Source organism: Mesorhizobium sp. M1169 (assembly GCF_040318345.1).
Taxonomy (GTDB): domain Bacteria; phylum Pseudomonadota; class Alphaproteobacteria; order Rhizobiales; family Rhizobiaceae; genus Mesorhizobium.
The window spans coordinates 57,672-165,435 of the sequence record NZ_JAMYME010000006.1 but is presented as its reverse complement, the minus strand read 5'-3'; the positions used below and the strand labels follow the sequence as shown (position 1 = coordinate 165,435).

Annotated in this window: 122 protein-coding genes, 1 tRNA gene and 1 pseudogene (1 of these 124 running past the window's edge); 56 read left to right on the top strand and 68 right to left on the bottom strand. The window is 63.1% G+C overall.

The genetic code is table 11. The features are described 5' to 3' along the window. The 6 genes from NKH41_RS08950 to gcvA (NKH41_RS08925) all read right to left on the bottom strand — a co-directional run. Positions 1 to 270, bottom strand: partial view of a branched-chain amino acid ABC transporter permease gene (locus NKH41_RS08950; protein WP_352769578.1) — the 5' portion only. Its footprint begins 693 nt before the window's first position; 270 of the gene's 963 nt are visible here — the first part of the coding sequence; the start codon lies at positions 268 to 270; its stop codon lies off the left edge, out of view. Next, positions 267 to 1,148 carry a branched-chain amino acid ABC transporter permease gene (locus NKH41_RS08945; RefSeq protein ID WP_352455934.1) on the bottom strand — a complete coding sequence of 294 codons (882 nt, stop codon included), beginning with the start codon at positions 1,146 to 1,148 and terminating at the stop codon, positions 267 to 269. The genes NKH41_RS08950 and NKH41_RS08945 overlap by 4 nt, the downstream gene beginning before the upstream one ends. Before the next feature lie 86 nt (positions 1,149 to 1,234). Then, positions 1,235 to 2,539 (bottom strand): ABC transporter substrate-binding protein, encoded by a 1,305-nt coding sequence (locus tag NKH41_RS08940; RefSeq protein ID WP_352769575.1) that lies wholly within the window; start codon positions 2,537 to 2,539, stop codon positions 1,235 to 1,237. Positions 2,540 to 2,701: 162 nt separating this feature from the next. Then, a complete protein-coding gene (locus tag NKH41_RS08935; RefSeq protein ID WP_352769572.1) occupies positions 2,702 to 4,141 on the bottom strand; it encodes a hypothetical protein in 1,440 nt (479 codons plus the stop codon). Positions 4,142 to 4,304: 163 nt separating this feature from the next. After that, complete coding sequence (gene pncB, locus NKH41_RS08930; protein ID WP_352932459.1) at positions 4,305 to 5,609, bottom strand: nicotinate phosphoribosyltransferase; 1,305 nt, start codon at positions 5,607 to 5,609, stop codon at positions 4,305 to 4,307. A 192-nt stretch (positions 5,610 to 5,801) separates the two neighbouring features. Then, complete coding sequence (gene gcvA / locus NKH41_RS08925) at positions 5,802 to 6,776, bottom strand: transcriptional regulator GcvA (protein ID WP_023676980.1); 975 nt, start codon at positions 6,774 to 6,776, stop codon at positions 5,802 to 5,804. Positions 6,777 to 6,959: 183 nt separating this feature from the next. On the opposite strand from gcvA (NKH41_RS08925), the gene speB reads away from it, so the two are divergent. The 4 genes from speB to NKH41_RS08905 all read left to right on the top strand — a co-directional run bounded on the left by speB (position 6,960) and on the right by NKH41_RS08905 (position 10,286). After that, entirely contained in the window at positions 6,960 to 8,021 is a 1,062-nt protein-coding gene (speB, locus tag NKH41_RS08920) for an agmatinase (RefSeq protein WP_352769570.1), read from the top strand. A 136-nt stretch (positions 8,022 to 8,157) separates the two neighbouring features. Next, positions 8,158 to 8,967 carry a transporter substrate-binding domain-containing protein gene (locus NKH41_RS08915; RefSeq protein WP_352472382.1) on the top strand — a complete coding sequence of 270 codons (810 nt, stop codon included), beginning with the start codon at positions 8,158 to 8,160 and terminating at the stop codon, positions 8,965 to 8,967. 6 nt (positions 8,968 to 8,973) lie between these two features. Further along, complete coding sequence (locus NKH41_RS08910; protein WP_352769568.1) at positions 8,974 to 9,642, top strand: amino acid ABC transporter permease; 669 nt, start codon at positions 8,974 to 8,976, stop codon at positions 9,640 to 9,642. Beyond that, positions 9,639 to 10,286, top strand: coding sequence for an amino acid ABC transporter permease (locus tag NKH41_RS08905; RefSeq protein WP_352539924.1), 648 nt, complete (start codon positions 9,639 to 9,641; stop codon positions 10,284 to 10,286). The genes NKH41_RS08910 and NKH41_RS08905 overlap by 4 nt, the downstream gene beginning before the upstream one ends. 16 nt (positions 10,287 to 10,302) lie before the next feature. On the opposite strand, the gene NKH41_RS08900 is transcribed toward NKH41_RS08905, so the two are convergent. Continuing rightward, positions 10,303 to 11,706, bottom strand: coding sequence for an MATE family efflux transporter (locus NKH41_RS08900; protein WP_352615069.1), 1,404 nt, complete (start codon positions 11,704 to 11,706; stop codon positions 10,303 to 10,305). A gap of 232 nt (positions 11,707 to 11,938) precedes the next feature. Between NKH41_RS08900 and NKH41_RS08895 the strand changes: the two genes are divergently transcribed. Further along, positions 11,939 to 12,520, top strand: a complete 582-nt coding sequence (locus NKH41_RS08895) for a histidine phosphatase family protein (protein ID WP_352472398.1) — start codon at positions 11,939 to 11,941, stop codon at positions 12,518 to 12,520. Positions 12,521 to 12,533: 13 nt separating this feature from the next. Here the strand turns inward: NKH41_RS08895 and NKH41_RS08890 are convergent, their stop codons facing one another. From NKH41_RS08890 to gcvA (NKH41_RS08850), 9 genes are all read right to left on the bottom strand, one after another. After that, positions 12,534 to 14,120: an FGGY-family carbohydrate kinase gene (locus NKH41_RS08890; RefSeq protein ID WP_352769565.1), complete on the bottom strand. Its 1,587-nt coding sequence runs from the start codon at positions 14,118 to 14,120 to the stop codon at positions 12,534 to 12,536. Beyond that, entirely contained in the window at positions 14,117 to 14,800 is a 684-nt protein-coding gene (locus tag NKH41_RS08885; RefSeq protein WP_352539921.1) for an HAD family hydrolase, read from the bottom strand. The genes NKH41_RS08890 and NKH41_RS08885 overlap by 4 nt, the downstream gene beginning before the upstream one ends. Before the next feature lie 15 nt (positions 14,801 to 14,815). Next, positions 14,816 to 16,294, bottom strand: a complete 1,479-nt coding sequence (locus tag NKH41_RS08880; protein WP_352769422.1) for a mannitol dehydrogenase family protein — start codon at positions 16,292 to 16,294, stop codon at positions 14,816 to 14,818. Positions 16,295 to 16,365: 71 nt separating this feature from the next. After that, positions 16,366 to 17,136, bottom strand: coding sequence for an L-iditol 2-dehydrogenase (locus tag NKH41_RS08875; protein WP_352769561.1), 771 nt, complete (start codon positions 17,134 to 17,136; stop codon positions 16,366 to 16,368). Further along, positions 17,133 to 18,137: an ABC transporter ATP-binding protein gene (locus NKH41_RS08870; protein WP_023676991.1), complete on the bottom strand. Its 1,005-nt coding sequence runs from the start codon at positions 18,135 to 18,137 to the stop codon at positions 17,133 to 17,135. The genes NKH41_RS08875 and NKH41_RS08870 overlap by 4 nt, the downstream gene beginning before the upstream one ends. Positions 18,138 to 18,188: 51 nt before the next feature. After that, positions 18,189 to 19,013: a carbohydrate ABC transporter permease gene (locus tag NKH41_RS08865; protein ID WP_352769559.1), complete on the bottom strand. Its 825-nt coding sequence runs from the start codon at positions 19,011 to 19,013 to the stop codon at positions 18,189 to 18,191. 207 nt (positions 19,014 to 19,220) lie between these two features. Next, positions 19,221 to 20,093, bottom strand: a complete 873-nt coding sequence (locus NKH41_RS08860) for a carbohydrate ABC transporter permease (RefSeq protein WP_031195183.1) — start codon at positions 20,091 to 20,093, stop codon at positions 19,221 to 19,223. Positions 20,094 to 20,207: 114 nt separating this feature from the next. Then, on the bottom strand, positions 20,208 to 21,518 hold the full coding sequence (locus tag NKH41_RS08855; protein WP_352769556.1) for an ABC transporter substrate-binding protein: 1,311 nt from the start codon (positions 21,516 to 21,518) through the stop codon (positions 20,208 to 20,210). Between the two features lie 214 nt (positions 21,519 to 21,732). After that, on the bottom strand, positions 21,733 to 22,644 hold the full coding sequence (gene gcvA, locus NKH41_RS08850; RefSeq protein WP_352578172.1) for a transcriptional regulator GcvA: 912 nt from the start codon (positions 22,642 to 22,644) through the stop codon (positions 21,733 to 21,735). Positions 22,645 to 22,754: 110 nt separating this feature from the next. Here gcvA (NKH41_RS08850) and NKH41_RS08845 point away from each other — a divergent pair, with 110 nt between their 5' ends. Then, positions 22,755 to 22,940 (top strand): hypothetical protein, encoded by a 186-nt coding sequence (locus tag NKH41_RS08845; protein WP_254815832.1) that lies wholly within the window; start codon positions 22,755 to 22,757, stop codon positions 22,938 to 22,940. Between the two features lie 75 nt (positions 22,941 to 23,015). Here NKH41_RS08845 and NKH41_RS08840 read toward each other — a convergent pair whose 3' ends face one another. After that, positions 23,016 to 23,975, bottom strand: coding sequence for a sugar-binding transcriptional regulator (locus NKH41_RS08840; RefSeq protein WP_023676997.1), 960 nt, complete (start codon positions 23,973 to 23,975; stop codon positions 23,016 to 23,018). 360 nt (positions 23,976 to 24,335) lie between these two features. Between NKH41_RS08840 and NKH41_RS08835 the strand changes: the two genes are divergently transcribed. Next, the gene (locus NKH41_RS08835) at positions 24,336 to 24,968 is read left to right on the top strand and encodes an HAD family hydrolase (RefSeq protein ID WP_352771149.1); all 633 of its coding nucleotides are present in this window, start codon (positions 24,336 to 24,338) and stop codon (positions 24,966 to 24,968) included. Positions 24,969 to 24,989: 21 nt separating this feature from the next. Here NKH41_RS08835 and NKH41_RS08830 read toward each other — a convergent pair whose 3' ends face one another. From NKH41_RS08830 to ureC, 8 genes are all read right to left on the bottom strand, one after another. After that, complete coding sequence (locus NKH41_RS08830) at positions 24,990 to 25,757, bottom strand: class II aldolase and adducin N-terminal domain-containing protein (protein ID WP_352771147.1); 768 nt, start codon at positions 25,755 to 25,757, stop codon at positions 24,990 to 24,992. Between the two features lie 81 nt (positions 25,758 to 25,838). Beyond that, positions 25,839 to 26,480 carry an urease accessory protein UreG gene (gene ureG, locus NKH41_RS08825; protein WP_352539916.1) on the bottom strand — a complete coding sequence of 214 codons (642 nt, stop codon included), beginning with the start codon at positions 26,478 to 26,480 and terminating at the stop codon, positions 25,839 to 25,841. Further along, entirely contained in the window at positions 26,477 to 26,917 is a 441-nt protein-coding gene (locus tag NKH41_RS08820) for a DUF3995 domain-containing protein (protein ID WP_352771145.1), read from the bottom strand. The genes ureG and NKH41_RS08820 overlap by 4 nt, the downstream gene beginning before the upstream one ends. Then, positions 26,914 to 27,603, bottom strand: a complete 690-nt coding sequence (locus NKH41_RS08815) for an urease accessory protein UreF (protein WP_352771143.1) — start codon at positions 27,601 to 27,603, stop codon at positions 26,914 to 26,916. The genes NKH41_RS08820 and NKH41_RS08815 overlap by 4 nt, the downstream gene beginning before the upstream one ends. Continuing rightward, the gene (ureE, locus tag NKH41_RS08810; RefSeq protein ID WP_352771142.1) at positions 27,596 to 28,180 is read right to left on the bottom strand and encodes an urease accessory protein UreE; all 585 of its coding nucleotides are present in this window, start codon (positions 28,178 to 28,180) and stop codon (positions 27,596 to 27,598) included. Before ureE ends, NKH41_RS08815 begins: the two co-directional genes overlap by 8 nt. A 57-nt stretch (positions 28,181 to 28,237) precedes the next feature. Then, the gene (locus NKH41_RS08805) at positions 28,238 to 28,831 is read right to left on the bottom strand and encodes a hypothetical protein (protein ID WP_352771140.1); all 594 of its coding nucleotides are present in this window, start codon (positions 28,829 to 28,831) and stop codon (positions 28,238 to 28,240) included. Between the two features lie 114 nt (positions 28,832 to 28,945). Continuing rightward, entirely contained in the window at positions 28,946 to 29,722 is a 777-nt protein-coding gene (locus NKH41_RS08800; protein WP_352539911.1) for a hypothetical protein, read from the bottom strand. A gap of 8 nt (positions 29,723 to 29,730) precedes the next feature. Continuing rightward, positions 29,731 to 31,443 carry an urease subunit alpha gene (ureC, locus tag NKH41_RS08795; RefSeq protein WP_502895709.1) on the bottom strand — a complete coding sequence of 571 codons (1,713 nt, stop codon included), beginning with the start codon at positions 31,441 to 31,443 and terminating at the stop codon, positions 29,731 to 29,733. A 179-nt stretch (positions 31,444 to 31,622) separates the two neighbouring features. Between ureC and NKH41_RS08790 the strand changes: the two genes are divergently transcribed. Together NKH41_RS08790 and NKH41_RS08785 are read left to right on the top strand one after the other, a co-directional pair. Next, positions 31,623 to 32,006, top strand: a complete 384-nt coding sequence (locus tag NKH41_RS08790; RefSeq protein ID WP_352709122.1) for a hypothetical protein — start codon at positions 31,623 to 31,625, stop codon at positions 32,004 to 32,006. 126 nt (positions 32,007 to 32,132) lie between these two features. Beyond that, entirely contained in the window at positions 32,133 to 32,627 is a 495-nt protein-coding gene (locus tag NKH41_RS08785; protein WP_023677007.1) for a hypothetical protein, read from the top strand. A gap of 26 nt (positions 32,628 to 32,653) precedes the next feature. Here NKH41_RS08785 and NKH41_RS08780 read toward each other — a convergent pair whose 3' ends face one another. From NKH41_RS08780 to NKH41_RS08760, 5 genes are read right to left on the bottom strand one after another with little or no spacing between them, the layout of a single operon-like run. After that, entirely contained in the window at positions 32,654 to 32,959 is a 306-nt protein-coding gene (locus NKH41_RS08780; RefSeq protein WP_023677008.1) for an urease subunit beta, read from the bottom strand. 7 nt (positions 32,960 to 32,966) lie between these two features. Further along, positions 32,967 to 33,560 (bottom strand): HupE/UreJ family protein, encoded by a 594-nt coding sequence (locus NKH41_RS08775; protein ID WP_352771155.1) that lies wholly within the window; start codon positions 33,558 to 33,560, stop codon positions 32,967 to 32,969. Positions 33,561 to 33,595: 35 nt separating this feature from the next. Next, the gene (locus NKH41_RS08770; RefSeq protein WP_352455915.1) at positions 33,596 to 33,853 is read right to left on the bottom strand and encodes a DUF1272 domain-containing protein; all 258 of its coding nucleotides are present in this window, start codon (positions 33,851 to 33,853) and stop codon (positions 33,596 to 33,598) included. A gap of 19 nt (positions 33,854 to 33,872) precedes the next feature. Continuing rightward, the gene (locus NKH41_RS08765; RefSeq protein WP_352771138.1) at positions 33,873 to 34,175 is read right to left on the bottom strand and encodes an urease subunit gamma; all 303 of its coding nucleotides are present in this window, start codon (positions 34,173 to 34,175) and stop codon (positions 33,873 to 33,875) included. A 28-nt stretch (positions 34,176 to 34,203) separates the two neighbouring features. Next, the gene (locus NKH41_RS08760) at positions 34,204 to 35,025 is read right to left on the bottom strand and encodes an urease accessory protein UreD (protein ID WP_502895708.1); all 822 of its coding nucleotides are present in this window, start codon (positions 35,023 to 35,025) and stop codon (positions 34,204 to 34,206) included. A 223-nt stretch (positions 35,026 to 35,248) separates the two neighbouring features. On the opposite strand from NKH41_RS08760, the gene NKH41_RS08755 reads away from it, so the two are divergent. The 3 genes from NKH41_RS08755 (at position 35,249) to NKH41_RS08745 (ending at position 37,557) form a co-directional block, all read left to right on the top strand. After that, a complete protein-coding gene (locus tag NKH41_RS08755; RefSeq protein ID WP_023677013.1) occupies positions 35,249 to 35,503 on the top strand; it encodes an acyl carrier protein in 255 nt (84 codons plus the stop codon). Positions 35,504 to 35,507: 4 nt separating this feature from the next. Beyond that, on the top strand, positions 35,508 to 36,716 hold the full coding sequence (locus tag NKH41_RS08750) for a beta-ketoacyl-[acyl-carrier-protein] synthase family protein (protein WP_352771136.1): 1,209 nt from the start codon (positions 35,508 to 35,510) through the stop codon (positions 36,714 to 36,716). Positions 36,717 to 36,852: 136 nt separating this feature from the next. After that, entirely contained in the window at positions 36,853 to 37,557 is a 705-nt protein-coding gene (locus tag NKH41_RS08745; protein WP_352771134.1) for a glutathione S-transferase family protein, read from the top strand. Between the two features lie 21 nt (positions 37,558 to 37,578). On the opposite strand, the gene NKH41_RS08740 is transcribed toward NKH41_RS08745, so the two are convergent. Continuing rightward, on the bottom strand, positions 37,579 to 37,707 hold the full coding sequence (locus NKH41_RS08740; protein WP_302893450.1) for a hypothetical protein: 129 nt from the start codon (positions 37,705 to 37,707) through the stop codon (positions 37,579 to 37,581). Here NKH41_RS08740 and NKH41_RS08735 point away from each other — a divergent pair. After that, entirely contained in the window at positions 37,700 to 37,981 is a 282-nt protein-coding gene (locus NKH41_RS08735; protein ID WP_352771133.1) for a hypothetical protein, read from the top strand. The two genes, NKH41_RS08740 and NKH41_RS08735, sit on opposite strands and share 8 nt — an antisense overlap. A gap of 43 nt (positions 37,982 to 38,024) precedes the next feature. Here NKH41_RS08735 and NKH41_RS08730 read toward each other — a convergent pair whose 3' ends face one another. Further along, the gene (locus NKH41_RS08730; RefSeq protein WP_352771132.1) at positions 38,025 to 38,645 is read right to left on the bottom strand and encodes a nucleoside triphosphate hydrolase; all 621 of its coding nucleotides are present in this window, start codon (positions 38,643 to 38,645) and stop codon (positions 38,025 to 38,027) included. A 76-nt stretch (positions 38,646 to 38,721) separates the two neighbouring features. Further along, positions 38,722 to 39,828, bottom strand: a complete 1,107-nt coding sequence (locus NKH41_RS08725) for a hypothetical protein (protein WP_352771130.1) — start codon at positions 39,826 to 39,828, stop codon at positions 38,722 to 38,724. A 247-nt stretch (positions 39,829 to 40,075) separates the two neighbouring features. On the opposite strand from NKH41_RS08725, the gene NKH41_RS08720 reads away from it, so the two are divergent. Next, entirely contained in the window at positions 40,076 to 40,966 is an 891-nt protein-coding gene (locus tag NKH41_RS08720; protein ID WP_352744800.1) for a D-alanyl-D-alanine carboxypeptidase family protein, read from the top strand. Between the two features lie 33 nt (positions 40,967 to 40,999). On the opposite strand, the gene NKH41_RS08715 is transcribed toward NKH41_RS08720, so the two are convergent. Beyond that, on the bottom strand, positions 41,000 to 41,806 hold the full coding sequence (locus tag NKH41_RS08715) for an AraC family transcriptional regulator (RefSeq protein WP_352691389.1): 807 nt from the start codon (positions 41,804 to 41,806) through the stop codon (positions 41,000 to 41,002). Between the two features lie 197 nt (positions 41,807 to 42,003). Here NKH41_RS08715 and NKH41_RS08710 point away from each other — a divergent pair, with 197 nt between their 5' ends. The 5 genes from NKH41_RS08710 to NKH41_RS08690 all read left to right on the top strand — a co-directional run bounded on the left by NKH41_RS08710 (position 42,004) and on the right by NKH41_RS08690 (position 45,167). Continuing rightward, complete coding sequence (locus tag NKH41_RS08710) at positions 42,004 to 42,924, top strand: zinc-binding dehydrogenase (protein ID WP_352771128.1); 921 nt, start codon at positions 42,004 to 42,006, stop codon at positions 42,922 to 42,924. A gap of 163 nt (positions 42,925 to 43,087) precedes the next feature. After that, positions 43,088 to 43,164: transfer RNA gene (locus NKH41_RS08705), tRNA-Arg, on the top strand. 257 nt (positions 43,165 to 43,421) lie between these two features. Further along, positions 43,422 to 44,411: a DUF2332 domain-containing protein gene (locus NKH41_RS08700; RefSeq protein WP_352771126.1), complete on the top strand. Its 990-nt coding sequence runs from the start codon at positions 43,422 to 43,424 to the stop codon at positions 44,409 to 44,411. A gap of 274 nt (positions 44,412 to 44,685) precedes the next feature. Next, positions 44,686 to 44,895: a hypothetical protein gene (locus NKH41_RS08695; RefSeq protein ID WP_352474763.1), complete on the top strand. Its 210-nt coding sequence runs from the start codon at positions 44,686 to 44,688 to the stop codon at positions 44,893 to 44,895. 38 nt (positions 44,896 to 44,933) lie between these two features. Then, the gene (locus NKH41_RS08690; RefSeq protein ID WP_352539901.1) at positions 44,934 to 45,167 is read left to right on the top strand and encodes a hypothetical protein; all 234 of its coding nucleotides are present in this window, start codon (positions 44,934 to 44,936) and stop codon (positions 45,165 to 45,167) included. 106 nt (positions 45,168 to 45,273) lie between these two features. On the opposite strand, the gene NKH41_RS08685 is transcribed toward NKH41_RS08690, so the two are convergent. The 4 genes from NKH41_RS08685 to NKH41_RS08670 form a co-directional block, all read right to left on the bottom strand. Further along, on the bottom strand, positions 45,274 to 45,588 hold the full coding sequence (locus tag NKH41_RS08685) for a hypothetical protein (RefSeq protein ID WP_352540042.1): 315 nt from the start codon (positions 45,586 to 45,588) through the stop codon (positions 45,274 to 45,276). Between the two features lie 73 nt (positions 45,589 to 45,661). Next, positions 45,662 to 46,609 carry a cytochrome P450 gene (locus NKH41_RS08680; protein WP_352771124.1) on the bottom strand — a complete coding sequence of 316 codons (948 nt, stop codon included), beginning with the start codon at positions 46,607 to 46,609 and terminating at the stop codon, positions 45,662 to 45,664. Further along, positions 46,501 to 46,959: a cytochrome P450 family protein gene (locus NKH41_RS08675; protein ID WP_352771122.1), complete on the bottom strand. Its 459-nt coding sequence runs from the start codon at positions 46,957 to 46,959 to the stop codon at positions 46,501 to 46,503. Before NKH41_RS08675 ends, NKH41_RS08680 begins: the two co-directional genes overlap by 109 nt. A gap of 50 nt (positions 46,960 to 47,009) precedes the next feature. Beyond that, complete coding sequence (locus NKH41_RS08670; protein ID WP_352771153.1) at positions 47,010 to 47,537, bottom strand: metallophosphoesterase; 528 nt, start codon at positions 47,535 to 47,537, stop codon at positions 47,010 to 47,012. Between the two features lie 211 nt (positions 47,538 to 47,748). On the opposite strand from NKH41_RS08670, the gene NKH41_RS08665 reads away from it, so the two are divergent. Further along, positions 47,749 to 48,075, top strand: a complete 327-nt coding sequence (locus NKH41_RS08665; protein WP_352771120.1) for a hypothetical protein — start codon at positions 47,749 to 47,751, stop codon at positions 48,073 to 48,075. Between the two features lie 104 nt (positions 48,076 to 48,179). Beyond that, entirely contained in the window at positions 48,180 to 48,728 is a 549-nt protein-coding gene (locus NKH41_RS08660) for a DNA-3-methyladenine glycosylase (protein ID WP_352771118.1), read from the top strand. A gap of 33 nt (positions 48,729 to 48,761) precedes the next feature. Here NKH41_RS08660 and NKH41_RS08655 read toward each other — a convergent pair whose 3' ends face one another. After that, positions 48,762 to 49,028, bottom strand: coding sequence for a DUF3606 domain-containing protein (locus tag NKH41_RS08655; RefSeq protein ID WP_352771117.1), 267 nt, complete (start codon positions 49,026 to 49,028; stop codon positions 48,762 to 48,764). Between the two features lie 175 nt (positions 49,029 to 49,203). Between NKH41_RS08655 and NKH41_RS08650 the strand changes: the two genes are divergently transcribed. Continuing rightward, positions 49,204 to 49,722, top strand: coding sequence for an EF-hand domain-containing protein (locus tag NKH41_RS08650; RefSeq protein ID WP_352771115.1), 519 nt, complete (start codon positions 49,204 to 49,206; stop codon positions 49,720 to 49,722). Between the two features lie 152 nt (positions 49,723 to 49,874). Beyond that, on the top strand, positions 49,875 to 50,204 hold the full coding sequence (locus tag NKH41_RS08645) for a hypothetical protein (protein ID WP_352771113.1): 330 nt from the start codon (positions 49,875 to 49,877) through the stop codon (positions 50,202 to 50,204). 26 nt (positions 50,205 to 50,230) lie between these two features. On the opposite strand, the gene NKH41_RS08640 is transcribed toward NKH41_RS08645, so the two are convergent. The 11 genes from NKH41_RS08640 to NKH41_RS08590 all read right to left on the bottom strand — a co-directional run bounded on the left by NKH41_RS08640 (position 50,231) and on the right by NKH41_RS08590 (position 62,366). Then, positions 50,231 to 51,064: an SMP-30/gluconolactonase/LRE family protein gene (locus NKH41_RS08640; RefSeq protein ID WP_352501148.1), complete on the bottom strand. Its 834-nt coding sequence runs from the start codon at positions 51,062 to 51,064 to the stop codon at positions 50,231 to 50,233. Between the two features lie 13 nt (positions 51,065 to 51,077). Then, the gene (locus tag NKH41_RS08635) at positions 51,078 to 52,853 is read right to left on the bottom strand and encodes a CoA-transferase (protein ID WP_352771111.1); all 1,776 of its coding nucleotides are present in this window, start codon (positions 52,851 to 52,853) and stop codon (positions 51,078 to 51,080) included. Continuing rightward, the gene (locus NKH41_RS08630; protein ID WP_352771109.1) at positions 52,850 to 53,632 is read right to left on the bottom strand and encodes an enoyl-CoA hydratase/isomerase family protein; all 783 of its coding nucleotides are present in this window, start codon (positions 53,630 to 53,632) and stop codon (positions 52,850 to 52,852) included. The genes NKH41_RS08635 and NKH41_RS08630 overlap by 4 nt, the downstream gene beginning before the upstream one ends. A 2-nt stretch (positions 53,633 to 53,634) precedes the next feature. Then, positions 53,635 to 54,840 (bottom strand): CaiB/BaiF CoA transferase family protein, encoded by a 1,206-nt coding sequence (locus NKH41_RS08625; RefSeq protein ID WP_352769354.1) that lies wholly within the window; start codon positions 54,838 to 54,840, stop codon positions 53,635 to 53,637. 18 nt (positions 54,841 to 54,858) lie between these two features. Further along, entirely contained in the window at positions 54,859 to 55,644 is a 786-nt protein-coding gene (locus NKH41_RS08620; protein WP_352771107.1) for an SDR family NAD(P)-dependent oxidoreductase, read from the bottom strand. Between the two features lies 1 nt (position 55,645). Continuing rightward, a complete protein-coding gene (locus tag NKH41_RS08615) occupies positions 55,646 to 56,641 on the bottom strand; it encodes an ABC transporter permease (RefSeq protein WP_352771105.1) in 996 nt (331 codons plus the stop codon). A 30-nt stretch (positions 56,642 to 56,671) separates the two neighbouring features. Continuing rightward, complete coding sequence (locus NKH41_RS08610; RefSeq protein WP_352771104.1) at positions 56,672 to 58,204, bottom strand: sugar ABC transporter ATP-binding protein; 1,533 nt, start codon at positions 58,202 to 58,204, stop codon at positions 56,672 to 56,674. Then, the gene (locus tag NKH41_RS08605) at positions 58,194 to 59,177 is read right to left on the bottom strand and encodes an ABC transporter permease (RefSeq protein WP_352771102.1); all 984 of its coding nucleotides are present in this window, start codon (positions 59,175 to 59,177) and stop codon (positions 58,194 to 58,196) included. Before NKH41_RS08605 ends, NKH41_RS08610 begins: the two co-directional genes overlap by 11 nt. 141 nt (positions 59,178 to 59,318) lie before the next feature. After that, positions 59,319 to 60,350 carry a sugar ABC transporter substrate-binding protein gene (locus NKH41_RS08600; protein WP_352473034.1) on the bottom strand — a complete coding sequence of 344 codons (1,032 nt, stop codon included), beginning with the start codon at positions 60,348 to 60,350 and terminating at the stop codon, positions 59,319 to 59,321. Positions 60,351 to 60,372: 22 nt separating this feature from the next. Further along, a complete protein-coding gene (locus NKH41_RS08595; protein WP_352771100.1) occupies positions 60,373 to 61,224 on the bottom strand; it encodes an IclR family transcriptional regulator in 852 nt (283 codons plus the stop codon). After that, a complete protein-coding gene (locus tag NKH41_RS08590; RefSeq protein WP_352473036.1) occupies positions 61,224 to 62,366 on the bottom strand; it encodes an extracellular solute-binding protein in 1,143 nt (380 codons plus the stop codon). The genes NKH41_RS08595 and NKH41_RS08590 overlap by 1 nt, the downstream gene beginning before the upstream one ends. A 601-nt stretch (positions 62,367 to 62,967) precedes the next feature. Here NKH41_RS08590 and cyoA point away from each other — a divergent pair. The 4 genes from cyoA to cyoD are packed head-to-tail and all read left to right on the top strand — an operon-like array spanning position 62,968 to position 66,972. Continuing rightward, positions 62,968 to 63,891: a ubiquinol oxidase subunit II gene (cyoA, locus tag NKH41_RS08585; protein ID WP_352771098.1), complete on the top strand. Its 924-nt coding sequence runs from the start codon at positions 62,968 to 62,970 to the stop codon at positions 63,889 to 63,891. A 2-nt stretch (positions 63,892 to 63,893) separates the two neighbouring features. Then, complete coding sequence (cyoB, locus tag NKH41_RS08580) at positions 63,894 to 65,900, top strand: cytochrome o ubiquinol oxidase subunit I (RefSeq protein ID WP_352746732.1); 2,007 nt, start codon at positions 63,894 to 63,896, stop codon at positions 65,898 to 65,900. Beyond that, the gene (cyoC, locus tag NKH41_RS08575) at positions 65,897 to 66,547 is read left to right on the top strand and encodes a cytochrome o ubiquinol oxidase subunit III (protein WP_352771096.1); all 651 of its coding nucleotides are present in this window, start codon (positions 65,897 to 65,899) and stop codon (positions 66,545 to 66,547) included. Before cyoB ends, cyoC begins: the two co-directional genes overlap by 4 nt. After that, positions 66,544 to 66,972: a cytochrome o ubiquinol oxidase subunit IV gene (gene cyoD / locus NKH41_RS08570; protein WP_352769325.1), complete on the top strand. Its 429-nt coding sequence runs from the start codon at positions 66,544 to 66,546 to the stop codon at positions 66,970 to 66,972. The genes cyoC and cyoD overlap by 4 nt, the downstream gene beginning before the upstream one ends. A 78-nt stretch (positions 66,973 to 67,050) precedes the next feature. On the opposite strand, the gene NKH41_RS08565 is transcribed toward cyoD, so the two are convergent. Together NKH41_RS08565 and NKH41_RS08560 are read right to left on the bottom strand one after the other, a co-directional pair. Further along, positions 67,051 to 67,248, bottom strand: coding sequence for a hypothetical protein (locus NKH41_RS08565; RefSeq protein ID WP_352615135.1), 198 nt, complete (start codon positions 67,246 to 67,248; stop codon positions 67,051 to 67,053). A 46-nt stretch (positions 67,249 to 67,294) separates the two neighbouring features. Next, positions 67,295 to 67,762: a YbhB/YbcL family Raf kinase inhibitor-like protein gene (locus NKH41_RS08560; RefSeq protein WP_352771094.1), complete on the bottom strand. Its 468-nt coding sequence runs from the start codon at positions 67,760 to 67,762 to the stop codon at positions 67,295 to 67,297. Positions 67,763 to 68,155: 393 nt separating this feature from the next. On the opposite strand from NKH41_RS08560, the gene NKH41_RS08555 reads away from it, so the two are divergent. From NKH41_RS08555 to NKH41_RS08545, 3 genes are all read left to right on the top strand, one after another. Then, positions 68,156 to 69,349, top strand: a complete 1,194-nt coding sequence (locus NKH41_RS08555) for a DUF3182 family protein (RefSeq protein WP_352920106.1) — start codon at positions 68,156 to 68,158, stop codon at positions 69,347 to 69,349. A gap of 99 nt (positions 69,350 to 69,448) precedes the next feature. Beyond that, positions 69,449 to 69,820 (top strand): SpoIIAA family protein, encoded by a 372-nt coding sequence (locus NKH41_RS08550; RefSeq protein ID WP_352615141.1) that lies wholly within the window; start codon positions 69,449 to 69,451, stop codon positions 69,818 to 69,820. 17 nt (positions 69,821 to 69,837) lie between these two features. After that, positions 69,838 to 70,053 (top strand): hypothetical protein, encoded by a 216-nt coding sequence (locus NKH41_RS08545; protein ID WP_352473044.1) that lies wholly within the window; start codon positions 69,838 to 69,840, stop codon positions 70,051 to 70,053. 39 nt (positions 70,054 to 70,092) lie between these two features. Here the strand turns inward: NKH41_RS08545 and NKH41_RS08540 are convergent, their stop codons facing one another. Both NKH41_RS08540 and NKH41_RS08535 read right to left on the bottom strand, forming a co-directional pair. Continuing rightward, complete coding sequence (locus tag NKH41_RS08540; protein ID WP_352539878.1) at positions 70,093 to 70,416, bottom strand: hypothetical protein; 324 nt, start codon at positions 70,414 to 70,416, stop codon at positions 70,093 to 70,095. 197 nt (positions 70,417 to 70,613) lie between these two features. After that, a complete protein-coding gene (locus NKH41_RS08535) occupies positions 70,614 to 71,051 on the bottom strand; it encodes an Lrp/AsnC family transcriptional regulator (RefSeq protein WP_352449541.1) in 438 nt (145 codons plus the stop codon). A 130-nt stretch (positions 71,052 to 71,181) separates the two neighbouring features. Between NKH41_RS08535 and rocF the strand changes: the two genes are divergently transcribed. Next, complete coding sequence (rocF, locus tag NKH41_RS08530) at positions 71,182 to 72,102, top strand: arginase (protein ID WP_352473047.1); 921 nt, start codon at positions 71,182 to 71,184, stop codon at positions 72,100 to 72,102. 3 nt (positions 72,103 to 72,105) lie between these two features. Next, positions 72,106 to 73,173: an ornithine cyclodeaminase gene (gene ocd, locus NKH41_RS08525; RefSeq protein WP_352771090.1), complete on the top strand. Its 1,068-nt coding sequence runs from the start codon at positions 72,106 to 72,108 to the stop codon at positions 73,171 to 73,173. A 16-nt stretch (positions 73,174 to 73,189) separates the two neighbouring features. Here the strand turns inward: ocd and NKH41_RS08520 are convergent, their stop codons facing one another. Then, positions 73,190 to 73,351, bottom strand: a complete 162-nt coding sequence (locus NKH41_RS08520) for a hypothetical protein (protein ID WP_292655465.1) — start codon at positions 73,349 to 73,351, stop codon at positions 73,190 to 73,192. Positions 73,352 to 73,621: 270 nt separating this feature from the next. On the opposite strand from NKH41_RS08520, the gene NKH41_RS08515 reads away from it, so the two are divergent. From NKH41_RS08515 to NKH41_RS08500, 4 genes are all read left to right on the top strand, one after another. Beyond that, positions 73,622 to 75,571, top strand: a complete 1,950-nt coding sequence (locus tag NKH41_RS08515; RefSeq protein ID WP_352449545.1) for a PrkA family serine protein kinase — start codon at positions 73,622 to 73,624, stop codon at positions 75,569 to 75,571. A gap of 19 nt (positions 75,572 to 75,590) precedes the next feature. Further along, positions 75,591 to 76,913: a YeaH/YhbH family protein gene (locus NKH41_RS08510; protein ID WP_352771089.1), complete on the top strand. Its 1,323-nt coding sequence runs from the start codon at positions 75,591 to 75,593 to the stop codon at positions 76,911 to 76,913. Then, positions 76,913 to 78,451: a SpoVR family protein gene (locus NKH41_RS08505; protein ID WP_352473050.1), complete on the top strand. Its 1,539-nt coding sequence runs from the start codon at positions 76,913 to 76,915 to the stop codon at positions 78,449 to 78,451. The genes NKH41_RS08510 and NKH41_RS08505 overlap by 1 nt, the downstream gene beginning before the upstream one ends. A gap of 102 nt (positions 78,452 to 78,553) precedes the next feature. Next, positions 78,554 to 79,045, top strand: coding sequence for a DUF1772 domain-containing protein (locus NKH41_RS08500; RefSeq protein ID WP_352686099.1), 492 nt, complete (start codon positions 78,554 to 78,556; stop codon positions 79,043 to 79,045). Positions 79,046 to 79,162: 117 nt separating this feature from the next. Here NKH41_RS08500 and NKH41_RS08495 read toward each other — a convergent pair whose 3' ends face one another. Next, positions 79,163 to 79,408, bottom strand: coding sequence for a hypothetical protein (locus tag NKH41_RS08495; RefSeq protein ID WP_023720508.1), 246 nt, complete (start codon positions 79,406 to 79,408; stop codon positions 79,163 to 79,165). Between the two features lie 48 nt (positions 79,409 to 79,456). Continuing rightward, entirely contained in the window at positions 79,457 to 81,457 is a 2,001-nt protein-coding gene (locus NKH41_RS08490; RefSeq protein ID WP_352614276.1) for a protein-L-isoaspartate(D-aspartate) O-methyltransferase, read from the bottom strand. Between the two features lie 301 nt (positions 81,458 to 81,758). Here NKH41_RS08490 and NKH41_RS08485 point away from each other — a divergent pair, with 301 nt between their 5' ends. Continuing rightward, on the top strand, positions 81,759 to 84,170 hold the full coding sequence (locus tag NKH41_RS08485; protein ID WP_352771087.1) for a phosphoketolase family protein: 2,412 nt from the start codon (positions 81,759 to 81,761) through the stop codon (positions 84,168 to 84,170). After that, a complete protein-coding gene (locus tag NKH41_RS08480) occupies positions 84,170 to 85,351 on the top strand; it encodes an acetate/propionate family kinase (protein WP_352771085.1) in 1,182 nt (393 codons plus the stop codon). Before NKH41_RS08485 ends, NKH41_RS08480 begins: the two co-directional genes overlap by 1 nt. Before the next feature lie 16 nt (positions 85,352 to 85,367). On the opposite strand, the gene NKH41_RS08475 is transcribed toward NKH41_RS08480, so the two are convergent. Further along, entirely contained in the window at positions 85,368 to 85,583 is a 216-nt protein-coding gene (locus NKH41_RS08475; protein WP_352771084.1) for a KTSC domain-containing protein, read from the bottom strand. Positions 85,584 to 85,694: 111 nt separating this feature from the next. On the opposite strand from NKH41_RS08475, the gene NKH41_RS08470 reads away from it, so the two are divergent. Next, the gene (locus NKH41_RS08470; protein ID WP_352771083.1) at positions 85,695 to 86,297 is read left to right on the top strand and encodes an alpha-ketoglutarate-dependent dioxygenase AlkB; all 603 of its coding nucleotides are present in this window, start codon (positions 85,695 to 85,697) and stop codon (positions 86,295 to 86,297) included. A gap of 54 nt (positions 86,298 to 86,351) precedes the next feature. On the opposite strand, the gene NKH41_RS08465 is transcribed toward NKH41_RS08470, so the two are convergent. After that, positions 86,352 to 86,816: an NUDIX hydrolase gene (locus NKH41_RS08465; RefSeq protein ID WP_352501155.1), complete on the bottom strand. Its 465-nt coding sequence runs from the start codon at positions 86,814 to 86,816 to the stop codon at positions 86,352 to 86,354. A 119-nt stretch (positions 86,817 to 86,935) separates the two neighbouring features. Between NKH41_RS08465 and ku the strand changes: the two genes are divergently transcribed. The 4 genes from ku (at position 86,936) to NKH41_RS08445 (ending at position 90,245) form a co-directional block, all read left to right on the top strand. Further along, positions 86,936 to 87,769, top strand: a complete 834-nt coding sequence (ku, locus tag NKH41_RS08460) for a non-homologous end joining protein Ku (RefSeq protein WP_352771081.1) — start codon at positions 86,936 to 86,938, stop codon at positions 87,767 to 87,769. A 150-nt stretch (positions 87,770 to 87,919) separates the two neighbouring features. Beyond that, positions 87,920 to 89,263, top strand: coding sequence for a PAS domain-containing HWE histidine kinase family protein (locus tag NKH41_RS08455; protein ID WP_352771152.1), 1,344 nt, complete (start codon positions 87,920 to 87,922; stop codon positions 89,261 to 89,263). A gap of 75 nt (positions 89,264 to 89,338) precedes the next feature. After that, the gene (locus tag NKH41_RS08450; RefSeq protein WP_352771079.1) at positions 89,339 to 89,710 is read left to right on the top strand and encodes an avidin/streptavidin family protein; all 372 of its coding nucleotides are present in this window, start codon (positions 89,339 to 89,341) and stop codon (positions 89,708 to 89,710) included. Between the two features lie 118 nt (positions 89,711 to 89,828). Next, positions 89,829 to 90,245 (top strand): HD domain-containing protein, encoded by a 417-nt coding sequence (locus NKH41_RS08445; RefSeq protein WP_352771078.1) that lies wholly within the window; start codon positions 89,829 to 89,831, stop codon positions 90,243 to 90,245. A gap of 31 nt (positions 90,246 to 90,276) precedes the next feature. Here NKH41_RS08445 and NKH41_RS08440 read toward each other — a convergent pair whose 3' ends face one another. After that, positions 90,277 to 90,687 (bottom strand): DUF427 domain-containing protein, encoded by a 411-nt coding sequence (locus NKH41_RS08440; protein WP_502898877.1) that lies wholly within the window; start codon positions 90,685 to 90,687, stop codon positions 90,277 to 90,279. Positions 90,688 to 90,869: 182 nt separating this feature from the next. Between NKH41_RS08440 and NKH41_RS08435 the strand changes: the two genes are divergently transcribed. The 3 genes from NKH41_RS08435 to NKH41_RS08425 all read left to right on the top strand — a co-directional run bounded on the left by NKH41_RS08435 (position 90,870) and on the right by NKH41_RS08425 (position 93,903). Then, positions 90,870 to 91,685 (top strand): endonuclease/exonuclease/phosphatase family protein, encoded by an 816-nt coding sequence (locus NKH41_RS08435; protein ID WP_502895706.1) that lies wholly within the window; start codon positions 90,870 to 90,872, stop codon positions 91,683 to 91,685. A gap of 63 nt (positions 91,686 to 91,748) precedes the next feature. Next, positions 91,749 to 93,149: a phospholipase D family protein gene (locus NKH41_RS08430; protein WP_352932435.1), complete on the top strand. Its 1,401-nt coding sequence runs from the start codon at positions 91,749 to 91,751 to the stop codon at positions 93,147 to 93,149. 466 nt (positions 93,150 to 93,615) lie between these two features. Further along, positions 93,616 to 93,903, top strand: a complete 288-nt coding sequence (locus NKH41_RS08425) for a hypothetical protein (protein ID WP_352449563.1) — start codon at positions 93,616 to 93,618, stop codon at positions 93,901 to 93,903. A 59-nt stretch (positions 93,904 to 93,962) separates the two neighbouring features. On the opposite strand, the pseudogene NKH41_RS08420 reads toward NKH41_RS08425, so the two are convergent. Beyond that, positions 93,963 to 94,412 (bottom strand): annotated as a pseudogene (locus NKH41_RS08420) (cytochrome c3 family protein); the annotation flags it as partial. A gap of 93 nt (positions 94,413 to 94,505) precedes the next feature. After that, entirely contained in the window at positions 94,506 to 94,868 is a 363-nt protein-coding gene (locus NKH41_RS08415; protein ID WP_352771071.1) for a hypothetical protein, read from the bottom strand. A gap of 80 nt (positions 94,869 to 94,948) precedes the next feature. Here NKH41_RS08415 and NKH41_RS08410 point away from each other — a divergent pair, with 80 nt between their 5' ends. The 5 genes from NKH41_RS08410 (at position 94,949) to NKH41_RS08390 (ending at position 99,622) form a co-directional block, all read left to right on the top strand. Next, positions 94,949 to 96,046 (top strand): FAD-dependent oxidoreductase, encoded by a 1,098-nt coding sequence (locus NKH41_RS08410; RefSeq protein ID WP_352771069.1) that lies wholly within the window; start codon positions 94,949 to 94,951, stop codon positions 96,044 to 96,046. 62 nt (positions 96,047 to 96,108) lie between these two features. Further along, positions 96,109 to 97,080 (top strand): SDR family oxidoreductase, encoded by a 972-nt coding sequence (locus NKH41_RS08405; protein ID WP_352686079.1) that lies wholly within the window; start codon positions 96,109 to 96,111, stop codon positions 97,078 to 97,080. A 4-nt stretch (positions 97,081 to 97,084) separates the two neighbouring features. After that, positions 97,085 to 98,800: an HAD family hydrolase gene (locus NKH41_RS08400; protein WP_352539859.1), complete on the top strand. Its 1,716-nt coding sequence runs from the start codon at positions 97,085 to 97,087 to the stop codon at positions 98,798 to 98,800. Positions 98,801 to 99,001: 201 nt separating this feature from the next. Next, positions 99,002 to 99,154, top strand: coding sequence for a peptide ABC transporter permease (locus NKH41_RS08395; RefSeq protein ID WP_352771067.1), 153 nt, complete (start codon positions 99,002 to 99,004; stop codon positions 99,152 to 99,154). A 24-nt stretch (positions 99,155 to 99,178) separates the two neighbouring features. After that, complete coding sequence (locus tag NKH41_RS08390; protein ID WP_023677099.1) at positions 99,179 to 99,622, top strand: PPC domain-containing DNA-binding protein; 444 nt, start codon at positions 99,179 to 99,181, stop codon at positions 99,620 to 99,622. A gap of 10 nt (positions 99,623 to 99,632) precedes the next feature. On the opposite strand, the gene NKH41_RS08385 is transcribed toward NKH41_RS08390, so the two are convergent. Together NKH41_RS08385 and NKH41_RS08380 are read right to left on the bottom strand one after the other, a co-directional pair. Continuing rightward, a complete protein-coding gene (locus NKH41_RS08385) occupies positions 99,633 to 100,895 on the bottom strand; it encodes a DUF763 domain-containing protein (protein ID WP_352771065.1) in 1,263 nt (420 codons plus the stop codon). Between the two features lie 103 nt (positions 100,896 to 100,998). After that, positions 100,999 to 101,703, bottom strand: a complete 705-nt coding sequence (locus tag NKH41_RS08380) for an MgtC/SapB family protein (protein WP_352771063.1) — start codon at positions 101,701 to 101,703, stop codon at positions 100,999 to 101,001. Between the two features lie 226 nt (positions 101,704 to 101,929). Between NKH41_RS08380 and NKH41_RS08375 the strand changes: the two genes are divergently transcribed. Then, positions 101,930 to 102,097, top strand: coding sequence for a hypothetical protein (locus NKH41_RS08375; RefSeq protein WP_352539857.1), 168 nt, complete (start codon positions 101,930 to 101,932; stop codon positions 102,095 to 102,097). Between the two features lie 30 nt (positions 102,098 to 102,127). Then, positions 102,128 to 103,126: an ATP-dependent DNA ligase gene (locus NKH41_RS08370; RefSeq protein ID WP_352686069.1), complete on the top strand. Its 999-nt coding sequence runs from the start codon at positions 102,128 to 102,130 to the stop codon at positions 103,124 to 103,126. 131 nt (positions 103,127 to 103,257) lie between these two features. Here the strand turns inward: NKH41_RS08370 and NKH41_RS08365 are convergent, their stop codons facing one another. After that, positions 103,258 to 103,785, bottom strand: coding sequence for a YciE/YciF ferroxidase family protein (locus NKH41_RS08365; protein ID WP_352771061.1), 528 nt, complete (start codon positions 103,783 to 103,785; stop codon positions 103,258 to 103,260). Between the two features lie 169 nt (positions 103,786 to 103,954). After that, positions 103,955 to 104,686 carry a Crp/Fnr family transcriptional regulator gene (locus NKH41_RS08360; protein WP_352473082.1) on the bottom strand — a complete coding sequence of 244 codons (732 nt, stop codon included), beginning with the start codon at positions 104,684 to 104,686 and terminating at the stop codon, positions 103,955 to 103,957. A gap of 501 nt (positions 104,687 to 105,187) precedes the next feature. Between NKH41_RS08360 and NKH41_RS08355 the strand changes: the two genes are divergently transcribed. Further along, on the top strand, positions 105,188 to 105,385 hold the full coding sequence (locus NKH41_RS08355; protein ID WP_352449586.1) for a hypothetical protein: 198 nt from the start codon (positions 105,188 to 105,190) through the stop codon (positions 105,383 to 105,385). Positions 105,386 to 105,651: 266 nt separating this feature from the next. Here the strand turns inward: NKH41_RS08355 and NKH41_RS08350 are convergent, their stop codons facing one another. Beyond that, positions 105,652 to 105,816, bottom strand: a complete 165-nt coding sequence (locus NKH41_RS08350; RefSeq protein WP_023677107.1) for a DUF3309 family protein — start codon at positions 105,814 to 105,816, stop codon at positions 105,652 to 105,654. A 309-nt stretch (positions 105,817 to 106,125) separates the two neighbouring features. Here NKH41_RS08350 and NKH41_RS08345 point away from each other — a divergent pair, with 309 nt between their 5' ends. Then, positions 106,126 to 106,437 carry a hypothetical protein gene (locus NKH41_RS08345; RefSeq protein ID WP_502899596.1) on the top strand — a complete coding sequence of 104 codons (312 nt, stop codon included), beginning with the start codon at positions 106,126 to 106,128 and terminating at the stop codon, positions 106,435 to 106,437. Positions 106,438 to 106,515: 78 nt separating this feature from the next. Here the strand turns inward: NKH41_RS08345 and NKH41_RS08340 are convergent, their stop codons facing one another. Then, positions 106,516 to 106,746, bottom strand: a complete 231-nt coding sequence (locus NKH41_RS08340) for a hypothetical protein (protein WP_352473085.1) — start codon at positions 106,744 to 106,746, stop codon at positions 106,516 to 106,518. Positions 106,747 to 106,982: 236 nt separating this feature from the next. Here NKH41_RS08340 and NKH41_RS08335 point away from each other — a divergent pair, with 236 nt between their 5' ends. Beyond that, positions 106,983 to 107,537, top strand: a complete 555-nt coding sequence (locus NKH41_RS08335; RefSeq protein WP_352769211.1) for a DUF4142 domain-containing protein — start codon at positions 106,983 to 106,985, stop codon at positions 107,535 to 107,537. Positions 107,538 to 107,764: the final 227 nt, after the last annotated feature.

The following is a 107,764-nucleotide window of genomic DNA, read 5'->3' as shown; positions in this document are numbered from 1 at the left end:
GGCTGCGAAGGCGGCCGGCACGCTCCAGCCGAGATGGATGACGGCAAGGCCGGCGCCATAGAGCCCGGCTGAAAAGAACATGGCATGGCCGAGGCTGAGCAGCCCGACATAGCCGAACAGCAGATTGTAGCCCATGGCGAAGACCGCCAGCACCATGATGCGGGCGAGCAGGCCGTGATGGTATTCCGGCAGGACGAAGCTAAGCCCGAAAAGCAGGGCGATGACGCCGAGGTGCAGCGCATATGGCTTTGCCGGCGAAGCATCCTTCATCGCGATGTCGTCCCGAATAGGCCCTGCGGCCGGAACACCAGCACCATGGCGACGAGCAAGGTGGCGATGATCTTGGCCAGCGTCGGTGAGAAGAACACCGAGATGATGCCGTCGGAAAGGCCGATCAGCACCGCGGCGACGACCGTGCCGCGCAGCGAGCCGAGGCCGCCGATGATGACGACGATGAACGACAGCAACAGCGGGTCCTGTCCCATCAGATAGTGGGCCTGGCTGATCGGCACGATCAGCACCGCGGCGACAGCAGCCAGCATGGCGCCGAGCGCGAAAACACCGGCATAGACTCTGGTCACCGGGATGCCGAAGGCCTGCGCCGTCTCGCTGTCATATTGCGTGGCGCGCATGACGAGGCCGATTTTCGTGCGCGTCAGCACCAGCCAGGTCGCGACCAGCAACAGCGCCGACGCGGCGATGATCGACAGCTTGTAGCCGGAATAGCCGAACCACGGCAGGAGGATGCGGTAGCTGAACGGCGGCTCCACCGGCCGCGCCTCCGGGCCGTAGAAGGTCAGTGCCAGTTGCTGGATGATGTAGAGCATGCCGATGGTGGCGACGATGGTGGCTTCCGGATTGTAGTTGAGCCGGCGCAGCACCAGCCGTTCGGCGAGCAGCGCGATCAGGCCGACGATCAGCGGCGCCAGCACCAGGGCGGCCAGGAAGCCGAGCGCCGGATGGCCGGATATCGCCGTTGAGATCGCCCAGGCAAGCACCGCGCCCAGCATGAAGAACTCGCCATGCGCGACATTGACGACGCGCATGACGCCGAACACCAGCGACAGCCCAAGCGCCGTCAGCGCCAGCACGGCGGAGGTGACGAGGCCTTCGAGGGCGGCGAGGAGCAGGTGAGGTCCGAAGTGCATCGCCTAAGCACCGGCGGATGCGCGAAGCACCCCCCTCTGGCCAGAGGGGGGTATCTTGGCGCTCACGCTTGCTGCAGCAGCCAAGCTCACAGCGTCTGCGTCGTGTAATCCCCCTCAGGCTCGTAGAGGCCGTCCTCGATCTTGGTCTTGTGGACGACATTCAGCCGGCCGCCTTCGGCCTTGGAGATGTTCTGGATGCCAAAGCACTGGTGGATCTTGCCGTTGAAGGTTTTCGGCCCCTGCGGATGCTCCGGCCCCTCGGCGAACTCGGTCAACGCCTCGGTCGCCTCGACCAGCTTGGCGCGGTCTTCCGGGCCCTTGTAGCCGGCATCCTCCATCGCCTTCTTGACGACGTAGAGCGTTTCCCAGCAGCCGAACATATGCGCGGCGGTGGAGACGTCCTTGGGGTCGCCGACGGCGGCACCATTGTCGTCGATGCCGACGGCGGCGCGGTAGGCTTTCTGCGCAGGGGAGTCATCGGGCTGCGCATAACGCGGCGAGCCTTCCCAGAAATGGCTGCCGTCGAGGAATTCGAGGCCGGGGCTGTTGATGTCGGTGGCTTCGAGCGAATCGATGAAGCCGAACAATTGCGGCCGATTGGAGCCGTAGAACTCGCCGAGCTCCTTGACGAAGGTGAGCACCGCCGGGCCGACCATGACGTGGTAGATCACCTCGGTCTCTGCGGGGATCTGCGGGAAATATTTGGTGAAGGAGGATTCCGTCGGCGGAATCGCGATCTGCGCAATGACCTCGGCGCCTTGCGCCTTCAGGGCCGGCGGCAGGTAGTCGCGATGGTCGTAGCCGAAAGCGAAATCGGGGAAGATCTGCGTCACCTTCTTGCCGGCATTGGCGGCAATCCACGGCGCCATCGACTGGATCTGGCTCTTCACATCGGTGATGCCGGGCTGGAAGACGTAGCGGTTCAACTTGGTCGAGGCGACGTGGTGGCCTTCGCTGACAACGAAATAGGGCATCTTGGCCTCGCCGGCGGCCGGCGCCGAGCCGATGACGACATGCGAAAACAGCGTGCCGTAGACGATATCGGTCTTGTGCTGAGAGGCGAACTTGCCGACGACTTCGGCGCCCCGGCCGGGATCGGTGCCGTCATCCTCGATGATCACCTCGACGGGTCGGCCGTTGATGCCGCCGGCATCGTTGATCGCCTTGACGGCAGCCGCTGTGGTCTTCTCGTACCAGCGGCCATAGGCGGCGCCGATGCCGGTGCGGTGCGACTGGAAGCCGATCTTGATCGGCGCCGAGTTCTGCGCCTGGCTGTAACGCACGAAACCCGGCGCGACGGCAAGACCGGCGCCGGCGGCAAGGCCCTTCAGCGCCGTGCGGCGGGTGAGAGCGGATCTGGAGAGATCGAAAAACCCATTCTTGTCAGTCACGGCAGTTCCCCTTGTTTTTGAGCTTTGACCAATGGCTGTAGCAGGCAGGCCACTCTTGTTAAGAGGGGCGAAAATTGCATGTGTACAAACTAAATCACCAAAGCTCTGACGTGGCAAGCGAGCTTTCCCCAAGGTTCGATTGACGGCCATCGCACACCTCGTTCATCCGGCGCTCGGCGTCGCAAGCAGCCATAGGCCGAGGACGGTGTAGGCGATCATCAGCACGGTGAGCGGGAACTGGCTGAGCGCGGCGCGAGCCGGAATGGCGTGCAGCCGCCAGGCCAAGCCATGGGCGACAAGCACAGCAAGCATGTGGCCGCCAATGATGACGCCGGCCTGGAGGTTCCACAGCCACCACGCCGAGCCGGCGCCGGCGACAACGCCGGCTTCAATTGACATGTCTGCGGTACCGAACAGGTTCCAGCCAAACGCAAACGGGTCGGAGAGAGCGGCAATTGCATATTGGCCGTCGACCAGCAGCGCCGTCAGATAATGCGCGAAGTGGTAGGCGAGCGCGATCGGTACGATCGACCAGGCCAAAAGCCCGGCGGCGTGACCGAGCGAATGGTTGCTGCCGGCAAGGTGCTGGCCAAGAAAGACGGCTAGCGCGAACACGGCCGCAAGCACGGCAAAGCTCAGCACAAGACCGAAACTGCCGATGCCGATCAAAGCGGTGCGTCCAGGAAACTCCAGCGGATTGATGCCGAACCAGCCTAGCCAGAAGAAGGTTTTCGACAGGCCGTCGAAGGACACAGACGACAGCGCAAGCAGCAGGAAAGCGACGCCGCTGAGCGGTAGCGGCGCGCCACCGAGCAGCTTGGCACCCGGCCAGCAGAGTTTGAGCCGGCCGTCTTCGTTGCGCTCGATGATGGCGAAGTGCGCTACCATGGAAAAGAACACCGTCAGGAACTCACCGCGCAGGCTCCAGTCGCGGTATCCGACGACCTGCATAGCGGCAAAGGTCAGCAGCCAATAGGCGCCGGCGGCCCAGGCCAGCCGCGCCGGATCGTCTGGCGCAGGGTCAATCAGCTCGAACCAGGCGAAGGCGAAGAACAGCAGGAAAGCCGGCCAATAGCCGAGCCGTTGGGGGAGCAGATTCGGCTGCGTTCTGCCGGACAGGCGCGAGGCGACGCGGCATGGCCCGTACCAGGGGTTGAGCCACGACCAGAGATCGCCGGCGAGCCCCTGCAACAGAGCCAGGCCAACCCAGAGCAGCGTCCACACGGTCAGCGGCAGCGGATTGGAAAGCGGATCGCGGCTGCCGAACAGGCCGGCGGCAATCAGAATTGCAAAGCCGACAAAGGATACCAGGCTGACGGCAGTCCGCGCGCCGTCGCCGAAGGTAAAAAGCGGCAGGCGTTTGCGCCAGAAGCGGTCGAGGGAGTCCGGCGGCAGTAGAGCCAGGACAAGGAAGCTGGCGGCAACCGCGAGCGCGCCACCGACGACGTAGTAGCCGGTGGGAAGCAGCAGGACATGGCCGCGGTCGGAGGCGTGGGCGAAGGCGGGCGTGGATGGGAATGCCAAGGAAGCGACGAGGCCGGGAAAGGGCCTGATTGCCGAAATGCAGCGCTCTACAGCGCCCCCCTCTGTCCTGCCGGACATCTCAAGCGGGGAGATCGGCGGTTCCGCCGTCGGCTCTCCTTCTGCAACTTCAGCAATTGGCGAAAGCAGCAATGAGGGCGCAATCTCCCCCCTCGCGGGGAAGATGTCCGGCAGGACAGAGGGGGGCGCGAAGGAACTCATACTACGCAAGAGTTCCCCTACTTCACACCTTCACCAACTGCTCCACGCGGTCCTTCTGGCCGAAGATGCGCAAATAGCGCTCGATCTCTTTCTCGTCGCCTGTCGACTTGGCCGGATTGTCGGAAAGCTTGATCGCCGGCCTGCCGTTGGCTTCGGTGACCTTGCAGACCAGCGAGATGGCGTCTAGCCGGTTGGTCTCGGTCGGCGCGCAGCCCTCGAAATCGTTGGTCAGGTTGGTGCCCCAGCCGAAGGACATGCGCACCTTGCCGCGGAAATGGCGATAGGTTTCCTCGATGGTCTCGACCTCCAGCCCATCCGAGAAGATGAGCAGCTTCTGCTTGGGGTCCTTGCCCTTTTCGCGCCACCAGGAAATGATTTTCTCGCCGCCTTCGATCGGCGGCGCGCTGTCGGGGCGGAAGCCGGTCCAGTCGGCGACCCAGTCCGGTGCATCGCGCAGGAACGCCGCGGTGCCGAAGGTGTCCGGCAGTACGATCAGCAGGTTGCCGCCGTAGTAGCGCTGCCAGTCCTGCAGCACGTTGTAGGGCGACCGTTTCAATTCCTTTTCCGAATTGGTGAGCGCGGCGAACACCATCGGCAGCTCATGCGCGTTGGTGCCGAGCGCCTCGAGATCGTTGTCCATGGCGAGCAGCACGTTGGAGGTGCCAGTGAAGGCCTCGCCGATGCCCTCCTTCAACGCTTCGACGCACCAGCGCTGCCACAGGAAAGAATGACGGCGGCGGGTGCCGAAATCCGAGATGCGGATGCCGGGCAGCGCCTTCAGCCGCTCGGTCTTGGCCCACATCTTGGCCTTGGCGCGGGCATAGAGCACGTCGAGCGCGAACGGCCCGAACGCCCGCATGGCCGCGCGAGATCGAAGTTCATTGATAATTGCCAGCGCCGGGATCTCCCACAGCGTCGTGTACATCCACGGACCGCTGAAGGCGAGTTCGTATTGGCCGTCGCGCTTGGAAAGCTCGTATTCGGGCAGCCGGAAATTTTCCAGCCAGGCGAGGAATTCCGGTTCGAATATCTGCTTGCGGCCATAGAAGGTGTTGCCGCCGAGCCAGATCATCTCTTTCTTAGAGAAGCGCAAGGTGCGGGCATGGTCGAGCTGCTCGCGCAGCTCCGTCTCATCGATCTCCTCGGCAAGGCGGACCGAGGTGGTGCGGTTGATCAGCGAGAAGGTGGCGTCGACCTTGGGATACATGCCCCAGATCATCTGCAGCATCAGAAGCTTGTAGAAATCGGTGTCGAGCAAGCTGCGGACGATCGGGTCGAGCTTCCAGGTGTGATTGTAGACGCGCCGCGCTATATCGGTCTTTGCCATCGCTCAATGCGCCTTCGCTGCTCGCTCTAGCTTTTGTCTAGCGCAATTCCGGACGGAAAACCGCTGCGCACTTTTCCCGGAATTGCTCCAAATGCCTCTTAGCATCGAATTTTTGAACGCGCCTCCCGCTTTGCGGGCTGGCCCGACAAAAAGAAGCCCCTGCTGCAAGCGGCGCCTACGGCAGTTTCGGCCTCAGGATGCGGTCTTGGCGCCGACCACCTTGAGCGCCGGACGCTTGCGGCGAATGCCGATGCGGCCTGCCACCGGTGCGTCAGCGCGGCGGTCGGCCTGTTCTTTCTCGGCAAACAGCCAGTCGATGAACAATTGCACGATCGGCGCCGACCGCATCTCGTTGCGGCAGACGACGTAGAAATCGTCGACGGCCGGCACGGAAAGACTGAACGGGGCGACAAGCAGGCCCCTGGCGAGCAGTCCGCTTGCCGTCACCGTATCGCCGAGCGCCACGCCATGGCCGTGAACCGCGGCCTCGGTCGCCATCCGCGCATCGCCGAGATGATGGCGACGGCCGCGCTCGAGGTCCAGCGCGTCGGCGGCGGCCAGCCAGGTATGCCATTCGCGGCCGTCGTCGCCATGCAGGAAGACGTGATCGGCGAGGTCGCGGACGGTGCGGATCGGGCGGTTGTTGATCAGCGTCGGGCTGACCACCGGGAACAGTTCGAGGCCCGACCATTTGCGCATCCAGCAGTCGGTCCAGCTGCCGTCACCATAGTGCACGCAGACATCGATGTGCGGTGCGCGGACGTCCTTGGCATCATTGGATGGGATCAGCGTCAGCCTGATATCCGGATATTGCGAGGTGAAGCTGCCCAGCCGCGGGATCATCCACAGCAACAGTAGCGCCGGCACGCAGGATACAGAGAGAACGCCGGTGCTGGCCGGTCTCGTCATGCGCTGCGTGGCGGCGGCAATGCCGTCGAAGGCGGTCGACACCGCCGGCAGCAGCTCGGCGCCGTGCGGCGTCAGCTTCACCCGCTGACCGGCACGCTCGAACAGCTTGACACCCAACGATTGCTCGAGCGCCTTGATCTGATGGCTGATGGCGCCGTGGGTGACGTTGAGCTCAGCCGCCGCCTTGCTCAGCGAGGCGTGGCGCGCCGTCGCCTCGAAGGCGCGCAGCGGGTTGAGCGGTGGCAAACGCTTGGCCATTTGGACCCTAGGCTCTGTGAGATTTTCTCACAGATAACACGCTAACAATATCAATTGATTTTTCAATGCAGCTACGGGACACTTTGCCCAGGCATTGCATCAAGACGTGAAATCTGCAGGCAGCCGGCGGCTGCGGCTATCGAGGCCGCCGCCCGCGCGCCGCACCAGCCATGGAGGACCGACATGGGTTACGACCGCGGCAAGCTCGAAGCGTTGCGCCGCAAATACGGCGAGAGCCATGGCGGCGAAATGTTCGACCCGAAATTCCAGCGTGTCGCCGACAAGATCTTCTCCAAGACCGGCACGCGACTGGCGCCCTATTCCGGCATCCCGACCTTCCTCGCGGCGCCCTATCGTGAAATCGCCGCCGACAATCCGGATTTCGGCGATCTGCAGGTGGCGATGATCGGTGTGCCGATGGATCTGGGCGTCACCAACCGGCCGGGCGCCCGTTTCGGGCCAAGGGCGTTGCGCGCCATCGAGCGCATCGGCCCCTACAATCATGTGCTGGAATGCGCACCGACGCATGAGCTGAAGGTCGCCGACATCGGCGACGTGCCGTTCCACAGCCGCTACCGGCTGGAGACCAGCCATGACGACATCGAACGCCGCACCAACCAGATCGTCGACGCCGGCGTCCTGCCCTTGTCTGTCGGCGGCGACCATTCGATCAGCCACCCGATCCTGAAGGCGGTCGGCAAGAAGGCGCCGGTGGGCATGATCCATATCGACGCTCATTGCGATACCAGCGGCCTGTTCGACATGACCAAGTTCCACCATGGCGGGCCGTTCCGCAACGCGGTGCTGGACGGCGTGCTCGACCCGAGCCGCACCATCCAGATCGGCATTCGCGGCTCGGCCGAATATCTGTGGGAGTTCACCTATGAGTCCGGCATGACCGTCGTGCATGCCGAAGAGGTGACCGGCCTCGGCATTCCCGCCATTATCGAGAAGGCGCGCAGGATAGTCGGCGACGGCCCGACCTATGTCTCCTTCGACATTGACAGCATCGATCCGGCCTTCGCGCCGGGCACCGGCACACCGGAAGTCGGCGGGCTGACGACGCGCGAAGTGCTCGAGCTGCTGCGCGGCCTGAAGGGACTCAACATCGTCGGCGGCGACGTGGTCGAGGTGGCACCGCAGTACGACGCGACCACCAACACGGCGCACGCCGGCGCGCAGGTGCTGTTCGAGATCCTCAGCCTGATGGTCTTCAGCCCGGCAATCACCGGCAAGGCGGGCTGACACGCTCGACCATGATCCCGAAAGTGGGAACCGGTTTTCGGAGAAGATCATGGTCCACCAGAGAATCCAAAGGCGACCGCCGCGCTGGAGCCGGCGGTTGCACTCAAACAAACAAGCTTCCAGCAGGGGAATGACAATGACACTTCACATGAAACTCAAATCGTCCATCGCCGCCGTGCTGATGCTCGGCGCGACCGGTTTTGCTTTCACCACGCAGGCCGTCAATGCCGACGCGATCGACGACATCGCCAAGGCCGGCGCGATCAATGTCGGCATCTTTTCCGACTTCCCGCCCTTCTCCTCGGCCAGCGCCGACATGAGCATCAAGGGCTACGACATCGACGTGGCGCAATCCATCGCCGACCAGCTCAAGGTCAAGCTCAATCTGGTCAGCGTGACCGGCCAGAACCGCATTCCGTACCTGACCGACAAGCGCGTCGACCTGCTGATGAGCGTCGGCTACTCCAAGGAGCGAGAGCAGGTAATCGATTTCGCCGCCGCCTACGCACCCTACTACATCGCCGTCATCGGCCCGGCAGCACTCTCGGTCAAAGGCAAGGAAGACCTTGCCGACAAGTCGATCGCCGTCAATCGCGGCACGCTGGAGGACACCTCGCTGACCGAGGCGGCACCCGCCTCGGCCGACATCCGCCGTTTCGACAACTATAATTCCGTCATCCAGGCTTTCATCTCGGGCCAGACCCAACTGATGGTGGTCGGCAACGATGTCGGCGCCCAGGTGCTCGCCCGGCAGGAGGAACTGAAGCCGGAGCAGAAATTCCAGCTTCTCACCTCGCCCTCGCATATCGGCCTCAACAAGAAGGAAGACCGCCTCAAGCAAGCGGTCAACGATGCGGTCGCCAAGATGCTGGCCGACGGCAAACTGGACGAAAGCTCGAAGGCCTGGCTGAAGACACCGCTCGATCCCGCCAATCTCAAGGATTGACGGCCAGTGAGCTATAGCCTCGACTTCGGCTGGCTTGCCGGGGCAACAGGGGCGATCGCGCGCGGCGCGGCCACGACGATCCTGCTGATCACTGTCACCACGCTGGCGGGAACGTTGCTCAGCATCCTCGGCGCGGCAGGGCGGCGGAACGGTCCGCTGCTGCTCAAGCGGGCGATCGGCGTCTATGTCGAGATGATCCGCAACACGCCGTTCCTGGTGCAGCTGTTCTTCATCTTCTTCGGGCTGCCCAGCATCGGCGTCAGGCTCGATCCGGTGCTGGCAGCCATGTTGGCGATGACGCTCAACATGGCCGCCTACACGATCGAGATCGTTGGCGCCGGGCTCGACGCGGTGCCGCCCGGGCAGACGGAAGCGGCACTGGCGCTTGGGCTCAGGCCGCGCCAGGTCTTCATCAAGATCGTGCTGCCGCAGGCGCTCAAGGTGATCTATCCGGCGCTGACCAGCCAGATCGTCATCATGATGCTGGAATCCGCCGTGGTATCGCAGATCGCCGTTCGCGAGCTGACCTATGAAGCCGACATGCTGCAGGCGCGCACGTTCCGGGCTTTCGAGACCTATTTCGTGGTGACGATGGTCTACCTCGCCCTGTCGATTGGGCTGCGCCGGCTGCTGGTCGGCGGCGGCCGCCGGCTTCTCGGAGCCGGCGTGTCATGATCGAATTCACCTTCTGGGACATTCTGCGCAACCTGCTGCTGGCGGCGCGCTGGACGGTGCTGTTGTCGCTGGCCGCGTTTGTCGGCGGGGCCGTGGTCGGCATGATCGTGCTGTTCTTCCGGATCGCCAAGAATAAATGGGCGCGCCGGTTTGCCTCCGGCTACATCGCGCTTTTCCAGGGCACGCCGCTGCTGATGCAGCTCTTCCTGATGTTCTTCGGCTTGCCGATGCTGGGCCTGCGCATCGAGCCGTGGACCGCGGCGGTGCTTGGCCTGACCTTCTTCGCCAGCGCCTATCTCGCCGAGATCTGGCGCGGCGGCGTCGATGCGCTGCCGCGCGGCCAATGGGACGCCGGCGCCAGCCTCGGCCTGCACTATCTGCATGAACTCCGGCTGATCATCCTGCCGCAGGCGTTTTCGATCACCCGCGCACCGACCGTCGGCTTCCTGGTGCAGCTGATCAAGTCGACCGCGCTGACCTCGATCATCGGTTTCGAGGAGCTGGTGAGGACATCCAACGCGATCAACAATGCGACCTTCGAACCGTTCAAAGTCTATGGGCTGGTAGCGCTGATCTTCTTCGTCATGTGCTTTCCGCTGACGCAATACGCACGTTCGCTCGAGCAACGGGCGGCGGCCCGCTGAGCGGGCGACCAGCAATTCAACGCCCGAATACCAGCGGCGGCGCGATCCTGTCACGCCGCAGCCAGCGCACCAGCAGGAGTGCCGCAACCACCGCCAGTCCCGACGACAGGCCGATCCAGATGCCGACGCCGTTGAAGCCAAAACGAAAGGCCAGCAGCACGCCGAGCGGCAGCCCGATGCCCCAATAGCCGATCGCGGCATAGATCATCGGCACCTTGGTGTCGTGCAGGCCGCGCAGCATGCCGCTGGCGACCGCCTGCGCACCGTCAAAAACCTGGAACAGCGCAGCAAAGGCGAGGAACGAGACGGCAAGCGCCACCACCTCGGCATTAGCCGGATTGCCCAGATCGATGAAGGCGCCGATCAAGAGATGCGGCCACAGGATCATCACCAGCCCCATCAGCGCCATGAAGGAGACACCGACGACATAGGCGGTCCAGCCAGCCCGGCTGACACCTTCCGGATTGCCGGCGCCGTGGGCAAGTCCGACGCGCACCGTCACCGCCTGGTTGAGGCCGAGCGGCACCATAAAGGTGACCGAGGCGATCTGGATGGCGATCGCATGGGCGGCAAGCGAAGCCGCATCGATCAGGCCCATGAGAAAGGCGGCCGCGTTGAAGATCGTCACCTCGAACGCCAGCAGGCCGGCGATCGGTAGGCCGAGCCGCAGCAGGCCCTTGAAGCGCGGCCAGTCGGCGCGCCAGAAGCGTCCGAACAGACGATAGCGCCGGAACTTCTTCTCAAGCATCACCACCATCGCCATGCCGGCGAACATCAGCGTGCTGGACAGAGTGGTGGCAAGGCCGGAGCCGGCGATGCCCATCGAAGGGATGCCGAGATTGCCGAACATGAACAGCCAGTTGAAGAAGGCATTGCAGGCGACGGCAACGAAAACGATGATCAGTGCCCAGCCCGGCCGCTCCAGCGCCGAAATGAACGAGCGCAGGACGATGTAGCCGAAAAAGGGCAGCACCGCCCATTCGAGCCAGCGCAGATAGATGCCGGCCTGGTGCGCCAACGCCGGTTCCTGACCCATGGCCAGCAACACGCTCTCGCCGTGCCAGAGAAGGGCCCATATCGGAATGCAAATGAGGATCGCCAGCCACAGACCCTGGCGCACGGTGCGGCGCAGGTCGCGCACCGAGTGCCGACGGCGGCCGAGCTCGGTCGCCATCATCGGCGAGGTCGCCAGCATCAGGCCGAGCCCGAAGATGAGCGGCATGAAGTAGAGGTTGGCACCAAGCGCACCACTGGCCAGCGTGTCCGGCCCCAGCCGTCCCATCATCATGACGTCGGTAGCGGTCATCGCGGTCTGGCCGAGATTGGTCAGCACCATCGGCCAGGCGAGCGCCAGCATCGCCCTGATTTCCCGACGCCAAAGGTTTTCCGGCGCGCGAGCGTCGGCTTCGATCGCAGACATTCTAGTTTTCCGCCTATCCGATTGCGGCACGTCGGCAAGAGCCGGAAGCCACGTCTCAGCGCGGAAACGGCCATGATCGGCCGGATTCCGCATTACGGCGAGTTTGTCTATGAAATAGGCACCGGTGGCAAGAGGCTGACTTGCGGAAGGGTTAAGCCAGTCAGCTCCATGCAGGCTGTTGGAGCGGCTATGGAAGCCGCTATGGTCACGGCAGATCCATTTGAAAGGCAGCCTGATGAGCACGTTTCCCGAAATCTATCTGGTTCGGCATGGCGAGACGGAATGGAGTGCGTCCGGAAAACATACCGGCCGAACCGACATACCGCTGACGCCGGCCGGCGAGGAAGCGGCAAGGCGGATCGCTGAGCGGCTCAAGGGCCTGTCCTTCTCGGCGGTGTGGTCGAGCCCGTCGCAGCGCGCCTTCAACACCTGTGCGCTGGCCGGCTTCGGCTCGTCAGGCGTGAAGAAGGACGATCTGGCGGAGTGGGATTATGGTGCCTATGAGGGATTGACCACCAAGCAAATCCTCGCCGAGCGCCCCGGCTGGCGTCTTTTTCGCGACGGCTGCCCGAGCGGCGAGTCCGCCACGGATGTCGGCTCGAGGGCGGACCGGATCGTCAGCCGGTTGCGCGAGGTCGGCAGCAATGTCCTGGTCTTCTCAAGCTCGCATTTCCTTAGAGTGCTGGCCGCACGCTGGCTCGGCCCGCCGCCGCAAGCCGGCGCGTTTTTCGTGCTGGATACCGCCAGCATAAGCGTGCTCGGTTATGAGCACGACCTTGACGAGCCGGTCATCCGGCGCTGGAACCAGAGATAGCAACCGATCCGATTTATCGGATCGCGTCCAGCGCCTGCCTTTGCCTGTGCATTTCGAGAAACACGCGGTAGTCGCGATCGAACCGGCCGGCGGCAGCCGGATTGGGCTCTCGCGTCCTGCCGCCCTGTTGCATGGCGACGCAGGCAGCGTTCAAATCGGGAAAAAGCCTGGCCGCGGTGGCGGCAATCATGCCGGTGCCGAGCAGCACCGCCTCGTCCGCCAGCGGCTCGACCACCGTGCAGCCGGTGGCATCGGCATAGAGCTCCATCAACAGCGGGTTCTTGGTGTGGCCGCCGGTGACGTGCAGCGTGTCGATCAGATAGCCGTTCTCGTTCAGCGCTTCCAGCACATGACGGACGCCAAGCGCGACGCTGACGGCGGTGCGCCAGTAGAGCTTGCACAGACTGTCGAAGGAGGCATCCAGCGTCAGCCCGCTGATGACGCCGACGGCATGCGGGTCGGCGAGCGGGGAGCGGTTGCCGTGAAAATCGGGCAGTACGTGCAGCCTTGCGGCGAGGTTGTCGCCCTCGGCGGCGCGCAGCTCGGCGACGCGGCGGGCAATTCTGGCATGCATGGCGGCATCCGGCTCGCCGCCAGCGCCATGCCAGCGGATGATGTGGTCGAGCAGCGCGCCGGTGGCCGACTGGCCACCTTCCGACAGCCACAGGCCGGGAAGGGCTGCGCCATAATATGGGCCCCAGACACCGGCGAAAGGCTGCGGATCGGTCGACATCGCCATGACGCAGCTCGACGTACCGGCAATCAGGGCCAGATGGCGACCGATGTTCGTTGCGTCACCGGCGAAACCGCCGAGCACGCCAAGCGCGCCGGCATAGGCATCGATGACGCCGGCGCCGACCCGGCATTTTTCGGTGAGGCCAAGCTCCGTCGCGGCTTGCGCGCCGAGCGGGCCGATATCGGCACCGACCGGGCTTGCCTTTTCCGGCAGGTTGCCGTGCTCAAAGATATCGCCGAGCCCGACGGCTTCGAAGAAGTCGCGCCGCCAGCCGGTCGCTTCATGGGCTAGATAGGTCCATTTGGCGGTCAGCGTGCATTGTGAACGGGAGAGCGAGCCGCTTGCCTTCCAGGTGAGGAAGTCGGTGAGGTCGAATAGATAGCCGGCTTCGTTCCATGTTCCGGGCAGGTTGCGCTTCAGCCACATCAGCTTCGGCGTCTCCATTTCCGGCGACATGACGCCGCCGATATAGTCGAGCACAGCGTGGCCGCTTTCAGTGCATTCGTCGGCCTCGGCAATTGCGCGGTGGTCGAGCCAGACAATGGTGTCCCAGCGCCTTTCACCAGTGACGGACACGCTGAGCTGGCCGCCATGCCGGTCTCGCACCACCAGCGAGCAGGTGGCATCAAAGGAGATGCCGACGATATCCTCGGCCCGCACGCCCGCCTTTTCGCGGGCAGCGCGGACGGCCATGCACACCGCCGACCATATATCCTGCGAATCGTGCTCGGCATGATCGGCCTTCGGCTGTTGCATGGCGATCGGGTGCTCGGCGCGGCCGAGCAAGGCGCCACCGGTGTCGAGAATGCCGGCACGAGCGCTTCCGGTGCCGACATCGACCGCGCAAACGAAACTGTTGGTCAAGGTGTTCTTGCTCTCGCTCCCAGGCCTGCAATCAGATCGGGCAATTGCAGCATGTCAGCGAATATAAAGTCCGGCTCACTCGACGCAAGCCGCGCTTTCAATGCCGGGTTGCCGGTGTGCGAGCCGCCGGTGAAGGCAAGGACGCGCATGCCGGCCGCCCGCGCCGCTTCGATGCCGGCCGGGCTGTCCTCGACGACGAGGCAGTTTCGCGGGGCCGCTCTCATTTTATCTGCTGCATGGAGAAAGAGATCGGGCGCCGGTTTGCCCCGCGCCACCATGGCGGCGCTGAACAAATGCGGCTCCAGCAGCCCAAGCAACCCGGTGACGTCGAGCGCATAGCGGATGCGTTCCAGGGTGCCGGAGGAGGCGACGCAGCACGGTACGCCGAGCCTCGGCAGGACCTGTGCGATACCTGGCATCGGTTTCAGCTCATCGCGGAATCTGCGCATCAGTTCGGAGCGCATCTCGGTCAGATGCTGCTCGGTGAGATCGAGCCCGAAGTCGCTTGCGAGGATTTCGCGGACGCTCTTCATGCTCTTGCCGAGGAAGTGCTCGTAGGCAATGTCCTCGCTGACGTTGCCACCGGCAAGCGCGATCATCTCCAGCAATGCCGAGACGGACAGCATCTCACTGTCCACCAGCACGCCGTCACAGTCGAAAATGACCAGTTCAGGCGTCATCGCGCTGGATCGGCTTCAGAGGTCGCCGGCGAGATAGCGCGTCAGTGTCGCGCGCGCGCCGTCCGCCCACAGCAGTCTCAGCGCTTGGCCGAAGGCTTCAGCGAACGGCGGCGAGCGGCCGACATCGCCATAGATGTCCTCCATGGCAAGCCAGGCGGCAGGCATGTCCCTGGCCGCCTTGGCCGTCGCCTGCAACCGGCCCCAGTTCGGGTCGTTGGGCTCGGTGACGGCACCGGAATCCGTCGTGCCGAAGCAGTAGCGACACCAGAGCGCCGATTCCAGCGCAAGGCCGGTGACACTTTTGCCAGCCTTCAGCCGGTCGGTGATGGTCGGGATGATGAATTTCGGCTGGCGGTTGGAGCCGTCGAGGCAAAGCCGGCGTATGGTGTCGCCGATCTTCGGATTGGAGAAGCGGTGCTCGATGAGCTGGTAGTAATCTTCGAGGTCGGTGTCCGGAACCGGCGGCACGGTCGGGATGATTTCGTCATGCTCGAGCTTGTCGAGGAAGCCGCGTACCAGCGGCTCCTGCATCGCCTCATGGACGAAATGGATGTCCATCAGCCCGGCCGGATAGGCGATGGTCGCATGGCCGCCATTGAGGATGCGGATCTTCATCAGCTCATAGGGCGCGACGTCGCTGACGAACTGCACGCCGACCTTTTCCAGCGGCGGGCGGCCGTCGGTGAAACGGTCCTCCAGCACCCATTGCTTGAACGGTTCGCAAAACACCGGCCAATTGTCGTCGAGGCCGAACTCGCTGGAGAGAATGCCGCGCTCGCGGTCGGTGGTGGCCGGCGTGATGCGGTCGACCATGCCATTGGGAAAGGCAACGTTCTCGCTCACCCAGTTTGCCAAACCTTCGTCGATCAGCCGCGCAAGGCCGATGACGCCATCTGAGGTGACGTGGCCGTTATGGGGGATGTTGTCGCAGGACATGATTGTGAAGGGCACGATACCGTCGGCGCGGCGGCGCAGCAGCCCGGCGAGGACGAGGCCGAAGACGGTCTTCGGCGTCGCCCCCGGCTCAGCGTCGGCAACGATGTCGGGATGTGTCGGATTGAAGACGCCGGATGCCGGATCGATGAAATAGCCGCCCTCGGTTATGGTCAGGGAGACGATCTTGATCGCCGGATCGGCAAGCCGTTCGACGATTGCGGCCGCATCGCCCGGCACCAGGAAGTCGATCATGACGCCGGTGACGCGCGCGCTCATATGGCCGCTGTCCTGCTCGACCACGGTGGTCAGCCAGTCCTGCTCCTGCAACTTGCCGCGGCCGACCTTCTCGCCTTCGAAGACGCCGGCGCCGACAATGGCCCAGTCGTGGCCGACACCCGAATTGAACAGGTCGTCGAGATAGACGGCCTGGTGCGAGCGATGGAAATTGCCGACGCCGAAATGCACGATGCCGGCCTTGAGCGCGGCGCGATCATATTTCGGGCCGGCGACCTTGGGCGGCAGCTTGGCGAGGATGGAAGAAGAGAGTTTCACGGTCATCTGCTTTTACCCTTTAGCGGGACGGCTCTTCCCCCCGCGGAGGAGACGGGGGGAAGAGCGCCTTCGCCCCCTCAACTCATCCACTGGCCGCCATCGACATTATAGGTCTGGGCAACGATGTACTCGGCCTCATCGCTGGCCAGGAACACCGCCATGCCGGTGAGGTCTTGCGCCGTGCCCATGCGGCCATAAGGCACGGCTTCGCCGACCAGCCTCTTCTTCTCGCCCCTCGGCCGGTTCTCGAACTTGGCGAACAAGGCATCGACATGGTCCCAATGCTCGCCGTCGACGACACCCGGGGCGATGGCATTGACGTTGATGCGGTGTTTGATCAGGTCGAGCCCTGCCGACTGGGTGAGTGAGATGATCGCCGCCTTGGTGGCGCAGTAGACGGCGACCAGCGCCTCGCCGCGGCGCCCGGCCTGGCTTGCCATGTTGATGATCTTGCCGCCCTTGCCCCGGGCAATCATCGAACGGGCGGCGGCCTGCAGCGTAAACAGCGTGCCGGCGACGTTGACCGAAAACAATTTGTCGTAGCTTGTCTTGGTGATCTCGACGATCGGCGCCAGGTCGAACAAAGCAGCGTTGTTGATCAAGATATCGAGGCCGCCGGCCCTGGCTTCGACCGCCTTGACGGCCTCATCGATAGACGCGAGATCGGTGACGTCGAGCTTTACCGCGTAGGCGTTGCGGCCGATTTCCGAAGCCGTCTTCTCGGCGGCTTCGAGATTGATGTCGCCAATCGCGACCGTCGCCCCTTCGCGCATGTAGGCTTCGGCAAACGCCCTGCCGATGCCGCGCGCCGATCCGGTAATCAGCGCCGATTTACCCCGGAGCCTCATTGCAGCATCGCCTTCCCATCGGCGCCGAAACGATGCAGCTTGGCCTTTTCCGGCGTCAGGTAGATTGTGTCGCCGTGATGGGCGGCCAACTCGCCGTCGGCACGCACCGTCAGCTGCCCGACACCATCCGCCTGGACGTGCAAAAACGTGTCGGAGCCGAGATGCTCGGCAACCCCGACCGTCGCCTTCCAGTCGCCGGACGTCTTCGAAATGTTCATATGCTCCGGGCGGATGCCGACTGTCTTGGCGCCATATTTGGCGGCCGGCGCGCCTTCGATCAGGTTCATCTTCGGCGAACCTATGAAGCCGGCGACGAACAGATTCTTCGGCGTCTTATAGAGCTCCATCGGCGAGCCGACCTGCTCGATATTGCCGGCATTGAGCACGACGATCTTGTCGGCCATGGTCATCGCCTCGATCTGGTCGTGGGTGACGTAGACCATGGTGGTCTTGAGCTGGTGATGCAGCTCGCTGATCTCCAGCCGCATGGTGCCGCGCAGCGCCGCGTCGAGATTGGACAAAGGCTCGTCGAACAGGAAGGCCGACGGCTGGCGCACGATGGCGCGGCCGATGGCGACGCGCTGCCGCTGGCCGCCGGAGAGCTGGCCGGGGCGGCGGTCGAGGTAGTTGGTGAGGTTCAGGATCCGCGCGGCGTCCTTCACCTTCTTGTCGATGGTCGCCTGGTCCTCGCCCGCCATCTTCAGCGGGAAGGCGATGTTCTTGGCCACCGTCATGTGCGGGTAGAGCGCATAGGACTGGAACACCATAGCCAGCTTGCGCTTGGCCGGCGCCTCGCCGGTGACGTCGCGACCATCGATGATGATGGTGCCGCCGCTGGTATCCTCGAGGCCGGCGATCAGACGCAACAGGGTGGATTTGCCGCAGCCCGACGGGCCGACGAAGACGACGAACTCTCCGTCCTCGATGACCAGATCGAGGCCGGGGATGATGGACGTCGCCCCGAAGGATTTGGAGACGTTCTTGAGCGTGATGTTTCCCATGGTTTCCTCCCCCGAAGGGCTATCTTTTCGTTTTGCGTCAGCCAATGCCCGCTACTTTACCGCGCCGAATGTCAGGCCTCGAACCAACTGCTTCTGGCTGAACCAGCCCATGATCAGGATCGGCGCGATCGCCAGCGTCGAGGCGGCCGAAAGCTTGGCCCAGAACAGCCCCTGCGGGCTGGAGAAGGAGCTGATGAAAGCGGTGAGCGGCGCGGCCTCGGTGGTGGTCAGCCGGATCGTCCAGAACGCCTCGTTCCAGGCGAGAATGATGTTGAGCAGCATGGTCGAGGCGATGCCGGGGACCGCCATCGGCGTCAGCACGTAGATGATCTCGTTCCAGAGCGATGCGCCGTCCATGCGCGCCGCTTCCAGGATCTCGCCCGGTATCTCGCGAAAATAGGTGTAAAGCATCCAGATCACGATCGGCAGGTTGATCAGCATCAGCATGACCATCAGGCCGATGCGGCTGTCGAGCAGACCGGTATCGCGGAAGATCAGATAGATCGGAAACAGAACGGCGACGGCCGGCATCATCTTGGTGGAAAGCATCCACATCAGGATGTCCTTGGTGCGTTTGCCCGGCGAAAACGCCATCGACCATGCCGCCGGTATGGCGACGAGCAGAGCCAGGATGGTCGAGCCGACCGACAGGAACACCGAGTTCAGGAAGAATTTGAAATAGCCGTTCTGCGCCTGGACCTCGGAATAGCTCTCCGTGGTTCCCGACGGGAACAGGTTGAAGCCCTGGATAGCCTCCTGCTCCGACTTGAACGAGGTGATGATCGTATAGAGGATCGGGAAGAAGATCAGCAGCGCGACGATCCAGGCGGCCGCGGTAGCAATCGTCTTGTGCTGGGTGGTGACTGCACGTGCCATGGTCAGGTCCTCCCTATCGGCGATGTTGGCGGCAGGGTCGACCCCCACTCCGGTTTGCTGCGCAAACCACCTCTCTCCCGATCGACGGGGTAGAGGAAGAGCGCGGTTTCGATGCAGGCCTTTCCTCTACGCCGGGCAGGGGGAGAGCTGTCCCGCGCAGCGGGACGGAGCGGGGGTGGTTCAGCGCACGTGCCATCTTATCCTCCCTTATTTATCCAGGTTCTTGCCGACGGCGCGCATGGCGAAGAAGGCAACGATGTTGGCGAGAATGACGGCAATGATACCGCCGGCGGACGCCTGGCCGATTTTGAACTCCAGCAATGCCTTCTGATAGACGAGGAAGGGCAGGTTGGTGGAGGCGTAACCCGGGCCGCCATTGGTGGTAACGAGGATCTCGGCATAGACCGACAGCAGGAAGATCGTCTGGATCAGGATGACGACGGTTATGGCGCGCGACATATGAGGCAGCGTCAAATAGATGAAGCGGCTGATGAAGCCGGCGCCGTCCATTTCGGCGGCTTCCTTCTGCTCGCCGTCGAGCGACTGAAGCGCGGTCAACAGGATCAGCGTAGCAAACGGCAGCCATTGCCAGGCGACGATGATGATGATCGCCAGGAGCGGGTGCTGCCCGAACCAATCGATCGGCTGCCCGCCGAAGAAGCGAGCAATATCGGCGAAAACCCCGTACTGCGGATGCATGATCATGTTCTTCCAGACCAGTGCTGCCACCGGTGGCATGACGAAGAACGGCGAGATGACAAGGATGCGGACGATGCCCTGTCCCCACATCGGCTGATCGAGCAGAAGGGCGAGCAGAATACCGCCGATCACCGTGATCAAAAGCACGCTGACGACGATGGTGAGCGTGTTGAGGATCGACTGCAGGAATGCCGGGTTGGAATAGAACAGCGCGTAGTTCGAAAACCCGACGAAGCCGTCGCGCATCGGATTGAGCGGGTTGTATTGCTGGAAGGAAAACCACAGCGTGAATGCCAGCGGCACAATCATCCAGACCAGCAGCAGCACCACGGATGGCGCCATCATGAAACGGGCAAGCGAACGGGTCTGCTGAGTAGCCATGACGGTCACCCTTCGAGGTCGGCCAAGTTTTTCAGCGGTGTGAAAGCTGGCCGCCCGAACTGGGATTCGGGCGGCCGTTGCCGGTCGCCATTGGCAACCGGCACCGGGAGGAGCTTACTTGATGTAACCGCCCTCGGTCATCGTCGCGGTGGCGGCGTCCTGCGCCTGCTTCAAGGCATCGTCGACGCTCGACTGGCCGGCAAGTGCCGCCGAGAAGAGCTGGCCGACGGTGGTGCCGAGACCCTGGAACTCAGGAATGGCGACGAACTGGACGCCGACATAAGGCACCGGCTTGACGGTTGGGTGCGTCGGGTCGGCGGAGTTGATCGAGTCCAGCGTCATCTTGGCGAAAGGTGCTGCCTTCTGGTATTCGGGATTGGCATAGAGCGACGAGCGCGTTCCCGGCGGAACGTTGGCCCAGCCTTCCTTCGAGGCGACGAGCTCGGCATAGTGCTTGCTGGTTGCCCAGGATACGAACTTTTGAGCGGCGTCGGCCTTCTGCGTGCCGGCGGGGATGGCTAGCGACCATGCCCACAGCCAGTTGCCGCGCTTGCCGAGGCCATTGTCCGGCGCCAGCGCATAGCCGACCTTGTCGGCGACGGTGGAGTTCTTCGGGTCGGAAACGAAGGAGGCAGCGACGGTAGCGTCGATCCACATGCCGCATTTGCCCTGCTGGAACAACGCAAGGTTTTCGTTGAAGCCGTTGGACGACGCGCCCTCGGGGCCGTCGGCCTTCATCAGGTCGACATAGAACTGCAGCGTGTTCTTCCATTCGGGCTGGTCGAATTGCGGCTTCCAGTTCTCGTCGAACCAGCGCGCGCCGAACGAGTTCGACATGGCGGTCAGGAAGGCCATGTTCTCGCCCCAGCCGGCCTTGCCGCGCAGGCAGACGCCGTTCACGCCGTTGGCGCGGTCGGTCACCTTGTCGGCGGCCTGCTTGATGAAGTCCCAGGTCGGTGCATCGGGCATCTTGAGCCCGGCCTTTTCCATCAGGTCCTTGCGGTACATGACGAAGGAGCTTTCGCCGTAGAACGGGGCTGCGTAGAGCTTGCCGTCGACCGACAGGCCGCCGGCTATGGCCGGGATGATGTCCTTGACGTCGTAATCGTCGCCGAGCTTGTCGAGCGGCAAAAGCCAGTTCTGCTTGGCCCAGATCGGCACTTCATAGGTGCCGATGGTCATCACGTCGTACTGGCCACCCTTGGTGGCGATGTCGGTGGTGACGCGCTCGCGCAGGACGTTTTCCTCGAGCGTGACCCACTGCAGCTGAATGTCGGGATTTTTGGCGGTGAAGTCGTCGGTCAGCTTCTGCATGCGGACCATGTCGCCATTGTTGACCGTGGCGATGGTGATGGATTCGGCATGCGCGGCGAAAGCGAGGGCGCTGGCCGAGAACAGGCCTAGGGTGAACGTGCGAAGTTTCATCAAAATTCCTCCCATAAACCAAGATGAGCATTTGCCTTGGCTGTGAGCAATTACTCACTTGCGATGAATTATGTCAAGACAGATTCGTTGCTGCAGCGCAGCACGCCGGGTCTCGTGCAACGGCAAGCCTGGGACGGTTGCGGCATGTCTGACGAAGGATTCGGCCGGGCTGATTGGGCCGGGCGCTTTGCTATCGGGCTTGCTGGGATTCAGTCTACTGGCAAGCGATCTCGCTCAGGATCCAATCGCGGAAGGCGCGGATCTTCGGCACGTTGCGTCGTGCCGTCGGATAGACCAGCCAATAGGCGTGGCCGTCGTCACCGACCAGATCAAAGGGCTGGATCAGGCGGCCGTCGGCAAGTTCGGTCTTGAACAGCGCCTTGGTAACGATCGCCACGCCGTGGCCGGCAATCGCGGCATTGGCCTCGTAGGCCTGCGCGCCCATGCTGGTGCCGGGACGCTTGGCCAGCTCCTCGACCGGCAGGCCGGCGGCGGCAAACCAGTCCCGCCACCAGATGTCACCCGGGTCGAGGATCGGCAGCCGCAGCAGGTCGGCCGGCTCCTTGACGCCGCCGATGCTTGCCGCGAGCTTTGGACTAAGGACCGGCGTGAAATCGGCCCTGAAAAGCATATGGGTCTCGACGCCCGGCCAGTTGCCGCCGCCGGAGCGGATGGCGATGTCGATATCCTCTCTGGCAAAGTCGACAACCCTGTTCGAAGTATCGACGCGCACCGCCAGCGACGGATGCGCGACCTGGAATGAACCGAGATGCTGCGCCAGCCAGTTGGAGGCAAATGTCAGCAGCGTCGAAACGCAAAGCAAGCCGTCGGCGCCGGTGCGCGCGGCGGCATAGGCGCCGCTCAACAGCGCGAACGCCTCGCTGACCGCGGGCGCCAGGCGCTGGCCGGGTTCGGTCAGCACGATCTGTTTTGGCTGGCGCAAGAACAGGGGCGCGCCGATGCGCTCCTCCAGAAGCTTGATCTGATAGCTTGCCGCCGCCTGCGTCATGCCAAGCTCCTGGGCGGCCTTGGTGAACGAGAGATGCCGCGCCACCGCCTCGAACACCCGGATCGCCTGAAGCGGAGGAAGCTGCGAAACCAGCTGTCGTGAATTGAGCTCCGGCATAAGCCCTCCTTATGGGCAGTGATCGACGTTTGATTGGCGGCACCGGCCGGTCCTACCGATATTCCGTATTGAAGATCAATTACGCCTAGAGATAGCGAAGGCTGACGATCATGACCACGATACAGGAAAAGCTGCTTCTTGCTCCAGCCCATGGCTGGTTTTCACGGTTGGCGCGGGGATTGGCAAGGCACGCGGCGCGGAAACGGGCCTATCTCGACGTCCGGGAGCTGCCGCCGCATCTGCAGCGCGACATGGGCTTTCTCGACGGCAACGATCCTTGCGGCCGGCACCAGTAGTGACGCTCGTTTTATCGGGGCTTCAGGTGCATTTCGATTTCACATGATCGTTTCCGACCGCCAGCGGCTCGGAGATCATGCGCCCGCCAGCAAGGCGGCGGCGGTCCGCTCATCGGTGATGAGGCCGTTGACCAGCCGCCGGTTGACGGCGGCGAAGATGCCCGGCAGCTTGCGGTCGCCCATGGCAAGCGCGATCACCAGCGACTTTTCGCGCGACGGCAGCGGTGCCGACGACACCCGATCATTGGTGATGCCCTCGATCATGCGGCCGTCACGATCGAATACCCAGCCGACGATCTCGGCGACGCCGCCGGCCTTCTGCAGCGCCTTTAATTCACCCTCCGAAATGAAGCCGTCCTCGTAAAGCGGCGCCTTCGGGCCGAGATCGCCGATGCCGACAAAGGTGACGTCGGCCTCGGCCGCAAGCGCCAGCGTCGGCTGGATCATCGGCTGGCTGAGCAGCATCTCGCGCTCCTCGGGCGAGGAAGCGATGACCGGCAAAGGCATCGGAAACGAACGCGCCTTGACCCTGTCGGCCATGGTGAAGATGACGTTGTAGAAGGCCGCCGAGCCGTCCGGCGAGATGTTGCCGGTGAGCGATACCACCTTGTGCTGCGGGCATTCCATCGGCGGCAGTTGCTCGATCGCGGCCTTCAGCGTGCGGCCGGTGCCGATCGCCATGACGATCGGCACCGGCGACCGCAGCCGCCGTTCGATCTCGGCCGCCGCCGCCTCGGCGACGCCGATGACGGTGGAGGAAGAAGAAGGGTCGCTCGGCACCACCTCGACCAGATCGAGCGCAAAGCGCGATTTCAGCCGTGCCGCAAGGTCGAGGCAATTGGCGATCGGATGGTCGACGCGCACCTTGATCAGCCCTTCAGAGACTGCGAGCGACACCAGGCGCTGCGCCGTCTGCCGCGAGATGCCAAGCGTGGCGGCGATCTGGTCCTGGGTGTTGCCTGCGACATAATAGAGCCAGCCGGCACGCGCCGCGTCGTCCAGCCTGTTGCCGCCGCTGTCCTGCCGCGAATTCAAGTTCCTGCCTCCCAACCCCGCCGAGCATAAGAGGCGGAGCGCAGTAGTTTCGCAGGGAATGAACGTGCGCGCAATTGCTTATTGTAAGAGCAATTGCCTAGTGGTGAAACTTGGTGTTTGGAGCGAAGTGACAAGTCGACCCAGTCTCGTTGCAACAGCAAGGCTGTCGAGGTTGCACCAATCCCGGTTCTAAAGCGCGTTGCGTTCGATCGGCCTCATGCGACACGTTTTAGGTTGCTTTTTATGCATGTCGTCATCGCAAAACCGCTGCACACTTTGCGCGACATGCATTAGCGGGGACGCGGCGGTTTATCTCGTGCGCTAAACGCTTTAAGGAATTTTTTGAGAATGGAGCCTTGCATGACGCCGAAAGCGGTTTTCTGGGATATGGACGGCACGCTGGTCGACAGCGAGCCGCTGCACGAGGCGGCGCTGATTGCGGCGCTGCACAGCGTCGGCATCGCGCCGCCGGCCGACCTGCATGAGCGCGTGCTCGGCATCGCCGCATGGCCGGTCTACGAAATGCTGCGCGACGAATTCGGCCTCGACCTGCCTTTCGACGACTGGATCGTGCGCAAATACGATCACTACCTGCCGATGGCCGAAACGCTGACGCCACGCACCGGCGCGATCGAGATTTTCAATGAGCTGCGCGCGCTTGGCGTGCCGCAAGCGGTGGTGTCCAACTCGGACAGACTGATCGTCGATGCCAATCTGCGCGCCGTAGGCCTCGTATATCCCGGCATGAAGACGGTCAGCCGCAACGACGTGCGTGAAGGCAAGCCGCATGCCGAACCTTTCCTGCGCGCCGCCTGGTTGGCCGACGTCGATCCCGCCGAGGCCGTGGCGGTCGACGACAGCGTGACCGGCGCCACGGCGGGGCTGGCAGCTGGGATGAAGACGATCTTCTGGCCAGAGGTGCCCATGGAGGGGCCGCCGGGGGCGATTGTCATCAACAGCGCCGGCGAATTGCGGGCCGAACTCGGGCTTTAAGCAGGCCCGGCGGGACCGCCCTCAACTCCGGTAGGCAGGCTCCTGCTCGTCGAGGGTCGCCTTCAGTTCGGAAAGGTGGCGCTCGGCCTGGCCGGGATAGTCTTCCTGTTCCCTTGCCGCTTTCTCCGCGATCTCATCCGACAGTACCCGCAGCGGCCGGCCGGTCCACAGCGCCTTGATATAGGTTTCGGCGGCGCGCTCGAAATAGAACATGCGGTTGAAGGTGTCGGCGACGCTGTCGCCGATGACCAGCACGCCATGGTTGCCCATCACCATCACCTTGACCTTCGGGTCGACAAGAAGCTGGGAGCAGCGCTCGCCCTCTTCCTCGAAGGCCAGCCCGCCATAATGAGCGTCGACGACATGGCGGTTGAAGAAGATCGCCGAGTTCTGGTCGACCGGCGGCAGCGTCGAGTCGGCGAGCGAGGCAAGCACGGTGGCGTGGATCGAGTGAACATGCATGACGCAGCGCGCATGACGCACGTTGCGATGGATGGCACCATGCAGGCCCCACGCCGTCGGGTCAGGCGCATTCGGGCCGACCAGCGTGTCGGGATCATTGGCGTCGATCAGAAGCAGATCGCTCGCCTTGATGCGCGAGAAATGCACCTGGTTAGGGTTCATCAGGAATTGCGAGCCATCGTCGTTGACCGCCAGCGAAAAATGATTGGCCACCGCCTCATGCATGTTAAGCCGCGCCGTCCAGCGGAAGGCGCAAGCCAGATCGACGCGCTCCTCATAGAACGCCAGGTTGGTCAGCACTTCCTTCTGCAGGCGCGTGATGCTCATCGTAAACCTCCGTGAAAGAAGCAAGGATGCCGCGCGGCTGGAACACGCGCAACCGGTTTTGTTTGGTGCAGGCGAGCGCCGTTATGCCGCCGTGCTGGTGGCCGTGCCGACCCTCAGCCCGCCATGTTCGACGATGAAATCTATCACCTCCTGAAGCCCTTTGCCGCGCGACAGGTCGGTGAAGCCGAACGGCCGTTTGCCGCGCATGCGGGCAGCGTCGCTTTCCATCACGTCGAGATTGACGTTCACATAGGGCGCAAGGTCGCTCTTGTTGATGACCAGGAAATCCGACCGCGTGATTGCCGGCCCGCCCTTGCGCGGGATCTCCTCGCCCTGGCAAACTGAGATGACATAAAGCGTCAGGTCGGCCAGGTCCGGCGAGAAGGTGGCGGCGAGGTTGTCGCCGCCCGATTCGATGAAGACGATGTCGAGATCCGGGAATTTTTTGGTCATCTCGGCGATCGCCTGCAGATTGATCGAGGCGTCCTCGCGAATGGCGGTGTGCGGGCAGCCGCCGGTCTCGACGCCGATGATGCGATCCTCAGGGAGCGCCTGCAGCCGGGCCAACATCATGGCGTCTTCCTTGGTGTAGATGTCGTTGGTGACGACCGCGATCGAGAACTCGTCACGCAGCGCCTTGCAAAGCTTTTCGGTGAGCGTCGTCTTGCCCGAGCCGACCGGACCGCCGATGCCGACGCGAAGAGGACCGTTGGGTGATATCATGCGGGGAACTCCGTGAGGGCAAGAATGGCAAAGCCAAGCCCGATCAGCAGGCACAGCGGCGAATAATAACGCAGATCGAGCCGCGCGAAAGGCTGTTCGGGCGTCAACCGGCGCCACCACGGCGTGAAGCCGGCAATGCCGCGCGCCAGGAAGACCAGTGCGATGAGCAGCGCTGTGGCGGCAAGCCCTGCCTTGGGAAAGGGCGTGGCAAACACACCTTCGAGCGCCATGGGCCACAGTGTCGCCAGGCCCAGGCATGCGGCAACGGCGAAGCTGGCGAAGGGCGCCGACATTTCGTCGACGCCACGGAAGCCGACCACCGCGCGGGCGCAGGAGGCAGCGTCCCTGCCCGGCCAGATGCCGCCAATGCCCCAATAAACATGCAGTGCTGTGATCAACAGCAGGACGAGCGAGAGGGCGAAAGCGAGGACGATCATGAGCGGAACAGCCGCGAATACTGGGCCTCGTGCTTCATCGCCGTGACGTCGGAGATGAAAGCGCAGCCGCCGAGATCATCGAGGGTCGAGTCGGCAGCGCGGTCGGCCGTGGCCAGGGCAAGCGGTTCGAAGGCGGCCAGTAGCGTCATCGCGGCACTCTGGCCAACGATGCCAAGCCGGATCGCAGCCTGGACGAGATTGGAGAAGAAGGCCTGCAGAAAGGCCGCCAGGGCGTCCCGCAGCGCAATGCCGTGATCGCCGGCAACGGCGCCGACGGCAACGCAATAGGCACATTCGGCCGGCAGGCGATCCAGCACCTGGCACGGCCAGGCGATGGCCGCCTTCAGGAAAGCAGCGCCCTGCAGCATGGTCTCGGCATGGCGCTCGCGCGAGCCTGCCAGAGCTTCGGCAAGGGCGACGATTTCATCGAGATCGCCGGTTTCGCGCGCCCTGCGCCAGCTTTCGGCAAACAGCACCGCATCATTCCAGCCCGAACCCATCTCGACCAGCGTTTCCAGCCACGCGGCGAGCTCTTTGCTGTCGGCAACCAGCCCGGCATGCACGGCTTGCTCGAGACCATGGCTGTAGGAAAAGCCGCCGACCGGGAAGGAAGGCGACAGCCACGCCATCAGCCGCAACAAAGCAATATTGGAAAGCTGGGCAACGTCGGAAGGCTGGTCAGTCATGGTCATGGTCGTGCGAATGGCTGTGGGAATGCGATTCGCTATGGCCATGGGAATGCGCTTCGGCATGGCTGTGCGCATGCACCTCGGTATGGGCATGGCCGTGCCCGCCATGCCCGGAATAGGCGCCGCGCACCGGCTTGAACGGTTCGGAAACGTCGCTCACGGTGGCGCCCAATCCCTCCAGCATCGCCTTGATGACATGGTCGCGCAGGATGAGGATGCGCCCAGCTTCGATGGCGGCTGCGAGATGGCGGTTGCCGATGTGCCAGGCAAGCTCTGCCAGATGGACAGGGCCGCCGGCACGGATATCGTAGAGCGGCTCCTCGGCCGCGATGATCTCGATGTGGCGGCCATCCTCCAGCACCAGCCGGTCACCATGGTTCAAGGTCACCGGTTCGGGCAGGTCGACCAGCACTTTGTCGCTACGGGCCGTTTCGATGGCGCGACGGCGCAGATGCCGCTCGTCATGAGCAAGCACCGCACTGTCGTATGGCGTCGTGGTTCCGGCTTCGCCTGCGGCCAGGGCGGAGACGGCGCGCGGGAATTTGGTGAAGTCGGTGCGAATATCGAGCTTCATGTAAAAACTGCCTCTCCCAAAAAGCCTAGCCTATCGCATCCGCCGCCCCAATGGGGCTCAGACGATCGTGTCGAAGAGCCGCAGGATGAACGATATCTGATAGACGAGCGCGCCGGCGACAAAGGCGATATGGAAACGGCGGTCGCGCATCAGGATCGCAATGACGCAAAGCGCAACGAAAACCGGGGTGCGGATCAGATATTCGACGCCGAAATGGGCGAAATGCTCCGGCCCTTTCAGCAGCGTGTCGATCACGTCGAGCAGATAGGTCGCCGCCAGCAGGCCGAAGAACCAGGCCCGGCGCGAATAGAAGAAATCCTCATAGCTGGTGTAGTCCAGCATCGAATCCGGAAACAGCAGCGCGCAAAGCAAAAACAGCGTGACGGCGTAGAAGATGATGAACAGGTATTTGCCGAAGGTCCAATTCTCGATCTGGAACAGACCGAACTCCCACCACCAGAAATGCACCAGCATCAAAAGCACCGACGCAACCCAGGCGAGGTGCACGGGATAGAGCCGGTACTGGCCGGGATGCTGGACGATGCGGGCGAGCCCCGACAGCAGGCGGGTGACGCCGAGGCCGATCACCATGCCCAGGACGATGCGGATATGCGGGAAAATGTCGTGGGCGTTGGGGAGTTGCGGGTCCATAAGCCTGGCGCGGCATGTTCTACATTTGGCGTTCTAGATTGTGATCTGAAAAGTGAAAACCGGTTTCTGCTGCGCTGACCTGCCGTTCGAATCTTGAGTCCGTTGAGACCTTGGCTATTGGTGCGCCGCAAGCAGATCGGATGAAATGGATGGCGTCTGCGCCAGATACTTCGTTGCCTTGCGAAAATAGGCCAACGGCCCGGAATCCAGATACTCGCGCGCGTCCTGTATTCCCTGACCGCGCGCCTGGATGAACAGCGCCAGCGCAAAGGCGCGTTCCGCTGGCGACAGATAGCCTTGTCGCTCGAAGGACCAGCCTTGCGTGCCGGTGGCGGTGTCGCGGTACTGAGTGAAACTCGCCGCAGTGTTGGAATTGAAGATACCAAAGCCGAAGAAGGTGACCGCGAGATCGGTTGCGAACTCCTCCATCTCGGTGCCGCCCGGCGGTTCTTCAGGCACCGAGAACAGCAATGGATGACAAATCTCATGCGCGAACGTCGCAATGAGCTTCATGGGCTTGGGAACGATCGCCGGATTGTAGGTGATTGTCATGGCACCGCCCCGGGACACGGAGAAGGTCCCGGCAGGCTCCCGCGGCGCGTCCTGAAGGACCTGAAGCGGTCCCAAAACCGGATCGATTGAATCTTCCTGTGGCACGAGATTGAAGCGGGCCGCATCGATGCCAAAATATGCCGCCACCTGCCCGAAATAGTGCGATGCAGCGGCGTGCCCCTGTTCTTCAGAGGGGGTGAAAAATGCTCGTGTTGGCAAGATCAGCGAACGTTTGCGCAGCGCGGCTGCCCCGCCGAAATGCCTGAGCAGCCAACCCCAGCAATCGAGCTGCCACTCCTCGTCGTCGGCGTCCAGCGGGGAGCTTGTGCGCCAGAACACGCATCACCTCAAAACAAAAAGTACCTTTGCGCCATCGGTAGCACGGTTGCTGGCTCGCAGGTCAAGAGTTCGCCGTCGGCGCGGACCTCATAGGTTTCGGGGTCGACCTGGACATGCGGCGTGGCGTCATTGAGCACCATCGAATGCTTGCCGATGCCGCCGCGGGTGTTTTCGACCGCGACCATCTGCTTGTCGACGCCGAGCCTGCCGCGCAGGCCGGCGTCGAGCGCGGCCTTCGAAACGAAGGTCACCGACGAATTGGTCATCGCCTTGCCGTAGGCCCCGAACATCGGCCGGTAATGCATCGGCTGCGGCGTCGGGATCGAGGCGTTGGGATCGCCCATCGGGGCGGCGGCGATCATGCCGCCGATCAGCACCATGTCCGGCTTGACGCCGAAAAAGGCCGGATTCCACAGCACGAGGTCGGCGCGTTTTCCCACCGCCACCGAGCCGATGTCCTTCGACAGGCCATGCGCGATGGCCGGATTGATGGTGTATTTGGCGATGTAGCGGCGGACGCGGAAATTGTCGTTGTCGCCGGTCTCCTGCGGCAGCGAACCGCGCTGCCGCTTCATCTTGTCGGCGGTCTGCCAGCAGCGGATCGCCACTTCGCCGACACGGCCCATGGCCTGGCTGTCCGACGAGATGATCGAGAAGGCGCCGATGTCGTGCAGAATGTCTTCGGCGGCGATGGTTTCCTTGCGGATGCGGCTCTCGGCAAAGGCGATATCTTCGGGGATCGACGGCGACAGATGGTGACAGACCATCAGCATGTCGAGGTGTTCGGCCAGCGTGTTGATCGTGTAGGGGCGTGTCGGGTTGGTCGAGGACGGAATGACGTTAGGCAGGCCGCAGACCTTGATGATATCAGGCGCGTGGCCGCCGCCGGCGCCTTCGGTGTGGAAGGCATGGATGGTGCGGCCCTTGATCGCCGCGACCGTGTTTTCGACGAAGCCGGACTCGTTCAGCGTGTCGGTGTGGATCATTACCTGCACGTCGTAATCGTCGGCGACCGACAGGCAGCAGTCGATTGCAGCCGGCGTCGTGCCCCAGTCCTCGTGCAACTTCAGCGAGCAGGCGCCGGCAAGCACCATCTCCTCGAGCGCGGCGGGCAGCGACGCGTTGCCCTTGCCCGACAGGCCGATATTCATCGGGAAGGCGTCGAAAGACTGGATCATGCGCGCCAGATGCCACGGCCCAGGCGTGCAGGTGGTGGCCAGCGTGCCGTGCGCCGGGCCGGTGCCGCCGCCGAGCATGGTGGTGATGCCCGACATCAGCGCTTCCTCGATCTGCTGCGGGCAGATGAAGTGGATATGCGCGTCGAAGCCGCCGGCGGTCAGGATCTTGCCCTCGCCGGCGATAATCTCGGTGCCGGGACCGATGATGATGGTGACGCCGCCTTGGGTATCCGGATTGCCGGCCTTGCCGATCGCGGCGATACGGCCGTCCCTGAGGCCGATATCTGCCTTGACGATACCGGCGGTGGCATCGACGACCAGCGCATTGGTGATGACGGTGTCGACCGCGCCTTGCGCGCGCGACACCTGGCTCTGGCCCATGCCGTCGCGGATGACCTTGCCGCCACCGAACTTCACCTCCTCGCCGTAAAGAGTGAGATCCCTTTCGACCTCGATGAACAGCTCGGTGTCGGCGAGCCGGACCTTGTCGCCGACGGTCGGGCCGTACATCTGCGCATAGGCGGCGCGGGTGATTTTAGCCATCAGCAATTGCTCCCGAAATACAGCCCGAAAATACCGCTTGTCGAAGCCGGGCCCCACATTGCCGCCATCCTATGGTCACGCAATGACCCGCTGAGCGACACTTTCCGATCCCATTTAGCGTTTGAGGTGGCCGGGCCACCCCAAAACCACAATTTGCCAATCGATGGAAAGGAACATCCATGCGCAAAACGACCCTTCTGGCAGCCGCCGCCACGCTGGTGCTCGCAACCGCCGCCAGCGCCCAGCAACAGCCCGCGCAGCAGCCCAGTCCGGCGCCGGCCGCGCCTGCTCCTGCCACGCCCGGGGCGCAGCCGCAGGCGCCCACCATCCACGCGATCAACGTCGTCGATATCAAGGATCTGCCCGCGGACACTCAAGCCAAGGTCAACGAGGTCATCGCCAAGCGCAGCGATGCCGACCTGCAGAAACTGCGCGGCTCGATCGACGCGACACCGCAGGTCAAATCCGCGCTCGAAGCCAAGGGGCTCACCTCGGCGCAGGTGATCGCCGCCAGCATGAGCACCAATGGCGCGCTGACGCTGATCACCAAGAAAGCGAGCTGACGAGACGAGGCGGCGGGCCGGCGCCCGGCCAGCCCGCCGCATCGCAAAGGGAACCTTCACGGGGGACGTTGCGTTTCGGTCCTGTCGCCCTGACACGAGCCTCGAAAAGGACCCTGAGAACGAGCGATGGCGATCACCACCTTCTCCGACACCAGATGGCTGCATGGGATTGCCGCGACCGCGTTTCTGGCAGCCAGCATTCCGCACGCCGCGCTGAACGCGCAGAGCCTCGACAGCGCCGAGACCGTCAACCGGATCGTCGGCTCGGAGGTCGGCCAGGAAGAGACCCAGACAAATGCGGAAGCCGGCAAGGTCAGTTCGGCGATCGACCGCACGCGTGAAAACATCGCCGCCGTGCGCAAGACATCCAAGCTCGACAAGGTCGATATCGTGTTTCTTACCGATGCCGCGCGCACCGAAGGCGGCCCGCCGCCGGCGATCGAAAACAAGGTCAGGCAACATCGGGACGACATCGCCGAGCTGCGCAAGGAGATCGAGGCGAACGCATTGCTGTTCAACGCCATCGATTCGCGGCGAGTGCAAACCGAGGACGTTCTGGCGGTGGAATTCGACGATCCGGGAAAGGTCGTCATCTATGCGGCGGCCAAGCCGCCCGGCTGAGCCGAAACTGCTCGACGCCTTCGATCTCACAGCGCGCCCATGATCTTCTGCTGAAATCCGTAGACCTCGCGCTTGCCGCCGAACGGCACCAGGGTAACGTCGCGCTCTTGGCCGGGCTCGAAACGCATGGCGGTGCCGGCAGCGATGTCGAGGCGCATGCCGCGGGCCTTGTCGCGATCGAATCTCAGTCCCTCATTGGTCTCGAAGAAATGATAATGGCTGCCTACCTGGATCGGCCGGTCGCCGCTGTTGGCTACCTTCAAGGTGACCGTCGCCAGACCCTTGTTCAGTTCGATCTCGCCGCTTGCCGTGATGATTTCGCCGGGGATCATCGCGGCCTCACACGACGCCGAAAGCGGGGCCGGCGCCAATCGCGGCACAAGCGGCGCCAGCGGCGCGGGCAAGCCCGCGGAAGCGCCAGCCGAGGCCGAGACCGGCCGCGATGCCGACGGCGTGGAGCAGTGCCGTGGCAACGGCAAAGCCCGCCATATAGCCGAGTCCGCCGGCATTCTCAGGCACCTCGGTGCCATGGGCATAGCCGTGGAACAGCGCGAACAGGCCGATGACGGCGACGCCGGCCGAGACAGGAAGATCGACGGCGAGCGCAACCAGCAGCCCGAGTGCCACGACGGACGCCAGTATCGCCGGCTCGACGAAAGGCATCGGCACATGCAGCATGCCAAGCACGCCGCCGGCCAGCATGACGCTTACGAAGGCCAGCGGCCATGCCCAGATCGCTTTGTCGCCCTTGAGCGCGGCCCATAGCCCGACGGCAATCATCGCCGTCATGTGATCGAGGCCGGAGAGCGGGTGGGAGAAGCCGGCGGTGAAGGACCAACCCGTGCCGACGCCGACATGGGCATAGGCTGGCATTGCTGCCGCCAGCAACAGGACCGCCGACAGCGTTGAGCGTTTCATCGTAGCGGGGATCATCGGCGTGCCTTCCATCTTTGAGATCATCATCCCTCTCACGCTGCCTTGCGGGCCGGAGCGCAACCCTCTGCCTTGAGGACGCGCTTAGTGGAGGCCGGATATTTTTTCAGCAGCGCTGCCGGACGGATCGGGCGGGCCGAGAAGTTGCCGCCGCAATTCGGACAGGCGCCACCGAGCACGTTTTGTGCGCAGTCGGCGCAAAAGGTGCATTCGAAGGTGCAGATCACTGCATCCGTCGCATCGGGCGGCAGATCCTTGTCGCAGCACTCGCAGTTGGGACGCAGCTCAAGCATTTTCCTCTCCTTGGCGGTGTTATCTGATCGGCTCGTGCACGGTCACCAGCTTGGTGCCGTCTGGAAACGTCGCCTCGACCTGCACATCGTGGATCATTTCTGCAATGCCTTGCATCACCTGGGCCCGGGTGACGACATGGGCGCCGGCCTCCATCAGCTCGGCGACCGCGCGGCCGTCGCGGGCACCCTCGACGACGAAATCGGTGATCAGCGCGATCGCTTCCGGATGATTGAGCTTGACGCCGCGTTCGAGCCGCTTGCGGGCCACGATCGCCGCCATGGCGATCAGCAGCTTGTCTTTCTCCCTTGGCGTCAGATTCACGCTTTTTCCTGCGGTGGCACAATCGAGATCAGAGTGACCATAATTTGGGCAGGCCCGCCCGTCCGTTGAGCAATTCGACAAGCGGCACCAGCCGCTTGCGGAGCTGGTAGCCGTCCTCGGCGAACAGCCTCGCAAGAAGCTTGCCAGATTTCCGCACGCTCCAGAAACTGACGCCGCCCTGGCCGCCGACTATGCCCCGGGCCGGCTCGAGCAAAGCCTCTGCCCGTGGCGACACCATCAGCAGCGTCGCCACGGCGACGGCACCGCCGGCCGCTGCGGGACGGTTCAAGGCGGCCGCAATGTCCGGCCCGATGCGGAACTCCTCTGCGTGGACCAGCGCCCCGTCCTGGCGGACGCGCCAGCGGTCGTGGAAATGGCCTTGCGTGGCCCGTTCACCCATGGCCAGGCGGCCGAAGACGGTGGCCTCCAGGATCAGCGCCTCGGCTCCGGTGGCAAGCTCCACGTCAAGGCTGCGGGCAAAGGCCGAGCGGTCGAAGACGATGGTTTCCTGTGGCAGCCAGGCAATGTGGCCGTCTTCCCCGACAGTCAGCTGCACCCGCACTTCGGCGCGGTCGGATGCGGCGCGATAGATTTTCTCGCAGGCCTGCGTTGTTATGGTTGCGGAGGCGCCGGCACCGACATCGACCTCCCAGGCGAGACGGTCGCCACCGGTCAGCCCACCGGCGGTGTTGATCAGGACGGCTTCGAGCGGATCGGCCGAGACCGCCGGCATGCGGATCTTGGCTGAACCGTCCTGGTACAGACGCCGAAGACGCGTGCGGCCTCCGTTCCAGTCGCAGCCAAGCCGCGCGACGCCGGCAACACGCTGGGCCGGCGGCACTGAAGTCAAGCTATATGCGATCGTATCCACGACACCAACGTTAAGCACTGCGGCGGCTTTGTCGATATATAGCTTGTTGCTTGACAGCGTTTCGGTTTCTATAGAGGGAGCCACCTTGGTACGGTCACCGGCGCCTGGCGGGGGTAAAAGGCGACGATGACGACGTAATCGAGGACAAAAGGGGCGCTGATCAGTTGGCGTCGGGAAACGACAGAGTTGGGGAATAAACCGAATGGCTGACCAGCTGGCAAACGATATCATCGCCAAGATCAAGGCTCATGCCGAGCCGGGCGGCGAGGAAATCACCACCAGTACCGAACTGACCGCCCTTGGCATCCATTCGCTGGAACTGACGGAGATCATCTTCGATCTCGAGGAAGAGTATGGCATCGAAATCGAGATGAACACTGTCGATGCCTGGAGCAATCTGAAGAATGTCGGCGACATGGTCGAGGCGGTTCGCGCGCTGATCGCGAAAAAAGCCTGACTGAATGCACAAGCGCGTCGTCATCACGGGCATCGGCGGATTATGCGGGCTCGGCACCAACGCACCGGCAATCTGGAATGAAATGCGCGCCGGCCGTTCGGCAATCGGCGCGATCGACAATCCGCTGCTGCATGATCTGAAGGTCAAGGTCGGCTGCGAAATCAAGGCGCTTCCCGAGCACGGCATCGACCGCAAGCAGGTCGTGTCGATGGACCGCTTCAGCCTTCTGGCGACGATCGCCGCGCGGGAGGCGGCACAGCAGGCGGGATTGAACCCGCACGCGGCCAACACCTACCGGATGGGCACCGTCGTCGGCGTCGGAGTCTGCGGCTGGGAGGCGATCGAAGAGAACTATCGCGCCATCCTGCTCGAAGGCAAGAACCGCGCCGGCATCTTCACCGTCCCGAAAGTAATGCCGGGCGCTGCAGCCGGCCATGTCAGCATGAATCTTGGTCTGCGCGGGCCGGTGTTCGGCATCACTTCTGCCTGCTCGTCATCCAACCACGCCATTGCCTCGGCGGTCGATCAGATCAGGCTCGGCCGGGCCGACGTCATGGTCGCCGGCGGCACCGATGCGCCGCTGGTCTGGGGCATCCTCAAGGGCTGGGAGGCCCTGCGGGTACTGTCGCCGGACACCTGCCGGCCGTTTTCGGCCGACCGCCAGGGGCTCGTGCTCGGCGAAGGCGCCGGCATGGTGGTGCTGGAAACATATGAACATGCCATGGCGCGCGGCGCCGCCATCCTTGCCGAAATCGCCGGCGTCGGCCTTTCCGCCGACGCCTCCGATATCGTCGCGCCAACCATCGAAGGGCCTGAGGCGGCGATGCGCTTCTGCCTCGTCGATGCCGGGCTCAATCCCGAGGACGTCGACTATCTCAACGCGCATGGCACCGGCACCAAGGCCAACGATCAGATCGAGACGGCGGCGATCAAACGCGTGTTCGGCGGCCATGCCTACAAGCTTTCGGTGTCCTCGACCAAATCGATGCACGCCCACTGCCTCGGCGCCTCCGGCGCGCTGGAAATGATCGCCTGCGTGATGGCGATCCGCGAAGCCATCGTGCCGCCGACCGCCAATTATCGGGAAGCCGACGCCGACTGCGATCTCGACATCACGCCGAACGTGGCGCGCGAACGCACCGTGCGCACCGCGATCAGCAACAGCTTCGCCTTCGGCGGCACCAATGCGGTGCTGGCGGTAAAGGCCGTGTGACCGCACCCCTTGCGGGTCCTTCACCGGGGCCGGCGAAACTTTCCATGCGCATATTGATCGCGCCAGGCGTCGCGCCTAACTCTCTGCGACCCGCCATGACCGTGCCGCTCGGCGCGGTCCCCTACCAGGAGTTTCGATGACCGATCTGTCCGCGTTTCCGATTGCCAGGCGCTGGCCGGCGAGCCACCTCGACCGCATCCAGCTTTATTCGTTTCCGACGCCGAACGGGGTGAAGATATCGATCGCGCTGGAGGAACTTGGCCTGCCTTACGAGCCGCATGCCGTCGATATCGGCAAGAACGAGAGCTGGACCCCGGAATTCCTGTCTTTGAACCCGAACGGCAAGATACCGGCGATGATCGATCCGGACGGCCCGGGCGGCAAGCCGATCGGCTTGTTCGAATCCGGTGCCATCCTGCTTTACCTCAGCGACAAGACCGGCCAGCTGGTCCCGGCAGACGCGACGCTGCGTTATGAGACGATCCAGTGGGTGTTCTTCCAGATGGCTTCGATCGGGCCGATGTTCGGCCAAGTCGGATTCTTCCACAAATTCGCTGGGCGCGAAATCGCCGACAAGCGCCCGCTGGAACGTTATCGCGACGAGTCGCGACGGCTGATCGGCGTCCTCGAAACGAGGCTCAAGGGCCGTAGCTGGATCATGGGCGACGATTACACGATCGCCGATATTTCGATGCTTGGGTGGGTGCGCAATCTGATCGGCTTCTACGAGGCGCGGGAACTCGTCGGTTTCGACGATTTCCCCAGCGTGGGCGCATGGCTGGAGCGTGGCCTCGCCCGACCGGCGGTGCAGAGGGGCCTCACCATTCCGGCCAGAAGCTGATCTTACGTCGATTCCGCTCGGCTATTTTGCCTTGGTCCGGGGCTTTGAGCCGCCCTTGCCGACTACGGAAGCAGCAAGCGACGCCGCACCTTTGGCGGTGGCAAGCACGGCACCGGCGGCGACATTGGCCGTTGCTTTAACAGTGCGCATTGCGCTGCCTGCGATCGATCCTCTGCTGCTTGCCGATCTTTTGGGCTTGGGTGCAGCGGCTTTGGCCGCGGCAGGCATCACCTTTTTCGGCGCCGCCTTGCCAAAGCTGGGCTTTGCCGCATCCTTGGAGCGGGCCGCTGCTGCCGGGCCGGCGCTGGTTTTCACTCGAGTGGCTTTTGATCGTGTTGCCCTGCCCTTGGCGGGCGCAGGCTTTCTTGCCATGGTTTCCATCGAACCGTTCCCTCATGCGGCACAATTGCCGTGTCCGGGATAACGGCCTGAAAGTGTTAAGGTTCCGGCCCAATAGTCCTTACAGATCAGGCCTGTTCACCGACCACCAGGTCAGCGGGCCGCCGACGAGCAAGCACGCGATCAATGTTCGGCATGTCGTTGGAAGCAATCCAGGCGCGCGCGTCCTCGTCGGACCGGCCGTGCTCGTGCCATCGCTCCAGCAGTCGGCGCTCGAGCTCGGCGCGCGGCACATCGACGAAGATCGAGAAGTCGAACAGCGGCGCCAGCCGCGTCCAGGGTTCCTCGTCGAGCAGGAGATAATTGCCTTCGACCAGAATGAATTTGGTGTCGGCGGCGACAATCGCAGCGGCGGCGCGCGACAGCTCCATGCTGCGGTCGAAGACCGGGATGGCGATATCCGGCTCGCCGGCGCGGATGCGCTTCAGCAGCGCTTCGAAGCCGGCAAAATCAAAGGTTTCCGGAGCACCTTTTCGCGCGCGAAGGCCGCGTCGATCGAGAACGACGTCATCGTAATGGAAGCCATCCATCGGCACGACTTCCGCCGTGCCTTCCGGCAGCAGGTCGTGCAAGCCTGTCGACAATGTCGACTTGCCGGCGCCGGGCGGACCGGCAATGGCAACGATGAAGCGCGGCGCCTTGCCGGCGCGCTTGAAAATGGCAGCAGCGATATGGGCGATTTCTGACATTGGCCCCCTTACGGTGGTTCTGGCGCATTTTGGCGGCAGTTTTCGGAAATTTCAAACGCCGGATTGTGCCAAGCCTTCAATCGGGCCTGGATTGACCGATCCGCAGGAAATCGCCGTCGAAGCCGATGTCGCGCACGGCACCGTCAGCCGCCAGGATGCCCATGCGGCCCGGCGAGGTCGTGACGTCGTGCGGCGGCTCGCCGGATGGCCAAGGCAGCGCGCCGATGACATGGCGGAACGAAAAGCGGCGCCCTTCGGAAAGGGCAAAGGCGGTCGCCACGCCTTCGCGCTTCAGCCAATTGTCGCCGAGCGATGCGGCGTGGCCGACGGCCGTGCGGCCGTCCTCGATGCCGAGCACGCCGCGGTGGCGGCCGCTCCACGGCGCATAGTCGCGCCCGCCATTGCTGACCCACAGCATGGTGACCGGCAGTTCGGCCGGGTTCTTCAGCACCAGCACGAGGTCGGCTTCCGCCTGGCGCGCCAGCGCCGTCCAGCCCGGTCCGCCATGGTCGGCTTCGACCAGCGTGACGAAGTCCTCACGCAGCTGGTCCATGCGATAGGTGGTCAGGTCAATCGTGCCGCCGTCGGCAGCGGGAAAGCGCGTCAGGTCGGCGGTTCGCGCCGGGTAGGCGAGCAACGAGCGGCCGCGGGCCGGATCGGGCTCCGGCGCCTCACTCGGCGTTGCGGCAAGGCGCTTCGGCGAGAACGCTAGCCTGCCGCCGGCCGTCATCACCGTCATCGGGTGGTGGGCGACGGGAATGGCGCCGGCGCCGCCGGAAAAGACGTGCTCCTGATAGAGAAAGGGATGATCGTCGCGCAAGGTCAGGATCTTGTCGACGGTTGCGCCCATGACCGGGCGCTGCAGGCGGAAGACGGCGCGCCAGCCGTCGGCCGTTGCCGCGCTGTCGACGACGTCCCAGCGACTATTTGCCGGCCAGCCATGCAAAGGTGCCGCTTCGACGTCGCTGATCGAGAAGGGTGCGCAGAGGAAATCGCCGGACAGGTGGACCGTCCCTTCGGGCAGGTCTTTCGGCAGCATCTCGCGCGGCTCGCCGACCCAGGGTGCGCGATGCAGCGGCTTCAGCCGGCGGCCATCGATATCGACCGTCATGTCGGCGAGATGGCCGACGGCAAGATCGACCGATACCGAAATGCCCTTCGCCGTGATCGTGACCGTATCCATGTGCACCTACCGATTCAGCCCGATTCTGCCAGCCCGATTCTGGCGGCCCGATTCTGTCGGCGCCAGCAAAGCCCACTCGCCGCCGGTTGCGCAAGCGCGGTGGCCGGCAATTCACATCAGGCGGCGCCACGTCGGCCTGTGGACAGGGCACCGTTCGAGGGCCAGACCGATATTAACCAAATGGACTGTGCCTTTGCGTTAAGATAGCTTCGCCTCGTCTCAGAAACTGCCTGCCTTCGGAACTGACTTGTCCGCCTTCCGGTTCTTTTCGTCCATCCACAAATGCGTCGCTGTGCTGGCGCTGCTGCTGTTTGCTGCCGGCTGCACGACTGTCACGCCGCCCGACAGCGTGCTGGCGGTACCGGCGCCGCCGCAGAAATATGCCGCCATGGTCATCGATGCCGGCACCGGCAAGACGCTGTTCGAGGTCAACTCGACGGCGCCGCGCTATCCGGCGTCGCTGACCAAGATGATGACGCTCTACCTCCTGTTCGAGGCGCTGGACCAGGGCCGCATCAGCAAGGAGACGCAAATTCCGGTGTCGGACAACGCCGCCCGGCAGCCGCCGACCAAGCTGCGGTTCAGGCGCGGCGAGACCATCGACGTCGATTCGGCGATCCGCGCCATCATCGTCAAATCGGCCAATGACGTGGCGGTCGCCGTTGCCGAATATCTCGGCGGCAGCGAAGAGGCGTTCGCCGGCATGATGACCGCCAAGGCGCGCCAGATCGGCATGAGCAGCACCGTGTTCCGCAACGCCTCGGGCCTGCCGGACGGCGACCAGCACACGAGCGCGCGCGACATGGCGGTGCTCGGCATGGCGCTGCACGCCCGCTTCCCGCAGCATTTCCACTATTTCTCTGAAAGCGACTTCATGTTCCGCGGCAGGCTGGTGCGCGGCCACAATGACATGCTCGGCCGGGTGCGCGGGGTCGACGGCATCAAGACCGGCTACATCAGGGCTTCGGGCTTCAACATCGTCACCTCCTATAATGCGGACGGGCACAGGCTGATCATCGTGGTGATGGGCGCCGACAGCGCGCGCCAGCGCAACGACCACGTCGAGGCGCTGATCCAGCGCAGCCTGTTGCCGACCTCCGAGGCAAAGACGCGGCTGCTGTATGCCGAGGAGCAGTGATAGTTGAAGTCCGAGTGTTGACCGCGTGCGGGTTCAGGCGACAAACGCAGAGCCGCCGTTTTGCGCGACACTGCTGAGATACTTTGCCGGCGGCTTGCCAAGCGCTTTCTTGAACATGGTGATGAAGGCGGTGACCGATTCGTAACCGAGATCGGCCGAAACCTGCTGCACGCTGGCGCCGGAGGCCAGCTCGCGCATTGCGACGATCAGGTGCAGTTGCTGGCGCCAGCGCCCGAAGGTCAGCCCTGTCTCCTTCACCACGAGACGCGCGAGACTGCTCTCGCTGAGCGCGACGCGACTGGCCCATTCCGCCAGCGTGCTGCGATCGGCAGGATCTTGCGCCAACGCCGCCGCGATGCGCCTCAAGCGCGGCTCGGACGAGATCGGCAAATGCAGCTGCTGGACAGGCATGCGCGGCAGTTCGGTGAGCAGAGCCCTGGTCAGGAGCTCGCCCCTCGCGTCATCGTCCTCAACGCGATCCGTCAGCTCAATGATGAGCTCGCGCAGCAACGGCGAGATCGAAAGCGTGCAGCACCGGTCCGGCAGGTCGGTAGCTCCCGGTTCGATATAGACGAAGAAAATCCGGGCATTGGCGGTCGCGATATTGCTGTGCTCCATGTCGCCGGGAATCCACACCGCGCAATGCGGCGGCACCATCCACAGGCCGCTGGGGACGCGACATGTGACGCCACCGCCCAGCGCGAAGACGAGTTGCCCTTTGCGGTGGTGGTGGTCCGGCACCTCCGCCCTGGTTTCGGTAACGTCAACGCGCACCGCGATTGCCGGCGCGAGGACATCATCCGGATCGAAAGGCCAGGGGTAGCGAAGAGGCTGTCTCATATTGACTGATTTTGGCGATCGACTGCCAAGATATCTAAATTACTCAAACAGGAAAGTCGATAGTTTAGGGCCTTAAGTAACTCAGAAGACGGCAGGGCGGGTTTCAGTGCCCTGCTTGCGTTCTGAACGTCGGACCAACAAGCCCGGCGCACGAAAACAGGCTGGCGTCCGCCACGCAGCAAGAAGGGACGATACCAATGCTCGCCTTGGTCACATCTTCCGACAGCGCCACCGGGTTGCGGCTCGCCGAGCTTGGTGAGCCCGAGCCCGCCCCGTATGAGGCGCTGGTCTCGGTCCGGGCAGTCTCGCTGAACCGCGGCGAACTGCGCCTGCTCAACATCCGTCCGAACGGCTGGGTGCCTGGCCAGGACGTCGCCGGAATTGTCGAGCTCGCCGCGGCCGACGGCTCCGGGCCGGCCGTCGGCGCCCGGGTTGCGGCTCTGGTCGACGAGGCCGGGTGGGCCGAACGGGTCGCCGTTCCGACCGACCACCTCGCCGTCCTGCCGGACGACGTCAGCTTCGTCTCCGCCGCCACTGTTCCGGTCGCGGGCACGACCGCGCTGCGGACCCTGCGCCTCGGCGGCGACCTGGCCGGCCAGCGGGTCCTGATTACCGGCGCAAGCGGCGCCGTCGGCCGTTTCCAGATCCAGATCGCCCGCCAGCAGGGCGCGTCGGTGGTGGCGGTCGCCGCCGCCCGGCATGCCGGGGATCTCCGCGGCCTCGGAGCCGAGCGGGTCGTCGAAACGATCGAGCTGGCCGAAGGACTGTTCTCGTTGATTACCGAATCGGTGGGCGGCGATAGCCTCGCACACGCGATCGAACGGGTCGCGCCCGGCGGGACCGTCGTCATGTTCGGCTCGAGCAGCGGTGAACTGACGCCCATCGGCTTCCGCCAGTTCGTTCCGGGGCACGAAGGTGCGCGGCTGCAGACCTTCGCCTACTACGCTTCCGGTCCGGAGGTTGGCGCCGACATCGCCTCGCTGCTCGCGCTGATCGCAGCCGGCCGGCTCGAAACGCGGGTGGTCCTGACCGTGCCGTGGCAGGACGTCGGCCAAGCCCTCGACGCGCTGCGGCAGCGCAGCATCAGCGGCAAGGCGGTGCTTACCGTGACAGAATGAGCAGGCGCGGCCGCCGGGCGGGACGGTGTCTGTCTCCCCCGGGCTGCTACGGCAACTTGAGCCCGCTGGCGATTGCCCGTTGAAGCCGGCGCCTGCTTCCGCTAAGAAGCCGTGGCTGGCCGGTTTACCGGCTGGTTCGTTTTTGGGATCACCGATCCTGAAGGCACCCGTAGCTCAGCTGGATAGAGCGCTGCCCTCCGAAGGCAGAGGTCACAGGTTCGAATCCTGTCGGGTGCGCCAAATCTCAAATTGTCCAACCCGGAGACATGGGTTGCGGTTTATACCGGAGACATGGTGGACCGCATCCCTGGGTGAGACACCAATTAGGGACAGTTCCCCAGATTTTGGATTGCGTACGACCTCATAACGCAACGGTTAAGTAGGCGACCGCGGCAAGTCCGCTGGGGTCAAGCCTGTGTAAAAACGCCGTGGCCTGGTCCAATCAGATCCGTGGATCGTGTATTGTGATGGGACGTCGGGACCGAGGATCAGCGGATATGGACGAGGAGGGCTTGGCCGAGATCTCAGCCCGATATATTCGCTTCGCCGATACGGAAGCTCGCGGTCGCTCGCCGCTCTACGAGGAGTTGGCTCGGGCAGTCGCTGGGGATCGGGAGGCGCTCGGTTTCCTGTCGACTCTTCCGGACCTAAAGCGGCAACCGAACCTTCTACTTGCAGCGGTGCGTCACTTGTTCGGCACGCCAACAGGGTGGACCGAGCTTCGCCAGGCGCTTCAGGCTAATCCCGACGCTATCCGCTCGCTCATGCTCGAGCGCTCAACGCAAACCAACGAGCCGGGAAGATGCGCCACCCTGCTCCCCGTCCTGGCGCGTTTGCCGCAGCCGCTGGCCCTCATCGAGGTCGGGACCTCCGCAGGGCTCTGCCTCATGCCGGACCTCTACGGCTATGACTACGGACGCAAGGTGATCCGCGCACCTGCAATGGCCTTGGAGCCGCCTGTCTTCCGATGCCTCGCTAGCGAAACAACGCCATTGCCGACGGCCTTGCCGCAAGTCGTCTGGCGGGCTGGATTGGACCTGAGCCCGATAGATGCTTCGGACGACTCGCAAGTCGCATGGCTTGAGACACTGGTCTGGCCGGAACAGACAGCACGGCTTGCCAATCTGCGGGCGGCCCTAAAGATCGCTGCCACAGTCAAGCCTCGGGTGGTGAAGGGCGACCTGCGCGGGAGCGACCTCGTGCAACTCTGCAACGAAGCGCCAAACGACGCTACACTCGTCATCTTTCACACAGCCGTCCTCGACTATGTCTCCGACCTTGGTGACAGAGAAGCTTTCGCCGAGCAGGCGATGCGTCTCTCGCCTTATTGGGTATCGAACGAGTTCCCTCGCGTCTTCCCGTCCATCGCCAGACGCGCCGGAACAAGCTGGCCGCCTGGCCGCTTCCTCCTATCTGCGAACGGCTCCCCTGTAGCTTGGACTGACCCGCATGGCGCCTCGCTCGAATGGATCGCGGACGAGGCGTAGGCTATAGGTCGTGGATTGCCGTCCTTGGCCAGAGACGCCATCAGTTCTCAGTTTCATCAATGCTCGTCTGCCACTGCTTGCGTCTTGAATTCGCGGCAAGCGCCCTTCGGACTTGCTACCGGGCGGTTGAACCCAGGAACAGCGCGTTGGGCGCGCGAAGACCGCATCCGCAGTCGGGAACCACAGCTATCGGCAAGCCGTTTACGCTGCAAACCCGCCTGTCGATCCTCAGAGCCGGGCGAGTTCTCCGAGATCCACAAATTGGAGATTGATCATGACTAGCGCTGCCGACCGCGATCCGCGCCACCACACGCAGAAAATGCAGAAAAAGTTGGAGGAGGTGAAGCAGCACCTTCGCGAGGACATCGAGAAGGTCGATGAGCCGCAGCTGAAGGCGATGTTCGAGACGTCCGCCGAGGTGATCGGCGGTCTCCAGAAGGCGTTCCAGGACTATGAACAGAAGAATGAACCCGCTTGGCGTTAAACGGCTTCTTCGCGGGTAGGTTTCAAAGGAGCGCCCCCGTGCCTGCACCACCTGAAATGGATGTCGTCCTCGAAAAGCTGCCTTTGAGGATCGGCGCCTATATCCCCGACGACTTGCTGGAGGACTGGTTTGCGCCGGGAACCGGCATGAACCCGGTCAGCAAGGAGGCGCTTGCCGCCGCCAAGAACTACGGCTGGCGCTTCGAATGCGAGTTCAAGCACTACCCCGAACGCAAGGAAGGCGTGTTCTGGAAGTGGGTGCCGGCGATCTGACCGCCGCTGGACGGTTCATCGTTCCGCGGAAACGCAGAACCGGTCTATCGTATTGTTTGACGCAAATACCGGACGGAAAACCGCTTCACACTTTTCCTGGAATTGCTCAGCCTCCGCCTATCGGCGTCGTCACCTTGCCGGTTCCGCCGCATTCGGGGCAGGTGCGGCCGTCGATCATGCCTGACCCTGCACAGCGGCGGCAAATATTCTCGCCAGCGCCTGGAGTGCCTGCGGGGACTTCGTCCGTGTTGGTCTGACCGGCTTGCCGGGGCTTGCCCTGCAGCTTGTTTCTCAGCCGGGCGACCCAGCCTTCGTCGACCTCGAGCGGCCTGCTGCTATCGTCCGGCAGGCCTTCGCCGGATTGGCCGATGGTTTCATTGCGCGGCCGGTCGTTCGCGCCTGTCGTGATCTTCTGAGCCATTGCGTTTGCCTTTACGCCTTGCAATTTTCGAACGCCTCAGCTCCGCAGAGGTTCCGGTTCGACCGGCAGCCTTTCAGCGGGGTGTTTGCCGCACATTATCTATCCTGAACCCGGATTTCGGCCGCGCCGGCATGCGGGCAAGCGAGACGGTCATATCCTGATCAGGCACCTGGTAGGCCATCGACCGCGTCAGCAGGCGAACCGCTTCCATGATCAGCGCGACGGTGACGGCTTCTCCGGGGCAGCGATGGGTAGTCGCCGGATCTCCGCCGCCATGCGGGATGAAGTCGAAGCCGTGGGTTTTCCAGCTCAAGCCGCGCTCCGGGATAAATCGGTCCGGCTCCACAAACAGGCGCGGATCATGGTTGGTGCCGTGCAGGTCGAGCAGGACCCAGTCGCCTTGGTGGAAACGGTAGCCCTTCCATTCGAAGGGGTGGCGGGCGCGGCCGCCGATGAACGGGAAGAACGGGTAGAGCCGGCGAATCTCCTCGGCGAAGGCTTCCAGCCCGTCGTCATCGCCGGCGGCGAACTTGTCATACCATTGGCGGTGCTGGTGAAGCGCCAGCGCCGCAAACATGATGAAGCGGCCGATGGCGACGATTGGACGGATAATGTTGATGATTTCGACCGCGGCACTGGCAAGATCGAGCGGCATTCCCTCGGCATCGACATGTTCGCTGACCAGGCGGACCGGGCTGTTTGCCGGCAAATCAAGCGCGCCGCTTCGAACGCGCCGTACAAGCTCGCCGATAGTGCGTTCGGTCCGGCGTCGCCGCCACAGCGCCAGCACGGTCGACGGCCCAATGCCGCCGGCGTTCTCGACCATGCCGCTGAGCTCGCGGCAGAGTTCGGCGCGATCCTTGTCGGCGGGGATGCCGGCCCAAGCCGCTGCCGCCTGGGTCAGGACGAGGTTTACGGCGTCGAACAGGACGATCTCGTCACGCCGCTGCCAGTCTTCCAGCTGGTCGAGCCAGGCGCGACGGAAGGTTGCGCGGAGCCGCTCGATCTGGTCACCATCCAACAGGATCGACAGGAAAAGCGCGCCTTGCGGTGGCGGTGAGCGGCGCCGTCGAGCGCCTGGACGCTGCCCTTGTCCTGCAGCAGACGCAGCGTGGTCTGCGGCATCGCACCAATTCGGGTGAAGTGGTCGCCGCCATAAAACATCTCGGCAGCCTCGGCACCACGGACACAGATTGCCGGCCGCAGCATCAGGCGCGTCGCAAAGATGTCGGTGTTCATGCGCCGGCAGCGGGCCGAAATGAAGTCATAGCCTTCGCGCAGCAGGGCCAAGGTGCTATCGAATGCGGCGCGTGGAATGGGTTTTGCGGCATGATTGCCGCCGTCGGCATCGATCAGTTCACGTCTGTTCATGGCGTGCTCCCTGGCGTTGAAACTCCTCAACGCACGGCCGGCACTTTCGATCACTCGACTTTTTGACGGCTTTGCCGCGCCGCCCTTCGGCCGCGGCTGGCCAGGATGGTGGTCAGCGTGACCGGACGAAAATCCCAGCTGTCGACGCCGACGTCATACTGGCGCGTGACCGGGGTCAGCCTGCCGTGGGAATGGCCATGCAGGTCGATCGATTTCCTGCCGATCTGGTTCCAGGTGCGAAAAGGATAGTGGCAAAGGATCAGCAGGCTGCCGTCGAGCGCCAGCTCCTTGTAGTGTTGCGTGCTCGCCCAACCTGTGGCCTCAATGGTGGCCGCAGCATCGTTGTTGCCGATGATCAAATGCTTGCTGCCATGAAGAGACGCCAGAAGCGACGACACGAACGTGGCCGATCCCCTGGCAAAATCGCCGAGATGCCAGACCTCGTCGTCCGGGCCGACAGTCTCGTTCCAGAACGCAATGAGCGACCGGTCATGTTCCGCCAGCGAGCCGAACGGGCGGCTGTCGATGCGTAAAATGCGCGGGTCGCTGAAATGCGTGTCGGCGGTGAAGTAGATCATGCGCTGGAGCCTGTTTCGAACTGCCGATCTGGGCGCGTGGCGCACCAAGTCCATGTTGCTCTCCCGATGCTTGCTCAACCCGCTCGATCGCCGGTTGTTCCTGTAAGCGGGCCCAGGCGGTTTCCGCTCGTTGGCACTTTGAAACGGGGGAACTTTGAAATGAGACGCAGGTTAGAATGCTTGACGCTGATGCTCTGAAAGGACCTCGACGATGACCGACGCAGCACCTCTTGGGCGAAGCCCGGCTCAGGCGCGGGGCGATATCGACGCCGGGCGCGAAGGGGACAAGACCCCGGGCATCGATCCGGCTGCGGCTCCCATGGAAACGGACGCGGAATCCGCCGGCAACGCTCCGCCGAAGAGCCCTGCCGCGCGCCATGAAACGCCGAAGTTTACCAACCAAGCGAGCTATGCCAATGCGATGCGCCCGCTGAAGGATGAGCCCGACGTCCAACCGCGCAGATATGGGCCAGTCATGGTGATTGCCGCCATCGTCGTGGCCGCGGCGGTTTTCATCGGCGCAGCCGTGCTGCGCTGAATACCGCTGCCCCAGGTTCGGCGGCGCGATGGCTGGACATTTTGTTTCCGGTCCAGGGACCTTGCTGACGCGCCAAGTTCAGGCGCGATCGAGTCTGCTGCATAATGACCACCACCCATCAATTCTTTGCCCGTGACGCCACGACCGTGGCGCGCGACATGATCGGCGCCACGCTGCTTGTGCACGGCGTTGGCGGCGTCATCGTCGAGACCGAGGCCTATCGCCCGGATGACCCGGCTTCGCATGCTTTCGGTGGCAGGACGGTGCGCAACGGTGCAATGTTCGGCGCCCCGGGCAGCGCGTATGTCTATCGCTCCTATGGCCTGCATTGGTGCCTCAATGCCGTGTGCCTGCCCGGCAGTGCCGTGCTTATCCGCGCAATCGAACCGCGATTAGGGCTGGAGGTGATGCGGGCCAATCGCGGCCTTGACGATCCCCGGCTGCTTTGTTCGGGACCGGGCCGCCTTTGCCAGGCGCTGGCAATCGACAAATCCCATGACGGGCTGCCGCTGGACGTGCCGCCATTCGAATTCAGGCCGCCGGGCGACGCCAGCGCCGTTCTAACAGGCCGCCGGATCGGCATTTCCAAGGCTGTCGATGCCGAGTGGCGGTTCGGCCTGCGCGGCTCGGACTATTTGAGCCGCAGGTTCTGACGCCCGCGGCAGCGGCAGAGCAGCTGCCTGGCATCACTCGTCGGGTTTACCGAGATGCATGGGTGTCGCCTGCTGGCGGGCTTCCCTGGTCACCTCGTCGGCTCCGGCAGGTGAAATCCCTCGCAATGCCTTCGCAGCTACGGTCAGGCGCCCGCGATCATTGCCGAAGCTCTTGATCAGCTGGCGGACCTGGTCGGCCGTGACGCCGTTCTGTTGGGCAAAATACTCGACTTCACGGTCGTCTTCCGTAGAAACGCGGTCGCGCTCGCGGAAATCTCGCTTGCTCTTATCGTCGGCCATTTTTTCCTCCTGGTGGAGCGTCGCATCCATGGCAACGTGGGCAAGCGGCTTTCGTTGCCGCGATCGGGCGGACTTTTCCGCCGCCGTGCCGACTGACCAGGAACCATGAGGCGAGCAGCCGGTTTGGCTTGGATGCAGACATATTCGGCTACAATTCATACCGATGGAGAATACGATGACGCTCGCAAGCAAAACCACCGTAATTGCCGCGGCGCTGGCCATGTTGACCGCGCCGGCATTCGGCCAGACGAGCCCACCTGCGCCCGCCGCGCCGGCACCGGATCGTGGCGCCGAACCGTCGCCCGCAATGAGCGGGCAGAGCCAGGATGCCATGCGCGAAATGATGCGCCAGATGATGACTGAGATGCTGGAGGAGAGAATGCAGGAAGATCGCGCGCCCCGGGCAGAACGGCGAGGTCCCGACCGCTGGCATCGCGACTACAGGATGGGCCCACCTGAGGGAGGGTGGGAGATGGGAGGGCGCGGCGGCATTCCACGCGGGATGCATGGCGCGAAGATGCGAATGATGTTCGCCATAGTAGATGCGGACGGCGATGGCGCGCTTTCTCAAAGCGAAGTCCAGGATTTCGTCGGGCGAATATTCAACGCCGTCGATGAGGACGGTGACGGCAGCGTCGACATGCAGGAAATCCGGTCCTTCTTCCACGGAGGCGGCGCCGAGGATCAGGAGTAAGTCTCCTACCAGTCGGCAAGGAGGCCCTAGCGGCAGCGCCCCACGTCGACCGGGGAGGGCGAAAACCGTCGCTTGCAGATGCATTCCCTGGCTGGCCTTGCCAAGCCGAATGCCGGGTCGGAACAGTTCAAGACAGCAGGAATTCAATGGCTATGACAGAGAAAACTCCAACCATTGCCCGTGTCTGGCGTGGCAGAACCTTGCCTGAGAAGGCAGACGCCTATGAGAGCTACAACTATCAAGCCGGCATCAAGCCGCTGATCGAGAAGGCGCTGGGCGTGCAGACCTTTCGCGAGGACACGCCGACCCATTCGGAATTCGTGACGATTTCCTATTGGGAAAATGTCGAGGCGATGGCGGCGCTCACCGGCGGCGATCCGACGAGGATCCACCATCTCGAGCGGGACGAAGAGTTCCTGATCGAGCTGCCGTCGCGGGTGCAGGTGTTGCGCATCCGATCGAGTCACGGGCGGCTGGGATAGGGCAGCGCCGCCCGGTTCGGCCCGATCTAGGAAATCGCCGTCAAGTCGATTTCGGTGATGTGCCAGCGGCCGAGATTTGCGGTGTAGAGCTTGTCGCCCTTGAAGGCAATGTTGGTTGGGTGGGCGAGCGTCGTTGCCGCCGGATCCTCGATCAGCACCTCGAGCCCGCTATCCTTTCGCCAGCGATAGATACGGCTGGGCTCGTAGCATGAGATGAACAGCGACCCGTCCGGCGCCAAGGCGACGCCATCGGGAACGTTGCTCACGCCGTCCACGACGAGTTGGCGAGGTCCTGCCGTGCCGTCGGCACGGATCGGCACATAGCTGAGGCAGGCCGCATGGCTTTCCACGACGTAAAGCCCATCGCCACCCGGCGCCATCGCCATGCCGTTGGCGAAGGCCATGGTCTCGCTGCACCACAGGCCGCCTTCGCCGGTCTTCAAATCGTAGCGAAAAATGCCGGAGCGGTTGTCTTCGCCGAGGCTGTCCGACACGTAGAGCCAGCCGCGTGTCTCGTCGACGATCGGATAGTTCGGCACGCGGATGCCGGCCGAGGCGAAGCGCTGCATACCAGCCGTCGCGGCATCCCAGCGAAAGATCGCCGAATGTCTCAAATCGCATGCAAAACAGTTTCCCGCGCTATCGAAGGCGATGCCGAGCAGAAAGCCCTCCGTACCGCCCATGCGTTCGACCGAGCCGCCATCGGCGGCCAAGCGCAGCAGGTCGCCGGTTTCGGTGCCGCACCAGATCGAGCCGTCGCGATGGATGGCCACGCCTTCCGGATGGGCGATGCGCGGGCTGGTGAAGATGCCATCGAAGAAGACCCTCGCGGCCGACATTTCGAGCAACGGCTTTGCCATGCGCCGCCCCCCTTCAATCCGGTGCAGTATGCGACCGCTGTGCGGCGATGCAGCGCTCGACCATCCGCCGGTCGGTGGCCAGGATCTCGGCGATCAGGGCGCTGCGCTCCCTGGCGCTGACGAATTCGAGGCGCCGCAGGCCGAGCGGGTCGATGCGGTTTCGCAGGATGTCGAGCGTCTCGTTTGAGGGTAGCGCAACTTCGCGGCAATCGGCATCGAATGTCAGGGCAAAGCCGGTGGCATCCTGGAGCTGCTGGCGCGTCACGCACGGCATGGTCTCGATGACGGCCAATTGCCGGCTCTCCCCGTCGAGCCGAAACACGCAAAGGTCGGTGAACACCAATGCCGCGCCGGTCCGATAGCCCATCGGCTCGCGTTCGGCCTCAGTCAACAGGCCGCGCGCCGAGCTGGCAATCTCGACCGTCTCGACCAGCGACTGCACGGAATGGCGGGGGACGTAGAGCAGATAATCGCGATGCATGTTGGCGACGTCGGCCATGCCGCCTTGCCCGGGCAGCCGGATAAGGCTGCCGTCACACTTGCGCAGCGCAATGGTGTTGACGCGCCCACGGCGGTCGACCTGCGCGGCACCGACGATCTCATGCGTCACCGCGCCGGCCTGATAGTAGGTCGAATAGGTGTCGTCGCCGCCGGCATGCGCCACCGCCGTTTCGCAATCGAGGCTTTCGATCAGCGACAGGATCATCCGGCTCGGTGCTATGTCGAGATGGCCGCAACTCATGGTGGCGATGATCATGTCCGGCGCGTGCGTCGCTTTGGCCAGCCGGTAGGCGACATTGGCGAGCGGCGACACCGCGCCGGCACTGGCAAAGCTCTCATTGTCGAGCTCAGCGGCGATGCGGGCGGCGATGATCTCGTCGATGGACGCCTCCTTGTTGCCGTGCACGAGCCTGGGCATTGCGAGGACTGTTTCAGCGCCGACTTTTGCAGCGTCTTGAACCCGCTCCGGCACGCCTTCCGAAGGCATGCTCAGGCTGTCCGACAAAGGTATTTCCTTGGCCGCGAACGCCTCCGCCAACGCTTGATAATCCGTCACATAGAATGGCAGGCAGGAGGCGGGATAGGCGCCGCCTGGTGCCAGCGCGATCGCCGACACCTGGTTGCGGGTCAAAATGCTCTGCCGACCATCATGCCGCAGCCCTCCGACCGGGACGATCTCCTCGACCGTCACCAGCACCTCGCGCGCCGCGCCGGCCATGGCGAAATCGAGCGCTCGTGGTCCGATGATCTGGACATTGCCGCTCTCGTCGGCACGCTGGGCATGGACGACGAACGTATCGAGCCGCAAGGCCGGGATGATCCCGGTCGTGGCTCCCACGATCGGATCGGGCACGGCGATCGCACCCGGCACGCGCGCCAGCATGTCCGAACCCTCCGGAAGCTGAAACGGCATCGACGGCAGGTTCTGCTGCCCCGCCCGCAGCGCCTGGATCATGGCCAGCGCCGTCCAGTCGCGGACCGGCACGGCATTGGTCTCGGCAGCCGCGCGGAAGCGCGGCGGCAAGCCAAAAATATCGAGGCTGGAAAAGCAGATATCAATCTCCGCCACGGCATTCGCTTCGAGAAGCAGTTCGAGCGGCAGGCCGCCGGCCCAGCAGACATAGCGAAGATCCTTGACGCCCAAGCGGGCGATGGCCCGCAACAAGGCGATCGGCAGCCGGGCAAAATGATGGCCACCGACACCGAAGACGTCGCCGCCGCCGACCATCGCGGCCAGGCCCTCGACATCGGTGAAGCGCGGCCGGTTTTGCTTGACCAGGGATGTCATTGCCCAGCCTTCGGCCGCGCGGCGCTTTTTTCGGCGAACGCCTTCACCCGCTGCTGGCCGGTCTCGCTACGATAAAGCCCGCCCAGTACGTCGCGCTCCATGGCAAGGCCTTCCGCCAAGTCGCCCGACACGGCGTGCGCCGTCAGCGCCTTCAATGCCTCGATCGCGGCAGCCGGTTCGGCGGCTATCATGCCGGCGAGTTCCAGCGCCCGCGGCATCAGCTTTTCGGCGTCGACGACCTCGTTGACCAGCCCGGCGGCGAGCTCGGAAGCCGGCACGATGGCGCCGGTCATCAGCAAAAGGTTGGAGCGGTTGCGGCCGAGCTTCTGGACGCCGCGCTGCGTGCCGCCGCCGCCCGGGACCAGCCCGAGCTTGATCTCGGGCAGGCCGAGCTTCGCGAACTGGTTGGCGATGACGATGTCGCAGCACAGCACCAGCTCCATGCCGCCGCCGAGCGCAAAGCCGTTGACCGCGGCGATGACCGGCTTGCGGTTGTTCTCGACCGCCGCATACATGCGCGTGCCGGCGGCCTGGAAGGCGTCGAACTCGATAGCCGTCTGGGCAGCGTATTCCTTGATGTCGGCGCCGGCCATGAAGCCGCGCCCCTCGCCGGTCACCACGATCGCGCCGACGCCGTCATCCTGCGACAGCGCCTCGAAAACCTCGGTGATCTCGCTTTGCATCAGCCGGTTCATGGCGTTGAGCTGATCGGCGCGCCGGAAGGTGACGACTGCGACGCGCCCGGATATTTCCAAGCTGAGTGTCTGGTAAACGCTCATCGTCAGGCAGCATCCACGGTCATATCGCCGGACGCCTCAAGCGCTGCAATCTCGCCGCTGGAGAGGCCGAACTCGGCCAGTATCTCGCGGCCATGCTGGCCGACCAGCGGTGCCGGCCGCTCTATGGTAGCCGGCGTCTCGCTCATCTTGACCGCCGGCGCGACCACCCTGACCTTGCCGCCGCGCGGATGATCGTAGCTGGTGATCATGCCCAGGTGCTTGACCTGCGGGTCCTCGGCTGCGCGCCTTATGTCCTTCACCTCGGCACACCAGATGTCGGCTGCCAGCAGCCGCGCCAGCAGGTCCTGCGTGGCAAACTTCCTGGTTTCGGCGTTGACCTTGTCGAACACCTCGTCGCGCCTGTCGAACAGCGTCTTCAGATCGTCGTAGACAGCAAGCTGCGGCGCCTCCAGCACTTCATACAGCGTCTTGAACGGGCTCATGGCGATCGACACATAGCCGCCGTCCTTCGCTTCATAGACGCCGAACGGCGCCTGCATGCCGGGGTGGCCGATGCCGGACTTCGGGCGCACGAAATCCTCGCCGAGATTGAGCACGGCGACATATTCCTGATTGAGATGCGCCAGCATGCCGGCGAGCAGATTGACCTCGATCTTCTGGCCCTTGCCGGTCTTCTCGCGATAGTAGAGCGCCGACAGGATGCCGTAGACCATGTTCATGGCGCCGATCTGGTCGGCCAGGCCGGCACCGGCCGGAACAGGAGCCTGATCGCCGCGGCCGGTGTTGGAGATCAGCCCGGACAATCCCTGGATCAGCATGTCCTGGCCGGGGCGCTCGACGTAGGGGCCCTCCTCGCCATAGCCGGAACCCGAGCAATAGATGATGGCGGGATTGACCGCCCTGAAATCCTCGTAGCCATAGCCGAGCCTGGCGAGCACGCCGGGGCGGAAATTCTGCACCACCACATCGGCCTTCTCAGCCATGTCCATGATGATGGCATGCACCTTGCGACTTTTCAGGTTGAGCGCGATGGAGCGCTTGTTGCGGTTCCAGGCGAGGAAATTCGGGCTTTCGGAGCCGCCGACCCATTTGGCGAAGAAGGTCATGCCGCGGAACATGTCGCCGGCGCCGGCACGCTCGATCTTGATGATGTCGGCGCCCATGTCGCCGAGCAGCTGCGTGGCGAACGGCCCTTGCAGCAGATGGCTGAAATCGAGAATGCGGACGCCTTCGAGGGCTTTGTTCATTTCATGTCTCGTTGGTTGTCAAAGCAGGTCGGGTACGTAGCGGGGTGCCGCGGTGAGGCCGCCGTCGACGCGCAGGTCGGTACCGGTGGTGAAGCCGGCGGCGTCGGAGGCCAGATAGACGGCGGCTTCGGCCACCTCGGACGGTTTGCCGATGCGGCCGAGCGGATGCATCTTGACCCAGGCCTTGGCGAGATTGCCGCCGATCTCCTTGACCAATTTGTCGTTCATCGGCGTGTTGATGGTGCCGGGCGAGATCGAGTTGACGCGGATGTTGAGCGGGCCGAACTCGACCGCCATCTGGCGCGTCATCGCCATCACCGCACCCTTGGCGCCGGCATAGGCGGTCCAGCCGTCGAGCCCGATATGCCCTTGTGCCGAGGCCATGTTGATGATCGACCCCGATTTCTGCGCGATCATATGCGGCAGCGCATATTTGCAGCCGCGGAACACGCTGGTCAGGTTGACCGCGATCAGCCGGTGCCACTGCTCGTCGCTCATTTCGTGAACCGGCATGCCGCCGATGGCGATAGCGGCATTATTGACGAGAATATCGAGATGGCCGGTCTTGCCGACGGCAGCGTCGATCAGGGCGGCGATGTCGGCCTCCTCCGCCACGTCGCAATGGATGTAGTCGGCGCGGTGGCCGGCGGCGCGCAGCTCGGCTGCGAATTTTTCACCCTTCTCGTCGGCGATGTCGCCGAGGAAGACGTGCCCGCCTTCCCTTGCCATCGCCTCGCTGATCGCGTGGCCGATGCCGTCGGCGGCGCCGGTGACGATTGCGGTTTTCCCTTTGAGACGATCCATATCAGCCTCCAATGGCGTGCCGGCGCTTTGCTTCGTCGAAGGCGACGGCGGCAATGATGATCATGCCGGTGATGACCAGTTGCCACTCGGTCGGCAGGCCGAGACCGCGCAGCCCGTTGGACAGGAACTGCAGGATCAGCACGCCGAGCGCCATGCCGGTCAGGCTGCCTATGCCGCCGGCAAGGCTCACCCCGCCGAGCACGGTGGCGGCGACGACCTGGAACTCGAAATTCAGCCCGGCCGTATGCTGCGCCGAACCGACGCGGGCTGCCAGGATGATGCCGGCTACCGTCGCCAGCAGCGCGCTGATGATGAAGCAGCTGAACTTGACGCGGCGCACGTCGTAACCCGCCAGCCGTGCCACTTCCGGATTGCCGCCGACGGCATAGATCTGCCGCCCGAACGGCCGGTGCTGCATCACGTAGGCGAAGACGGCGAGCAGGACGATGGCGATGACAGCCGAATAGGGAACGACGTTGAACAGGCGGCCGTCCGACAGCGCGATGAAGCTGTCGAGCGCGGCGTCGTCTGGAATAGCACGCTGGCCGGTATAGAGATAAACGCCGCCGCGCATGATGAACATCGTGCCCAGGGTCACGATCAGCGAGTTGATGCCGGCATAGGCCGTCAGATAGCCATTCACGACGCCGATGATCAGCCCGAACAGCAGCGCGCCGCTGATGCCGAGCACAAGCGAGTTGGTGTCGTTCATGATGATGATCAGCGGCAGTGCGATCGTCGCCAGCAGCGAGCCGATCGAGATGTCGACCTCGCCTGATATGAAGACGATGGCGCAGCCGATGCCGGCTGTCAGCGCCAGCGAAGCCTGACCGAGCACATTGGTGATGTTGCGCACGGAGAAGAAATTCTCGGCGGTGAAGGAAAAGAACGCGATCACCAGGATGAGGCAGAGGAGCAATGCCAATTCCTGCCGCGCGACGAGCCGCGCCAGCATGGACGGCCCAGCTTTCACGGTGTCGGTGCTTGCCAGGCTCATCGCTTGGTCCCTTTGCGAAGCGTCATCGTCTTAGCCGATTGCCGCATTGAGGATGTTCTCCTGCGTGGCCTCGTCGCGAGGCATGATCGCGGTGAGGCGGCCTTCGCACATCACCACGATGCGGTCGGCAAGCCCCAGCAGCTCGGGCATTTCGGACGTCATCATGACGACCGCCAGGCCTTCGCCGGCGAGCCGGTCGATGAGCGCAAAAATCTCCGACTTGGCGCCGACGTCGATGCCGCGGGTCGGCTCGTCGACGACGATCACCTTCAGGCCTCGCATCAGCCAGCGCGAGATCAGCACTTTCTGCTGATTGCCGCCGGACAGGTTCTTGACCTGCTGGAACAGGCTGGGCGTCCGGATGCGGAAACGGTCGACATAGTCCTGCACCGCCTTGCGTTCGCTGACCTTGTCGACGAAGCCCATTCTGGCGAAGGTGCCGAGTGAGGCGAGGCTGGCATTCTGGTAGACCGGCAACTCTCCCATCAGCCCCTCGCTCTTGCGGTCCTCGGTGAGCAGGCCGATGCCGAGCCGGACGCCGGTGTGCGTTTCGTGCGGCAGCAGCCGGCTGCCATCGACCGAAATGACGCCGGAAGTGATCGGGTCGTAGCCGACGATGGCCTTGGCGAGCTCGGTCCGGCCGGCCCCCATCAGGCCGAAGAAGCCGAGGACCTCGCCGGCATGCGCCTCGAACGACACATCCTTCAGCTTCTTGGCGGTGCTGAGCCCTTCAACGGAAAGCGCGACCTTGCTGCCCGGCGCGCCGCGCTTGCGAGGGAACAGGTTTTCGATGCGACGGCCGATCATGTCCTGGATCAGCGTGTCGTTGGTGTGCTCGCCGATCGGCCTGGTCGAGACGTGGCGGCCGTCGCGCAGCACGGTCACGGTGTCGGCGATCTCGAAGACCTCGTCGAGCTTGTGGCTGACATAGAGCACCGCGATGCCGAGCGCGGCCAGCCGGCGGATGACGGTGAACAGCAGCGAGACCTCGTTCGGCGTCAGCGAGGAGGTCGGCTCGTCCATCACCACGACGCGGGCCTCATGGGCGAGTGCGCGGGCGATCTCGACCATCTGCTGCTGGCTGACCGGCAGCGATCCCGTCCGCGCCGCCGGGTCGACATTGAAGCCGATACGCTTGAACAGAGCGGCCGCATCGGCACGGATCTTCTTCCAGTCGATCGAGCCGCCTTTGCCGGTCGGATAGCCTTCGAGGAAGATGTTTTCGGCGACGCTGAATTCGGCGATCAGCGCGATCTCCTGGAACACCACCTTGATGCCCTCTTTCAGGCTATCGCGCGGCGACTTGATGTCGGCCTCGCGGCCGCGCAGGCGGATGGTGCCGGCATCCTTGCCGTAGACCCCGGCCATGATCTTGATCAGCGTCGACTTGCCGGCGCCGTTCTCGCCCATCAGGGCATGGATTTTGCCGGGTTCCAAGGTCAGATCGACATTGTCCAGCGCCACCACGCCGGGAAAACGCTTGCCGATACCGCGCATCTCCAGCGCCGGCACGCTTTTGTCGACAGCCACGGTTTCGCCGGGGTGAAGGAAATCAACCGACATTGGCTCTGTTCCGCACGATGTCGAGATAGGTCGCCAGGATGATGACGATGCCGGGCACCACCATCTGCAGGTCCTGGTTCCAGCCGAGGATGATGATGCCGTTGTCGATGACCTTCAGCACCAGCACGCCCAGCAACGTGCCAAGCAGCGAGCCGCGGCCGCCAAGCAGGCTGGTGCCGCCGAGGATAACGGCGGCAATCACCGTCAGCTCGAAGCCGCGGCCAGCGGTCGGCTGGCCGGCATTCATCAGCGACGACAGGATCATGCCGGCGACGCCGACGCACAGGCCGGTGACGACGAAGGCGAACAGTTTCAGCCGTTGCGAGCGCACGCCGGAGAGACGAACCGCGCGCTCGTTGGCGCCGACAGCGTAGAGATAACGGCCGAGCGTGGTGAAGCGCAGCGTTGCCGCGGCCAGCGCGAAAATCAGCGCGGCAACGACCACGGGCAGCGGGATAGCGCCCATATAGCCGGCGCCGAGATCGGTGAAGCCGGCAAGCCGGTGGTGGTTCTGCACCGCCTCGCGGGTGAACAGGTAAACGCCGCCCTGCAGCATCATCATGGTGCCGATGGTGGCAATCAGCGAGTTCACCTTGAGGCTGGTGACGACGAGGCCGTTGAACAGGCCGACCGCGCCTGAAAAGGCGAGCGCCGCCAGCAGCCCGAGCGTCAGGCTGTGCGTTGAATTGAGCACGGCCATGCCGATGCAGCCGACAAAAGCCAGCGACGCACCGACCGACAGGTCGACTTCCGCAGTGATGATCAGCATCGTCATGCCGGAGGCAACGATCAGCACCAGCGCGCATTGGCGCAGGATGGCGATGATGTTGGCCTCGGAATAGAATTGCGGCGCGGCAATCGAAATGGCGATGCAGAGCACGGCCAGGATCACGCCGAGCACCAGCTGGCTGCTGCCCAGCAGCTGGCCGCCGATGAAACGCCTTGGCGCAGAGGATTGCGTAAGCTCGCTCATGTCCATTTTATTTCCGGGCCCGTATCGGTGCCGTCGCCGTCTGGAAACTGCCGGCCAAAACAGGACGGTTGCCCTGTTTTGCCGTTCGGCATATCCGATCCGCCGCCCTTCCCGCCGTGCGGGAAGGGCTACCCGGAATCCTTACTTCTTCAGATCGGCGGAAGTTTTCATGCATTTTTCCGGTGGCTGAAGCGCATTGACGGCATCCCATTTGATTTTGCGTGTGGTGCCATCGTAGTCGTAGAACTTCTTCCAGTCGTCGCCGTTCATCGGCGCGGTCGGGCTGACAATGTGTTCCGGCACCTCTTCGCCATTGAAGAGCTTAACCGCTGCATCGATGGCGGTGTAGCCTTCCTTTTCCGGGAACATCGCGGCCTCGATGCGGTAGGACGGCTCGTTCTGCATCGCATTGATGAAGGCGAGGCCTTCGCCGCCGGTGCCGACAGTCAAGAGGCCGTCCTGCGACTTGCCGGCCGCTTTCCAGGCTTGAAGGCCGCCGAGCGAGGAGGAATCGTTGATGCCGTAGATGATGTTGATGTCGGCGTTCTTGGCAAGAGCCGCCGAAGAGACTTCGAGTGCGCGATCGGGATTGCCACCGCCGTCGAGGTCGTGGACCATGACCGCGTCGGGGATGATGGTCTTGAGGCCATCCATGAAACCCTGCGACCGCAGCACGGTGGCGGACAGCAGCGGCAGGCCGACATTCATCACCTTGGCTTTGGCTTCGAGCTTTTCCTTGGCGTATTTGCCGGCTTCGACGCCGGCGGTGTAGCCGGTGTCGTAGTCGCAGATCGCGACCATTGTGGTCATGCCCTTGACCGGATTGCCTTCGAGCACGACCGGAACGTTGTTGGATTTCGCCTGGCGCAGCAGCGGCACGACGCCTTCCTCGTTGACGGGCGTGATGATCAGGACGTCGACGCCCTTGGCCATGAAATCTTCGGCGGCGGAGACCTCCTTGGCAACGTCCAGATTGGCGTCCTGCACCTCGAGCTCGATACCGAGTTCCTTGGCGCGGGACTGCATGCCCTTGATGACGTTCTGATACCACTCATGGGTGGCGTAGTTGGTGACGTAGCCGATGCGCTTCGGCATGTTTTCGGCGTGTGCCGCGGCGGCGCTCAGAGCAAGCACCGCCGCCGAGGCAAACAGCATCGATTTGGACCAGTTCATGTTTCTCTCCCTGTATTTCTTGTCAGTTGCTGAACGGATAGTCCCGCCGTTCCGGGTCGGCACGTGAAGAGGCGGCAGCTTCGCCCGCGCCCAGCGCCGCCGATATCGCCTCGGCCGCCGCCTTCGTCCGCTCGAACACGGTGCTGCGATCGAAGCGGGCGGCCTTTTGCGGCAGGAAGGGGACGGTGAGCGCGGCAATGACGGCGCCGGTATGGTCGCGCACCGGCATCGAAATGTTGGTGCAGCCCTCGACAGCCAGCGAGGCGCGCATTTCATAGCCGAGCCTTGCGACTTCGTTCAGCCGCGCTTCGATTTCCGCCCGGCTGCCTTGGCCTTCGCCTGCAGCGACGATCCGTTCGACGATGCGGTCGCGCTCGGCGCGGCTCGAATGCGCCAGCAGCACCGCGCCGGAGCTCGTTTCGAGGATCGGGAAATGCGAGCCAAGGGCAACCGAATAACGCATCGGCAAAGGCGAATCGATCTGCAGCACGACCAGTGCGCTCTCGCCTTCGCGCACGACCAGATGGCAGCTCTGGTCGGCATTGGCGGCGAGGCCGCGCATCAACGGCAGCGCGCATTCGACCAGGCGGTTCACCGGGGGATGCATATGCGCCAGTTCGAACAGCTTCAGCGACAGGCGGAAGCGGTCCGATTGCGTCCGGAAAATGTAGCCGCGCTTCTCCAGCAGCAGCAGGATGCGGTATATCTCGTGAATGGAGCGCCCCATTCCGGTGGCGATCTCGGTCTGGGTCAGCGGCTCGCCGCTGGCAGCCATGAATTCCAGTATGTCGAGCGCCTTCTCCACAGCGGGCACCCGATAGCCGTTGCGGCCGCTTTCGCCTTCGTCGACGATCTGGGCAATATCGGCGGCCATTACGCGACGCTCCGTTGCGGCTGGCTATGCCTGGTCTCGCGATAGAGCCGGTTCAGCCGATCCGCGAGCTCGGCCGCCTGCAATTCGCCGGCGATCGCCGCCGCGGCATGAGGGGCGCATTGGCGGAAGAAGCTGATGAAGCCCGGATGGGTCGGGCGCAGATAAGAGGCTTCGATCGTCGCCAGCGTCGAGGCGAAGAAGCCGCCCGAGAGCGCGTTGACCTCGGTATCCTGCCACGCCGCCAGCGACCCCGGCTGTCCGCCGGATTTCACATAGTCGCCGCGCTGATAGCCGGGCGAGCACAGAAACAGCGCGTAGTCGATAGCGGCTTGCTTGTGTTGCGATTGGGCGCTGACGCCGATGCCGGCGCCGCCGAGCAAGGCGCCGGCGGATCGCGGCGTCGGCACGTCGGCGAAGCGCAGATACGGCCTGTCGGCCCTGGAGGCATAATTCACATAGCCGAAGGCGAACGGCACGTAGACCACGTCGTCATGCGCGATCATGTGATCGTAGCAACGGATCGGGTTCCATTTCGGCGAGTTCGGATGCGACAGCGCCGCAAGCTGGCGCAATTGCCCGACGGCCCGCTCGATTTTTTTCCCGGCGATGAACTCGTCGCCGTCTTCCCGGGGCTCACCCAGCGTCAAAAGCAGGCACATGGCGTCAGTCGGCACCAACGGCAGCCCAAGCCATTTGCCGTCCTTCAAGGCGCGCCGGCCGAGCTCCAGCACCTCGTCATGGCTGCGCGGCAGCGGTCCGTAGCGCTCCAGGAGATCGGGGCGATACGAGGCAACCTGACAGGCAGCATCGATCGGCAACGCCCATTGAAGCCCGTCCCTTGCGTAGGATTGCCAGGATGCGCCGACCGAATCCCGTTCGAAGCCGTGGCGCTGCTCGGCCGACAAATCGAACGGCACCATCAGCCCGCCTTCGGCAATATCGCCGATGAACGGATGGTCGAACACGACAAGATCATAGGCGCCGAGCACCGGACCAAGCGCGCCCTCGCCGAACTCATAGAGGCTGCGGCGGTCCCATTCGATCTCAAGACCGGGATTGGCGGCACAATACGGCCCGATGCTGGCGTCGAGCGGACCCCAGCAGCGTCGGTGATCCCACGCAAGGCCGCGCAGTCTTGTCATGCCGAAATTCCTCCCAGAGGCGGCCATGCGCCGGCCCAGCCGATTAGTAGCAACTATTTTCACCTAGACAAGTAGTTTTTACATACGCAAAGCCAGTCCTCGCTTCCGCTTGGCGAGAAAGCCGCCCAACCATCCCTGGTGCGCATCGCGTTGCCGCCGGCCTGCAACCAAAGGCTGCGACGGATCTGGCTTTTTGGAACTTTCGCGACGAACATTCGTTCGGTTGGCGCAGCCATCTGGAGCAGCAGCAGTGGAATCAGCAGCCACGTCGCAGGGAGCGGACTAAATGGACCAACCTTGGGCGGGGCCATGAACCGGTTTACCGCCTTGGCATTCGCCACGTTTCTGGCGATAACTTCGATCTGGGCACTGTTTCTGATTTCTTAGGATTTGGCTCTGGTTGCTTGGGATTTGCCGCTGGATTTGGAGGGTTCTCGACAGGTTGACCGCTTAACGATGACGTCCGCCGCGTGTGGTTCTGCCAGCCGGAGCCCCGTGCGTGAAGAAACTGTCGCCAGGAGCACACCGGCGCGAACATTCGGGGGTTGGCAGCCACGCTGCCTGCAACGTTCCATCGGTTTTCAGGAAACGGCGAGATGTCATGTTGCTGAGGGCGATCGTTCGAAATTGTGCCGCCATCCGTGTTGGCCGCGTCGGCGCGACGATGCTTGTTGCCGCGCTGCTTGCCGGCTGCCAGGGCGGCGTGCTCGATCCGCAAGGGCCGGTGGGGGCGGCGCAGCGGACGATCCTGCTCAATTCGGTTGCTATCATGCTGGCCATCGTCATCCCGACGATCGTGGCGACGCTCGGCTTTGCCTGGTGGTTCCGGGAAACCAACACAAGAGCGCGGTACCTGCCGGAATGGGCCTATTCCGGACGCATCGAACTGGTGGTCTGGTCGATCCCCATCCTCGTCATCCTGTTTCTGAGCGGCATCATCTGGATCGGGTCGCATGACCTCGATCCAATGAAGCCGCTGGATTCGCAGCAAAAGCCGCTTGTGGTGCAGGTCGTCTCGCTCGACTGGAAATGGCTGTTCATCTACCCCGAGCAGAATGTCGCGAGCATCAACCAGCTCGTGGTGCCGGCGGGCAGGCCGGTGCATTTCTCGCTTACCTCGGCAAGCGTCATGAACGCGTTCTTCGTGCCTCAGCTTGGCGGCATGATCTATACGATGAATGGCATGACGACGCAGCTTCACCTGCAGGCGGATCAGCCCGGCGAATTCTATGGGCGGTCGGCCCATTTCAGCGGTGACGGTTTTCCAGGCATGCAATTCGTGCTGCATGCCGTCGCAGCGGATGCCTTCGACGCGTTCGTCAATTCGGCGCGAAGCCAGGGACAGGCACTCGACAAGGCCAGCTACCAGGAACTGGCCAGACAGAGCATCGACGTGCCGCCTTCGACCTATCGCTCGGTCGAGCCGGACCTTTTCCATGAAATCGCGACGCAGGGCGTTCCGCCCGCGCCCGGTCCCCAGGCCGGTCGCCCCGAGCCGAGCGTATCGCCCAAGGCAGGAGGCTGACAATGCTCGGAAAATTGAGCTGGGACGTCATTCCGTTCGATCAGCCTCTGCCGATGATCGCCTCGGCGGTCGTCGCCCTGGCAATCCTCGGCGTGCTGGCCTGGGTCTTCCTGGCCGGCCATTTCCCCTATCTCTGGCGCGAATGGATCACCAGCGTCGATCACAAGCGGATTGGCGTCATGTACACGCTGCTGGCGCTGCTGATGCTGCTGCGCGGCTTCAGCGACGCCGTCATGATGCGGTCGCAGCAGGCCCTCGCCTTCCAGGCGCCCGGCTATCTGCCGCCCGACCACTTCAACCAGGTCTTTTCCGCCCACGGCACAATCATGATCTTTTTCGGGGCGATGCCGTTCGTCATCGGCCTGATGAACCTGGTCGTGCCGCTGCAGCTCGGCGTCCGAGACGTTGCCTTTCCGACGCTCAACTCGGTGAGCTTCTGGCTCACCGCCACCGGTGCGCTGCTGGTCAACATCTCGCTGGTGATCGGTGAATTCGCGCGTACCGGATGGCTGCCCTATCCGCCGCTCAGCGAGACCGCCTATTCGCCGGGCGTCGGCGTCGACTATTATCTGTGGGCCGTGCAGATAGCGGGCGTCGGAACGCTGCTCACCGGGATCAATTTCGTCACCACGATCCTGAAGATGCGGTCGCCCGGCATGAGTTACCTCAGGATGTCGATGTTCTGCTGGACCTCACTTGCCGCCAGCCTGCTCATCGTCGCCGCCTTCCCGATCCTCACCGCCACGCTCGCGATGCTGACGCTCGACCGCTATTTCGGCTTTCATTTCTTCACCAATGAAGCTGGCGGCAACATGCTGATGTTCGTGAACCTGATCTGGGCCTGGGGCCATCCCGAGGTCTACATCCTCGTCCTGCCGGCGTTCGGCATCTTCTCGGAGGTCATCTCCACCTTCTCCAGCAAGCCGCTGTTCGGCTACCGCTCGATGGTGGCCGCGACGCTCTTCATCTGCATCGTCTCCTTCATGGTGTGGCTGCACCACTTCTTCACGATGGGCGCCGGCGCCGACGTCAACGCCGCGTTCGGCATCGCCACCAGCATCATCGCTGTCGGTACCGGCGTGAAGATCTATAACTGGATGTTCACCATGTATGGCGGCCGCATCCGCTTCGCGACGCCAATGCTGTGGTCGCTGGGCTTTATGGTGACATTCGTCATCGGCGGCATGACGGGTGTGTTGCTGGCGGTGCCACCGGCCGATTTCCTGCTCCACAACAGCCTGTTCCTGGTGGCGCATTTCCACAACGTCATCATCGGCGGCGTGCTGTTCGGCGCCTTCGCGGGATATACCTACTGGTTTCCCAAGGCATTCGGCTTCCGGCTGCACGAGGGCTGGGGCAAGCTGGCCTTCTGGCTGACGCTGATTGGGTTCTACGCCACCTTCGTACCGCTCTACGCTGTCGGCCTGCTCGGCATGACCCGCCGCATGCAGCATTTCGACGTGCCGGCATGGCATCCGTGGGTGCTGGTTGCCGGCGTCGGCATGTTGATCACCACCGCCGGCGTGGTCGCGCAGATCGTACAGCTCGTCGTCAGCATCCGGCAGCGCGCGGCGCTTCGCGACGCCACCGGAGATCCCTGGGACGGCCGCTCGCTGGAATGGGCCACGCCCTCGCCGCCGCCGGTCTTCAACTTCGCCGCGCTTCCGCATGTCGAGGGCGAAGAGCCCTACTGGAGCATCAAGCAGCGGGCACGCGAGCAAAACCGGCTGCGCGACGAGCCTGACTACGAGCCGATCGAGATGCCCCGCAACAGTCCCACCGGGTTCATCTGCGCCTTCTTTGCGACCGTGATGGGTTTTGCCCTCATCTGGCACATCTGGTGGATGGTGGCGCTCGGTGCGCTCGGTGCTTTGGCCACCTTCGTCGTATTCGCGTGGCGCGACATCCCCGAATACGTCATTCCTGCCGCCGAAGTCGCCCGGATCGACCGCGCCAACCGAAGTGCGCGCCGCGAGGCGCTGGCCACTTACACGGGGCCAAGGCCATGACCGCGATCGACGTTCGAGAGCGTGACCCCTACCGCCTCTATGGCGGGCACGGCCATGCACCCGGCCACGGCGACGGCGGCCCGGCACCGATCCGGATCGTCGTGGGCTACGGCTTCTGGATCTTCCTTCTGAGCGACATCGTGATGTTCTCGGCCTTCTTCGCGGCCTATGCCGTGCTGGCGGGCAAGACGGCGGGCGGGCCGAGCGGGGCCGAGCTGTTCGACCTGCGCAACGTCGCGATCGAGACGGCCGCTTTGCTGTTGTCGAGCTTTACCTGCGGTCTCGCCAGCCTTGCCGTGACAGCGCGGCGAAGCTCCTGGTTCTATGTCGCGATGACTGTCACCTTCGTGCTCGGCGCCAGCTTCATCCTGCTCGAGTTGCGCGAGTTCGCGCATATGGTTGCCACCGGTGCCGGGCCGACGCGCAGCGCTTTCCTGTCGGCGTTCTTCACGCTGGTGGGATGCCATGGCCTTCACGTGACGGCGGGGCTGCTGTGGCTGCTCACGATGATGGCGCAGATCTTCGCCAAGGGATTCCGCGACGATATTCTTCGGCGTTTCATGTGCTTCAGCCTGTTCTGGCACGCCCTCGACATCATCTGGGTCGCCCTGTTCACGGTGGTCTATCTCCTGGGAGCAAGTCGATGAGCAATGCGGACGATCGCCACGCGCAACGGCGCGACACCGATGGGCTGGAGCGCTACGACATCGATACGGCGCCGGGTGACGAATACCTCGGCGACACCGAGGTCGGATCCGGGCTACGCGGCTATGTGATCGGCCTCGGGCTGGCAACGTTGCTGACCATCGCCTCGTTCTGGTTGCCCGGAACCAACCTGATATGGGCACCCGGCATTCCGGTGGCGCTGGTCGTGCTGGCGATCGCCCAGATGGGCGTCCATCTCGTCTTCTTCCTGCACATCACGACGGGACCGGACAACACCAACAACGCCCTGGCGCTTGCCTTCGGCGTGCTGATCGTAGTTCTGGTGATCGGCGGCTCGATCTGGATCATGGCCAATCTCGACCACAATTTGATGCCGATGAATGCGACCATGAACATGAACCGCTAGCGATGTGAGGCGCAGCGCAGTGCCTCCAGCCCGGCCTTGCCCGCCGCTTCAGACGCATTGCCGGATGACGGACCGGTATCAGCTGCGCTGGCTGGAGTTTTGATTTTTGCGATCCTGCGGCGATATCGCGCCTTTCGAGGCCTTTGAGCCGCCGCCCCACTCCTGGGCTTTCCGTGCCTGATCGCCTGCTTCCTTCGGTGCCTCGGCCTTGTCGCTGCCGCTGGCTTTCTTGCCGGATATGGGTTGGTCGACAGGGTTTGATTTGTTGTCCATCATGCTTCTCCGTTTGTGCCGAACCAGGCGACGGGGTGGCGTGGCGTCCTCAAGCCCGTTCGAACGTGCCGACGAGCTCGGCCTCTCCCACGACGTGCGGCTCGGCCTGTTTCAGCACGTCTTCGACGGCAGCCTTCTCGCCGAGATGAAGCGTCTCGGCGTCGAGTGCAAGAAGCCGGAAATGGTAATGGTGGAGCCCATGCCCAGGCGGCGGCTGGGGGCCGTCATAATGAGGATTGCCGAAATCGTTGACGCCGTGTCCGAGGCTCTCGGTCTTGGCGCCGGCGGTCGTGCCTTCGGGAAGAAAGTTGCGCTGTGCGTCGATGTTGTAGACCGCCCAATGACGGAACGTGCCTGAAGGGGCGTCGGGGTCCTCGACGGCCAGGACGAAGCTTTTGGTTCCTTGCGGGGCGTCCGTCCACTCCAATGGTGGCGAGACGTTGCCGCCGTCGCGGGAATAGCGCGGCGGTATTTTTTCGCCATCGGCAAAGGCAGAGCTTTTGAGCCTGAAAGCCATGGTCTCCATCTCCCTGTCTGAGATTCCCTCATAAACAGGTACGAGCCGCCGAGTTCCGGTCGCCGCCCCGGTCAAACCCAGGGCTATCGCACATGGAAAGCCGAGGCTTTCGCTCTACGACGTACCCCCACCCCTAGCCCCTCCCCACAAGGGGGAGGGAGACTTTCGTTGGCGCTGACCTCGGCAAATTGCCTGCCTTTCGGCGCCAAAAGGGGAAGTAAGGGCGGGCGGCAGCGTTCCCTCCCCCTTGTGGGGAGGGTTAGGGTGGGGGTCCATCTTCGTAAGAATCCAAATGCGATTGCCCTGCAGTCAAACCGGATTGCCGGCCGTTGGCCGGAACATTCGCCGAGGAAGCGGGTTTTTCGGTTCGGACGCATCGCCGCAGAAACGGCAATGGGCTCGGCAATGGACGAAGGGCGCGACATGACCGGGCTAAGCGGTAAGCAACCAAGCGGGGCGAAAGGTGTTGTGGTCGCATTCTCCGTGCCGGGCGGCGAGACAATCTATACCCACGAGCGGGAAACCGTCGCTGCCGTTGCGCGCACGATTGCGGCGTTGAAGGGCTTTGCCTTCCGCGAGGGCCTGAGTGACGGCGGCGGTGACGGTCGCCGACTGTATTTCGTGCCGGACGACAGCCTGCTTGCCGTCGATGCGCTCCAACTGGGCATAAACGGGCCGGAGGACCTCTTCGGGGGTGTGGTGCCCTGGCGCCTCGCAACCACCAAGGCCATAACCCACGAGCTGGTGGACGGGTCGGCGGCACGGCCAAAAGAATGGCCAGCCGGCTTCGGCAGAGCCGTCGGCGCTGCCGTACTGCCCGGCTATACCGCATTTTCACGCGATGACGCGCTGCGCGCAGCGGAACGTCTGCTGCAGCTAGGGCTGGTCCGGTTCAAGCCACCGCGCGCTTCGCGGGGCCGCGACCAGCACACCGCCGCGACCGTTGCCGACATCGAAAGGCTGCTGGAACGATATCCATCCTCCGACCTGAGGGAATACGGCCTTGTTCTCGAAACGGAGCTTCGCGACATCGTCACGCTGAGCATTGGCAGAACGGCGATCGATGGAACATCGGTCGCCTATTACGGCGTGCAGCGAATGACGGCCGACAATGCCGGACAGCCCGTTTACGGCGGATCCGATCTGGTCGTCGTGCGCGGCGGATGGGAGGCGCTGGACGGGCTGCAGCTTTCTCCGGCGCTAAGTTTGGCTGTGGCGCAGGCGAGGATCTACGACGCCGCGATGGATGGCTATCCCGGATTCTTTGCCTCACGGCGCAACTACGACATCGGCCAAGGTGTCGATTCCTCGGGCATCTGGCGATCGGGAGTGCTGGAAGCCAGCTGGCGGATCGGCGGCAGCAGCAGCGCCGAGCTTGCGGCGATGGACGCCATGAAGCGCGACCCCGACGTGCAGATCGTGCATGTCTCCGCCGTCAAGCAGTTTGGCAGCACTGCCCACCTGCCGCTGAACGCAGCGATCCATTTCCACGGGGAGGACCCCGAGGAGGGTCAAATCACGCGTTATACCGTCGTCACCCAGGCGATCCGAGCGCCGGTCGGGGAGGCCGGCCGATCGTCGTTCTAACCATGTCAGGTTGAAGCCAAGCACGCCTCCGGCAGGGAACATCCGCCAATGGCCCGAGTTTGTTTCGGGCAGGCAGCAAGTCAGAGACCGGAGGAAAAAATGATCGAGATGATTTCCGCTCCCCAGAATGTCGCCGCCTTTCGTGTCACCGGCACCGTGACGGCGGACGACTACGACAAAGTCATCCCGGCAATCGAAGCGAAACTGAGCGACCATAAGGACATCGGCGTCCTGACCGATCTTGCCGATTTCGAGGACATGACGGCTGGCGCCTTGCGGCGCGACCTGCAGTATGGGCTGAGCAAACTTGGCGAGGTCCACCGCTTCAAACGTGCCGCCGTGATTTCCAACAAGCAGTGGATCAAGGCAGCCACGGAAATGACGGACGCGCTGTTTCCGCAAATCGAGGCGCGGGTGTTCCCGGAGGACGAAAAAGCCCAGGCCCTGAAATGGGTGGCAGGCGTACAATAGCGGTGTTGGGGAGTGCCATGCCGTTCGACAAACGACAGGATCCGGAAGGCCTCTGGGAGGTCTATGACAGCGAGAGCGACGAAGCCGTCGTGGTCGGCGGGTTGCCGCTTTCCGGTCTCGACGAAAGCGAAGCCGATGAAGCGATTGAAAAGCTCAATCGGGGCGATCTGACGTCGGACAACATCCCCGAGACGGTTCGGTCAGGGTGGCCTCCGACCAAGGACGGTTTGTGATGACAGCCTGACGGACGTCACCGAGGACCGGTCGCGGATCTACGACGAGGCCTTGACCCCAAGCTTGCGGGCTTTGTCCTCAAATTCGTCGCGAATATCCTCGATCGTCGGCAGATGCAGGCGCCGCAGCTGGGCGTGCAACTTTTTGGCGGCATCTGAGCTCAGGTCGCGCTTGAAATTGGTCGCGACCTCCTCGGCCGAGCCGTAATGGCGATAGCGCTCGATCTCGGTCTTCGTGGCTTGCTGGACGTGCTCGAGCGTCTTGCGTTCGGCATCGGATTTTCCGTCTGGTTTGGCCCGCATGACCGGATTGAACGCTTTGCTGATAACGAATTCGACCAGTTCCTGCTGGGCGTGAGCCATGATTGTTCTCCCTCGAAGAAGGGCTGTCCGAGCCTAGAACGGTTCATCGGGGGAAACGCTGAACCGATCACTCTTGTTTTGACGCAATTCCGAACGGAAAACCGTTTCACACTTTTCCTGGAATTGCTCTAACCGCGGCGGCAATTGAAGGTTCCCTGGCTTGGGATTTCATTGCCGCTGGAGGTCAAGGGCGAAGATCACAGCCGCGCCTTGGTGGTGCGCGGCGTTGCCAGGAGCAGGCTTGTTTCGCTGCCGGTAATTCCGGGAATCAGCCGGATACGTCTCAGCACCGCATCGAACTCGCTCAGCGTCTGGGTTCCGAGTTCTATCACCAGGTCCCACCGGCCATTGGTGGTGTGGATGGTCGAGACCTCGGAGAAGCCGCCCAGCGCCCGGATGACGCGATCGGCGGCATGGCCCTCGATCTCGATCATCATGATGCCACGCACCCGCTGATCGACCGCGTCGGCGCGTAGAATGACGGTGTAGCCGACGATGACGCCGTCTCTTTCAAGTCGCTCGATCCGGGACCTTACCGTTGCCCGGGAGACACCCAGGCTAACGGCAAGGTCGGAAATGCTGCGCCGGGCGTCGTGCCGCAAAGAGGTGATGATCTGCTCATCGAGACGGTCCATGTTTGCTCACAACGGAAGTAGATGCTGCCGCTATGGTAAGGCACTTCGACAAATTTGCCAATTTGACATGTTCATTCTGCCAGCGATGCGGGCTTCACTAAAGGGCATCGTAATTTGGTGGGTTATGAGAATGCATTGCACGATCGTTGGGGCGCCGATCCAGGCCGGCTCCGGCCGCATGGGCTGCGAGATGGGGCCGAGCGCGCTTCGCACGGCAGGTCTGGCCGGCGCGCTGACCGAGCTTGGCCATACGCTGACCGACCTCGGAACGATTGTCCCTGCCGATATGCGCCCTGTCGTACACGGCAACGCGGCGGTGAAGGCGCTGCCGGAAATCGCCGCCTGGACGGCAGCGATCAGCGAAACTGCCTATGCCGCAAGCGCCGATGCGATGCCGATCTTTCTCGGCGGCGACCACAGCATTTCGGCCGGCACGCTCGCCGGCATAGCCCGCCGCGCGGCGAATGCCGGTCGGCCGCTCTTCGTGCTGTGGCTCGACGCCCACCCCGATTTTCATACGCTCGACACGACGACCAGCGGCAATCTGCATGGCGTGCCGCTGGCCTATGCCAGCGGGCAGCCCGGCTTCGAGGGCTACTTCCCCCGGCTTGCAGCACAGGTGGAGCCGGCTTGCATATGCGCGCTGGGGATCCGCAGCGTGGACCTGGCGGAACGGGATGCATTGCGCAGAGCCGGCGTGACGGTCCACGACATGCGTTCGATCGACGAGCACGGCATCGCGCAACTGCTTCGCGCCTTTCTCGAACGGGTCAGCGCCGCCAATGGCATGCTCCATGTCAGCCTCGATGTCGATTTTCTCGACCCGTCGATCGCCCCGGCGGTGGGCACTACCGTTCCCGGCGGCGCCACCTTCCGCGAGGCGCATCTGGCGATGGAAATGCTGCATGACAGCGGCCTCGTCACCAGTCTCGACCTCGTCGAGCTCAACCCTTTTCTTGACGAGCGCGGCCGCACCGCCACGCTTTTGGTTGACCTGACCGCAAGCCTGATGGGCCGGCGGATAATGGATCGCCCGACGAGGGGGTTCTGAGCCATGACGGTCAATTTGAACATCGTTCCTTTCGTCAGCGTCGACCGCATGATGAAGCTGGTGCTTGCCATCGGCATCGAGCGCTTTCTGGTCGAGCTTGCCGCCTATATCGAAGAGGATTTCAGGCGCTGGGAGCTGTTCGACAAGACGCCGCGCGTTGCCTCGCACAGCATTGACGGCGTCATTGAGCTGATGCCGACCAGCGACGGGAAGCTTTACGGCTTCAAATATGTCAACGGGCATCCGAAGAACACACGTGACGGCCGTCAGACCGTGACCGCTTTCGGCGTGCTTGCCGATGTCGGCAACGGCTATCCGATGCTGCTTTCGGAAATGACCATCCTGACCGCCCTGCGAACGGCGGCCAGCTCGGCCGTCGCCGCGAAATACCTCGCTCCCGAGGCCGCCCGGTGCATGGCGATCATCGGCAATGGCGCGCAATCGGAATTCCAGGCCATTGCCTTCAAGGCGCTGCTTGGCGTCGACAGGCTGCGCCTCTACGATATCGACCCGTCGGCATCGACCAAATGCATGAAGAATCTTGCCGGCCTGGGCTTCGACATCAAGCTCTGCGCGTCGGCGCAGGAGGCCGTTGAGGGTGCAGAGATCATCACCACGGTTACCGCCGACAAGCGGTCGGCAACAATCCTGACCGACAACATGGTGGGATCCGGCGTGCACATCAATGCGGTAGGCGGCGATTGTCCGGGCAAGACCGAGCTGCATCGCGACATTCTGCTGCGCTCGGATATTTTCGTCGAATATTCGCCGCAGACGCGCATCGAAGGCGAGAGCCAGCAGCTCGATGCGGATCATCCGGTCACCGAATTGTGGCAGGTGATGACAGGAAAGGCAGCAGGCCGGACGGGCGCCCGACAGATCACATTGTTTGATTCCGTCGGCTTTGCGATCGAGGATTTTTCCGCGTTGCGTTACGTTCGCGATCAGCTTCAGCGGACCGGCCTTTACGAGGAACTAGACCTTCTGGCCGATCCCGATGAGCCGCGTGACCTGTTTGGCATGCTGCTGCGCGCCGAAAAAGCGACCGGGCTGGCGGCCGCCGGCAGCTGAGCTGCGATCCTGTCGGTCAGTCCTTCTTTTCCTGATACAGGCGCTCGGTGGCGCGCTCGCTTTCCCTGCGCTCCGCCGGGCCGCGACGGCGCTGCGTGAGTAGGGCGTAGGCGATCAGGATTGCCAGCAGCAGTGGACCGCCTGCAACAACGAGCAACCACAAACTATTCCCAGACATCGACCGTCTCCTTTCCCTCACAACCGGGAAGGACCCGAACCGTTCCTCCGTCTCCTTAGGGGTCGTCAGCGGGGCGCGGTGCAATTCAGGATTTTATGCCTCGGTCAGGACGTTGCACGCCTTGTCTGCACTCAGGATGTCCTTATCTAGACTCTTATCCTTCGATCACATGCACTCTCTGCGAAGTGAAGGGAACCACAAGGGCTTTCTGACATTTGGTTGTTCAAGAGACAAACGTGCAGCCACACCGGCTCCGGGGCTAGGAATACCATGCGTGAGAATCAATCCGACGTCTTCGATCTGTTTTCCGAGGTTTACAAGAATGCGGCTCAGGAGGAGATAAGCCTCCAGCAATATCTGCTTGCCTGCCGCGAGGACAAGTCGATGTACGCCTCGGCACCCGAACGGATGGTCGAGGCGATCGGCGAGCCGACCTTTGTCGATACCAGCAAGGACGAGCGGCTCGGCCGTATTTTTTCGAACCGGACGATCAAGATCTATCCAACCTTCGCCGACTTTTACGGCATGGAGGATACGATCGAGCGTATCGCCGGTTATTTCCGCTATGCCTCGCAAGGGCTCGAGGAACGCAAGCAGATCCTCTATCTGCTTGGCCCGGTCGGCGGCGGCAAGTCCTCGCTTGCGGAGCAGCTGAAAAGGCTGATGGAGCAGCGTCCGATCTATACGCTGAAGGTCGGCGGCCAGGTCAGCCCGGTCTTCGAATCGCCGCTCGGGCTGTTCGACCCCGACCGCATGGGCGACCTTTTGGAGGACAAATACGGCATCGCCCGACGGCGGCTGAACGGCCTGATCTCGCCCTGGGCGGCCAAGCGCCTCGACGAATTGTCCGGCGACATCTCCAAATTCAGCGTCGTCAAGCTGATGCCGTCCAGGCTGCGCCAGATCGGCATTGCCAAGACCGAGCCGGGCGACGAGAACAACCAGGACGTTTCGGCCCTGGTCGGCAAGGTCGACATCAGGCAGCTGGAAAACTTCAGCCAGTCCGATCCGGACGCCTACTCCTATAGCGGCGGGCTGAACCGGACGACGCAAGGGCTGCTCGAATTCGTCGAGATGTTCAAGGCGCCGATCAAGGTGCTGCATCCGCTGCTGACCGCCACCCAGGAAGGCAGCTACAACGGCACCGAGAATTTCGGCGCTTTCCCCTATCAGGGCATCATCGTTGCCCATTCCAACGAATCGGAATGGCTGCAGTTCAAGAACAACAAGAACAACGAGGCGTTCCTCGACCGCATCCTGGTGGTCAAGGTGCCGTATTGCCTGCGCGTCACCGAAGAGCGGCAGATCTACGAGAAGCTGTTGCGCGAAAGCGAATTGGCTAACAGCCCCTGCGCTCCGGAAGTGCTCGATATCCTCAGCCGGTTCACCGTCTCGACCCGCCTGGCCGAACACGACAATTCGCCGCTCTACACCAAGATGCGCGTCTATGACGGCGAGAACCTCAAGGAAACCGATCCCAAGGCGAAGTCGGTCCAGGAATACCGAAACGCCGCCGGCGTCGACGAAGGCATGACCGGCGTCAGCACCCGCTTCGCCTTCAAGATCCTGTCGCAGACCTTCAATTACGACACCGAAGAGGTGGCGGCCGATCCGGTGCATCTGATGTACATCCTTGAAGAGGCGATCAAGCGCGAGCAGTTCCCGAAGGAGACCGAGGCGGACTATCTCGATTTCATAAAGTCGGAGCTGGCCACCCGTTATGCCGAGTTCATCGGCCACGAGATCCAGAAGGCCTATCTGGAATCCTACAGCGAATACGGCCAGAACCTGTTCGACCGCTATATCGCCTACGCCGATGCCTGGATCGAGGATCAGGACTACAAGGATACCGATACCGGCCAGATCCTCAATCGCGAGGTCTTGGACAACGAATTGTCGCAGGTCGAAAAGCCGGCCGGCATCGCCAATCCCAAGGACTTCCGCAACGAAGTGGTGAAGTTCACGCTGCGCGCGCGGGCCAGAAACCATGGCCGCAACCCGTCATGGACAAGCTATGAGAAGCTGCGCGAAGTCATCGAGAAGCGGATGTTCGGGCAGGTCGAGGACCTGCTGCCGGTGATCAGCTTCGGCTCCAAGCAGGACAGCGTGACGGAGAAGCGGCATACCGAATTCGTGCAGCGGATGATCCAGCGCGGCTACACCGAGCGCCAGGTCCGCCGGCTGGTGGACTGGTACATGCGGGTGAACAAGGCGGGTTGAAGCCAGCCCGGGGTAACATATGCCGATCTTCATTGATCGCCGACTGAACCCGAAGGACAAAAGCCTCGGCAATCGGCAGCGTTTCCTGCGGCGGGCGCGCGAAGAGTTGAAGCGCACCATCCGCGATCAGATCCGCGCCGGCAAGATCGCCGACGTGGACGCCGAGCATGCCGTTTCGATGCCGGCGCGGGGTACCGGCGAGCCGAGCTTCAACGATGCCAGGAACAGCGGCAGCCGCCAGCACGTCCTGCCCGGCAACAAGCATTTCACCCCAGGCGACCGGCTGCCCAAGCCCGGCCAGGGCGGCGGCATGGGATCAGCCCCGGGAAGAACCGAATCGGAGGACGATTTCCGTTTCGTGCTGTCGCGCGAAGAGGTTCTCGACCTCTTTTTCGAAGACCTCGAACTGCCGGACATGGTCAAGCTCAACCTCAAGGAGATCCTCGCTTTCAAGCCGCGCCGGGCCGGCTTCGCCGCGACCGGCTCGCCGACCAACATCAATGTCGGGCGCACGATGCGCAACAGCCATGGCCGCCGCATAGCACTCCGGCGCCCCAAGCAGGAGGAACTCGACGCAATCGCGGAGGAGATCACGTCGCTGGAGGCGAAGCCGCAGAACGCCGAGAGGCGCCAGCGCATCGTGGCGCTGCAGGAAGAGCTTGAGCGACTGGAGCGCCGCCGCAAGCGAATCGCCTATGTCGACCCGGTCGACATCCGCTTCAACCGCTTCGACGCCCAGCCGGTGCCGAATGCCAATGCGGTGATGTTCTGCCTGATGGACGTGTCCGGCTCGATGGGCGAACGCGAGAAGGATCTGGCCAAGCGCTTCTTCGTGCTGCTGCACCTGTTCCTGAAACGGCGCTACGACCGGACCGAGGTGGTCTTCATCCGCCACACGCACGAGGCGCAGGAGGTGGACGAGGAGACCTTTTTCTACAACACCCAGAGCGGCGGCACGGTGGTTTCCACGGCGCTCGAGGAGATGCACCGCATCGTCGAGCAGCGCTATCCCAGCCGCGAATGGAACATCTATGTCGCCCAGGCCTCGGACGGCGACAATTTCGTCACCGATTCGGAGCGCTGCATCACCCTGCTCGACGAACAGATCATGCGGCTTTGCCAGTATTTTGCCTACGTCGAGATCCTCGACGAGCGCGAGAGCCACATCTTCGGCGCCACCGACAACGGCACGTCGCTGTGGCGTGCCTACAGTGCGGTCAAGCTGAGGTGGTCGAACTTCCAGATGAGCCGCATCGCCACGGCGGCCGACATCTACCCGGTTTTCCGCCAGCTCTTCGCCAGACAGCCGGGTTATCAAAAGAGCGGTGAAAGAGGGGGCTGATGGCGAGCAGATCCGGGTTGTTGTTTTCCGGTTCCGACTGGGATTTCAGGACGCTGTCGCGCGCCTACGAGACCATCGAGGCGATCGCCACCGAAGAGCTCCACCTCGACGTCTATCCGGTACAGATGGAGATAATCTCGTCCGAACAGATGCTCGACGCCTATTCCTCGGTCGGCATGCCGCTGATGTACCGGCACTGGTCGTTCGGCAAGCACTACCTCTACCAGGAATTGCTCTATCGCAAAGGCGGACGGGGGCTCGCCTATGAACTCGTCATCAATTCCAATCCCTGCATCGTCTATCTGATGGAAGAAAACACCATGGCCCTGCAGGCCCTGGTGACGGCGCACGCGGCACTCGGCCATAACCATTTCTTCAAGAACAATTATCTGTTCCAGCAGTGGACGGACGCCAGCGCCATCCTCAGCTATCTGGACTTTGCCAAGGGTTACATTGCCCGCTGCGAGGAGCGGCATGGCGTCGATGCGGTGGAAGAGATCCTCGATGCCGCACATGCGCTGATGGAGCAGGGCGTGTTCAGATATCACCGGCCGCCGAAGCTGTCGTCGGAAAAGCAGCGCGAGGGCGTTCGCGAGCGCCTGGAATACGAGGAGCGTTCCTACAATGACCTATGGCGCACGCTGCCGCCTTCGAAGGACGGCGCCAAGCCCCGCGAGACGGACATCATGGCGGAGCGCAAGAAATCGCTCAAGCTGCCCGAGGAAAACCTGCTTTATTTCCTGGAGAAGAACAGCCTGATCCTGGAACCCTGGCAGCGTGAGGTCATCCGGATTGTCCGCGTCATCGCGCAGTATTTCTATCCGCAGCGCCAAACGCAGGTGATGAACGAGGGCTGCGCCACCTTCGTGCATTACACGCTGATGAACCTTTTGTTCGACCGCGGCCTGATCGGCGAAGGTGCCATGCTGGAGATCCTGCGCAACCATTCGAACGTGATCTTCCAGCCGGGCTTCGACGATCCGCGCTTTTCCGGTATCAACCCTTACGCGCTGGGCCTCGACATGATGCAGGACATCCAGCGCATCTCGACCGCGCCGACCGCCGAGGACCGCGACTGGTTTCCCGATATCGCCGGCAATGGCGACTGGCGCCAGACCCTGCTGGACGCCTGGGCCAACCATCGCGACGAGTCCTTCATCCGCCAGTATCTGAGCCCTACCCTGATCCGGAAATGGCGGTTCTTTGTGCTTGCCGATGCGGCCAACGATCCGCACTACGAAGTCGCCTCGATACACAACGAGCGCGGCTACGAGAGCATCCGCGCCGCACTCGCCCACAGCTACGATATCGGCGCCAGCCGGCCGGACATCCAGGTGGTGGACGTGGACCTGCTCGGCGACCGGCATCTGCGCCTGCAGCATAAGGTCAAGGACGGCATAGTGCTGGAAGGCGGCAGCCGCGACGCCACACTGCGGCATATCCGCAAGCTCTGGGGCTACGAGGTCAGCATGGTCGCGGTCGACGCGCAGACCGGCGCCACAGTCCACGAACGGTCGACCAGCCAGATCGGGGAATGACCGAACCGGACTTGCCGGCGAAGTCGGGTGTCGTTGCCTTTACCGGATCACCAACCACCCTATCTACGCGCGCACCACGAGGGCATGGTCGGGAGCAGGAACATGCGCGCATTGACGATCGCCACGCTTCTGTTGGTCGCCGTCTCGATGGCGCTCTCGCTCGCGCACGCTCTGGAATTGCCCGGCAAGTTGCGCCTCAAGGAGGCCACCTACAGATCAGTGCAGGCGATCTACTATCCCGGCTTCACGATCGGCGGGTTCGCCGAGATCGGCGGCATCATTGCACTCGCCGTCCTGCTTTACCTGACGCCCTATCCAAGCGCCCGATTCTGGTGGACCTTGGCGGCGTTTGTCTCGTTGCTGGCGGAGCACGCGACCTATTGGTTGGTCACGCACCCCGTCAATAATTTCTGGGTGCAAGACACTGCCCTGCCGAAATCCGCCGCGACGTTCTTTTCAATGTTCTCTCGAAAGCAGACCGGCGACTGGAGAGATTTGCGCAACGTCTGGGAGGCTTCGCATGTCGCTAGGGCAGGCCTGGCGATACTGAGCCTCGTCTCAATTGCTGTCGCCGCGACATTTTTTGCCGAATAGCCCCAGGGATCAAGACGGCGCCCTCGTCCGCCAATTTTGCGGCCACGAACGCTGCATCCGTCAGATCAGGGAACGGAGCCGGAGCCGTATTGTCTTAACGTCAAGCGATCCGGCCGTTCAGCGGTCGGCGCGATGCTTATTGTGGGCGCTTTCCTGGTGCTCGCCGCGGATGATGTTGCGATCGTCGGGATCGGCAATATCCTTCGGGTCCGATCTGAGCTCGGCACCGCGCCGGAACGCCTCGCGCTCTTGCCTGGTCTTTTTCAAATCCGCTTCCGCGTCGAAATCCTTGCCGGCGTTTTTCGTGTTCTCGCGCTCTTCGATGATGCGCAATTGCTGCTCATGAGTCTTTTTTCCGGCCATCGGTGACCTCCTTCTTTTGATTTTCCGCTTTCCCAGGGTCCAAATTCGCTACAGCCCGAAAGGATAGGTCTCGGGAAGGCCTGTCCCCGCATGTTCCGGCCCAAGCGGCGTCACGGCACTGGTTTCATCGAACCAGACGAAAGCATCGAACTGGCGGGCGAGCGAGGCGTCCGCATAATGGCTGTGGAGCTCGGTTTCGGGCCGGTAGATGACGCCGATAAAGCGTTCCAGCCGGCGCTCCAGAAGCCGTTCGCGCAGCGTGTCGTCGCGCTCGAAATCGAGCAGGAAAGGCGAGACGCCGCTGTCGTGGCAAAGCCGCTCATAGCTGTCGTTGTGGGAAGGCCGAACCGGTTTCACTTCCATGTCGCCGTCCCAGTCGGTGGCGGCGGCCACCGTCCCGGAATGCGTACTGAGCCCGATCAAGGCAACCTCGTCGCCAAAACGCTGGCGGCAGAGCTGGCCGATATTCAGTTCGTCCCTGACGATCCCCATTTCGGTATAGCGGGCATCGCCGATATGGGAATTATGTGCCCACACCACCGCCTTGGCATTCGGGCCGCGGGCCTGCAGCAGGTGCTCCAGCGTTTCGAACATGTGGGTGTCGCGCAGGTTCCAGGATTGCGCGCCGCCATAATACATGGTGCGGTAATAACGCTCGGCGGAGGCGACCAGGCGGGCGTTCTGGGTGGCGTCGAGGAAATCGATACCGTCCTGCTGCGCATAGTCGAGCTCTCTGGAAAGCAGTTCCCGGCATTGCTCGAGCACGGCCTTCTCGCATTTCTGGTAACCGGAGGTGAGTGCGACACGGCCATAGGTGGCCGGGTCGTTCTGCCACGGCGTCAGGCAGCCATAGCGTTCGCGCGCGATCCTCGCCGCCTGCGGATCGACCCGGTCGAGATATTGCAGGACCGCCGCAATCGATCCGCCCATATTGTAGATGTCCAGGCCATAGAATCCGGCCCGCCGGGAGGATTTGCTGATCCGCTCATTACGCACTCGCATCCAGTCGACGAACGCCGCGACGTCGGTGTTGCGCCACATCCAGGTGGGAAAGCGCTGGAACGGCGGCGCGGCGCCCGGCCGCCGCGGCCGATGGCGGACATAACGGTCGATCGCCGCGGCATCGGGCCAGTCGGCCTCGACCGCGACGATGGTGAAGCCATGCTTCTCGATCAGCCTGCGAGTGATCGCGGCGCGCGCGCGGTAGAACTCCGACGTGCCGTGGCTGGCTTCGCCGAGCAAGACGACGCGGCGGTCGGCAAACCGGTCGAACAGCGCACCGAAGGCCGGATCGTCGAAATCCGGAAGCGGCTCGGCGGCGGCCGCGATCATCTGCGGCAGGCTGCTCCTGCGCTGATGCCGGTGCGGAAGCTCGGCCGCTATCTGGCTGTCGCTGCCTGGCTCGCCCCAGCCTTGCTCGCCGATCAGCGGAACAAACCGCACGCCGCCGAAATCCTCCTCGGTGTAAGTTGCTGCGCCGGTCCGGGTGACCTTGAGCAGACGCTGCGAGTCGAATTCGTCGCCGACCGGGATGACAAGCCGGCCGGCGACGTCGAGCTGTTCCTGCAGAGCGAGAGGTGCGCCGGGTCCGGCGGCCGCAACCAGGATCGCATCGAAGGGTGCCGCCTCTGGCCAGCCCTTGGTGCCGTCGCCGGTGCGGACTTCGATATTATCGTAGCCGAGCTTCTTGAACCGTTGCCTCGCCGTTTCAGCTAACGCGGCGTGGCGCTCGATCGTGTAGACGCGTTCGACGATACGGCTCATCACGGCAGCCGCATAGCCTGATCCGGTGCCGACCTCGAGGACGTGGTCACCGGCTCCGACCTCCGCCATTTCGATCATGAACGCAACGATATAGGGCTGCGATATCGTCTGACCTTCGGCGATCGGCAGCGGCCCGTCCTCATAGGCGAATTCTTCGAAACCAGGCTCGACGAAAGCCTCGCGCGGGACCTCGCGCATCGCTAGAAGGACATTGCGGTCGCGAATGCCACGGCGGCTCAGGTGGATATCGACCATTTGGTTGCGGGCATGGGAGAGATCGAGCATCTTTCTGCTCCTCCTAGGGCTTCCGCTGCAATCGCCCAACCTGCTCAACGGCACTTCGGCCGGCTCATATCTCAGGGCCTCGGCGGTCCCCTTGGATTCAAGCAATGCGGTGCATCTTCCTAACCGTTGGCAAGCCCCGAGGTTCCCCAAAAGACCGACCCGCTTTTGTCTGGCGAGGCGCGTTGCAGGATCGACAAGCGGGCGCCGGCCGCGCCGCCCAAACTTATTTCGAGGCAAATCCTTTCTCCGACGCGACGCCACTCCAGATAACGACGGACGAGTGTATTCCGGAGGCATTTCCATGAACGACGAGGCCCGCACCACTACGCACATGACCGGCCTTGACCAGATCGATCTGATGGACCGCTACTGGCGCGCCGCGAACTACATCTCGGTTGGCCAGATCTATCTGCTCGACAATCCGCTCTTGCGCGAGCCCTTGCGGCCCGAGCACATCAAGCCGCGGCTGCTCGGCCATTGGGGCACGACGCCCGGCCTCAATTTCATCTATGTGCATCTGAACCGGATTATCCGCGAACGTGGTCTCGATGTCCTGTTCATCTGCGGTCCGGGTCACGGCGGCCCGGCAATGGTCGCGAACACCTGGCTCGAGGGCACCTACAGCGAGATCTATCCCGAGGTCGGCAGGGGCGAAGGCGGCCTGCGAAAGCTGTTCCGGCAGTTCTCGTTTCCCGGCGGAGTGCCGAGCCACGCGGCTCCGGAGACGCCCGGCTCGATCCACGAAGGCGGAGAACTCGGCTATGCACTGGTCCATGCCTTCGGCGCCGCCTTCGACAATCCGAACCTTGTCGTTGCCTGCGTCGTCGGCGACGGCGAAGCCGAGACCGGCCCGCTCGCCGCGGCCTGGCATTCCAACAAGTTCCTGAATCCGGCATCCGATGGTGCCGTCCTGCCGATCCTGCATCTCAACGGCTACAAGATCGCCAGCCCGACGATCCTCGGCCGCATGGAAGACGAGGCGTTGCGCAGCCTGTTCCTCGGCTATGGCTACGAAACCTTTTTTGTCGAAGGTCATGAACCTGCCGCGATGCATCGCGAGATGGCCCGCACGCTCGATACGGTGCTCGACCGGGTCCACTCCATCCAGGAGCCCGCACGAGCCGCGGGCTGGAAGGGAGAGCGGCCGCTGTGGCCGATGATCGTGCTGCGCAGCCCAAAGGGCTGGACCGGGCCGAAAGAGGTCGACGGCAGACGAGTCGAGGATTTCTGGCGTTCGCACCAGGTGCCGGTGTCGAATGCACGCGGCGATGCGGCGCACCGCCAGATCCTGGAAGACTGGATGCGCAGTTACGAGCCGGAAAAACTGTTCGATAAAGGCGGCCATCTCCTGGCGGAGCTCGCGGCGCTGGCGCCCACGGGGTCAAGACGCATGGGCGCAATCCCCTACGCCAATGGCGGCCTGCTGAAACAAGACCTCGTGCTTCCCGACTGGAAAGGCCTGGCGCTCGACGTACCGCGTCCGGGCGGCACTGTCGGGGAGGCGACGCGGACCGTCGGGAGCTATCTTCGCGATGTGATCCGCTTGAACGCCGAGGCCAGGAATTTCCGGCTGATGGGACCCGACGAGACGTCCTCCAACCGCCTCGACGACGTGTTCGAGGTCACGGATCGGATCTGGATGGAGCGGATCGAGCCCTACGACGTCCATCTTTCCCGTGACGGCCGCGTCATGGAAGTGCTCAGCGAGCACCTTTGCCAAGGCTGGCTGGAGGGCTATCTGCTGACCGGCCGCCACGGCCTGTTCTCGTGCTACGAGGCGTTCGTCCACATCGTCGATTCTATGGTCAACCAGCACGCCAAATGGCTGAAGACCTCCGGCGAACTTGCCTGGCGCAAGCCGATCGCCTCGCTCAACTACCTGCTGACCTCGCATGTCTGGCGACAGGATCACAACGGCTTCAGCCATCAGGACCCGGGCTTTGCCGATTTCGTCGCCAACAAGAAGGCCGACACGGTAAGGCTCTATTTCCCGCCCGACGCCAACACGCTGCTGTGGATCACCGACCATTGCCTGAAAACCTACAACCGCATCAACGTCATCGTCGCCGGCAAGCAGCCGGCGCCGCAATGGCTGTCCGCCGAGGACGCGGAAGCGCACTGCCAGGCCGGCGCCGGCATCTGGGAATGGGCCGGGACGGTTGCCAAGGGCGAAGAACCGGACGTGGTCCTGGCTTGCGCCGGCGACGTGCCGACACTGGAGACGCTTGCCGCAGCCGACATCCTGCGCTCGGGCATTCCGGACCTGAAGATCCGCGTCGTCAACGTCGTCGACCTGATGATCTTGCAGTCGAATTCCGAGCATCCGCATGGCTTTGCCGACGACAGATTCGACGCACTGTTCACCAGGGCCAAGCCGGTCATCTTCGCCTATCACGGCTATCCCTATCTCATTCACCGTCTGACCTACCGGCGCGCCAACCACGACAACATGCATGTGCACGGCTTTCGCGAGGAAGGCACGACGACGACGCCGTTCGACATGGTCGTGCTCAACCAGCTCGACCGCTATCATCTGGCACTCGCCGCGATCGCGCGCGTGCCGGGGCTGGCCGAGCGGGCGAAGGATGTTGCCGCGGCGTTGCACGGGAAATTGGCTGAGCACACGACCTATGTCCGCGAACATGGCGAGGACATGCCCGAGATCCAGAAATGGTCCTGGCCACAGGACGGCGCGACGAGGGCCGGCGATTGATGCGACGATCGATCCTAGCGTTGAATGCCGGCTCGTCCAGCATCAAGTTCGGACTTTACGACCTTGCAGCGTCCGCCGAGCCGGATCTTGCCTCGCGCGGTTCGCTGGATCTGGGCGATGCGCCAAGGCTGACCGCGAAAGCCGCCGATGGGGAGCTGCAGTGCGATCGGCCACTTGCCGCGGACGCATCACGCGACATGGGCCTCGGCCAGATGCTGCAGTGGATCGAGAACGAACTTGGCGGAAGGAAGTTGATCGCCGCCGGCCATCGCATCGTCCATGGCGGACGCGTGTTCGTCGAACCTGTCCGCCTGACGCCGACAGTTATCGAGGCTCTCGACAGGCTGACCCCGCTTGCGCCATTGCACCAGCCACGCAGCCTCGCACCAATCCGGGCGCTTGCCGCGCTGCGGCCCGACCTGCCGCAGGTCGGATGCTTCGACACCGCCTTCCATCGGACCATCGAGCCTCTGGTCAGCCGTTTTGCGCTGCCGCGCCGCTATGAGGCAGACGGCATCCACCGCTACGGCTTTCACGGGCTTTCCTACGAATATGTTGCCGGCCGGCTCAAGCAGATATCGCCCGATCTGGCGGCGAAAAGAACCATCGTCGCCCATCTCGGCAACGGGGCGAGCCTGTGCGCCATGTGCGACGGGCGAAGCGTCGATACGACGATGGGCTTTTCGGCGCTTGATGGCCTGGTCATGGGCACACGCTGCGGCGCCATCGATCCGGGCGTGCTTTTGTACCTGCTGCTGGAAAGAGGCGTTTCCGGAGAGGCGCTGCAAGACATGCTCTACGAGGAATCTGGGCTGCTCGGCGTGTCCGGCATTTCCGGCGACATGCGCACGCTGGAGGCCAGCGACGACCGCCGGGCCCGCGAAGCGGTGGAGCTTTTCGCCTTCCGCGCCGCCAGGGAAGTTGCCGCCCTCGCCAACACGCTGGGCGGGCTGGAATGCCTGGTGTTCACCGGCGGCATCGGCGAGCACTCGGCCACGGCCCGTAAAGCGATTTGCGACAGGCTTGACTGGCTCGGCGTGGCGATCGACGAGGCCGCCAACAGCTCTCATGCCGCGCTGATGAGCCAGGCGGAGAGCAAAGTGGAAGTCCGCGTCGTGGCGACCGACGAGGAAGGTGTGATCGCCCGCCACACGCGCAAGGTGATGGAGGGGCCCGGCTGAGGCGGATGGCCTCGGCTCACCTCGAATGGCTCTGCTCGACCAGAAGGTATTTGTACCGGTCGCGAATATGCGCGTTGAAGAACCGGCCCTTCGACGAGGCTTTGCGGAATGCCGCGTGGACCTGCGGCGGCACGTCCTCGTAATCATAGCGGTTTCCGCTCGGGACGAACCATACGGAGAGTACCCTCGTCGCCGGCTGGTAATCGATGCTTCTGATCGCAGTTGAAGGCATTCTCAACAGGTCCAATCCACGCCGTCGTGTGAATAACCCTGCACGGAGAGCGAGGTTCCTTCCTGCCGGAGCAGCCTTGCCGCTACGGGCCGGCTTCACCAAATACGGTTGATGCCACCGCTCAAGACATCGGCTGCAGCCCGCCAGGGCGATCTCTTTGCCGCCGCCGACGACCTGCCGGAAGGATTCCGCTACCAGCCCGAAGTGATCACGCCGGACGAGGAGGCAGCGTTGGCGAGCCAGCTCGCAACCCTGCCTTTTCAGCCCTTCGACTTCTATGGCCATCTGGCAAACCGGCGGGTGGTCGGTTTTGGGCAGCGTTATGATTACGACCGGGGCGAAGTCGTCGAGGCACCGCCGATACCCGGCTTTCTGCTGCCGCTCAGGGAAAAGGTTGCAGCCTTTGCCCGCTTGCCCGCCGAAACCTTCGTGCAGGTGCTGATCAACGAGTACCGGCCGGGCGCCGGTATCGGCTGGCACCGCGACAAGCCTCATTTCGAGGCGGTCGCCGGCGTTTCGCTGCTGGCCGCCTGCAGCTTCCGCCTGCGCCGGAAAAACGGCACGCGATGGGACCGCAAGACGGTCACCGTCGATCCAAGATCGGCCTATCTGATGACGGGTGCTGCGCGCAACGAATGGGAGCACAGCATTCCGCCGGTTGCCGAGCACCGCTATTCGATCACGTTGCGCACGCTGCGGCCGCAACGCGCTTAAAGCAGAGCGGGAGCAAGCCCGAGCACTGCCCTTAAGAACTGGGCTGAAACAAATTCATCCGTCGCCATGCCGACCGGCAAACTCCGCCAGCATGGCGCGCTGGCCTTTCAGGATCTTGAGGTTGGCTTCAGGCAGGGAGAACCAGCCCGCTCTGTCGACTTCGGCAAATTCCTTCATCGAGCCGGACCTTGGCGGCCATTCCATGACGAAGGTGTTGCTGTTGATGGCGTCGCTGTCGAAATCCGCCTCGACGCACCATGCGATGACGAGCTTGCCGCCCGGCTGCCTGTAGCTGCCAAGGTGTTCGAAAACGCCATCGATGGCGACGCCTAGCTCCTCTTCGGCCTCGCGTTTTGCTGCCGCCAGGTCGTCCTCGTTCTCGTCGACCAAGCCCTTCGGGATCGACCATGCGCCGTCGTCCTTCTTCGCCCAGAATGGTCCGCCCGGATGCACCAGCAAGACCTGGAGATGTCCTTCCCTTCGGCGAAAGATGAGCAATCCTGCGCTGCGTTGGGCCATCCCGCTATTCCCCTGACGAAACTGAAACGAACGTCCGGGCCGGCATATGGAACAGCCTGCCATGGCGGAACGATTTCGGCTCGCAGCCGTTCCGTCCGTTCGACAAATGAGTGATCGACATGGCGACGCCGCGAGCTGCCTGGAAGGGCTTTATGAAAGTCGGATCGGTTTCCTGTGGCGTCAAGATCATCGGCGCCGTCAGCGAGGCCGAGAAAGTGCATTTCAGGATCCTGAACCGCAAGGACGGTCTCCCGGTCAAGAGCGCTTATATCGACGAGGAGACCGGCGACACGGTCGAGGCGGCGGAGCAGGTAAAAGGCTATGAGGTCGAAAAGGGCGAGTTCATCCATATAGAGCCGGACGAAATCAAGAAACTGAAGATGGTATCGCAGCATACGCTCGAGATCGGCGAGTTCGTGCCCGCCGCCGAAATCGACGCACGCTACCTCGAAAAACCCTATTATCTGGTTCCGGCCGACGCGCCCTCCACGGAGGCTTTCGCGGTGATCCGGGACGCCATGGCCAGGAAGAAAGTGGCAGCCCGCTCCTGCGTCGTGCTGTACCAGCGTGGCCGAGAGGTGCTGATCCAGCCGCTTGGCAAGGGCATGGTAATGACGGAACTACGCAACCACAATGAAGTGGTCGCGGCGGACGCGGTGTTCGAAGGGCTGAAGGCTCGCAAGGTCGATCCCGAGATGCTGGAAATCGCGCAACTGCTGATCGACAAGAAGCCGGCCAAATTCGACCCGTCGAAGTTCGAAGACACTTATGAACAGGCGCTGGTTGCGATGATCGACGCCAAGCGCAAGGGCAAGAAACCGCCCAAGCCGGCACCCGAGCCGAGGACGAACGTCGTCAATCTCGCCGATGTTCTGCGCAAGAGCCTGGCGCAGGAGGGCGGCAAGGCTCCGAACAAAAGTCTGAGGGCGGCGGCGAAACGCAAATCGGCCTGAATGTCCGAAAGCAGATCGAACGGAACCGAAAACGCTCGCGCGCATTTAGATGACGTAGCAATCCGTCGGCAATCCAAGCGGAGCGGGGGACTGGTGGACGTCGTTGAACTAAGGACTGGCGGAATCCCGCAAGTTTCTTCCGCCGATCTGATGCAGGCGTTGCCTGTGGCTGTCTACACCACCGACAGACAGGGCTACATCACCTTCTTCAACGAGGCCGCTGCCGATCTTTGGGAATATCGTCCGGTTATCGGCCAGGATCGCTGGTGCGGGTCATGGAAGCTTCGCCACCTCGACGGGCGACCGATGACGCATGACGAGTGTCCAATGGCCGTTGCCTTGCTCGAGGAGCGGGACGTTCGTGGGGGCCGAGCCATCGCCGAGCGGCCGGACGGCCAGTTCATCCCGTTCAGTGCGCATCCGGTCCTGCTTCGCAATGAAGCCGGCGAGGTTGTCGGTGCCATCAACACCCTTCTCGACCTGCGCATGCAGACGCTGGCCGACGACGCCGGCATAAGGCTCGCCGCCATCGTCGAATCCTCGATGGATGCCATCGTGTCCAAAGACCTGAACGGCATTATCACCAGCTGGAACGACGCGGCACAACGCCTGTTCGGCTATACGCCCGCCGAGGCGATCGGGCGCCCGGTGACGATCCTCATCCCGCCCGACCACCTGGATGAGGAAGCCATGATCATCAGCCGCATTCGCGCCGGCGAACGGATTCCTTCATACGAGACTATCCGGCAGCGCAAGGACGGCACCCTGGTTCCGGTTTCGCTCACCATCTCGCCGATACGCGACGGCATCGGGCGTATCATCGGCGCCTCCAAGATCGCGCGCGACATCAGCCCCCACAAGGAAAGCGAACGGCGCATCCGCACACTCATGCGCGAAGTCAACCATCGCGTTAAAAACCAGTATTCGGTGATCGTCTCGATGATCCGCGAGACCAGCAAGCTGGCGGGGACGCCAGAGGCCTTCCTTTCACGGGTCCGGGAACGCATCATGGCGCTTTCGGAATCGCACGACCTCCTGGTCGATGCGGAATGGCGTGGCGCGACCATCGGCGAATTGATCCATGCCCAGACCAAGGCCTTCGCGACACAGGCCCGGCTGTCGGTGAGCGGGCCGATGATCATGCTGCAGCCGAACGCCGTGCAATATCTCGGCATTGCCTTTCACGAACTGGCCACGAATTCGGTAAAGCACGGAGCGCTGTCGCACCATGACGGACGGGTCGAGGTCGAATGGACCGTGACGCCAGCCGCCGACGGCAGCGATGGCTTCCGCTTTGTCTGGCGGGAACTGGACGGGCCATTGGTGGATGAAAACACGCGACGCGGGTTCGGAACGGTTGTGCTCAAACGCGTCACGCCGCAGGCGCTCAGCGGCACCGGCCGCCTGGAATTCGCCAGGCACGGCATCAGCTGGACGCTGGAAGCGCCGCTACGCTTCGTGCAGATGTCGACGGCTGGCATCGCGGCTGATTGAAGGCCGCTACACCGGCCGCGGCTTGGCGGCCGTCTGGCAACGCAATCCCTTTGGTAGCAATCAGGAGGAGCAGCGATGAGTTGGCTGGGCACCTGGCAAAACCAGTACGGGTCGGTGGTCGAACTGACCAGCGAAGAGGGCGGACGGATCAGCGGAACCTTCAGGACGGCGCTGGAGGACAGCGCCTTTTTCGGCATGACGTTGCCGCTGTTCGGAGCCTGCCATGGAGACGTCATCGGCTTCACCTGCGCGGCCGAAGGGCGGGTCGGAGCCGCGGCGGTGAGCTATACCGGCATCCTCAGGAACGGGAAGCTGGAGATGCTGTGGCACACCGTTGCGGATGCCGCTTTGTCGGCGGAAAAGGAAGGTGCCCCGGCCCGAGCCAGGAAACTGCCCGCCTGGCGCGCCTTTGGAACCAGCCTCGACAGTTTTGAACGCGTGTCCTGACGCGTCGCGCCCGCCGCTCGCAAGTGAGGCAGCAGGGTCCCGCGGCGCGTAGGAACTCGCACCGACGATGGCGCGTTGGTGCGCCAGGACATGCGCTGTTCGTTACGGGGTCGACCCAATGAGCGTGCTTTATCGCGCAGCGAAAATCGCCGAACAGGCTCATGCCGGGCAGACGGACAGGACAGGGCGGCCTTATATCGAACATTGCCGCCGGGTCGTCGATGCCGTCGAAACGCTCGACCAGAAAGCTATCGCCTATCTTCACGACGTCATCGAAAAAAGCGACGGCTGGAACCGCGACCGGCTTGAGGCGGCCGGGTTCGGGCCGTCCATCGTGTCCGCCGTCGACGCCATGACGCGGCTGCCGAACGAGGACGATGCCGCGTTCGTTCGCAGGGCTGCGGCCAACCCGCTGGCGTTGCCTGTCAAGCGCGCCGATCTTGCCGACAATCTATCGCAGGCACGGCAGATCGGGGCCTCGACGGCGAAATACGAAGACGGCTTGCGCATCCTCAGAGAAGAGTTCGCGAGCTGACGGACCGCTGGCGGCTGTCGCCGATGTGGGTCTACTCGGTGACGTGCGGCGTGTGTCGCTTGTCTTCCGCGGGATCGGCGTCGATCCGCGCCCTGCCGGGATCGAACGCACCGTGGCGGGCGATCGCCAATGCCGGGGTGTCGGGCGTCTCGTAGGCCCACATGAAGTCTTCTGCCGACGAACCGACCGCATGAACCCGCCAATAGCTTGCCGTGCCCTTCAGCGGGCTGTGGCTCGTCGTGTTCGTCTTCTCCAGAAGGTCGAAATAGATGTCCTCGAAGGGTATGTAGAAAACAGGATCATGGCCGTCTTCATAGAGCAGCTTTGCCCGCTCGCTCGACGCAATAATGGCATCGGAGAACCGGACGGTCACGGTTCCATCGAACGGGACAATCCTGAGCGGGCCTGGGCGGGGGGCGGAATCTGCGGCTAAGGACTGCATTCGACTTCTCCGTTGACTGCGCTGCTTTTCCGAAACGTGTTGTTGCCCGTCAGGGTTCCAGACCGCCGGCGCGCCGAGCCCGGGTGGTGGAACGGTTCTGCAAGGTCGTCGTTGTTTCAGACCTCCGCACGCGCCATAATCGCAATGGCCGCCACTCACCGACTCAACAGCAAATGGATAACATGCTGGATCGATCGCCTACCCTTCCAAGGTCGCTTGGCGCTGCGCTGCGAAGGGAAGTGCCGCGGTTTACGGCACCCGGCAATGAAATTTCGTGCACCACGGTCGCATCCTACAATGTGCACAAATGCGTCGGCACCGATGGCAGGTTCGATCCGGAGCGGGTCGCGGCCGTGGTCAAGGAACTCGACGCCGACATCGTTGCTTTGCAGGAGGCCGACGAAAGAACCGGAAGCAGGCAGGGATTGCTGGATCTCGCGGCGCTCGAGCGGGACAGCGACCTCGTCCCCACCCATGTCCCGGAAAACCGCCGCAGCCATGGCTGGCACGGAAATCTGATCCTGGCGCGGCGCGGCGTGGTCGAAAGCGTGAACCAGATCCGGCTGCCCGGCCTCGAGCCGCGCGGCGCGGTCATCGCGGACCTGGAGCTGAAGGGCGTCTCGCTCAGGATCATAGCCGCGCATTTCGGCTTGCTGCGGCGCTCGCGCTCGCAGCAAGTCAACGCACTTGTCGAAGCCACGCACCCGGTTCTGCGGCCAACAATCCTGCTCGGCGACCTCAACGAATGGCGCGTCCGCAACAGGTCTTCGCTGCTGGCCCTGCTGCCGCATTTCGGTCCGATCGATGCGGTTCTGCCGAGCTTTCCGTCGCGCTTTCCGCTGTTTGCGCTCGACCGCATCCTGGCCAGGCCGCCGCACCTGATTTCCAGCATCGAGGTGCACAAGACGCCGCTGGCGCAGCGGGCTTCCGATCATCTGCCGATCAAGGCCCGGCTGAACCTGGACGCGATACGGCAGCCGCGGCTGCAACCAGAATGAACCTGAAGGGTTGTTAGTCAGATTTCAGACGGTTTGCTTCGCTGATGTTTATCGGTGCACTTCATGGATACAGCCATCTCGCGGTTTGCCCGGGACAAGATCGCTGCCGGCAATAGCGGGCTGCTGCTGATCGCCGACAATTATGACGCGTTTGCCGCGCGAATCCTTGCTGCGCGCAGTGCCACAAGCAGCCTCGACCTGATGTACTATCTCTGGCACGACGACCATAGCGGCCGGCTGCTGATGCAGGAGGTCGTCAAGGCGGCGGAGCGCGGTGTCCGCGTCCGCATGCTGCTGGACGATATCAATCCGCGCAACAGCGACGCTGCTTACCTGGCGCTCAACAGCTACAAGAACATCGAGCTGAGGCTGTTCAACCCCAGCGGCATGAGGAACGGCAGCATCTTTCGCTCGCTGGAGATGGTCGCCCGGCTGTTTGCGATGACCCGCCGCATGCACAACAAGGCCTGGATCGCCGATGAGGGCTTGGCCATCGTCGGCGGAAGAAATATCGGCGTTGCCTATTTCGACGCTGCGGAGACGAATTTTCGCGATCTCGACCTGTTGCTTCTCGGTCCTGCCGTAGGGCAGACGATGCAGATATTCGAGGCGTTCTGGAATTGCGAGGCGGCAAAGCCGATCCAGCTGCTCAACCCGGCTGCGGTGGGCTCGCGCGCCGATTTCCTCGACAATCTCGATGCGACCGCAGACGGCCAGCTTTTGAACAGCCTCAGTGCCTGGCGCACGATCACGGAGTTCATTGCAGCGCAGAGCGACGTCTGCTGGACGAAAGGCGTTCGCGTCATTTCCGATCCGCCGGAAAAGGTGCGCGGCAAGCGGCGCAGGAACTGGCTGACCAAAGAGCTGCTTCCCGCTATCGCGGCGACCAGGCAGCGCCTCGAAATTATCTCGCCCTATTTCATCCCCAGCCGCACCGGGTTGGCCATCCTGTCGAAGCTGGTGGATCGTGGCGTCAAGGTTGCAATCCTGACCAACTCGCTCGCCGCGACGGACGTCGCCGCCGTGCACGGCGCCTATGCCAAATGCCGCCGCAAGCTGCTTAAAAAAGGTATCCAGCTTTTCGAATTACAGCCCTTCGACCGCCAGGCCAACATTTCCGTTTTCGGTTCAAAGGGAGCCAGCCTCCACACCAAGGCCTTCACGGTCGACGATACGCTCGGGTTTGTCGGCTCCTTCAATTTCGATCCGCGTTCGGTGTCGTTGAATGCGGAAATGGGCGTGCTTTTCCATGATACCAATCTGGTGATGGAGTTGCGCCGGCTGTTCGAGCACGAAAAGTCACCGCAGACGAGCTATCAGCTGGTCCTGGACAAAGGCGCCTTGCGGTGGCTCGGCATGGCGGATGGCGAGATGCGGCAATATTCGCGTGAACCGGAGGCCAGTCTCTATCGGCGCATCGTTGCAGCGCTGGTCGGGTGCCTGCCGATCGAATCGCAATTGTAGAAGCGACGGATTTGTCGGAACGGAACTCTTTGTCGGAACGGAACTCGGGGATCACGAGTTGTAACCCGTGTCCGGAGCATGCCGATGAAGACCACGATATACAGTTTTCTTGCTGAGCTCTTGCCGTTCTGGATGGCGCATAAACGCAAAATGCGCGCCGACCGCGCCGCCGAGTGGCCGGCACGACCGGCTGCTGCGGATGACGCTGTTCGGCCGTCAGGCGATCCTAATCGAGCAGCACCGGCGCGGCGGCGCAATACGTCCTAAGGGCAGAATGATCCCGCTCCGACTGTCTGGCTAGCCGCATTTCCGCGACGCCGATAATCCATTTGGCTGCAGAAGCTCTATCCCCTACTGCGATCACGCTATCGTCAAGTATCGCTATTCGAAATCCGGCGTTGCCAAGCATCCATTTTGCAGCACGTACGTTAATGTGCACTACAGGTTGCCGCTATAGGTGAGCGCCATGAGTGATAGTGCGATAGAATTCTTGCAGGACTGGATCCACGAAAACGTTCATGTGCCGCCGCCTCCGATCAAGCTTGAAAGGGAGGCGGAAATCCTCGCCAGGGAATGCAAGGAAGAGGCTGCCGATGCCGGCGTACCCATCGAAGACATCGAGGAAGAGGTCGGCGACCTCAAGGACCTGCTCGTCGCCAAGCTTGAAGACGCAGCCGAGGACGAGGCCCGGCAACTCAACGGCCACGGCCAAAAGATTTCTACGCTGGCGGCCGGGCAAAAGCGGGCCGTATGAGGCCGGTCCGAGCGCAGGCAAGGCATCACGAGGTGCGCCGCTTCGGCCTATTGTCCGACCATGTCGTCGACCTCGCCATGGCACGTCTCGCAGGCGACGCCTTTAGCGATATGGATCGAATGATTGAAATAGACGAAGTCGGGGACACTGTTCACCCGCTGCCACTGCAATGGCTGCCCGGAAGCAAGGCTTGCCCGTATCGGCGCCAGCATGTCCGCGTTGGTGAACAGCTGCGAATGGCAGGTCATGCACACCTCGGTCGCCGGCAGACCCGCCGATGACGCAGTCTCGACGCCGCTATGGCAATAACGGCAGTCGAGGCCGAGCTCGCCGACATGGTGCCTGTGGCTGAACGGCACTGGTTGCGCCAACGGCCGGCCAACGCCGGTGAGGAAGTCCGAACGCAAGACGGCGGTACCGCCGAGAGCCGCAAAGATCGCCATGAAACACGCGCCCCACAGAGCGAAGCGTGAAATGCCGTTGGCGCTCCTTGAAAAGACCTGCGGCATTCCCTCGCCGATTTCGCATCCAGCAAACCGTATTCACCCCCCAAAACCCCTAACTGCGGCTGCGTGGGTAAGTTCCGGCTGGGGCAGCGGAGATCACAGAATGGTTACCCCGCCCTGGCCCATCTGGTCGGGCTGATCGGAAACCATCGAACCCTCCATACGTTCGGATGAGGTCACGTTCTGTTTCACCCGGATAAGCATCATGATCATGACCATCCCCCACCCCATCCCATTCGCCGGTCCGGCGTTGCCTTCTGGTGGACGATGTTCGTCGGCGCGCTGCTGACGATCCTCGGCCTGCTGATCGGAGGGGGTGGTGCCTGGCTGATCGCGCTGGGCGGATCCTAGTACTATCTGCCCGCCGGGATCGCCCTGCTGGCCGCCGGCAGCCTGCTGCTTGCCGGCAATGCCGCCGGTGTATGGCTTACGTCCTGACCTGGCTGGCGACCCTTGCACCCGGCAGCCACCATTTTATGGAGACCAGGATCGGCGACGCCATCATTGCCTACGCACTGCCAAAAAGCTGACGCCCGACGATGACGGCTTCGCGGGACGCTTCCATCCTGATCGTCGGCGCCGGCCCGACCGGGCTGACGGCGGCAGTCGAACTGGCAAGGCGCGGCATTGCACCTCGCGTCATCGACCGCAAGGAAGGCCCTACGCCGCTCGCCAAGGCGGTCGGCATCAGTTCGCATAGCCTGGACGTCCTTGAACCGTCCAAAGTCGCTGCCCGGTTGCTCGCCGAGGGATTGAAAATTCGTCGAGCCCGTTTCTACTTCGAAGGACGAGCACTCGGCGAGATCGATTTCTCGATCCTGCCGCACCGCCATAATTTTCTGCTGTCATTGCCGCAGCGCGACACCGAATCGCTGATGACCGACACGCTCAAGGGATTCGGCGTCGACGTCGAATGGCGAAGCACATTTGTCAGGATGGCCGAGCACAAAGGCCGGGCCGAGGTGCGGATCGAGGCGCCAGACGGCCGTGACGAGGCAAGTTTCGACCTTGTCTTCGGAGCCGACGGTGCGCAAAGCACGGTGCGTGATGCCATCGGCATCGGCTTCGATGGCTACACGCATCGGCGGCAATGGAGCATTGCCGACGCCGACATCGACGATTGGCCCTATGAGCCGATGGCCGCCCACGCATTTCTTCACAGGAACGGCGACGTCGGTTTCATCATCCCGATCGGCGAGAAGCGCTATCGCGCGGTTTCAAACAGCGAGGATGCGTTGGCGCGCATCCCCGGCAATTACCGGATCACGCGGTTGTTGCGGGCCGACCGCTTCCATATTCCGGTACGACAGGCACCGCGCTATCAAACCGCATGCGTCTTGCTGGGAGGCGATGCCGCGCATGTGCATTCGCCGTTAGGGGCGCGCGGCATGAATCTCGGCATCGAGGATGCCGCGTCATTCGCCAGGCGTTTCGTCGACGGCACGCTTGCCGGCTACACAAGCGAACGCCACCCGGTGGGGCAACGGTGGATCACGCTCAGCGAGCGCATCCTGTCGCTGGCCCAATCGGACAACGGCATCATGCAAGGCGTCAGGAACGCAGCCTTCAGCGTCGTCGGCCATCTGCCGCTGCTGCAACGGCCGCTGCTGGAGCGTGTCGCCGGGCTCAAGGAATGACGTGGTCGCATAAACCTTTTCGCCGGACATGCGTTGTTGGGTTTCAAGCCAGGGAGATGACCATGCAGATGAAATCGGAAGTCGCCGGCGAGGCCGCCAAGCAACGGCACATCCAGCGCCGGATCGACGAGAAGGACAAGTCCAAATCCAATGGCAGGCAAAAAGGCGCCATGCAGGCCGGTGCCCGCAAATATCCCGAGCCGCCCTTCCCCGAGCAGCACCAGCCGAAGCCGGGGCATGAATGGGCGATCGAGCCGGCGCCGCTTTACGATGCGCCGTACTATATCGGATCGAAAAAGCTCGACGGCAAAGTGGCCGTCATTACCGGCGGCGATTCAGGCATCGGCCGTGCGGTGGCCGTGCTCTATGCGCGTGAAGGCGCCGATGTGGCGATCGTCTATCTCTCGGAGGATAGGGACGCCAGAGATACCAAAAGGGCCGTCGAAGCGGAAGGCCGGCGCTGCATCCTGATCAAGGCGGACGTCAGCGCACGCAACCACTGCCACAACGCGGTGGCTGAGATCGTGCAGGAGTTTGGGCGGATCGACGTGCTGGTCAACAACGCCGCTTTCCAGATCCACTCCAGCGATTTCAGCGAGCTGACCGAGGAGCATTTCGACACGACGCTGAAGACCAACCTCTACGGCTATTTCCACATGGCGCAGGAGGCCGTGCCGCACATGAAACCCGGTTCGGCGATCATCAATACCGGTTCAGTGACCGGCATCGAGGGCTCGAAGCAACTGGTCGATTACTCCATGACCAAGGGCGGCATTCATGCCTTCACCCGCGCGCTCTCGGGCAACCTTGTCGAGAAGGGCATAAGGGTCAACGCCGTGGCGCCAGGCCCGGTTTGGACGCCGCTCAACCCCTCGGACAAGGAAGCCGGCGATGTTTCGAAATTTGGCGCTGACACGCCGATGAAACGGCCGGCCCAGCCGGAGGAGATCGCGCCGGCCTACGTGTTCCTCGCCTCGCCGCACTGCTCGAGCTACATCACCGGCGAGATATTGCCGATCGTGGGCGGCTATTGACGGCATGTATTTCATTGCCCTGGCCACTGACTATGACGGCACGCTGGCGCATGAGGGGATCGTTGCCGAGAAGACGCTTGCGGCGCTTGAACGGTTCAAGAAGAGCGGCCGCAAACTCATTCTCGTCACCGGGCGCGAGCTGCCCGACCTCAAGCGCGTCTTTCCCGAAGTCGCGATTTTCGACAAGGTGGTCGCCGAAAACGGCGCGCTGATCTACACGCCGGCCAGCGAGGAGGGGCGGACGATATCTCCGCCGCCCGCCCCCGAGTTCATCGCCAAACTCAGGAAACGCGGTGTCAAACCGCTTTCGGTCGGACGCTCGATCATCGCAACCTGGGAACCGCATCAGGCTACCGCGCTCGAGGTCATCAAGAAATTGGGGCTGGAGCTGGAAATCATCTTCAACAAGGGCGCGGTGATGATCCTGCCCAGCGGCATCAACAAGGCGACCGGGCTGACAGCTGCGCTTCAGGACCTCAGATTGTCGCCGCACAACGTCGTCGGTGTCGGCGACGCCGAAAACGACCACGCCTTCCTGCGCGCCTGCGGCTTCAGCGTCGCCGTCGACAACGCACTGCCGGCAGTCAAGGATACGGCGGATCTCGTGACACGCGGCGCGCGCGGAAAAGGCGTCGAGGAACTGATCGCCAAGGTGGTCGAGCGCGATCGCGAGCTTGTGCCGAACCGCGACGGCATTCTGCTTGGCTCGGAGGATGGCAAGGAGGTGTATCTGTCGCCAACCGATACGGTGCTGATCGCCGGCAGCTCCGGCATCGGCAAATCGACCCTGGCGACCGCACTGACGGAGCGCTTCGTCGAGAGAAAGTTCCAGTTCTGCATCTTCGATCCGGAAGGCGACTATGACGGCCTCGAAGGCGCCGTCCGGCTGGGCGACGGCTCGAACGCGCCGACGAAGACGCAACTGCTCGATCTCCTGGAGAAGCCGGACAACAATCTGGTCGTCAATGGCCTGGCGCTGCGCGTTAACGAGCGGCCGGACTTCTTTGCCGACCTGCTGCCGGGCCTTGGCGGTGTTCGCTTCCGCACGGCACGACCACACTGGCTGATCATCGACGAGGCGCATCACCTCTTGCCGAAGCGGCGCGACGACACGCCAATGGTGCTGGCCATGGAATTGCCGGGCACGATCCTGATCACGGTTCATCCGGACGCGATCTCAACCGAGGCATTGCGGCTGGTCACCGCCGTCATCGCACTCGGCCCCAAGGCGAAAAAGGTCATCAAGACGTTCTGTCACGAGACCGGCACCGAACCGCCAAAGGACAAGAACCTGAACTCTCCAAAAGACGAGCGCGTGCTGTTCTGGCGGCCGCAGGCGCGCAAGAAACCTGCCATGGTCGAGCCGATCGAACCGCGACAGTCGCTCAAGCGCCACAGCCGCAAATATGCCGAGGGCCAGTTGGACGAGAAGGGCAGCTTCTATTTCCGCGGCCCCGACAATGCGATGAACCTCCGCGCCCATAATCTGATGATTTTCGCCCAGATCGCCGAGGGCATCGACGACAGGACCTGGGAACATCATTTGCGCGCCGGCGACTATTCCGAATGGTTTCGCCACCAGATCAGGGACAAGGAACTGGCGCGCGAAACCGCCGAAGCGGAGAAAGACGGCACACTTTCGGCGCAGGAGAGCCGCAGCCACGTCCTGGACGCGGTGCGCCGCCGCTATACCGCGCCCGCGACCGCGCCGAAGGAATAGATGCAAACGGCGCCCAGCCGGTCCCAAGCCGGCTGGGTTCACCTCGTGGTCGATCTCCGTCCCACCTCGGCAGATGGCCGAGTCCCAGTCGGTTCCAACCGTCGATGGTCCATCGTGGAACCTCATCCGCCAAACGAGATTGTGTTCTATCGGGCGCCAGATCTATTCAATGCTGAATAATTGCCCGAAAGGAGACGATGGATGAGCAACGACCGGGACAAGGATGGTCCTGTCTTTTCAGCGGAACAGGCGCGGCAGGGCGAGATCATCCTGCAGACGCGGGCGCGCCGGATCATTTTCATCGCCGGCCTAGTGGGTCTCGTCTTGCTGGCATTGCTGGTGTGGTGGATTTGAATTCCTGACGGCTGGAGCGAAATCATGAAATCACAGCTTGTTGCCGAAAGCGCCGGACAGAGAACGTTCGTCGTTGTGCTTGATCCCGGCGAAGAGGCGTTTGCGCAGCTGACGTCATTTGCGGTCGACCGTGGCGTCGGCGGCGCGTCGCTGACCGCGCTCGGCGCTTTCGAAAGTGCAACCGTCGGCTGGTTCGACCCTGGAGAAAGGACCTACCGGAAAATCCCCGTCCGGGAACAGTGTGAAGTGCTGAGCGCGATCGGCGATGTTGCCATCGGCGACGACGGCAGGCCCAGCTTGCACGTCCACGCAGTCCTTGGATTGAGTGACGGCACCACGAGGGGCGGTCATCTGCTGGACGGCATCGTGCGGCCGACGCTCGAGGTCACATTGGTGGAGACGCCTGGCCATCTGCGCCGCAGGCACCGTCCCGAACTCGGCGTCGCCCTGATCGACTTGGAGGCTTGATCCGAGCCGATCACTTCGTTGATTTGACTGCGGCCGTTTCGGGTACGACCTCCCAACCGAAGACGCTGCGGCCGCCGAGCAGATGCGATTGCTCGAACTCCCCGGCGACGATTTCCTTCAGGCTTGGGCCGGTGACATAGCGCTCGACCTGCCTCGACTGGTCGTCCAGCCGCCGCAACGCGCCGATCTCTTCATCACGGCCGAGCCTGGCCTTGTGGACAGCCGACTTCAGCACGCCGATCGTCTCGTCATAGACCTTCAGCGGCACCGGAAACGGGTGCCTGTCCTTGCCGCCATGCGCCAGCGAGAAGCGGCCGGGATCGGAAAATCGGCACGGCGCGCCATGCACCACTTCGGCGACCAGCGCCAGCGCCCGCACTGTGCGCGCGCCGACATTGGGCACCAGGAGAAGCCCGGCGAAATCCGTCGGGCCGCGCTCGGCCGCCGCGGCGATGTTGCCGTGCAGGCGGCGCATGACGACATCGCTTTCGCGTACATCGTGGTGCGCCGGCATCACCAGATGCGGCAGCAGCTTTTGTGCCGGCTCCGGCGCTGGCGCCGAACCCCGCTCCAAAGCGGCAAGCTCCCTCACGATGCGATCCGGTCCAAGGCCGTGCAGAAGGTCCAGTTGTCCCTGGCGCGACGCTTCGGCGCGGCGGTCGGTCAGGTTGACGATCTCGCCCTGATTGGCGCCCTCGATGGCAGCATGCGGCTGGTCGACAAAGCTCTTCAGGCCCTCGGACAGCCAGTGATAGCGGCGCGCCACCTTGCTGTCGCCGTTCATGCCTTGCTGCACCACCACCCAGTTGCCGTCATCGGTGACGATGAAGCCGTGCAGATAGAGATCGAAACCGTCCTGGACCGCGGCGCTGTCCACCTTGGCGACAAGCCGGCTGGCAGTCGCGAGGCCTTGCCCGTCGAGGCCGACACGCTCGCCGATCAGGGCAAGCTCGTGCGGGGTCTTGCGCGAATGCGCGCCGCGGCCGCCGCAAACGTGGATGCCGAGTTCGCCGGAAAGCGGCGACAGACCGCGCTTCAACGCTCCGACGACGCTGGTGGTGATGCCGGAAGAGTGCCAGTCCATCCCCATCACGGCGCCAAAGGACTGGAACCAGAACGGATGCGCCAGCCGGCGCAGCAATTCATCGCGGCCGTAATGGTGGATGATCGCCTCGCACATGACCGCGCCAAGCCGCGTCATGCGGTCGCCGAGCCATTTCGGCACGCGTCCGCCGTGAAGTGGGAGATCAGCACTTCCCGATCGCTGTGCCACGCTCTTTTGCTTGCTCCTTGAGTCCTGCCTCGACAGATAGGTATCGAAAGGGGTGTGGAGAAGCTATGGCCTGATTCAGGCCGCGATCGTTGCAAGCCGCCAGCTAGCGGGCAGGTTCGCTGAGGAGATCAAACTTCTGGATCTCGCAATGCTCGCCCACCGATGCCAGCAGATCCATTGGCGGTGCCCCAGTGTCGGGCCGCCTCCAACTGATCTCGAACGAGAACACAGGGTCCTTGAGATCTGGGCGCCTCTCTATTGCGACGAGGCGTGCCCGGTAGCCAAGCGGCCCGATCATCGTATCGAGTTCCTGTCGGGCTGCGGCCTTCCAGGTCAGTGCCAACTGGGCATGGTGTTCGCGCGACATTCGAAGGTCCACCCATTTCAGGACCAGCAAGGTGGCCAGCGTCAGCGCCGTGCCGGCCGCGCCCAAGCCGTATTGGCCACCACCGAAGGCCAATCCGATCGCCGTCATCACCCACAACGTGGCCGCCGTGGTGACGCCGCTGACAAGATTGCCGCGGCGAAGAATGGCGCCACCGCCGATAAAGCCGACGCCGGTCAACACGCCCAGCGGAAAGCGCAAGACGTCCATCGATGCAAACGAATCCGGGTGCTTGCCAACGGTCTCGAGCAGAATACTGGCCTGGATCATTGTGATGGCGGCGGCCAATCCGACCAGCACGGTGGTGCGTAGCCCCGCCGCGTGCCCGCGCGCCTCGCGGTTGAGGCCTATCAACAGGCCGGCGAGCGCGGTCAGAAGCAGTCGTGCCGCGATGTCCTGCCAGACCGGAACAACGAGGAGCATCGCGGTCACCCGTCAGGCCAAGCGCTGCTGGCCAGGAATAGCGCCAGGGTCAAAGCGAACAAGGGCGAGAGCGTCTTCATCGCAAATTCTTTTCGTCGATGAGCAACAAACGATGCGCTTGGATTTTGGTTGCGCCGCCGACGATTCACCCCGGCGATTGGCAGCGGCGGAACAAAACCTTCGGCCTGGGGGTTGGTGAGTTCACGCCAACGAAGGATTTGCAGTCATGGTCCGCTTGCTGCTTGCTGGAGCCGTCGCTTATCTGGCCTATCGCATCACCAAGGAGATCGGTGGGTCCGGCGAGGTCGATCCGCTGTCGCCTTCGCCCGAGCAAACCGGCCGCAAGGCGCCGAGGCGGCAGAGCGGGGCACAGAGGAATGGCCGACGGCGGTAGCGAATGCCGTAGCGGCGGCGCGGACCAGCCATGACCGCATTTCCGTTGCCGCTCGACCTTCGTCCGATGGAAGCCAAAGCCGCCGATGCAATCCCTGGCGGCGACGGGCTTTGGCAATACGAGCCGAAATGGGACGGGTTTCGCTGCCTCGTGTTCAAGGGCGACGATGCCGTCGATCTGCGTGCAAAATCGGGCAAGCCGCTTGGCCGCTATTTTCCCGAACTGGTCGCGGTGCTGCGCGATGTGAGCTCGCGACGGTTTGTTGCCGACGGCGAGATCATCATCGAGGTCGACGGATCGTCCTCGTTCGAGGCCCTGCAAATGCGCCTTCATCCCGCCGAAAGCAGGATCCGCAAGTTGAGCCTCGAGACGCCCGCCATGCTGATCCTGTTCGATATGCTGGCCGAGCCCGGCGGCAGGATCATCATCGAAGAGCCTCTCACCACCAGGAGGCAGGCGATTGGGGCCTTTGTCGCGTCGGCGGCACGGCCCCAACTGCACCTGTCCAAATATACGCACGACGCCGCCACCGCCGAGCGCTGGCTGCAGGGCGCCGGCCACGGCTCGACCGACGGTGTTGTTGCAAAACTGATCGCCGGGCCATACCGGCCCGGCGAGCGCGCCATGGTCAAGGTCAAGCGGCTGCGCACTGCGGATTGCGTGGTCGGCGGCTTTCGCTATCTCGCCGGCAGCAACGAAGTCGGATCTCTGCTGCTCGGCCTCTACAATAACGAAGGCAGGCTGGATCATGTCGGATTCACCTCGACCATCGGCAAGGACGACAGGGCGGCGCTGACCAGACGGCTGGAAAAACTGCGGGCCAAACCAGGTTTCACCGGCAAGGCGCCGGGCGGACCAAGCCGCTGGAGCACGGAGCGGAGCGGACAATGGGAACCGATAAAGCCTGAACTGGTGGTCGAGGTTCGGTTCGACCATGTGACAGGCGACCGGTTCCGGCACGGAACCAAGCTGTTGCGCTGGCGGCCGGACAAGGAGCCGCGGCAATGCACGTTCGAGCAGATCGAGTAAGTCCGATCCGAGACACCGCTTCAAGGCGCTTGCTGCCCGCTCTACGGTTCATGACGGACCAATGCAGAATTTCACCGGTTCGCCGCGGCCAACCGAGCCTTGGCAACCAAGGCTCGGTTGCGGTTTTGAAATCAGGCAGCTTCCTGCATGGCGCGTTCGTTGACGCCGCTTTCGCCGAGCTTGGAAAGCGCTTCGTCGGTCGCGACCTCTTCCTTGAGAGTTGCCCTGAGCAGCTCGACAACGTCGCGCTTGCCGAGTTCTTCCGCCCACGCGATCAAAGTGCCGTAGCGAGCGATCTCGTAATGCTCGACGGCTTGCGCCGCACCGACAAGCCCGGCGTCGAGCGCGGGAGCACCACTATACTCCTCGAGCATTTCCGAGCCCTCTTCGATGATGCCGTCAATCGCCGGACAGGTTTTGCCGCGGGCCGGCTTGCCGAATTTGTCGAACACCTCCTCGAGGCGGTCGACATGTCCTTCGGTTTCCATGCGGTGTTTCTCGAAAGCGGCGGTCACTTCTTCCGACTCCGCGCCCTTGGCCATTTTGGGCAGCGCTTTCAGTATCTTCTTCTCGGCGTAGTAGAGGTCTTTGAGCCCGTCGAGGAACAGATCCTCAAGGCCCTTGCTTGCCGCCTTCGCGGCCTTTTTCGTAGTCGCCATGATCCTCTCCCGAATGGTTGGTGCCGCCTCGCAAAGTGGAGGCGTCCGATAACCCTCCGACAGGAAACAAGTTCCCTGACGGTCCGGCAGCTTTGCAAATTTTTCCGACCCGCCGTGTGGTGTCGCAGGGGCCTTCGACCTGCGGCAGCAATCGGCCAGAAAAGCGCCGTCAGCGCTCGCCGATATGCTCGACCAGGCGGGTATATTCGGCCTCGGCCAGGCCGTAGCCGCCATCCGCCAGTGCGACGAGACCATCGCGATCGCGGATGATAATTTCGCCGCGGCGGGACCGGATGAGCCCTCGCCCCTCGAGCAGCTGCAGCGCGACCGTTACACCCGGGCGCCTTACGCCAAGCATGATCGACAGGAATTCGTGCGTGATCGTCAGCCGGCCGCCATCCACCCGATCGTCACACATGAGAAGCCAGCGCGCCAGCCGGTCTTCAAGTTTCGATCGCGCGTTGACCAGCGCGGTATAGCCAGTCTGGACATGCAGATATTGCACGTAGCGCAGCAAGAACAGCCGCAGCGTCGGGCTTTGCGTCAGCGCCGCCTTGAACGGCTCGGCGTCGATCCTGGCAGCTTCTCCCGCCAGCTGCACATAGCAATCATGGACCGTACGGTCGTCGCCCATTATCAGGGCCGAGCCGGTCATACCTTCCAAGCCGACAAGGCCAACTTCCGCATCGCTGCCGTTCGGCATTTTCGCAACCACCGAACCGATGCCGTCCTCAAGGAAATAAATGGCCTCGATCGGCGATCCGGACACTTCGAGCGATTGCCGTAACTCCAGCGAACAGCGCTCGATGTGCGGCTCGAGAGATGCGAAATCGCCGGCGCTCATTCGGCGCAACAGCTTGTTTTTGTACGGATTTTTATTGGAATTTGCTGGATCAGACATAGCTGGGCCCAAAACAGGGCAAGAGCCTTTTTATCTCCCAGCCGTCCGCGCCCGGTATAACCTGCGGACGATAACGCTTATATAAGCACTGAAAGGTATGGAGCCTACTAAATAAAAAAATGAATCGATGCACGGCAGTTTCTCCTGCCGCTTGCCTACGAAAACATCCGACTGAAAGTTAGAGTTGGAAACGTACCAAAGTCGGTTTGGTACGAAAACGACAATTGAGGTCGCCGGGCTCGAAAAGAGCCCGTCGCGAGGGATGCAACGGGCTCCATTCGGGCGTCGTGGGCTACGCCCAGTGATCCAAATGAGGGGTGGGTTGGATCGCAGCAACAATGCAGGTGCAAGGCAGTCGTTCCCAAACTGTCTGCTTGGTAATTTCCGTACATTGAGTTTGGACGAGAGCGGCGCTAATTGAATTGGAGTCGTCCACACAGGCACGGCGAGTGGACGCTTGAAAGACGCTTCGCGCTTTCGCCCTTTTCAAGGGAGGATGGCATGCCGATGCAAGGTGCAGCAACTCCAGCCGAACTGAGCGTGCTGAGAAAAGCGCTCGACGACTGCTGCCGCGAGTTGGGTGTTGCGGACGACAGTCCTGTCCGCGAGCGGTTGGCAGCCCGTATCATGTCGCTGTTCAACGAGGGTGTGCTCAACGCCGATCTGAAAGAAGCGCTGGCCGCCGATCGCCAACAATAAGCTGCTGCTATGGTGGCGTCCTCGGCGCCGAAAGGTTCGGCACCGAGTCGCCCTTTCTAGCCAGGGTCCCGGTTTGCCAAGGATCTTGGAAATCTAGTCTTTTCACGACAAAACGCCCGGCGCTAATTACCAAGCGGCAGGCGTTTTTGTCGCGAGCGTGACACTAACGCGTGTCGCGTTTGGCCGGCCTCATCCGACGCGCTTTAGCTTCCTGTTTTATGCATGTCGTTATCACAAAACCGCTGCACACTTTTGCACGACATGCATCAAATGCGCCCAAGCAGGACCAGGATAATGACGATAAGCAGCACCAAGCCGAGGCCGCCACCACCGTAATAGCCGGTGCCATAGAACGGTCCGCCGCCCAAGCCGCTGAAGCCGCCAAGCAAGGCAAGGACCAAGATGATGATGAGAATGGTTCCAAGGCCCATGATGTCTGCTCTCCTTGTTTGCGCTGCCGCCATTCGCATCAGCGCGTCGCATTGTACAAAGGTATGAACTCACAAGGAGCATTCCTGTTCCGGCGGGACGGTAAGGCGTACGCTCATGCGGCGAGCAAAATACCGGGCCGGGCCGTCAGAAAAGTCCACAGATGCATGCCCGCGGAGAATGGCATGGCGGCCGCCTTGAACACCCAAGAACATGCTGAAATTCATGGGGAATTTGTCGGAACCTTCGCCCGCCCGAACGGTTGTTTTCGTAGTCGCAACGCGACGACCCTCGTAAAAAGGAGAAGCATCATGCTCACGAAAATTCTCGCAGCTTCGGCGCTTACGATCGGTCTGGCCACGTCAGCGATGGCCCAGAACGTCGGCGATCCCTCCGGAGCCGCTGCCGACGGCAGCGGGCGGACGATAGTAGTCCCGGATAATGGCGGCCCTGACACCGGCACGGATTCGACCATCACCAACAGCATTCGCGATTTCTCAACGACGAATTCGAATGCCGACCGGAATTGCCCACCAGGCCCGCAGGGGGCTCTGCCCGACGCGACCGGCAAGTCTCCGGGCACGATGGCGCCGACGGTGAACGACAACCACTGCGGCAAGTAAGCGCCCGGTTTATCATAGTCTGTGATGAGGCTGCGGAGCGTACGCTCCGCGGCCTCATTGGTGATGAAAATCGGCCGTCTAACGGCAGCGGTGGTCGAAGCTGACCGCGATCTCCCGACCGTCCAGCGCCCGAACGATGAAGCCAACCAGTTCCTCGTCGGTTTGCCGGAACCAGGGAAAGCGTTTGCGCAAATCGGCTATGACGACAGTGGTCGAGAGAATGTCGCCCGAATTGTAGTCGGCCATGACGATATGAACGGCTTTGTCGGTATCAATACCGATTCCAAGCGGCGACTTGATCTGCCCCACGGAAGCCTCCACCCATCTGTCCCGGCAGACGATAGCAAGACTGCGGCAAAGCGAAAGAGCTTGTACGATTCCGTACGGTCCTACGGGTTGCGTTGCACTTTGCAGGACCCAGCCGGCGTGTTTTATTTAAATCATTTGTTTGGCTCGCGGCGGCTGTGGCCACTGCGACCAGGCAACCTCGTCGCAGCTTCCGCGTTGAGCCATCGGAGGGATGACATCAGCCTCGGAGAACCCCCATGAAAACGCTTCTATCCATCACTGCGGCAGCGATGATGGCCGGCGCGCCTTTGGCTGTTTTTGCCCAATCGGCGACGCTGACGCCGCTGACGACCGACACCATGAGCAAGGTTGACACCGCGACATTCGTCAAGACCGTGCCCATCGCCAATACATTTGAAATCGAATCGAGCCGACTTGCGCAGACGCAGGCGACGGCTGACGATGTGAAGGCCTTCGCGGCGCAAATGGTCACGGACCATACCAAGGCCGGCGAGGACTTCAAGGCGGCGCTCAGCATGGGGCAGACGACTTCGGCCACCGCGCCGGCCGGCCCGTCGCTGGACACCAAGCACCAAGCGCTGCTCGACCAACTCAAGGAGGCCAGCGGGGACAGTTTCCAATCAAAATATATCGACATGCAGACCCAGGCGCATAAGGAAGCGGTGGCGCTGTTTTCCGCTTACGCGAATTCCGGCGACGATCCGGCGATGAAGGAGTTTGCCAAGAAGACGCTGCCGGTGCTGCAAATGCACGAACGTCACGTCAAGGACCTCGCTGCCGCACATCAATGAGAGCGAAGAGTGCCTTTTGCAAACGAAAGGCCGCCCCACACACGGCCTGTGTGACGCGGTTGTCGTCCGGCCACACGGCCGGGAACAAAGCACCGAGAGTGCCGTTATTTACCCGGCTTGTTCGGGGAGGATCCAATGGAAGGCGGCGTTCGCGGGGCGTCAAGGATAGTAGCGCCGGCTTTCGGCGCCGTCCTGGTCGCCGCTGTCACAGGCTGAAATCGCTTTCC

What these genes read in the sequence shown, in the direction of transcription:
- NKH41_RS08365 (WP_352771061.1), bottom strand. Translation starts at nt 103,785, where the DNA reads ATGGCGACTACGAAAAAGGCCGCGAAGGCGGCAAGCAAGGGCCTTGAG.
- NKH41_RS08445 (WP_352771078.1), top strand. Translation starts at nt 89,829, where the DNA reads ATGAGCGTGCTTTATCGCGCAGCGAAAATCGCCGAACAGGCTCATGCC.
- NKH41_RS08865 (WP_352769559.1), bottom strand. Translation starts at nt 19,013, where the DNA reads ATGGCACGTGCAGTCACCACCCAGCACAAGACGATTGCTACCGCGGCC.
- NKH41_RS08900 (WP_352615069.1), bottom strand. Translation starts at nt 11,706, where the DNA reads ATGTCTGCGATCGAAGCCGACGCTCGCGCGCCGGAAAACCTTTGGCGT.
- NKH41_RS08410 (WP_352771069.1), top strand. Translation starts at nt 94,949, where the DNA reads ATGACGGCTTCGCGGGACGCTTCCATCCTGATCGTCGGCGCCGGCCCG.
- cyoD (WP_352769325.1), top strand. Translation starts at nt 66,544, where the DNA reads ATGAGCAATGCGGACGATCGCCACGCGCAACGGCGCGACACCGATGGG.
- ureG (WP_352539916.1), bottom strand. Translation starts at nt 26,480, where the DNA reads ATGATATCACCCAACGGTCCTCTTCGCGTCGGCATCGGCGGTCCGGTC.
- NKH41_RS08660 (WP_352771118.1), top strand. Translation starts at nt 48,180, where the DNA reads ATGACCACCACCCATCAATTCTTTGCCCGTGACGCCACGACCGTGGCG.
- NKH41_RS08395 (WP_352771067.1), top strand. Translation starts at nt 99,002, where the DNA reads ATGAGCAACGACCGGGACAAGGATGGTCCTGTCTTTTCAGCGGAACAG.
- NKH41_RS08520 (WP_292655465.1), bottom strand. Translation starts at nt 73,351, where the DNA reads ATGTCTGGGAATAGTTTGTGGTTGCTCGTTGTTGCAGGCGGTCCACTG.
- NKH41_RS08665 (WP_352771120.1), top strand. Translation starts at nt 47,749, where the DNA reads ATGACCGACGCAGCACCTCTTGGGCGAAGCCCGGCTCAGGCGCGGGGC.
- NKH41_RS08380 (WP_352771063.1), bottom strand. Translation starts at nt 101,703, where the DNA reads ATGCTCCTCGTTGTTCCGGTCTGGCAGGACATCGCGGCACGACTGCTT.
- NKH41_RS08565 (WP_352615135.1), bottom strand. Translation starts at nt 67,248, where the DNA reads ATGATGGACAACAAATCAAACCCTGTCGACCAACCCATATCCGGCAAG.
- NKH41_RS08545 (WP_352473044.1), top strand. Translation starts at nt 69,838, where the DNA reads ATGCCGTTCGACAAACGACAGGATCCGGAAGGCCTCTGGGAGGTCTAT.
- ureE (WP_352771142.1), bottom strand. Translation starts at nt 28,180, where the DNA reads ATGAAGCTCGATATTCGCACCGACTTCACCAAATTCCCGCGCGCCGTC.
- NKH41_RS08750 (WP_352771136.1), top strand. Translation starts at nt 35,508, where the DNA reads ATGCACAAGCGCGTCGTCATCACGGGCATCGGCGGATTATGCGGGCTC.
- NKH41_RS08650 (WP_352771115.1), top strand. Translation starts at nt 49,204, where the DNA reads ATGACGCTCGCAAGCAAAACCACCGTAATTGCCGCGGCGCTGGCCATG.
- NKH41_RS08390 (WP_023677099.1), top strand. Translation starts at nt 99,179, where the DNA reads ATGAAATCACAGCTTGTTGCCGAAAGCGCCGGACAGAGAACGTTCGTC.
- NKH41_RS08775 (WP_352771155.1), bottom strand. Translation starts at nt 33,560, where the DNA reads ATGATCCCCGCTACGATGAAACGCTCAACGCTGTCGGCGGTCCTGTTG.
- NKH41_RS08845 (WP_254815832.1), top strand. Translation starts at nt 22,755, where the DNA reads ATGACCACGATACAGGAAAAGCTGCTTCTTGCTCCAGCCCATGGCTGG.
- NKH41_RS08670 (WP_352771153.1), bottom strand. Translation starts at nt 47,537, where the DNA reads ATGATCTACTTCACCGCCGACACGCATTTCAGCGACCCGCGCATTTTA.
- NKH41_RS08620 (WP_352771107.1), bottom strand. Translation starts at nt 55,644, where the DNA reads ATGGATCGTCTCAAAGGGAAAACCGCAATCGTCACCGGCGCCGCCGAC.
- rocF (WP_352473047.1), top strand. Translation starts at nt 71,182, where the DNA reads ATGCATTGCACGATCGTTGGGGCGCCGATCCAGGCCGGCTCCGGCCGC.
- NKH41_RS08790 (WP_352709122.1), top strand. Translation starts at nt 31,623, where the DNA reads ATGCGCAAAACGACCCTTCTGGCAGCCGCCGCCACGCTGGTGCTCGCA.
- NKH41_RS08435 (WP_502895706.1), top strand. Translation starts at nt 90,870, where the DNA reads ATGCTGGATCGATCGCCTACCCTTCCAAGGTCGCTTGGCGCTGCGCTG.
- NKH41_RS08455 (WP_352771152.1), top strand. Translation starts at nt 87,920, where the DNA reads ATGCAGGCGTTGCCTGTGGCTGTCTACACCACCGACAGACAGGGCTAC.
- NKH41_RS08540 (WP_352539878.1), bottom strand. Translation starts at nt 70,416, where the DNA reads ATGGCTCACGCCCAGCAGGAACTGGTCGAATTCGTTATCAGCAAAGCG.
- NKH41_RS08355 (WP_352449586.1), top strand. Translation starts at nt 105,188, where the DNA reads ATGCCGATGCAAGGTGCAGCAACTCCAGCCGAACTGAGCGTGCTGAGA.
- NKH41_RS08645 (WP_352771113.1), top strand. Translation starts at nt 49,875, where the DNA reads ATGACAGAGAAAACTCCAACCATTGCCCGTGTCTGGCGTGGCAGAACC.
- NKH41_RS08885 (WP_352539921.1), bottom strand. Translation starts at nt 14,800, where the DNA reads ATGACGCCTGAACTGGTCATTTTCGACTGTGACGGCGTGCTGGTGGAC.
- NKH41_RS08700 (WP_352771126.1), top strand. Translation starts at nt 43,422, where the DNA reads ATGGACGAGGAGGGCTTGGCCGAGATCTCAGCCCGATATATTCGCTTC.
- NKH41_RS08605 (WP_352771102.1), bottom strand. Translation starts at nt 59,177, where the DNA reads ATGAGCGAGCTTACGCAATCCTCTGCGCCAAGGCGTTTCATCGGCGGC.
- NKH41_RS08595 (WP_352771100.1), bottom strand. Translation starts at nt 61,224, where the DNA reads ATGGCCGCCGATATTGCCCAGATCGTCGACGAAGGCGAAAGCGGCCGC.
- NKH41_RS08710 (WP_352771128.1), top strand. Translation starts at nt 42,004, where the DNA reads ATGCTCGCCTTGGTCACATCTTCCGACAGCGCCACCGGGTTGCGGCTC.
- NKH41_RS08610 (WP_352771104.1), bottom strand. Translation starts at nt 58,204, where the DNA reads ATGTCGGTTGATTTCCTTCACCCCGGCGAAACCGTGGCTGTCGACAAA.
- NKH41_RS08935 (WP_352769572.1), bottom strand. Translation starts at nt 4,141, where the DNA reads ATGTCCGGCAGGACAGAGGGGGGCGCTGTAGAGCGCTGCATTTCGGCA.
- pncB (WP_352932459.1), bottom strand. Translation starts at nt 5,609, where the DNA reads ATGGCAAAGACCGATATAGCGCGGCGCGTCTACAATCACACCTGGAAG.
- NKH41_RS08820 (WP_352771145.1), bottom strand. Translation starts at nt 26,917, where the DNA reads ATGATCGTCCTCGCTTTCGCCCTCTCGCTCGTCCTGCTGTTGATCACA.
- cyoC (WP_352771096.1), top strand. Translation starts at nt 65,897, where the DNA reads ATGACCGCGATCGACGTTCGAGAGCGTGACCCCTACCGCCTCTATGGC.
- NKH41_RS08785 (WP_023677007.1), top strand. Translation starts at nt 32,133, where the DNA reads ATGGCGATCACCACCTTCTCCGACACCAGATGGCTGCATGGGATTGCC.
- NKH41_RS08830 (WP_352771147.1), bottom strand. Translation starts at nt 25,757, where the DNA reads ATGAGCATCACGCGCCTGCAGAAGGAAGTGCTGACCAACCTGGCGTTC.
- NKH41_RS08500 (WP_352686099.1), top strand. Translation starts at nt 78,554, where the DNA reads ATGCGCGCATTGACGATCGCCACGCTTCTGTTGGTCGCCGTCTCGATG.
- NKH41_RS08590 (WP_352473036.1), bottom strand. Translation starts at nt 62,366, where the DNA reads ATGACAAGACTGCGCGGCCTTGCGTGGGATCACCGACGCTGCTGGGGT.
- NKH41_RS08640 (WP_352501148.1), bottom strand. Translation starts at nt 51,064, where the DNA reads ATGGCAAAGCCGTTGCTCGAAATGTCGGCCGCGAGGGTCTTCTTCGAT.
- NKH41_RS08560 (WP_352771094.1), bottom strand. Translation starts at nt 67,762, where the DNA reads ATGGCTTTCAGGCTCAAAAGCTCTGCCTTTGCCGATGGCGAAAAAATA.
- NKH41_RS08600 (WP_352473034.1), bottom strand. Translation starts at nt 60,350, where the DNA reads ATGAACTGGTCCAAATCGATGCTGTTTGCCTCGGCGGCGGTGCTTGCT.
- NKH41_RS08630 (WP_352771109.1), bottom strand. Translation starts at nt 53,632, where the DNA reads ATGAGCGTTTACCAGACACTCAGCTTGGAAATATCCGGGCGCGTCGCA.
- ocd (WP_352771090.1), top strand. Translation starts at nt 72,106, where the DNA reads ATGACGGTCAATTTGAACATCGTTCCTTTCGTCAGCGTCGACCGCATG.
- NKH41_RS08725 (WP_352771130.1), bottom strand. Translation starts at nt 39,828, where the DNA reads ATGGATACGGTCACGATCACGGCGAAGGGCATTTCGGTATCGGTCGAT.
- NKH41_RS08495 (WP_023720508.1), bottom strand. Translation starts at nt 79,408, where the DNA reads ATGGCCGGAAAAAAGACTCATGAGCAGCAATTGCGCATCATCGAAGAG.
- NKH41_RS08405 (WP_352686079.1), top strand. Translation starts at nt 96,109, where the DNA reads ATGCAGATGAAATCGGAAGTCGCCGGCGAGGCCGCCAAGCAACGGCAC.
- NKH41_RS08515 (WP_352449545.1), top strand. Translation starts at nt 73,622, where the DNA reads ATGCGTGAGAATCAATCCGACGTCTTCGATCTGTTTTCCGAGGTTTAC.
- NKH41_RS08740 (WP_302893450.1), bottom strand. Translation starts at nt 37,707, where the DNA reads ATGCGCACTGTTAAAGCAACGGCCAATGTCGCCGCCGGTGCCGTGCTT.
- NKH41_RS08615 (WP_352771105.1), bottom strand. Translation starts at nt 56,641, where the DNA reads ATGAGCCTGGCAAGCACCGACACCGTGAAAGCTGGGCCGTCCATGCTG.
- NKH41_RS08805 (WP_352771140.1), bottom strand. Translation starts at nt 28,831, where the DNA reads ATGGACCCGCAACTCCCCAACGCCCACGACATTTTCCCGCATATCCGC.
- NKH41_RS08855 (WP_352769556.1), bottom strand. Translation starts at nt 21,518, where the DNA reads ATGAAACTTCGCACGTTCACCCTAGGCCTGTTCTCGGCCAGCGCCCTC.
- NKH41_RS08375 (WP_352539857.1), top strand. Translation starts at nt 101,930, where the DNA reads ATGGTCCGCTTGCTGCTTGCTGGAGCCGTCGCTTATCTGGCCTATCGC.
- NKH41_RS08915 (WP_352472382.1), top strand. Translation starts at nt 8,158, where the DNA reads ATGACACTTCACATGAAACTCAAATCGTCCATCGCCGCCGTGCTGATG.
- NKH41_RS08715 (WP_352691389.1), bottom strand. Translation starts at nt 41,806, where the DNA reads ATGAGACAGCCTCTTCGCTACCCCTGGCCTTTCGATCCGGATGATGTC.
- NKH41_RS08815 (WP_352771143.1), bottom strand. Translation starts at nt 27,603, where the DNA reads ATGACTGACCAGCCTTCCGACGTTGCCCAGCTTTCCAATATTGCTTTG.
- NKH41_RS08550 (WP_352615141.1), top strand. Translation starts at nt 69,449, where the DNA reads ATGATCGAGATGATTTCCGCTCCCCAGAATGTCGCCGCCTTTCGTGTC.
- NKH41_RS08625 (WP_352769354.1), bottom strand. Translation starts at nt 54,840, where the DNA reads ATGAACAAAGCCCTCGAAGGCGTCCGCATTCTCGATTTCAGCCATCTG.
- NKH41_RS08490 (WP_352614276.1), bottom strand. Translation starts at nt 81,457, where the DNA reads ATGCTCGATCTCTCCCATGCCCGCAACCAAATGGTCGATATCCACCTG.
- NKH41_RS08450 (WP_352771079.1), top strand. Translation starts at nt 89,339, where the DNA reads ATGAGTTGGCTGGGCACCTGGCAAAACCAGTACGGGTCGGTGGTCGAA.
- NKH41_RS08485 (WP_352771087.1), top strand. Translation starts at nt 81,759, where the DNA reads ATGAACGACGAGGCCCGCACCACTACGCACATGACCGGCCTTGACCAG.
- speB (WP_352769570.1), top strand. Translation starts at nt 6,960, where the DNA reads ATGGGTTACGACCGCGGCAAGCTCGAAGCGTTGCGCCGCAAATACGGC.
- NKH41_RS08535 (WP_352449541.1), bottom strand. Translation starts at nt 71,051, where the DNA reads ATGGACCGTCTCGATGAGCAGATCATCACCTCTTTGCGGCACGACGCC.
- NKH41_RS08335 (WP_352769211.1), top strand. Translation starts at nt 106,983, where the DNA reads ATGAAAACGCTTCTATCCATCACTGCGGCAGCGATGATGGCCGGCGCG.
- NKH41_RS08860 (WP_031195183.1), bottom strand. Translation starts at nt 20,093, where the DNA reads ATGGCTACTCAGCAGACCCGTTCGCTTGCCCGTTTCATGATGGCGCCA.
- NKH41_RS08695 (WP_352474763.1), top strand. Translation starts at nt 44,686, where the DNA reads ATGACTAGCGCTGCCGACCGCGATCCGCGCCACCACACGCAGAAAATG.
- NKH41_RS08480 (WP_352771085.1), top strand. Translation starts at nt 84,170, where the DNA reads ATGCGACGATCGATCCTAGCGTTGAATGCCGGCTCGTCCAGCATCAAG.
- gcvA (WP_023676980.1), bottom strand. Translation starts at nt 6,776, where the DNA reads ATGGCCAAGCGTTTGCCACCGCTCAACCCGCTGCGCGCCTTCGAGGCG.
- NKH41_RS08880 (WP_352769422.1), bottom strand. Translation starts at nt 16,294, where the DNA reads ATGACCGTGAAACTCTCTTCTTCCATCCTCGCCAAGCTGCCGCCCAAG.
- NKH41_RS08905 (WP_352539924.1), top strand. Translation starts at nt 9,639, where the DNA reads ATGATCGAATTCACCTTCTGGGACATTCTGCGCAACCTGCTGCTGGCG.
- NKH41_RS08370 (WP_352686069.1), top strand. Translation starts at nt 102,128, where the DNA reads ATGACCGCATTTCCGTTGCCGCTCGACCTTCGTCCGATGGAAGCCAAA.
- NKH41_RS08430 (WP_352932435.1), top strand. Translation starts at nt 91,749, where the DNA reads ATGGATACAGCCATCTCGCGGTTTGCCCGGGACAAGATCGCTGCCGGC.
- NKH41_RS08555 (WP_352920106.1), top strand. Translation starts at nt 68,156, where the DNA reads ATGGGCTCGGCAATGGACGAAGGGCGCGACATGACCGGGCTAAGCGGT.
- NKH41_RS08475 (WP_352771084.1), bottom strand. Translation starts at nt 85,583, where the DNA reads ATGCCTTCAACTGCGATCAGAAGCATCGATTACCAGCCGGCGACGAGG.
- NKH41_RS08470 (WP_352771083.1), top strand. Translation starts at nt 85,695, where the DNA reads ATGCCACCGCTCAAGACATCGGCTGCAGCCCGCCAGGGCGATCTCTTT.
- NKH41_RS08675 (WP_352771122.1), bottom strand. Translation starts at nt 46,959, where the DNA reads ATGAACAGACGTGAACTGATCGATGCCGACGGCGGCAATCATGCCGCA.
- NKH41_RS08465 (WP_352501155.1), bottom strand. Translation starts at nt 86,816, where the DNA reads ATGGCCCAACGCAGCGCAGGATTGCTCATCTTTCGCCGAAGGGAAGGA.
- NKH41_RS08780 (WP_023677008.1), bottom strand. Translation starts at nt 32,959, where the DNA reads ATGATCCCCGGCGAAATCATCACGGCAAGCGGCGAGATCGAACTGAAC.
- cyoA (WP_352771098.1), top strand. Translation starts at nt 62,968, where the DNA reads ATGTTGCTGAGGGCGATCGTTCGAAATTGTGCCGCCATCCGTGTTGGC.
- NKH41_RS08835 (WP_352771149.1), top strand. Translation starts at nt 24,336, where the DNA reads ATGACGCCGAAAGCGGTTTTCTGGGATATGGACGGCACGCTGGTCGAC.
- NKH41_RS08635 (WP_352771111.1), bottom strand. Translation starts at nt 52,853, where the DNA reads ATGACATCCCTGGTCAAGCAAAACCGGCCGCGCTTCACCGATGTCGAG.
- cyoB (WP_352746732.1), top strand. Translation starts at nt 63,894, where the DNA reads ATGCTCGGAAAATTGAGCTGGGACGTCATTCCGTTCGATCAGCCTCTG.
- NKH41_RS08505 (WP_352473050.1), top strand. Translation starts at nt 76,913, where the DNA reads ATGGCGAGCAGATCCGGGTTGTTGTTTTCCGGTTCCGACTGGGATTTC.
- NKH41_RS08755 (WP_023677013.1), top strand. Translation starts at nt 35,249, where the DNA reads ATGGCTGACCAGCTGGCAAACGATATCATCGCCAAGATCAAGGCTCAT.
- NKH41_RS08870 (WP_023676991.1), bottom strand. Translation starts at nt 18,137, where the DNA reads ATGGGAAACATCACGCTCAAGAACGTCTCCAAATCCTTCGGGGCGACG.
- NKH41_RS08685 (WP_352540042.1), bottom strand. Translation starts at nt 45,588, where the DNA reads ATGGCTCAGAAGATCACGACAGGCGCGAACGACCGGCCGCGCAATGAA.
- NKH41_RS08400 (WP_352539859.1), top strand. Translation starts at nt 97,085, where the DNA reads ATGTATTTCATTGCCCTGGCCACTGACTATGACGGCACGCTGGCGCAT.
- NKH41_RS08745 (WP_352771134.1), top strand. Translation starts at nt 36,853, where the DNA reads ATGACCGATCTGTCCGCGTTTCCGATTGCCAGGCGCTGGCCGGCGAGC.
- NKH41_RS08350 (WP_023677107.1), bottom strand. Translation starts at nt 105,816, where the DNA reads ATGGGCCTTGGAACCATTCTCATCATCATCTTGGTCCTTGCCTTGCTT.
- NKH41_RS08770 (WP_352455915.1), bottom strand. Translation starts at nt 33,853, where the DNA reads ATGCTTGAGCTGCGTCCCAACTGCGAGTGCTGCGACAAGGATCTGCCG.
- NKH41_RS08360 (WP_352473082.1), bottom strand. Translation starts at nt 104,686, where the DNA reads ATGTCTGATCCAGCAAATTCCAATAAAAATCCGTACAAAAACAAGCTG.
- NKH41_RS08425 (WP_352449563.1), top strand. Translation starts at nt 93,616, where the DNA reads ATGAGTGATAGTGCGATAGAATTCTTGCAGGACTGGATCCACGAAAAC.
- NKH41_RS08655 (WP_352771117.1), bottom strand. Translation starts at nt 49,028, where the DNA reads ATGGCCGACGATAAGAGCAAGCGAGATTTCCGCGAGCGCGACCGCGTT.
- NKH41_RS08345 (WP_502899596.1), top strand. Translation starts at nt 106,126, where the DNA reads ATGCTCACGAAAATTCTCGCAGCTTCGGCGCTTACGATCGGTCTGGCC.
- NKH41_RS08730 (WP_352771132.1), bottom strand. Translation starts at nt 38,645, where the DNA reads ATGTCAGAAATCGCCCATATCGCTGCTGCCATTTTCAAGCGCGCCGGC.
- NKH41_RS08875 (WP_352769561.1), bottom strand. Translation starts at nt 17,136, where the DNA reads ATGAGGCTCCGGGGTAAATCGGCGCTGATTACCGGATCGGCGCGCGGC.
- gcvA (WP_352578172.1), bottom strand. Translation starts at nt 22,644, where the DNA reads ATGCCGGAGCTCAATTCACGACAGCTGGTTTCGCAGCTTCCTCCGCTT.
- NKH41_RS08945 (WP_352455934.1), bottom strand. Translation starts at nt 1,148, where the DNA reads ATGCACTTCGGACCTCACCTGCTCCTCGCCGCCCTCGAAGGCCTCGTC.
- NKH41_RS08510 (WP_352771089.1), top strand. Translation starts at nt 75,591, where the DNA reads ATGCCGATCTTCATTGATCGCCGACTGAACCCGAAGGACAAAAGCCTC.
- ku (WP_352771081.1), top strand. Translation starts at nt 86,936, where the DNA reads ATGGCGACGCCGCGAGCTGCCTGGAAGGGCTTTATGAAAGTCGGATCG.
- NKH41_RS08440 (WP_502898877.1), bottom strand. Translation starts at nt 90,687, where the DNA reads ATGCAGTCCTTAGCCGCAGATTCCGCCCCCCGCCCAGGCCCGCTCAGG.
- ureC (WP_502895709.1), bottom strand. Translation starts at nt 31,443, where the DNA reads ATGGCTAAAATCACCCGCGCCGCCTATGCGCAGATGTACGGCCCGACC.